General features: G+C 72.7%; 75 protein-coding genes, 1 other RNA gene and 1 pseudogene (1 of these 77 only partly in view). 44 read left to right on the top strand and 33 right to left on the bottom strand.

Annotation, left to right across the window (positions count from 1 at the left end; genetic code table 11):
- Together ACWCXH_RS06635 and ACWCXH_RS06640 are read right to left on the bottom strand one after the other, a co-directional pair.
- Positions 1-32: the start of a DUF397 domain-containing protein gene (locus ACWCXH_RS06635; protein WP_449800224.1), read on the bottom strand. Its footprint begins 169 nt before the window's first position; 32 of the gene's 201 nt are visible here — the first part of the coding sequence; the start codon lies at positions 30-32; its stop codon lies beyond the left edge, outside the window.
- On the bottom strand, positions 25-849 hold the full coding sequence (locus tag ACWCXH_RS06640; RefSeq protein ID WP_449800225.1) for a helix-turn-helix domain-containing protein: 825 nt from the start codon (positions 847-849) through the stop codon (positions 25-27). The genes ACWCXH_RS06635 and ACWCXH_RS06640 overlap by 8 nt, the downstream gene beginning before the upstream one ends.
- Before the next feature lie 109 nt (positions 850-958).
- On the opposite strand from ACWCXH_RS06640, the gene ACWCXH_RS06645 reads away from it, so the two are divergent.
- Complete coding sequence (locus tag ACWCXH_RS06645) at positions 959-1216, top strand: hypothetical protein (RefSeq protein ID WP_449800226.1); 258 nt, start codon at positions 959-961, stop codon at positions 1214-1216.
- A gap of 198 nt (positions 1217-1414) precedes the next feature.
- Entirely contained in the window at positions 1415-1918 is a 504-nt protein-coding gene (locus tag ACWCXH_RS06650; RefSeq protein WP_449800227.1) for an NUDIX domain-containing protein, read from the top strand.
- A 146-nt stretch (positions 1919-2064) separates the two neighbouring features.
- On the opposite strand, the gene ACWCXH_RS06655 is transcribed toward ACWCXH_RS06650, so the two are convergent.
- On the bottom strand, positions 2065-2721 hold the full coding sequence (locus tag ACWCXH_RS06655; protein ID WP_449800228.1) for a TetR/AcrR family transcriptional regulator: 657 nt from the start codon (positions 2719-2721) through the stop codon (positions 2065-2067).
- A gap of 67 nt (positions 2722-2788) precedes the next feature.
- On the opposite strand from ACWCXH_RS06655, the gene ACWCXH_RS06660 reads away from it, so the two are divergent.
- The 10 genes from ACWCXH_RS06660 to ACWCXH_RS06705 all read left to right on the top strand — a co-directional run bounded on the left by ACWCXH_RS06660 (position 2789) and on the right by ACWCXH_RS06705 (position 11773).
- Complete coding sequence (locus ACWCXH_RS06660; protein ID WP_449800229.1) at positions 2789-3235, top strand: hypothetical protein; 447 nt, start codon at positions 2789-2791, stop codon at positions 3233-3235.
- A gap of 23 nt (positions 3236-3258) precedes the next feature.
- Positions 3259-4224, top strand: coding sequence for a threonine/serine dehydratase (locus ACWCXH_RS06665; RefSeq protein ID WP_449800230.1), 966 nt, complete (start codon positions 3259-3261; stop codon positions 4222-4224).
- A gap of 174 nt (positions 4225-4398) precedes the next feature.
- Positions 4399-4635 (top strand): DUF397 domain-containing protein, encoded by a 237-nt coding sequence (locus ACWCXH_RS06670; protein ID WP_449800231.1) that lies wholly within the window; start codon positions 4399-4401, stop codon positions 4633-4635.
- Positions 4636-4645: 10 nt separating this feature from the next.
- Entirely contained in the window at positions 4646-5095 is a 450-nt protein-coding gene (locus ACWCXH_RS06675; RefSeq protein ID WP_449800232.1) for a JmjC domain-containing protein, read from the top strand.
- A gap of 222 nt (positions 5096-5317) precedes the next feature.
- The gene (locus ACWCXH_RS06680; RefSeq protein WP_449800233.1) at positions 5318-6667 is read left to right on the top strand and encodes an MFS transporter; all 1350 of its coding nucleotides are present in this window, start codon (positions 5318-5320) and stop codon (positions 6665-6667) included.
- Positions 6668-6722: 55 nt separating this feature from the next.
- Entirely contained in the window at positions 6723-8621 is a 1899-nt protein-coding gene (locus ACWCXH_RS06685; protein ID WP_449800234.1) for a helix-turn-helix domain-containing protein, read from the top strand.
- A gap of 68 nt (positions 8622-8689) precedes the next feature.
- A complete protein-coding gene (gene lipB, locus ACWCXH_RS06690; protein ID WP_449800235.1) occupies positions 8690-9487 on the top strand; it encodes a lipoyl(octanoyl) transferase LipB in 798 nt (265 codons plus the stop codon).
- 168 nt (positions 9488-9655) lie between these two features.
- Positions 9656-10609: a lipoyl synthase gene (locus ACWCXH_RS06695; RefSeq protein WP_449800236.1), complete on the top strand. Its 954-nt coding sequence runs from the start codon at positions 9656-9658 to the stop codon at positions 10607-10609.
- Positions 10610-10785: 176 nt separating this feature from the next.
- Entirely contained in the window at positions 10786-10974 is a 189-nt protein-coding gene (locus ACWCXH_RS06700) for a hypothetical protein (protein WP_449800237.1), read from the top strand.
- Positions 10975-11074: 100 nt separating this feature from the next.
- Positions 11075-11773, top strand: a complete 699-nt coding sequence (locus ACWCXH_RS06705) for a DUF4191 domain-containing protein (RefSeq protein ID WP_449800312.1) — start codon at positions 11075-11077, stop codon at positions 11771-11773.
- An 83-nt stretch (positions 11774-11856) separates the two neighbouring features.
- On the opposite strand, the gene ACWCXH_RS06710 is transcribed toward ACWCXH_RS06705, so the two are convergent.
- On the bottom strand, positions 11857-12324 hold the full coding sequence (locus ACWCXH_RS06710; RefSeq protein WP_449800238.1) for an RDD family protein: 468 nt from the start codon (positions 12322-12324) through the stop codon (positions 11857-11859).
- A 273-nt stretch (positions 12325-12597) separates the two neighbouring features.
- On the opposite strand from ACWCXH_RS06710, the gene glnA reads away from it, so the two are divergent.
- Both glnA and ACWCXH_RS06720 read left to right on the top strand, forming a co-directional pair.
- The gene (gene glnA / locus ACWCXH_RS06715; RefSeq protein WP_449800239.1) at positions 12598-14010 is read left to right on the top strand and encodes a type I glutamate--ammonia ligase; all 1413 of its coding nucleotides are present in this window, start codon (positions 12598-12600) and stop codon (positions 14008-14010) included.
- A gap of 191 nt (positions 14011-14201) precedes the next feature.
- A complete protein-coding gene (locus ACWCXH_RS06720) occupies positions 14202-14558 on the top strand; it encodes an arsenate reductase family protein (RefSeq protein WP_449800240.1) in 357 nt (118 codons plus the stop codon).
- A gap of 15 nt (positions 14559-14573) precedes the next feature.
- On the opposite strand, the gene ACWCXH_RS06725 is transcribed toward ACWCXH_RS06720, so the two are convergent.
- Positions 14574-15044, bottom strand: a complete 471-nt coding sequence (locus tag ACWCXH_RS06725; RefSeq protein ID WP_449800241.1) for a pyridoxamine 5'-phosphate oxidase family protein — start codon at positions 15042-15044, stop codon at positions 14574-14576.
- A gap of 76 nt (positions 15045-15120) precedes the next feature.
- On the opposite strand from ACWCXH_RS06725, the gene ACWCXH_RS06730 reads away from it, so the two are divergent.
- From ACWCXH_RS06730 to ACWCXH_RS06740, 3 genes are all read left to right on the top strand, one after another.
- Positions 15121-15669 carry a DUF1697 domain-containing protein gene (locus ACWCXH_RS06730; protein ID WP_449800242.1) on the top strand — a complete coding sequence of 183 codons (549 nt, stop codon included), beginning with the start codon at positions 15121-15123 and terminating at the stop codon, positions 15667-15669.
- Positions 15670-15832: 163 nt separating this feature from the next.
- On the top strand, positions 15833-16375 hold the full coding sequence (locus ACWCXH_RS06735; RefSeq protein WP_449800243.1) for an FHA domain-containing protein: 543 nt from the start codon (positions 15833-15835) through the stop codon (positions 16373-16375).
- A 159-nt stretch (positions 16376-16534) separates the two neighbouring features.
- Positions 16535-17155, top strand: a complete 621-nt coding sequence (locus ACWCXH_RS06740) for a DUF6891 domain-containing protein (protein WP_449800244.1) — start codon at positions 16535-16537, stop codon at positions 17153-17155.
- Between the two features lie 91 nt (positions 17156-17246).
- Here the strand turns inward: ACWCXH_RS06740 and ACWCXH_RS06745 are convergent, their stop codons facing one another.
- Entirely contained in the window at positions 17247-17981 is a 735-nt protein-coding gene (locus tag ACWCXH_RS06745) for a hemerythrin domain-containing protein (protein WP_449800245.1), read from the bottom strand.
- 219 nt (positions 17982-18200) lie between these two features.
- Here ACWCXH_RS06745 and ACWCXH_RS06750 point away from each other — a divergent pair, with 219 nt between their 5' ends.
- Entirely contained in the window at positions 18201-18719 is a 519-nt protein-coding gene (locus ACWCXH_RS06750) for a SigE family RNA polymerase sigma factor (RefSeq protein ID WP_449800246.1), read from the top strand.
- A 48-nt stretch (positions 18720-18767) separates the two neighbouring features.
- Complete coding sequence (locus ACWCXH_RS06755) at positions 18768-19637, top strand: hypothetical protein (RefSeq protein WP_449800247.1); 870 nt, start codon at positions 18768-18770, stop codon at positions 19635-19637.
- Between the two features lie 62 nt (positions 19638-19699).
- Here the strand turns inward: ACWCXH_RS06755 and ACWCXH_RS06760 are convergent, their stop codons facing one another.
- Positions 19700-20752 (bottom strand): alpha/beta hydrolase, encoded by a 1053-nt coding sequence (locus ACWCXH_RS06760; protein WP_449800248.1) that lies wholly within the window; start codon positions 20750-20752, stop codon positions 19700-19702.
- A 363-nt stretch (positions 20753-21115) separates the two neighbouring features.
- On the opposite strand from ACWCXH_RS06760, the gene ACWCXH_RS06765 reads away from it, so the two are divergent.
- Positions 21116-21874 (top strand): SDR family oxidoreductase, encoded by a 759-nt coding sequence (locus ACWCXH_RS06765; protein WP_449800249.1) that lies wholly within the window; start codon positions 21116-21118, stop codon positions 21872-21874.
- 131 nt (positions 21875-22005) lie between these two features.
- On the opposite strand, the gene ACWCXH_RS06770 is transcribed toward ACWCXH_RS06765, so the two are convergent.
- The 3 genes from ACWCXH_RS06770 to pulA all read right to left on the bottom strand — a co-directional run bounded on the left by ACWCXH_RS06770 (position 22006) and on the right by pulA (position 32424).
- Positions 22006-23742, bottom strand: a complete 1737-nt coding sequence (locus ACWCXH_RS06770) for a carbohydrate-binding module family 20 domain-containing protein (RefSeq protein ID WP_449800250.1) — start codon at positions 23740-23742, stop codon at positions 22006-22008.
- A gap of 233 nt (positions 23743-23975) precedes the next feature.
- Positions 23976-26312, bottom strand: coding sequence for a M4 family metallopeptidase (locus ACWCXH_RS06775; protein WP_449800251.1), 2337 nt, complete (start codon positions 26310-26312; stop codon positions 23976-23978).
- 565 nt (positions 26313-26877) lie between these two features.
- Entirely contained in the window at positions 26878-32424 is a 5547-nt protein-coding gene (gene pulA / locus ACWCXH_RS06780) for a pullulanase-type alpha-1,6-glucosidase (RefSeq protein WP_449800252.1), read from the bottom strand.
- Positions 32425-32752: 328 nt separating this feature from the next.
- Here pulA and ACWCXH_RS06785 point away from each other — a divergent pair, with 328 nt between their 5' ends.
- Positions 32753-33718 carry a phosphatase PAP2 family protein gene (locus ACWCXH_RS06785; protein WP_449800253.1) on the top strand — a complete coding sequence of 322 codons (966 nt, stop codon included), beginning with the start codon at positions 32753-32755 and terminating at the stop codon, positions 33716-33718.
- Positions 33719-33805: 87 nt separating this feature from the next.
- Here the strand turns inward: ACWCXH_RS06785 and ACWCXH_RS06790 are convergent, their stop codons facing one another.
- Both ACWCXH_RS06790 and ACWCXH_RS06795 read right to left on the bottom strand, forming a co-directional pair.
- Positions 33806-36847, bottom strand: a complete 3042-nt coding sequence (locus tag ACWCXH_RS06790; RefSeq protein ID WP_449800254.1) for a bifunctional [glutamine synthetase] adenylyltransferase/[glutamine synthetase]-adenylyl-L-tyrosine phosphorylase — start codon at positions 36845-36847, stop codon at positions 33806-33808.
- Between the two features lie 364 nt (positions 36848-37211).
- Positions 37212-38573, bottom strand: coding sequence for a glutamine synthetase family protein (locus ACWCXH_RS06795; RefSeq protein ID WP_449800255.1), 1362 nt, complete (start codon positions 38571-38573; stop codon positions 37212-37214).
- Between the two features lie 174 nt (positions 38574-38747).
- Here ACWCXH_RS06795 and ACWCXH_RS06800 point away from each other — a divergent pair, with 174 nt between their 5' ends.
- Entirely contained in the window at positions 38748-40502 is a 1755-nt protein-coding gene (locus ACWCXH_RS06800; protein ID WP_449800256.1) for an NAD+ synthase, read from the top strand.
- Between the two features lie 4 nt (positions 40503-40506).
- Here the strand turns inward: ACWCXH_RS06800 and ACWCXH_RS06805 are convergent, their stop codons facing one another.
- The 3 genes from ACWCXH_RS06805 to ACWCXH_RS06815 form a co-directional block, all read right to left on the bottom strand.
- A complete protein-coding gene (locus tag ACWCXH_RS06805) occupies positions 40507-41550 on the bottom strand; it encodes an endonuclease/exonuclease/phosphatase family protein (protein ID WP_449800257.1) in 1044 nt (347 codons plus the stop codon).
- A gap of 231 nt (positions 41551-41781) precedes the next feature.
- Positions 41782-42414 carry a TetR/AcrR family transcriptional regulator gene (locus ACWCXH_RS06810; RefSeq protein ID WP_449800258.1) on the bottom strand — a complete coding sequence of 211 codons (633 nt, stop codon included), beginning with the start codon at positions 42412-42414 and terminating at the stop codon, positions 41782-41784.
- 166 nt (positions 42415-42580) lie between these two features.
- Positions 42581-44191 carry an MFS transporter gene (locus tag ACWCXH_RS06815; protein ID WP_449800259.1) on the bottom strand — a complete coding sequence of 537 codons (1611 nt, stop codon included), beginning with the start codon at positions 44189-44191 and terminating at the stop codon, positions 42581-42583.
- A gap of 278 nt (positions 44192-44469) precedes the next feature.
- Here ACWCXH_RS06815 and panB point away from each other — a divergent pair, with 278 nt between their 5' ends.
- From panB to ACWCXH_RS06830, 3 genes are all read left to right on the top strand, one after another.
- Complete coding sequence (gene panB / locus ACWCXH_RS06820; protein ID WP_449800260.1) at positions 44470-45339, top strand: 3-methyl-2-oxobutanoate hydroxymethyltransferase; 870 nt, start codon at positions 44470-44472, stop codon at positions 45337-45339.
- Positions 45340-45515: 176 nt separating this feature from the next.
- A complete protein-coding gene (locus tag ACWCXH_RS06825; RefSeq protein WP_449800261.1) occupies positions 45516-46541 on the top strand; it encodes an ATP-binding cassette domain-containing protein in 1026 nt (341 codons plus the stop codon).
- Complete coding sequence (locus tag ACWCXH_RS06830) at positions 46538-47350, top strand: ABC transporter permease (protein ID WP_449800262.1); 813 nt, start codon at positions 46538-46540, stop codon at positions 47348-47350. Before ACWCXH_RS06825 ends, ACWCXH_RS06830 begins: the two co-directional genes overlap by 4 nt.
- 89 nt (positions 47351-47439) lie before the next feature.
- Here ACWCXH_RS06830 and ACWCXH_RS06835 read toward each other — a convergent pair whose 3' ends face one another.
- Entirely contained in the window at positions 47440-50751 is a 3312-nt protein-coding gene (locus ACWCXH_RS06835) for a BTAD domain-containing putative transcriptional regulator (RefSeq protein WP_449800263.1), read from the bottom strand.
- A 198-nt stretch (positions 50752-50949) separates the two neighbouring features.
- On the opposite strand from ACWCXH_RS06835, the gene ACWCXH_RS06840 reads away from it, so the two are divergent.
- A complete protein-coding gene (locus tag ACWCXH_RS06840) occupies positions 50950-51765 on the top strand; it encodes a site-2 protease family protein (RefSeq protein WP_449800264.1) in 816 nt (271 codons plus the stop codon).
- Here the strand turns inward: ACWCXH_RS06840 and ACWCXH_RS06845 are convergent.
- Both ACWCXH_RS06845 and npdG read right to left on the bottom strand, forming a co-directional pair.
- Positions 51762-51950 (bottom strand): hypothetical protein, encoded by a 189-nt coding sequence (locus tag ACWCXH_RS06845; protein WP_449800265.1) that lies wholly within the window; start codon positions 51948-51950, stop codon positions 51762-51764. The genes ACWCXH_RS06840 and ACWCXH_RS06845 overlap by 4 nt on opposite strands.
- Before the next feature lie 125 nt (positions 51951-52075).
- Entirely contained in the window at positions 52076-52768 is a 693-nt protein-coding gene (gene npdG / locus ACWCXH_RS06850) for an NADPH-dependent F420 reductase (RefSeq protein ID WP_449800266.1), read from the bottom strand.
- Between the two features lie 46 nt (positions 52769-52814).
- On the opposite strand from npdG, the gene ACWCXH_RS06855 reads away from it, so the two are divergent.
- Complete coding sequence (locus ACWCXH_RS06855) at positions 52815-53429, top strand: hypothetical protein (protein ID WP_449800267.1); 615 nt, start codon at positions 52815-52817, stop codon at positions 53427-53429.
- A 157-nt stretch (positions 53430-53586) separates the two neighbouring features.
- Here the strand turns inward: ACWCXH_RS06855 and ACWCXH_RS06860 are convergent.
- Positions 53587-53733: pseudogene (locus ACWCXH_RS06860) on the bottom strand (type II toxin-antitoxin system RelE family toxin); the annotation flags it as partial.
- A gap of 3 nt (positions 53734-53736) precedes the next feature.
- Positions 53737-53964 carry a hypothetical protein gene (locus ACWCXH_RS06865; RefSeq protein ID WP_449800268.1) on the bottom strand — a complete coding sequence of 76 codons (228 nt, stop codon included), beginning with the start codon at positions 53962-53964 and terminating at the stop codon, positions 53737-53739.
- 130 nt (positions 53965-54094) lie between these two features.
- On the opposite strand from ACWCXH_RS06865, the gene map reads away from it, so the two are divergent.
- Complete coding sequence (gene map / locus ACWCXH_RS06870) at positions 54095-54940, top strand: type I methionyl aminopeptidase (protein WP_449800269.1); 846 nt, start codon at positions 54095-54097, stop codon at positions 54938-54940.
- A 22-nt stretch (positions 54941-54962) separates the two neighbouring features.
- Here map and ACWCXH_RS06875 read toward each other — a convergent pair whose 3' ends face one another.
- A complete protein-coding gene (locus tag ACWCXH_RS06875; protein WP_449800270.1) occupies positions 54963-55664 on the bottom strand; it encodes a bifunctional DNA primase/polymerase in 702 nt (233 codons plus the stop codon).
- A 421-nt stretch (positions 55665-56085) separates the two neighbouring features.
- Between ACWCXH_RS06875 and ACWCXH_RS06880 the strand changes: the two genes are divergently transcribed.
- Together ACWCXH_RS06880 and ACWCXH_RS06885 are read left to right on the top strand one after the other, a co-directional pair.
- Positions 56086-56313, top strand: a complete 228-nt coding sequence (locus tag ACWCXH_RS06880; protein ID WP_449800271.1) for a hypothetical protein — start codon at positions 56086-56088, stop codon at positions 56311-56313.
- Positions 56314-56355: 42 nt separating this feature from the next.
- Positions 56356-56553, top strand: coding sequence for a hypothetical protein (locus tag ACWCXH_RS06885; protein WP_449800272.1), 198 nt, complete (start codon positions 56356-56358; stop codon positions 56551-56553).
- A 58-nt stretch (positions 56554-56611) separates the two neighbouring features.
- Here ACWCXH_RS06885 and ACWCXH_RS06890 read toward each other — a convergent pair whose 3' ends face one another.
- Positions 56612-57283 (bottom strand): PadR family transcriptional regulator, encoded by a 672-nt coding sequence (locus ACWCXH_RS06890; RefSeq protein WP_449800273.1) that lies wholly within the window; start codon positions 57281-57283, stop codon positions 56612-56614.
- Positions 57284-57447: 164 nt separating this feature from the next.
- On the opposite strand from ACWCXH_RS06890, the gene ACWCXH_RS06895 reads away from it, so the two are divergent.
- Positions 57448-57846 carry an ACT domain-containing protein gene (locus ACWCXH_RS06895; RefSeq protein WP_449800274.1) on the top strand — a complete coding sequence of 133 codons (399 nt, stop codon included), beginning with the start codon at positions 57448-57450 and terminating at the stop codon, positions 57844-57846.
- Between the two features lie 92 nt (positions 57847-57938).
- Entirely contained in the window at positions 57939-58196 is a 258-nt protein-coding gene (locus ACWCXH_RS06900) for a Prokaryotic metallothionein (RefSeq protein WP_449800275.1), read from the top strand.
- 219 nt (positions 58197-58415) lie between these two features.
- Here the strand turns inward: ACWCXH_RS06900 and ACWCXH_RS06905 are convergent, their stop codons facing one another.
- The 4 genes from ACWCXH_RS06905 to ACWCXH_RS06920 form a co-directional block, all read right to left on the bottom strand.
- The gene (locus tag ACWCXH_RS06905; RefSeq protein WP_449800276.1) at positions 58416-59261 is read right to left on the bottom strand and encodes a GNAT family N-acetyltransferase; all 846 of its coding nucleotides are present in this window, start codon (positions 59259-59261) and stop codon (positions 58416-58418) included.
- A gap of 86 nt (positions 59262-59347) precedes the next feature.
- Positions 59348-59548, bottom strand: coding sequence for a hypothetical protein (locus tag ACWCXH_RS06910; RefSeq protein ID WP_449800277.1), 201 nt, complete (start codon positions 59546-59548; stop codon positions 59348-59350).
- A gap of 4 nt (positions 59549-59552) precedes the next feature.
- Positions 59553-60659, bottom strand: a complete 1107-nt coding sequence (locus tag ACWCXH_RS06915; protein WP_449800278.1) for a radical SAM protein — start codon at positions 60657-60659, stop codon at positions 59553-59555.
- A 54-nt stretch (positions 60660-60713) separates the two neighbouring features.
- Positions 60714-61151 carry an ATP-binding protein gene (locus ACWCXH_RS06920; RefSeq protein ID WP_449800279.1) on the bottom strand — a complete coding sequence of 146 codons (438 nt, stop codon included), beginning with the start codon at positions 61149-61151 and terminating at the stop codon, positions 60714-60716.
- Between the two features lie 186 nt (positions 61152-61337).
- Between ACWCXH_RS06920 and ACWCXH_RS06925 the strand changes: the two genes are divergently transcribed.
- Both ACWCXH_RS06925 and ACWCXH_RS06930 read left to right on the top strand, forming a co-directional pair.
- Positions 61338-62579, top strand: a complete 1242-nt coding sequence (locus ACWCXH_RS06925; protein WP_449800280.1) for a helix-turn-helix domain-containing protein — start codon at positions 61338-61340, stop codon at positions 62577-62579.
- Positions 62580-62594: 15 nt separating this feature from the next.
- Entirely contained in the window at positions 62595-62951 is a 357-nt protein-coding gene (locus ACWCXH_RS06930) for a hypothetical protein (RefSeq protein WP_449800281.1), read from the top strand.
- Between the two features lie 260 nt (positions 62952-63211).
- Here the strand turns inward: ACWCXH_RS06930 and rnpB are convergent.
- The 3 genes from rnpB to ACWCXH_RS06945 all read right to left on the bottom strand — a co-directional run bounded on the left by rnpB (position 63212) and on the right by ACWCXH_RS06945 (position 66590).
- Positions 63212-63607, bottom strand: an RNA gene (rnpB, locus tag ACWCXH_RS06935) — RNase P RNA component class A.
- A 13-nt stretch (positions 63608-63620) separates the two neighbouring features.
- Entirely contained in the window at positions 63621-65108 is a 1488-nt protein-coding gene (locus tag ACWCXH_RS06940; RefSeq protein WP_449800282.1) for an MFS transporter, read from the bottom strand.
- Between the two features lie 27 nt (positions 65109-65135).
- Positions 65136-66590: an RNB domain-containing ribonuclease gene (locus ACWCXH_RS06945; protein ID WP_449800283.1), complete on the bottom strand. Its 1455-nt coding sequence runs from the start codon at positions 66588-66590 to the stop codon at positions 65136-65138.
- Positions 66591-66809: 219 nt separating this feature from the next.
- Here ACWCXH_RS06945 and yaaA point away from each other — a divergent pair, with 219 nt between their 5' ends.
- Positions 66810-67595 carry a peroxide stress protein YaaA gene (gene yaaA / locus ACWCXH_RS06950; RefSeq protein WP_449800284.1) on the top strand — a complete coding sequence of 262 codons (786 nt, stop codon included), beginning with the start codon at positions 66810-66812 and terminating at the stop codon, positions 67593-67595.
- 39 nt (positions 67596-67634) lie between these two features.
- Here the strand turns inward: yaaA and ACWCXH_RS06955 are convergent, their stop codons facing one another.
- Genes ACWCXH_RS06955 through ACWCXH_RS06965 form a run of 3 tightly spaced genes read right to left on the bottom strand, consistent with a single transcriptional unit; the run spans position 67635 to position 70388 of the window.
- Entirely contained in the window at positions 67635-68780 is a 1146-nt protein-coding gene (locus ACWCXH_RS06955) for a bifunctional RNase H/acid phosphatase (protein WP_449800285.1), read from the bottom strand.
- 4 nt (positions 68781-68784) lie between these two features.
- Positions 68785-69528: a zinc ribbon domain-containing protein gene (locus tag ACWCXH_RS06960; RefSeq protein WP_449800286.1), complete on the bottom strand. Its 744-nt coding sequence runs from the start codon at positions 69526-69528 to the stop codon at positions 68785-68787.
- A gap of 23 nt (positions 69529-69551) precedes the next feature.
- Positions 69552-70388 (bottom strand): Nif3-like dinuclear metal center hexameric protein, encoded by an 837-nt coding sequence (locus ACWCXH_RS06965; RefSeq protein ID WP_449800287.1) that lies wholly within the window; start codon positions 70386-70388, stop codon positions 69552-69554.
- Positions 70389-70875: 487 nt separating this feature from the next.
- Between ACWCXH_RS06965 and lanL the strand changes: the two genes are divergently transcribed.
- The 5 genes from lanL (at position 70876) to ACWCXH_RS06990 (ending at position 77585) form a co-directional block, all read left to right on the top strand.
- Complete coding sequence (gene lanL / locus ACWCXH_RS06970; protein WP_449800288.1) at positions 70876-73968, top strand: class IV lanthionine synthetase LanL; 3093 nt, start codon at positions 70876-70878, stop codon at positions 73966-73968.
- Positions 73965-75965 carry an alpha/beta fold hydrolase gene (locus ACWCXH_RS06975; protein ID WP_449800289.1) on the top strand — a complete coding sequence of 667 codons (2001 nt, stop codon included), beginning with the start codon at positions 73965-73967 and terminating at the stop codon, positions 75963-75965. The genes lanL and ACWCXH_RS06975 overlap by 4 nt, the downstream gene beginning before the upstream one ends.
- Before the next feature lie 144 nt (positions 75966-76109).
- Entirely contained in the window at positions 76110-76253 is a 144-nt protein-coding gene (locus ACWCXH_RS06980) for a VenA family class IV lanthipeptide (protein WP_363659199.1), read from the top strand.
- A gap of 413 nt (positions 76254-76666) precedes the next feature.
- Positions 76667-77131: a hypothetical protein gene (locus ACWCXH_RS06985; RefSeq protein WP_449800290.1), complete on the top strand. Its 465-nt coding sequence runs from the start codon at positions 76667-76669 to the stop codon at positions 77129-77131.
- A gap of 280 nt (positions 77132-77411) precedes the next feature.
- The gene (locus tag ACWCXH_RS06990; RefSeq protein WP_449800291.1) at positions 77412-77585 is read left to right on the top strand and encodes a hypothetical protein; all 174 of its coding nucleotides are present in this window, start codon (positions 77412-77414) and stop codon (positions 77583-77585) included.
- A 58-nt stretch (positions 77586-77643) separates the two neighbouring features.
- Here the strand turns inward: ACWCXH_RS06990 and ACWCXH_RS06995 are convergent, their stop codons facing one another.
- Complete coding sequence (locus ACWCXH_RS06995) at positions 77644-78732, bottom strand: Zn-dependent alcohol dehydrogenase (RefSeq protein ID WP_449800292.1); 1089 nt, start codon at positions 78730-78732, stop codon at positions 77644-77646.
- A gap of 190 nt (positions 78733-78922) precedes the next feature.
- On the opposite strand from ACWCXH_RS06995, the gene ACWCXH_RS07000 reads away from it, so the two are divergent.
- The 4 genes from ACWCXH_RS07000 to ACWCXH_RS07015 all read left to right on the top strand — a co-directional run bounded on the left by ACWCXH_RS07000 (position 78923) and on the right by ACWCXH_RS07015 (position 82993).
- Entirely contained in the window at positions 78923-79582 is a 660-nt protein-coding gene (locus tag ACWCXH_RS07000; protein WP_449800293.1) for a class I SAM-dependent methyltransferase, read from the top strand.
- Between the two features lie 106 nt (positions 79583-79688).
- Entirely contained in the window at positions 79689-80897 is a 1209-nt protein-coding gene (locus ACWCXH_RS07005; protein ID WP_449800294.1) for a hypothetical protein, read from the top strand.
- Between the two features lie 7 nt (positions 80898-80904).
- Positions 80905-81897, top strand: a complete 993-nt coding sequence (locus ACWCXH_RS07010) for an N-acetylmuramoyl-L-alanine amidase (RefSeq protein WP_449800295.1) — start codon at positions 80905-80907, stop codon at positions 81895-81897.
- A 181-nt stretch (positions 81898-82078) separates the two neighbouring features.
- Positions 82079-82993, top strand: coding sequence for a hypothetical protein (locus ACWCXH_RS07015; protein ID WP_449800296.1), 915 nt, complete (start codon positions 82079-82081; stop codon positions 82991-82993).
- The last annotated feature ends 65 nt before the right edge of the window (positions 82994-83058 follow it).

The following is an 83058-nucleotide window of genomic DNA, read 5'->3' on the forward strand; positions in this document are numbered from 1 at the left end:
TTGCACCAAGTGACCTTGCGTAGATCATCCATGCTCAAAGCCCTTCCGCACGTCTCTGATGAACTCGATGCTCGCCGCTCGGGACAACGCCTCGACCTGCAGGTGATCGTACTCACTGGCCCACTCGGCCAACGTCTCCGGATCACGTTCGAGGTAGCCGCGGCGCTGGGTCTCGCCGTATCCCACGATGACCCTGTTCGGCGTGGTCAGCAACGTAATTGGATGCCCGAACGGCCGGTTCTCACCTGCCGAGGTGGGGCAGACCTGCACTAGGTAGCGGGGGCGCGAAGCAAGTGCTTCCAGGTGCCGAAGTTGTTCCACCATGACGCCCCGACCGCCGATCGGTCGCCGGAGTGCGGCCTCATCTATCACCGCCTGGACGTACGGCGCCGGGTCTCGGGCGAGGGCTTGCTGTCGGAGTAGTACCTTCTCGGTCCGCTCGTCGGCCTGCTGCTGAGTAGCGATCCCCCGTAGGACGGGCGCCTCTTGAAACGCTCGGCTGTACTCGGGGGTTTGGAGCAGGCTCGGCACGATGTTGATCTCAAACAGCCGTAGTGCGACAGCTTTCGCCTCATGGCGTAGGTACTCGTCGAAGCCTTCGAACAAGATGCGCTGGCCCGACTTGTTCCACTCCTTCAGGAAGGCCGCTTCAGGACCAAACACGGCGTCGAGCTTGGTTGCGATTCGTTGATTTGGTTTTCTTCGGCCAATCTCAAGTGCCGAGATGTACGACGATGTGCAGCCAACAAGGTTCGCAAGCTGCTCCTGAGTCCAGCCTCGCTGCTCTCGCGAGCTGCGGAGGAGGACTCCGAACTCAGCGCCCTGAGGGTCAAGTTCACGCTTGTTCATGGCGCTCTGCCCCATCAATCAAACATCTCAGACGAGTTGAACAGCTCACGAGCTTAGAGGACATTGAGCACTCCCGGTAGTCATCGCACTACGAATCGGAGTCCCCGGAATGACCAAGAGCACCCCCATGCCCGACGTCCCCCTCATCCACGAGGTGGTGATCGATCGCGGGCACCTCGACGACGGCCGGCCGCGCGAGGGGGTCTTCATGGAGCAGTGCGGCGGCATCATGTACCTTCGCCCGGTCGGCGGCGGCGTCGAATGGACCACCCGGGCCGACCAGGTCAGCGTCCTCAGCCCCCGGCAGATCGCCCCCGGATCCGGTGCCCGCTCCCACCGTCGGCTGCTCCAGGAGGAACCGCCGTGAACCCGAGCAGCCTCATGCTGCTCGCCGGGCTCCACGTAAGTTCCCTGGCCGCTGCCGGATTTGCTGCCGCAGAAAGTGCAGCGCGAAGCCGGCTCCGGGGGCACGTTGGCGTACAGCCCCTGTCGAGCCGAACTGCTCCCCGCCGGGGGCCTCCTCCGGTGGGGAGCACCACCTCAACTCCTCCCCCAAGGAGCAACGTTGAACGACGACATCATGCGGAAGCCGCCCGTCCGACGCCTGGGCCAGCAGGCCTTCGTCCTCCGCTACAGCCCCGACGGGCAGGACGAACTCCACATCCTCCTCGTAGACCCCGTCTACCGCGACGGCTACACCCTCCCCGGCGGCAGCGCCGAGGCCGACGAGCTGCCCCACCTCGCTGCCCGCCGCCACCTGGAGACCGAAACCGGGCTCGTCCTACCCCTGCGAACGATCCTCACGGTCGACTACGTGTCCCGCCACCGCTACCCGGAGGGGCTCAACCTCGTCTACGCGGGCGGCGTCGCGACCCCCAGGCAGGCCAAGGCCGTGAACCTCCACCGCCCGCCGGAGACCATTCGGGCCCTGCACTGGATCCCCCGCCACCTGCTCGACACCGTGATGCCGCCCGACCAGAGCCTCCGCGTCCAGGACGCGTGGGACGCCTGGGAACACGGCGCCGGCCGCCCCCTCCTCCTACACGGCACCCCCGTCCCAGTCTGCTGATCACCACCGGCAGGGATTTCAATGGAAGGTGGCATCCCGGGCGAGCCGGTACTCGGTCGACCCGATAGGTCCCGCTTCATGAGGCCGAGCGTCCGCCAGATGACCCGGAGACCGCGCCGAGAGTGCCGCGGCCTCCCGGCCGCACCTCACCGCAGCGGGGCGAGGTCGAGGGCGACCATATCGATCAACTGCCGCAACCCACTGCGGAAGACGTCATGGTCGGTGACCACGTCAAGGACAGTGTCCACGTGGCCGGCCAGGAACGGGAACTGGTCGGGTGGCAGCACCGCGAGCCCTTGGCGGGTCGTTTCCCGCGCGACTGCGGTGTCGGCGTGGCTCACGAAGGCCGCGCATCCGAGGGTGAACAGGTAGAGCCTGCGGTAGGCCGTGACCGAGTTGGCGGGTGTCATCCCGGCGCGCTCGCCAGCGGCTAGGACAGGTTCGGTGAGGCGGGCCAGCAATTGCCTGCCAAGCCACGGCCGGGAGCCGCGTAGCGCGACGAGGCCGGGGTGGGCGGCCAACAGCTCGTACAGCGCCGTAAAGGACCGCTCGGCCAGTTCGGGCCAGGTGGCACCGGGCTGCGGCTCGGGGAGTTGTCCGGCGAGGTGGTCCATGCACATGTCGAGGAGCCCGGCTACGGACTCCCCGCACCGGCGGTGGACCGTGGTGTGGGAGACGCCGAGCTTATCCCCGAGGGCGCGGAAGTTGAGAGCCTCAGGGCCGCCGGCGTCGATCATCTCGATGGCGGCGCGGGCAATGGTGGTTGCGTTGAGTTGATCAGCAGTAACAGATTGCTTCGCCATGCGTGACAGCGTAACTTACGATGTAACGGACTGATAGACCGTCATGACGGTCTTATGGAGGACGAGTATGCCCAGTCAGCTACTGGATCCGCTCTTCGCCGCCATCGAGGCGCCAGCGTTCACCGAACGCCACCTGGCCGACCTGGTCGCCGGGACGACCGCAGCGGTCCGCGTCCCCGGGTTCCTCTCGACTGACACCTGTCGGGTCATCGGTCAGGCGCTCACCCGCCTGCCCGCCTTCAACACCTGGTTCATAGCTCCCGAGGCCGGGGGCGAGACCCGGCTTTGGCGCCGCCGCTGGCAGCCGGAGGACGAGCAGCACCGCATCTCCTACGGCTACCGTCCGCCCGTCACCGAGGGCGCCCAACTCCTCGAACTCGCCCCCGCCACCGGCGACGGCCTGCTGTTCGCCCCGGCGAACTACCACGCCGTCGCACCGTCTGCCGGGCGCCGCGTCGCCCTCGCGTTCTTCCTCGGCCTGACCACCCGAGGCAACCTCATCGCCTGGTCCTGACACCCTCCGGAGAAACCACCACCATGACCACCACCACCGACACGTTCCCGACCTACGAGGACGTGAAGGCCGCCAAGGACCGCGTCCACGGCGTCATCCGGCCCGTCCCGGTCTTCGAGATCGACCGCAACAGCTTCGGCACCGCCCGCGTCTTCCTAGCCCTGGACTTCATGCAGTTCTCAGGCTCCTTCAAGGACCGGGGCGCCGCGAACTTCATCGGCGCCCACCTGGCCGCCGGGACCATGCCCGACGCCGGAGTGGTCATCGCCTCCGGCGGCAACGCCGGGCTGGCCTGCGCCTGGGCCGCCCAGCGCCACGGCATCAAGGCCACCGTCTTCCTGCCGATCACCGCCCCGGCCGTCAAGGTCGCCAAGCTCCACAAGTTCGGCGCCGACGTCCGCCAGGTCGGCAAGGAGTACGCCGAGGCCGCCGCCGCTGCCGCCGAGTTCGCCGCCACCAGCGGCGCCCTGGCCTCCCACGCCTACGACAACCCCTACATCGCCGCCGGCGCCGGGACCCTGCTCTCCGAGATCCACGGCCAGGTTCCCGGCCTCGACACTGTCATCGTCGCCGTGGGCGGCGGCGGCCTGTTCGCCGGCACCGCCATGACCGCCCATGCCCTCGGCGTGCGGGTCGTCGCGGTCGAACCGGAGAACTGCCGCGCCCTCAACGCCGCGATCGAGGCCGGCAAGGCCGTGGACGTCGAGGTGGACTCCATCGCCGCCGACTCACTCGGCGCCCGCCGCACCAGCGAGACGGCGCTGCACTGGGCCCAGCGCGCCCAGGCCCGCTCCGTCCTCGTCACCGACGACGCGATCCGCGCGGCCCGCGCCCTGCTGTGGGACCACCGGCACCTGGCCGTCGAACACGGCGCCGCCACCGCCCTCGCCGCGCTGACCTCCGGCGCCTACAAGCCCGGCGACGGCGAGCGCGTCGCCGTGGTGCTGTGCGGGGCGAACACCGACCCGTCCGACCTCGTCACCACCTGATGCCCCGGTGGCCGCCGCCCGTGACGGACGACCCCGGGCGGCGGCCACCGGCCCAAGACTTCCGGGCAGCCTCAGCGCCCCGGCAGCGGGTGGCCCCGCGCTCCCTGCGCGACTGCCCGGCATCGCCCCGAGGGCCGTCCGGCCCCGAGGGAACCTCAACGACATGGAGGAACCATGACCAAGAACCTCTACGAGCTGGAACTGGGCGGCGAGTTGACCGCCCAGTGCGGCGGCAACCTCGACAGCGAGTCCGAGACCTGCGTCAGCATCGCGCCACTGACGGGCGTCGCCGACGCGTTCGCCCTCGGCGACACCAAGCCCGAGGGCGCCGGCCTCCAGCTGCGCTACACCGGCGCCGAGCTCGACACCTTCGCCGTCCAGTGGACGAAGAGCCGAGGCCTCACCGCCTGACCACGCCCAGATGTCCGGCCGAAAGCGCTGGCCTCTGTGGGCCCCGACCGTGCCGCACCCGATGGACGACTACCTCGGCTCCCCGACCCAGTGGACCAAGGAGATGCAGCAAATCTGGGACACCACCGACCCGTTCGCCACCTACTCCCTGGAGCCAGGCGACACCCTCGTGGTTCCCCGGGGATGGGTCCACGCCCCCACCTTCACCGGCGATGAACCGAGCTTTCACCTGACGTTCGCCCTACGCGAGCGGACCCCACTCGACCTCGCCCACCAGCTGATCGCCTCCGCACTCGACCGCGACGCCTTCCGCCGGGGCCTCGCCCCGGCGCAGCTGCGCACCGACAACCTCGGCACCACCCTGGGCCGCGTTCGCGAGATGGTCACCGACTACCTGGCCGGCCTCGACCTCGACCAACTCGCCGACCGCATCGCCCCGGAGCTGACCGGCGTGTCCTGACCATCTCACCGAAACACTCTGCTCCTCCTGCGTAGGAAGTCGGCCTGGCCGACTTCCTACGCACAGCGCGCCCCATCGGCCCACGCCCTGCGGGGTGGGCTGGTTATGGGGTGGAGGACCGCAAGTCTGGGGTGGACTATGTGGGTTGGGCACATAGGCCCCGCGGGCCGGGCTTCCTACCTTGTGGCGACATCCTCGACACCGGACCGGAAGTGGTGACCCATGGCAGCATCGGTTGAGAACCGCTCACTCCCTCGGGTGGTGGCGGCCAGTCTGATCGGGACCACCATCGAGTGGTACGACTACTTCCTTTACGGAACAGCGGCCGCGCTCGTGTTCGGGAAGGTGTTCTTCCCGACCAGCGATCCGCTGACGGGGACGCTCCTCGCCTTCCTGACGTACGCGATCGGGTTCGCGGCGCGGCCGCTCGGGGCCCTGGTGTTCGGGCACTTCGGGGACCGGGTCGGGCGGAAGAGGCTGCTCGTCGTGAGTCTGCTGCTGATGGGCGGGTCGACCACGCTCATCGGGGTGCTGCCCACATACGGGGCGGTCGGGGTCGCGGCGCCGGTGCTGCTGACGGTGTTGCGGCTGGTGCAGGGGTTCGCGCTCGGTGGGGAGTGGGGCGGGGCCGTGCTGCTGGTGTCGGAGCACGGGGACCAGCGGCGGCGGGGGTTCTGGGCCTCGTGGCCGCAGGGCGGGGCACCGGCGGGGAACCTGTTGGCGGCGGGGGTGCTGTCGTTGATGACGGCGGTGCAGTCGGACGACGCGTTCCTCGCGTGGGGGTGGCGGGTGCCGTTCCTGCTCTCGGCGGTCCTGGTGGGGGTCGGGATGTGGATCCGGCTCGCGGTCGACGAATCGCCCTTGTTCCAGGCGGCTTTGGCCGCGCAGAAGAAGCGCAAGACCGTCGAACAGCCGCCGCTCGTCGCCGTCCTGCGGCACCACTGGCGGGAGGTCCTTGTCGCCATGGGGGCCCGCATGGCGGAGAACATCTCGTATTACGTGATGACGACGTTCGTCCTCGCGTACGCGGTCTCGCACGCGCACTTCTCCAAGCAGACCGCCCTGAACGCGGTGTTGATCGGCTCCGCGATCCAGTTCGCGCTGATCCCGGCGTTCGGGGCGCTGTCGGACCGGGTCGGGCGCAAGCCGGTGTACCTGGCGGGCGCGGCCGGGGTCGGGGTCTGGGCGTTCGTCTTCTTCGGGTTGGTGGACACGAAGTCGTTCCCCGCGCTCGTCGGCGCCGTGACCGTCGGGCTGGTCTTCCACAGCGCGATGTACGCGCCCCAAGCCGCCTTCTTCTCCGAGATGTTCGCCACCCGGATGCGCTACTCGGGCGCCTCGATCGGGGCACAGTTCTCGTCCGTCGCGGCGGGGGCGCCCGCTCCGCTCATCGCCACCGCGCTGCTCAAGGACTACGGCAGCACCACGCCGATCTCCGTGTACGTGGCGATCGCGGCGGCGATCACCCTGCTCGCGGTGCTGTGCGGGCGCGAGACCAGGGGGCAGGACCTCGCCGACGTGGAGGCCCGGGCGGCGGATACCACGCCGGTCACGAAGCCCGCCACCGCGTGACGACCCAGCCGCTACGATCGCGCTCCCGCCCCAACGCCGATTGGCGGCACGCACCATGAACGACCCCCAGACCGGCGCCGCGCCCGCCCTGCGGCGGCTGCTCGACCTGCTCGCCTCCGGCGCCGCCACCGAGGACTTCGCCGAGGTGCTGGCCGACGCCCGCCGCCGGGGGGCGCCGGCGGCGGTGCTGTCGGAGATCGACGACGCCACCTGGCAGGCCCTGCGGGTGCACCGTACGCTTCGCCAGCACCGGCGCCGTGAGGCCGAGTTGACGGCGCTGTTCGACACCGCCGGCGACCTCGCGGCGTCCCGCGACCTGGACACCGTGCTGCAGGCGATCGTCCGCCGCGCCCGCCTGCTGCTCGGCACCGACACCGCCTACCTGACCCTCCCTGACGAGGCCGCCGGCGACACCTACATGCGGGTCACCGACGGCTCGGTCTCCGTCCTCTTCCAGACCCTGCGGCTCAGCCTCGGCGACGGCCTCGGCGGCCTGGTCGCGCAGACCGCCCGCCCGTACGCGACCCCCGACTACCGCACCGACGACCGCTTCCACCACACCGGCACCATCGACGCGGGCGTGCTCGACGAAGGCCTGGTCGCGATCATCGGCGTGCCGCTGCTGCTCGGCGGGCGGGTCATCGGCGTCCTCTTCGCCGCCGACCGCTCGCCGCGCGCCTTCTCCCCGGACGAGGTCGCGCTGCTCTGCTCGCTGGCCGCGCACGCCGCGATCGCCCTGGACACGGCCAAGTCGCTGGCCGGCACCCGGGCCGCGCTCGCCGAGCTGGGCGCCGCCAACGAGCTGGTCCGCGCCCACTCCGCCGCCGTCCAGCGCGCCGAGCAGGCCCACGACCGGCTCACCGACCTCGTGCTGCGCGGCGCCGAGGTGCCGGACGTCGCCGCCGCCGTCGCGGCCCTGCTCGGCGGCGAGATAGCGGTCCTGGACGCCGAGGGCGAGCCGCTGTCCGGCCGCGTGCCGTCCGCCGCCGGACTGGCCGGGGCGATCGCGGCGTCGCGCGCCGAGGGCCGGTCCGTCCGGCACGGCGGGCTCTGGGTGTGCGCCGTCCTGGCCGGACAGGACGCGCTCGGCGCGATGGTGCTGCGCGGCCGGCCCGACCTCGACGACGCCGACCGGCGGCTGTTCGAGCGGGCCGGCGTGGTGACCGCGCTCCTCCTGCTGCTGCGCCGCTCGGTGGCCGAGACCGAGAACCGCGTCCGCGGCGAGCTGCTCACCGACCTGCTGACCGCACCCGACCGCGACCCGGCCGGACTCACCGCACGCGGCCGGCGGCTCGGCGTCGACCTCGGCCGCCCGCACCTCGTCCTGGTCGCCGAACCGGCCGGGGCCGCCGCCACCGACCGCAGCCGGCTCGCGGGCGCGGCCGGGCGGTACCTGTTCGGCTCCCGGGGCATCAGCGCCGAGCACGGCGAGGCGGTGGTCCTGCTGGTGCCGGACGGCGGCGACCCCGGGGAGAGCGCCCGGCAGGCGGCCGAGCGGCTGGCCCGGCTGGCCGGGTTCCCGGTCACCGTCGGCGCCGGCCGCCCGGCCGCGGGCCCGCCGGCGATCGCCGCGTCGTACGCCGAGGGCTTGCGCTGCCTGCGGGCGCTGCGGGTGCTCGGCCGCGCCGGGGAGGGCGCGTCGGCGCGGGCGCTCGGCTTCCTCGGGGTGCTGCTCGGCGACGGGCACGACGTGGACGGCTTCGTCGGCGCGACGCTCGGACCGCTGCTGGACTACGACGCGCGGCGCGGCACCGAGCTGGTGCGCACCCTCCGCGCGTACTTCGACTGCGGCGCCAGCCTGACCCGGGCCAAGGACGAACTGCACGTCCACGTGAACACGGTGGTCCAGCGGCTGGACCGGGTCGAGGCGCTGCTCGGGCGGGACTGGAACCTGCCGGAGCGGTCGCTGGAGCTGCAGTTGGCACTGCGGTTGCAGCTGCTGGCGGACAGCTGAACGGTCCGAACGGGCTTGGGCGTACAGTGGCGAGGTTGGTCTCGAACGCCCGGCAAGGAGCAGCATCGGTGAGCGAGAACGTACGTTTCGTTCGTTTGGGCATAGGCGAGCGCACGGTGCCCTACCAGGAGGCGTGGGAGGAGCAGCAGCGGCTGCACGCGCTGCGGGTCGCGGACGAGATCCCCGACACCGTGCTGCTGCTGGAGCACCAGTCCGTCTACACGATGGGCAAGCGCACCAACCCGGCCGACCTCCCGCTGGACGGCACCCCGGTGGTCGAGGTCAACCGGGGCGGGGAGATCACCTGGCACGGGCCCGGCCAGCTGGTCGGCTACCCGATCGTCAAGCTGCCCGACCCGATCGACGTGATCGCGTACGTCCGCCGGCTGGAGGAGGCGCTGATCCGCGCCAGCGCCGAGTTCGGCGTGGAGACCACCCGGGTCGAGGGCCGCAGCGGCGTCTGGGTGCTCGGCGAGACCATCCCGGACGCGGTCGTGGACCCGTCCCAGGTGGTCGACATCGGCAAGCTCACCCTGCGGCTGGGCCTGCCGATGGGGATCGACCCGCGGCTGGCCGGCCCCGAGTACGCGCCGTCCAACGCCGGGCAGCGCGGCGACGACCGCAAGCTCGCCGCGATCGGCGTGCGGGTCGCCCGCGGGGTCACGATGCACGGCTTCTCGCTGAACTGCGCCCAGGACATGACCTTCTTCGACAAGATCGTGCCGTGCGGCATCCGGGACGCGGGTGTGACCTCGCTCTCCAACGAGCTCGGCCGCGACCTCTCCGTCGGCGCGGCGCTGCCGGTGGTCGAGCGGCACCTGGCGGACGTGCTCGCCGAGCTGCCGGAGCCGGCGCTCGGCCGCTGAGGCCCCGGGCACCGCATCCCCGCCTGCGGGCGCCGCCACCGGCCGAAGCCGGGGAATCTACTGGCCGGTAGCTCTGTTGCCCTGCGAATGCGGGGCGGCACGCCCGGCGAAGGCCGTACAACCACAGGCGTACCCTGGGGGTACCCCGTCTAGTTCTAGGAGTCGCACGTGTCCGCTGTCGCACCCGACGGCAGGAAGCTGCTCCGCCTGGAGGTCCGCAACAGCGAGACCCCCATCGAGCGGAAGCCCGAGTGGATCAAGACCCGCGCGAAGATGGGCCCGGAGTACAACGCCCTCCAGTCGCTGGTGAAGAAGGAGGGGCTGCACACGGTCTGCCAGGAGGCCGGCTGCCCCAACATCTTCGAGTGCTGGGAGGACCGCGAGGCGACCTTCCTCATCGGCGGTGACCAGTGCACCCGCCGCTGCGACTTCTGCCAGATCGACACCGGCAAGCCCGCCGAGTTCGACCGGGACGAGCCGCGCCGCGTCGCCGAGTCCATCGTCACCATGGACCTCAACTACGCCACCATCACCGGCGTCGCCCGCGACGACCTGGCGGACGGCGGCGCCTGGCTGTACGCGGAGACGGTGCGCCAGGTGCACGCGATGACCGCCGGCCGCCAGGGCGGCCGCACCGGCGTCGAGCTGCTGATCCCCGACTTCAACGCGGTGCCCGAGCAGCTGGCCGAGGTCTTCTCCTCCCGCCCCGAGGTGCTGGCGCACAACGTCGAGACGGTGCCGCGGATCTTCAAGCGGATCCGCCCGGCGTTCCGCTACGAGCGCTCGCTGGACGTCATCACCCAGGCCCGCGCGGCCGGGCTGGTGACCAAGTCCAACCTGATCCTCGGCATGGGCGAGACCCGCGAGGAGGTCAGCCAGGCGCTGGCCGACCTGGTCGGCGCCGGCTGCGAGCTGATCACCATCACCCAGTACCTGCGGCCCTCGCTGCGCCACCACCCGGTCGAGCGCTGGGTGAAGCCGCACGAGTTCGTCGAGCTCCAGCAGGAGGCCGAGGAGCTGGGCTTCGCCGGGGTCATGTCGGGCCCGCTGGTGCGCTCGTCGTACCGGGCCGGGCGACTGTACCGGCAGGCGCTGGAGCGGCGCGAGCAGGCCTCGGCCTGACGCTCGGCGACGGTCTTGAGCCATTGGAAGGGCGGAGCCACGGCTCCGCCTTTCGGTTTTCATCAGACTTTGACGACCAGGTCACGGACTGGTAACACGGAGTGGTGACGATGGACTCGTTGCGATCGTTCGATCCTTCCCAGCCACGTCCTTGAGCCACGAAGGAGCTGTTCGGGATGCACATGCGGATCCGGTCGGTGGGAGTTGCGGTGCGCTTCGCCGAGAGCGTCCTGATGGCCGGCGGGCAGCGGCAGGCCCGCCGCAACGCCTGGGCGGCGGTCTGCGAGAACCGCCGGTACGCGGCGGACCGGCGCCACGACGCCCTGGCGGCCGGGGGCACGGGAGTGAAGTCCACGCGCCGCTGACGCCGGTCGTCGCTGTCCGCGACGGTGGCCCGGCACACGGGTTACGGTTCGGTGCGAACGGGTACCCGGGCTTGGAGTTCACGTGCCCCTGCCACGTACCATGAGCGTTATGGCGAGGGAAACATCCGAGAACCCCGGGCGACTGAAGCAGATCCGCCTGGCGTACACCATGACCAAGAAGGTCGACACCAAGATCGGCCTGATCATCGCCGGCGTCGGCCTGCTGACCTTCGGCGTGTTCCTCGCCATCGGCTTCGCGATCGACCACCCCGTCTATCTGGGCATCCTGGGCTTCATCGTGGCCTTCCTGGCCATGGCGATCGTCTTCGGGCGCCGGGCCGAGCGCGCCGCGTTCGGGCAGATGGAGGGGCAGCCGGGCGCCGTCGCGGCGGTGCTGAACAACATCAAGCGCGGCTGGAGCTCCAACTCCACCCCGGTCGCCGTCACCCGCAACCAGGACGCGGTCTACCGCGCCGTCGGCCGGGCCGGCATCGCGCTGATCGGCGAGGGCAACCCGAACCGGGTCCGCCAGCTGCTGGCCTCCGAGAAGAAGAAGATGGCGCGCGTCGTCGGCGACGTGCCGGTGCACGACATCGTCGTGGGCAACGGCGAGGGTGAGATCCCGCTGAAGAAGCTGCAGATCCACCTGATGCGCCTGCCCCGCGCCATCACCCCGGCCCAGGTCACCGAGACCAACGACCGCCTGCGCGCCCTGGGCGACCTGCTCTCCAAGGCGCCGATCCCCAAGGGCCCGATGCCCAAGGGCGCCCGGATGCCCAAGGGCGGCCAGGCCCGCTGATCCCTCCCCCGTCGACACGGAACGGCCCCGCCACTCCACTGGAGCGGCGGGGCCGTTCGACGTTTCCCGGCCCGGTTCGGACCTCAGATCCGCACCTCGACGGTGCCGACCGCCTTGTCGTGCAGGCCGCGGGTGTCGCGGTCCCACACCAGCGGCGGCACCAGCAGGCAGAGCAGCAGCGTGCGCAGCAGCACCTGCGGGATGGTCGCGCGGCGGCCGTCCAGCCGGACCACCCGGAGGCCGAACAGCCGCTTGCCGACCGTCGTCCCGGTCGTGGCGAGCAGCAGCGCGGTGACGGCGAAGAACAGCGGCGTCGTCCACAGGTTGGCCGAGGACGCGGCGCCCTTGGTCAGCAGCCCGTAGGCGACCAGGGAGACCAGCCAGCCGTCCACGAACACGGCGCCGATCCGGCGGGCGGGGCCGGCGATCGAGCCGGGGCCCTCCTTGGGCAGTCCGAGGCGCTCACCGCGGTAGCCGAAGTCGGCGCCCATCTTCTCGGCGGCCGCCTTCGGGCCGTCGATCCACGATCCCAACGCTTCTCTGGTGTCCACGAATCCACACTAACCGGGCGGCCCCCGCGCGCAGCCACCGACTCCCCCGTCGTCCGCGGGCCGTCCCCGACCGAGTGAATCCGGGTGTCCGGGCTTACCAAGTGGTCCAGACCATTTCTCGAAGGACGGGCAGGTGGGTGGGCGTTTTGCCCCGGACCGTACGTCTTTGCCGCCCGTTCGGCGGAGGTGGTTAACATCTAAGAAACGAGCGGGTCACCGGTCGGAAACGGACCGTTCCTAGGGTGAGCCGCATTCGCACGCCGAGGAGGATGGATGTTCAACAACGCCGCCGAAGTGAAGCAGTTCATCCAGGACAACGACGTCAAGTTCGTCGACGTCCGCTTCTGCGACCTGCCGGGCGTCATGCAGCATTTCACCGTACCTGCGGCGACCTTCGACCCGTCCGAGACCCTGATGTTCGACGGCTCGTCGATCCGCGGCTTCCAGGCCATCCACGAGTCCGACATGGCCCTCGTCGCGGACCTCGCCACGGCCCGGCTCGACCCCTTCCGGGCCGAGAAGCACCTCAACATCAACTTCTTCATCCAGGACCCGGTCACCGGCGAGGCCTACAGCCGCGACCCGCGCAACGTCGCCAAGAAGGCGGAGGCCTACCTCGCCTCCTCCGGCATCGCCGACACCGCGTTCTTCGGGCCCGAGGCCGAGTTCTACGTCTTCGACTCGGTGCGGTTCGAGACCAGCGCCAACGCGTCCTTCTACCACATCGACTCCGAGGCCGGCGCCTGGAACACCGGCGCCGCCGAGGGCGACGTGCGCGGCTACAAGGTCAAGTACAAGGGCGGCTACTTCCCCACCCCGCCGGTGGACCACTTCGCCGACCTGCGCGCCGAGATGTCGCTGGAGCTGGCCAAGGCCGGCCTGGAGGTCGAGCGCCAGCACCACGAGGTCGGCACGGCCGGCCAGGCGGAGATCAACTACAAGTTCAACACCCTGCTGCACGCGGCCGACGACCTGATGCTGTTCAAGTACATCATCAAGAACGTCGCCTGGCGCAACGGCAAGACGGCCACCTTCATGCCGAAGCCGATCTTCGGCGACAACGGCTCGGGCATGCACGTCCACCAGTCGCTGTGGAGCGACGGCTCGCCGCTCTTCTACGACGAGCAGGGCTACGCCGGGCTCTCCGACACCGCGCGCTACTACATCGGCGGCCTGCTGCGGCACGCGCCCTCGCTGCTGGCGTTCACCAACCCGTCGGTGAACTCCTACCACCGCCTGGTGCCGGGCTTCGAGGCGCCGGTCAACCTGGTCTACTCGCAGCGCAACCGCTCGGCCGCGATCCGCATCCCGATCACCGGCTCCAACGCCAAGGCCAAGCGCATCGAGTTCCGCGCGCCGGACCCGTCGTCCAACCCGTACCTGGCGTTCTCGGCGATGCTGATGGCCGGACTCGACGGCATCCGCAACAAGATCGAGCCGCTGGAGCCGGTCGACAAGGACCTCTACGAGCTCGCCCCCGAGGAGCACGCGAACGTCCCGCAGGTGCCGTCGTCCCTCCCGGCGGTCCTGGAGGCGCTGGAGGCCGACCACGAGTACCTCCTCGCGGGCAACGTCTTCACGCCCGACCTGATCGAGACGTGGATCGACTTCAAGCGCACCAACGAGATCGCCCCGATCGCCCTGCGGCCGCACCCGCACGAGTTCGAGCTGTACTACGACCTCTAGGCCGCCAGGCGTCCCGAAGCCCCCGTCCCGGCAACTCGCTTGCCGCGGCGGGGGCTTCCCGGTGTCGGACCACCGCCATGGGGAGCAAAGGCGGAGTGACACCGACCATCCGCGTGTCGGCGGACGTGGAGGCGGACGGGCGCGCGGGAGTTCCCGGGCCCCGCGCAGCGGCGCTCGGTAGGCTGGACGGCATGGAGATCTGGATCAACCCGCGCTGCGGCAAGTGCCGGACGGCCCTCGGCGAGCTGACCGCGGCCGGGGCCGAGTACACCGTGCGGCGCTACCTGGAGGACCCGCCGACCGCGGCCGAGCTGGAGGCGGTGCTGGGGCGGCTCGGCCTGGAGCCGTGGGACATCACGCGCCTCGACGAGCAGGCCGCGAAGGACCTCGGGATGAAGCAGTGGACCCGGGAGCCGGGCGACCGGGCGCGCTGGATCGCCGCGATGGCCGAGCACCCGATCCTCATCCAGCGCCCGATCATCACCGCGGACGACGGCCACGCCGTCGTGGCCCGGACCCCCGAGGCCCTCAAGTCCGTCCTGCCGTGACGCCGAAGCGGCCGGTCAGTGGAGCCTGGTGCGCTCCACCGGCCGGCCCGGGTGCCAGTTGAAGACCCACAGGTGGCCGTCCTCCAGGCCGGTGTGCACCACCTGCTCCAGGTCGAGCCGGAACGCGTGGAACGGGCCCGGCGGCGGCTCGGGCAGATCGGCGACGAAGGCGGCGAGTTCGACCTCGTCGGTGATCTCCACCGCCCGGCCGGACAGCTTGGAGTCGCCGCCCGCCATGGTCTCGTCCCCGGGGCGCGAGTGCAGGGCGAAACGGCCGTCACGCTGGAGGTCGCGCGCCTTCACCGAGCCGTACATCGACCCGAGCATCGCGTCGGCGCCGATGAAGTCGACCTCGGTGCCGCTCACCCTGGGCGATCCGTCCTTGCGCAGCGTCGCCAGGACGTGGTGCTTGCCGGCCTCGAACCGGGCCCGTACGAGGGGCGCGAGATCGGGTGCCTCCTGCTCGAAATCCTGCCAGGTAACCATGCCGCCAGTCTGGCACCGGGCACCGACAATCCGCCGCCCCCGCCGTGTTGTCGGTGCCCGGTGCCAGACTGGCGGGGTGACCACCACGACCACGTACATCGCGTTCCTGCGGGCCATCAACGTCGGCGGCCGGACGGTGAAGATGGAGCGGCTGCGGGCGCTCTTCGCCGAGCTGGGGCTGGCCGACGTCCGTTCGTACATCCAGTCCGGCAACGTGTTCTTCAGCACGGACGAGCCCGATCGCGCCGCCCTCACCCTGCGCATCGAGCGGCACCTGGAGGAGTCGCTGGGCTACCCCGTCCCGGTGCTGCTGCGGACGGTCGACGAGGTGGCCGCCATGCTGGCCGCCGAGCCGTTCAGGGGCGTCGAGGTGACGCCCGACGTCCGGCTGGTCATCGCGTTCCTCTCCGAGCCGCTCCCCGCCGACCTCACCGTCCCGCGCACGTCGCCGAAGGGCGACTACGAGGTGCTCGGTGCGGACGCGGGCGCCGCGTACGTCGTGGTGCACCTGAAGAACGGCAAGTGGGTCACCAAGGAGATGTTCGACAAGCGGTACACGGGGTCGGTGACGTCCCGGTTCCTGCACACGACGGAGAAGATCCTGGCGGCGGCCAGGAAGTCCTGACCCCGGATCCGTGGAACCGCGGCGCCGTCTGACCCCGGATCCGTGGAACCGCGGCGCCGTCTCCGGTGTCCTGATCCGGGGGGACATCGTGAACCGTCGTGGACGCTGCGCGGCGGCGGCCGGAATCTGGACAGCCGGGCACGGCGCCGCCGACAATCGGGACATGACGCATCCTGAGATCCGGACGTACGCTGTCCGGCCGTCCGAGGCCGAGCGGGACCAGGCGCTCGGGGTGCTGCGCGACGGCGCGAGCAGTGGCCGGCTGTCGCACGAGACCTTCCTCGGGCGGATGGAGGTCGTCCTGCACGCCACCAGCCGCGCCGAGTTGGACGCGGCGATGGCCGACCTGCCCACCGGGAACCCGGTGGAACGCTTCCTGATGCGGGCAGTGGGCCGGATCTCCGGGTTCGGCGAGCGGATCAACCGGGCCTGGCGCACCGAACGGCTGCCGGGCCTGAACCTCCCGCAGAGCACCGGGCAGTTGACGATCGGCCGGATCCCCGGCTCCGGGCTGCGGCTGCACGACGCCTCGGTCTCCCGCCACCACGCCGAACTGCGGCACGAGGACGGCGGCTGGGTGCTGTACGACCTCGGCTCGACCAACGGCACCCACGTGAACGGCCACCGCATCGCGGGCGGCGCCCGGGTGCGCCCGGGCGACCAGGTCCGCTTCGGCAACCTGGAGTTCCGCCTCGCGAGCGGATAGCCGTGGAGCGGACGGCCGCCCGCGCCCGCGCCGAGGATGCGTTCGGCGGCCAGCAGACGGGTGATCAGCGGCGGTCGCAGGAGAGAGGTCACCGGCGGGTTGGTAGCAGGAGGACCCTCCGCCCGGGGCGTTGTCGGTGGTGGGTGGGAGGATGCCGGCATGACGCAGGAGACGCCGACGCCCGAGCTCGACCCCGAGGTGCTGCGCGAAGCCCGTGACCGGGCCCGCGAGTTGATCCGGTGCGGCTTCCAGGAGCCGGACGAGATAGCCGAGTCCCTGGTCGAACTCCTCGACGACCAGGGGCTGACGGAGGAGGAGGCGGAGCGGATCGTCGCTCCGCTCTGGCGGGAGCGGCTGGCCGAGCAGGCCGGCTGGCCCGAGGTCACCCACGTGGACCGGCTGGTCGCGGCCTTCGACGCGCTGGAGGAGGAGGGCATCGTCGCGGCGATGGACTTCACCTGCTGCGCGAGCTGCGGCTACGCCGAGATCGGAGACGAGGCCGACGAGGACTCGCGCGGTTTCGTCTTCTTCCACCAGCAGGACACCGAACGCGCCGCTGCCGGGCATGGCCTGATGCTGCGTTACGGCGGCTTCCGGACGGCCGGTGAGCAGGGCGGGCCCGTGGAGTCGGCGGACGCGGCGGCGCTCCGGACGGTGGAGATCGGCCGGGAGGTGGTGGCCGCGCTGGCGGCGGAGGGCCTGCCGGTGGAGTGGGACGGTTCGCCGGGCAAGGCCATCCTGGTCACACCGCTGGAGTGGCTGAACCGCCTGCCGGAGTAGCCACGGCCGTACGCGTCGTGCGCCCCCTCGCCGCATGTGCCCGCGGCCCTTGCCACGCGCGTAGATCGACGGCCCGCGAAAAACCCCGGGCTCAGTCGGGGAGGATGCCCCAGTCGCCCGCCGGCCCCCACAGCGGCGAGGTGCAGCGCTCGTACGTCGCCCGCCAGTGCGGCCAGGAGCGGGCCACGTCGTCGTCGCACTCGGCGAGCAGCCGCTCGACGACGGCCGGCTCCACGCCCTCCAGCAGCCAGGCCAGCGCGTCGGCCGTGCCCGGGCCGTTGGCGGAGCGCAGCAGGTCCAGCAGCTCGGCCAGGCTGCCGACCCGCGAGCTGTCGGCGAACACGCCCTCCATCCGCGGCAGCAGCTGGCGCTCCTCGATCCGCAGGTGCGTCTCCAGCCGGGCCGCGAGGTCCTCGATCGCGTACGCCACCGGCCAGACGCTGCCGGTGTCCCGGCTGGCGATCCGGACCAGCGTGGTGACCCGGGTGAACGAGTGGTCGAGGTTGTGGTGGTCCGCCTCCAGCCAGTTGAGCAGCAGCCGCAGCTCGGGCGCGAAGCGGCGCACGATCGGCCAGATCCGGGTGTCCTGCTGCTCGTGGTGGCAGGTCAGCATCGCGGTCACGAAGTCCCAGTGCCGCAGCAGCGCCTCGCCCTTGGTGTCCTCGCCGGGCTGCAGCAGCCGCAGCGCGTTGGGCAGCCGGGCGAGGTCCCGGCGCAACGCGGCGTGCACCAGCCGCAGCCCGGCGAAACGGATCGCCAGGGGCTCCTCGTCCTCGGCTCGCTCGGGTGCGGAGGCGGACGGCGGCGGCAGCAGGTGGATCGGCATGGCACTCTCTTCACGAATCGGCGGGGCGTGCGGTTCACGGCCCCCGGAAGGCGGCCCCGTTCACTGTGCGCACAGTCGATCAGAGGTGAATCAATGTCCGATTGACGCGCAGGTCACAGCCGTTCCGACGCCCGGACGCAACACTTCGCGCCGCCCGTCCCGTGTATCAGTGCGAGGGTGCGCGCCGCGCACCGGGAACCCCAGGAACAGCGAGGCCGCATGTCACCGGAGTTGGAGCAGTCCTTCGACGAGTTCGTCGCGGGCCGGTACACCGCCCTGCGCCGCACCGGCTACCTGCTCTGCGGCGACTGGCACCTCGCCGAGGACCTCGTGCAGATCACCCTGGTGAAGCTGTACGCGCGCTGGTCCCGGCTGCGCGACCCGGAGTCGGCGGCCGGCTACGCCCGCACCACCCTGGTCCGCAACTACATCGACACCCGGCGGCTGCGCCGCTCGCAGGAGGTCGCGGCACCGGAGCTGCCCGACGCCCCGGCGCCCGGCCCGGCCGGCGCCCCGGCCGACCCGGAGCGGCGGCTGGCGCTGCTGGCCGCACTGGCGCAGGTCACCCCGGCCTACCGGGCGGCACTGGTGCTGCGGTTCTGGGAGGACCAGACGATCGAGGCGACGGCGGCGGTCCTGCGCCAGAGCACCGGCACGGTGAAGTCCAACACCAGCCGGGGACTGGCCCAACTGCGGGCGATCCTCGGCGACTCGCTGCACGAGATCGCAGCCGGCTGAGCACGTGACGAGCACGGAAGACGAGCAGGACGAGGAGAGGAAGACGGGATGACCCGGGATGATCCGGCGCACGGCGCCGACGAGATGGGCGCGCTGTTCCGTTCAGTGCTGGACCAGTCCGAGCCCGCCACTCCCCCGGGGCTGCTCCCCGAGGTCCGCCGCTCCGGCGGGCGGCTGCGGCGCCGGCGCCGGCTGACGGCGGCGGGCGCCGCGGTGGCGGCGGTGGCACTGCTGGCCACGGCGGGGTGGGCGGTCGACGGACGGACGGCGGCGCAGCGCACGACCGTTCCGGCGGGGCCGACCGCGTCGGCGACGTCGGCGGTGCCGAGCACCGCGGCGCCCAGCAGCTTCCCTCCGCCGCCGCCCAACACTGACCAGGCCGCGCACGCGGCGTGGGAGCGGCAGGTCAACGCCGCTGGGCACCAGGCCCTGCTGAAGGTGTTCCGGGCCCACCTGCCGGCCGACTTCAACGCCGTGTCCGACGGCGACGGGACCTGGAGGTCGACGGTGTTCGAGTTCACCAGGAAGGACGGCGGCGCCGTGGGAGCGTGGCGGGAGGAGGAGATGTACGACGAGCTGGACGGCGGCCAAGACTCGCCCTGCGAGCCGATCCCGAGCCGGACGGGCCCGCTTCCCCCTTTCGGCAAGGACTGCGAGCGCCGGGCCCTGCCCGACGGCTCGGTCGCCTGGGCCTTCCACCCGGTGGCGCCCGGCCGGGGCCAGTGGAGCGTGCTCACGGTGGTGACCCCCCAGCACAGGCAGTACAGCCTGGACTTCGGCCGGAACGGCAAGCCCCCGTACCAGCCGACCGACGAGACCGTCGCCCTGCCCCGACTGCTGGACCTGGCCGCCGCCCCGGGCTTCCTGGAGGCGATCCGCGACGGCTGGTACTACAAGGTCAAGGAGAACGCCGGATAGACCGCCGCCGGTGCCGGGGAACAGCTCCCCGGCACCGGCGGTCGGCGTACGCGCGGACGGGCTCAGTCGGCCGCCGGGCCCGCCAGGTTCCTGGTGAGCCACTGCAGCGTGTCCGGGATCATCTTCTTGAAGTCCGAGGTCAGGTGCTTGCCACCGGGCTGCTCGTAGTACTCGATGGCGACCGGCGCAACGGCCTTGGCCACCCAGCTCTTGACCACGTTCTTCTCGTACCCGTTGGCGCCGCCGGCCGTGACCAGCATCTTCACGTCGGCCTTGCCCTGGGTGACCAGCACGTCGGGGTTGTTGGCCGCCCGCTCGGCGTCGTGGCCCTTCCACAGGTGCGAGTCCGGGATGAAGTAGCCGTCGATCGGGACGGCGGCCTTGTAGAGGTCGGGGTACTGGAGCGAGAGCTTGGCGCTGCAGAACCCGCCGGTGGAGGCGCCCATGATGCCCCAGCTGTCGCGGCCCTTCAGGGTGCGGAAGTTGGCGCGGACCCAGTCCGGGATGTCCTGGGCCATCCAGGTGGCCATCTTGGGCTGGCCGGGGATGTCGGAGCAGTCCAGCGCGTTGTTCTCGTCGCTGTTGAAGTTCTGCACCGGCATGATCATGATGAACGGGTGGGCCTTGCCCGCCTTGACCAGCTGCTCGTCCTCCTCCTGGATCGGCAGCTGGTTGGTGTCGGTCCAGGTGTTGTAGCCGTTGCTCTGGCCGCCCGCGTAGAGGGTCAGCACCGGGAAGCCGGTCTTGGCGTACTTGGGGTCGTTGTACTCGGGCGGCAGCCAGACCCACACCTGGCCGGTCACGCCGGACTTCGGGCCGGCCAGCTTGGTCATCATGATCGGGCCGACGGTGGTGTCCCGGACCTTGCTCAGCTGGGGCTGGCCGGTCGGCATCTGCACCTTGCCGCCCGAGGCGGCCGCGCTGCCGGGCGCGGCGGAGGCGGCGGCCGGGTCGCCCGGGACCGCGCTCGTGCCGGCCGCGCTCGGGGTGTCGGCCGCCTTGGCGCTGTCCCCCTTCCCGCCGCCGGAACTCCCGCAGGCCGCGAGCGAGGCAGCCAGGGTGAGCACGGCGGCGCCGGTCAGGACGGCGCGGGAACGGGACGACTGCCTTAGCACGGTGAGGACTCTCCGACCGATGTCACGCCCGGTCCGGCTGGCCGGGCGGCGGCCCCCGGGTGGGGCCGGACAGACCCGGGGCACGGCTCGGCGCTGCCCCCGGAAGTGCGGCCCGCCGCAGCGTGCCGTCCTGCGATCTTATGACGTGGGCCGGGGCGGGCCGGTTGCGCGCCGGCCACCGGAAATCCAATGTTTGTCCGCGATCAGGTAAAACCCGTCACACGGTCCCCCCGGGGCCCCGCCGAACGGCGGGGAGCACAGCGGCGGGCCCGCCGGGCGGCCGGATCTTCGGGGTCCTCCACCAGTGACGACGGCCCGCACGTCCGAGAGGATCGGCTCAACCCCGAGCGCGAGGAGCCCGCCATGCACCAGCAGACCGCCGTCGTCACCGGAGCCGGGAGCGGGGTCGGCCGGGCCGTCGCGGTCGAGCTGGCCGCCGCCGGCTGGCGGCTCGTCCTGGCCGGGCGCCGGGCCGAACCGCTGCACGGGACCGCCCGGCTGTGCGGCACTCACCCGAACGGCGCCCCGGCGGCCGTGGTGCCCACCGACGTCACCGACCCGACGGCGGTGGACGCGCTGTTCGCCGCGGCCGCCGAACGCTCCGGCCGGGTGGACCTGCTGTTCAACAACGCCGGCGGCTTCGGCCCGGCCGTCCCGGTGGACGAGTTGGAGGTGGACGCCTGGCGCGCGGTGGTCGACCTCAACCTGACCGGCGCCTTCCTCTGCGCCCGGGCCGCCTTCCGGCTCATGAAGGCGCAGGACCCGCAGGGCGGCCGGATCATCAACAACGGCTCGATCTCCGCGCACGTCCCGCGCCCGCACTCGATCGCGTACACCGCGACCAAGCACGCCGTCACCGGGCTGACCAAGTCGCTCTCGCTCGACGGCCGCCCGTACCGGATCGCCTGCGGGCAGATCGACATCGGCAACGCGGCCACCGACATGACGGCCGCGATGAGCGCCGGGGTGCGGCAGGCGGACGGGCGGATCGCGCCGGAGCCGACCATGGACGTGGCCGACGTGGCCCGTACGGTGCGGCACATGGCCTCGCTGCCGCTGGAGGCGAACGTGCAGTTCGCGACGGTGATGGCGACCACCATGCCGTACATCGGCCGCGGCTGACGCGTCACTCGTCGCGCGAGTGACGGTGGCGCAGCGAACCGCCGTCCCCGGAACGGCGGTTCGAACCGGCCGGGCCACCCACAGGAGGGACCCCCGTCAACGCGTGCTGACGGAGGTCCCTCGGCGCACCGCTACGGCTGCCAGGTGTCGTTCAGCGCGACCGTCCCCGAGGAGGGCACCGTCGCCGTGCGGTTGGCGCCGGACTCCCAGGTGACCGCCCCACTCGCGTCCTTGCGGACGTACTTGTACTGGAAGGACGTGCCGGCCGGCAGCGAGAGCGCCAGCGACCAGACCGGGTAGCCGGAGGACGAGAGCGGCAGCGCCTTGGCCGGGTCCCAGCCGCCCAGCGCCGGGTTGTCGCCGACGACGTAGATGTTCTGCCCGAACGACGTGGTGGCGTTGACGCCGAACGACGCGCCCGTCACGTTGCTGCCGCCCGCGACGTACAGTGCGACCGCTTCACCCGCGCCGACCGTCGCGGTGAACTGCCCGTTCGCGCCCACCTGGTAGGTCGGGCCGGTGCAGCCGCCGCCGGGCTGCGGGTCGCCGTGCTGGACGTCGCAGTAGGTCCCGGCCGGCAGGCCGGTCTGGAAGGTCTGGGTGATCGCACCGCTCTCGTGGTTGATCGCGACGTAGCCCTGGTTGCCGCGGCCGAAGGCGATCGCGTTGTTGCCGTTGGACCACCAGTCGGTCACGCCGGTGCCCGCGACCGCGTTGCGGAAGCCGACCATGTTGGCGATCTGCCGCCAGGCGTGGGTGCAGTTCCAGCCGTCCTGGTAGCAGGCGTTCACGGTGCCGCCGTTGGGCGGGCCGTCGTCCTTGTTGGTGAAGCCGTAGCCGGAGTAGATGTTCGGCGAGCCGTAGGTCGAGGCCAGCAGGAAGACGTTGGCCAGCGTGTAGGTGTTGCCGTAGGTGTAGTTGAGGGTCGAACCGTTGCGCTCGGTGTCCCAGTTGTCGATGAAGCTGCGCGCCTGGCTGCTCGGCAGGTAGCCCCAGGAGGCGCCCCAGCCGCTGAGGCCGGCGAGCTTGTCGCTGGTGAAGATGCGCTTGAGGTCGGTGCCGACGCGGAACTCGTCGACATCGCCGTTGCCGGTGTACTCGGACGGCTGGATCGGCTCGCCGGCGCCGTAGATGACCTCCTGCACCCAGAAGGCGTTGGGGTTGGCCATCTTGGCCTTGATGGCGGCCAGGTCGGTGGCGGCGATGTGCTTGGCGGCGTCGATCCGGTAGCCGTCGACGCCGAGCGAGGCCAGGTCGTCCATGTAGTGCGCGATGGTCTGCTGGACGTACGCGCTGCCGGTGTCCAGGTCCGCGAGGTTGACCAGCTCGCAGTCCTGCACGTTGGTGCGGTCCTGGTAGTTGCTGACCGGCTGGCGGCAGGTGTGGAAGTCCTGGTCCTGGTAGACGCCGGGGTAGTTGTACTTGGTGTAGGCGGTGCCGCCGGTGCCGGTGCCCGAGCCGGCCGTCATGTGGTTGACGACCGTGTCGGCGATGACCTTGACCCCGGCCGCGTGGCAGGTGTCGACCATGTTCTTGAAGGCCGTCCGGTCGCCGAGCCGCCCGGCGATCTGGTAGCTGACCGGCTGGTAGGAGGTCCACCACTGCGGGCCCTGGATGTGCTCCTGCGGCGGCGAGACCTCGACGAAGCCGTAGCCCTTCGGGCCGAGCGTGGTGGTGCAGGCCTGGGCGACGGAGTCGAAGCGCCACTCGAAGAGAGTCGCGGTGACGTCCTTGCCGTTGTTGGCGGGCGGGGAGGCATGGGCGGTGGGGGCGCCGAGACCGGCGGTGAACGAGAGCGCGAGCGCCGCCGATGCGGCGAGCGCTCCGGCCGCGCGGGCAGGCCGGCGGGTGGGGGCGGTGGTGACCACGTCGTCTCCAAGGGGGGCGGCTGGGGTGGGGGCAGCCGATGTGCAGGAAGTTTCTGTAACTTGCCGGAAACTTGCAGAGAACTTAGAGCCGCGGGGAGACACCGTCAAGACAAAGGGACGAAACGTTTCCGCATCAGTAGGAGTCAACCAGGAGGAGCCGACAGCCGGGCACGAGCGGACACGACGAGGGCCCGGCAGCCACCGGCTGCCGGGCCCTGCCTACCGACCGGAGGTCAGCCGGTCTGGATGGAAGTGTCGTCGATCACGAAGCTCGTCTGCAGCGAGGTGTCCTCGGTGCCGGTGAACTTCAGCGTGACGCTCTTGCCCGCGTAGGACGAGAGGTCGAAGGTCCGCTGCTGGTAGCCGGCCGCCGCGTCCACGTTGGAGTACGTCTTCAGCGTGGTCCCGTTGACCGACACCGTCAGCTTGTCGTACGCCGTCGTGCCCGTCTCCGCGGTGTCGATGTGCAGCCAGAAGCTCAGCGTCGCCTTGCAGCCCGCCGGGATCGTCACCGTCTGCGACAGCGTGTCCGTGTGCGACGAGCCGTAACCGTCCAGCCACGCCTTCCAGTTGCCGCCGTGCGCCGCCTGCGACGCGCTGTTGTCGATCACACCGCTGGACGCCGTCCACGGCGCCGCCGAACCCGTCTCGAAGCCCGCGTTGCCCAGCAGCTGGGTCGGCGTGCAGCCGCCGCCACCGCCCGAGACGCTCCAGGCGAAGCTGGTCGTCGCGGTCTTGCCGCCGGCGTCGGTGACCGTGACGGTCACGTTGTAGTTGCCCGCCGTGGAGGCCGTGCCGGAGATCACGCCGGTCGAGGAGTTGATCGACAGGCCGGTGGGCAGGCCGGTGGCGGAGTAGGACAGCGGTGCGGTGCCGCCCGAGGCCTGGACCTGAAGGTTCACCGAGCCGTTCAGCGCGGTGGACTGGCTGCCCGGGTTGGTGACGCTGACGCCGCCCGGGTTCGGCGGCACCTGGCCGACGTTGACGCCCGCCCACGCGAGGCCCACCTGGTAGACCTCGTTGCTGTTCGCGCCGTAGAGGTCGGTGGCCGCGCTGATCGTCGCCGTGCGGGCGGCGGCGTAGTCGGTGGTCGAGGTCATGTAGGCGGTGAGCGCCTTGTACCAGATCTGCTTGGCCTTGTCCCGGCCGATGCCCGCGACGGTGACGTTGTTGGCCGTCGGGCTGTTGTAGTTGAAGCCGTTGATGCTCTTCGCGCCGCTGCCCTCCGACAGCAGGTAGAAGAAGTGGTTGGCGACACCGGACGAGTAGTGGACGTCCAGGTTGCCCACGCCCGAGTACCACGAGTCCGCCGAGGAGCCGTCCTTGGAGGGCTGGTCCATGTAGCGCAGCGGGGTGCCGTTGCCGTTGATGTTGAGCTGGATGCCGATGAAGTAGTTCGGCGGCGTGGAGGGCAGGTTGGCGTTCCACTCCACCATCTTGCCCATGATGTCGGAGGTGGCCTCGTTGAGGCCGCCGGACTCACCGGAGTAGTTGAGCGCGGCGGTCGCGGCGGTGACGCCGTGCGTCATCTCGTGGCCGGCGACGTCGAGCGCGGTGAGCGGGTGGGTGTTGCCGGAGCCGTCGCCGTAGGTCATGCAGAAGCAGGAGTCGTCCCAGAACGCGTTCACGTAGTTGTTGTCGTAGTGGACGCGGCTGTAGGCGCCGACACCGTCGTTGCGGATGCCGTTGCGGTTGAAGGCGCTCTTGTAGAAGTCCCAGGTCGCGGCGACGCCGTACTGGGCGTCCACGGCCGCGGACTCGCCGTTGGCGGCGGTGCCGTCGCCCCAGGTGTCGGAGGACTTGGCGTACAGCGTGCCGTTGCCGGAGGTGCCGTTGCTCATGTTGGTCGTGTACTGGCCGCCGCGGGTGCCGTCCTTGAGCTGGTACTGGCCGCCGCTCTGCGTCGTGGTGAGCGGCACGTTGCCGACGTAGACGCCGGTGCCGCTGCCGGTCTCGATGGTCTCGTTCTTGCTGAGCACCTCGCCGGTCGCCGCGTCGGTGACGACGTGCAGGCGGCTCGGGGTGCCGTCGTCGCCCTTGCCGCTGACGACGGTCTCGTAGGCGAGCTTCGGGGTGCCCTTGGCGGCGAAGACCACCAGGCGCGGCGCGGCCTCCAGCGCCGCGCCCGACTCGGCGGCCAGCGCGCTCTCCTGGGCCTTCGGCGCGGCGAGCGCGGGGGTGGTGTCCAGGCCCGCCAGGACGGCGTCGCTGGCCTTGGTCACGCCCTTCGTGGCGCCGGCGCCGGTCTGGTGGACGACCAGGTCGCCGCCGAGGACCGGCAGTCCGGCGTAGGTGCGCTCGTACCGCAGGTGGCGGTCGCCGTTCGCGTCCTGGACGACGTCCTTGGTGACCAGCTTCTCCTGGTCGCTCAGCCCGATGCTCCGGGCGAGGCTCGCGGCCTGCTGGTTGGCGGAGGAGATGAGCTGCGCACGGGCGGACAGTTGCTGGGCGACGACGGACGGCGCGTCGGGGGCGGCCGCCTGGGCGATGACCGGGATGCCGGTCACCAGCAGCGCGGTGGTGGCGGCCATGACGACCGCCGCCTTCCGGGCGTGGGCGTAGCGGGACATGCGGACTCCTTAACCGACCGGCGCGGGTGTGCGCGCGGTGGAGGGCGACCTGGGCCGCAGGGTTGCGGCGCAGTGGGGGCCCCCGGCGGTGTGCGCCAGGGGTGCGGCGGTGCTCACAGAGTCAGGTGCAGAGGGGTGCAAGGGCGTACAGGGGTGCAATGGTGCGCACGGGGAACTTCGCTGCCGCGAGGGGGAGTTGGGGGGCCCTCGTCCGCAGCAGGGGGAATCGTGACAGCAAACAAGCCGTTAATGACAGATGCATGCCATGGATTGGCCGATTCGTGTTCGCGACCGGTCATCGCCGAGTGCTTCAACCCTGTTACAGGTAAAGGCACTTACAACAACGGTTTTCATGAGCGCCAAATGGTTCGGCCCCCGTGCAGCGGCACTGACCAGCGCTCAGGCCACCGCCGGGCCACGCGGCCGGGGCACAGCGTCCGCGGGGCGCGACACATCACCTTTCCGGCCGAGCCACCGACCGGTTCCGGCCAGTTCGGGACCCCGGGAACGGCATGGGCCCCGCACCGCCTGGACAGCGGTGCGGGGCCCGTCGGCCGGCCGGTGCTCAGCTCTGGACGAACACCGCCACGGTGCGGCCGGGCACGGTGAACGTGCCGGTCGCGGCGTCGAAGCCGGACTGCTTGACCACCGGGTCCGCGCCGCCCGCCTGAACGGGGTGCAGCGCCTGGGCCGTCCCCTTCAGGGCGGCCACGGTCTGGCCCTGCGCGGTGGGCGTGGCGTTGAAGACCACGGTGACGCCCTTCTCGGCGCCGGCCAGCCCGGTGCCGTCCAGGTGCAGGGTGATCACCCCGGGCGTCTCGCCGGCGGTGCCGGAGAGCGGGTAGGACAGCCGCTGCTGGACGTCGGCGAGGGTCGGCAGCGAGAACAGCGGCGAGGACTGCTTGATCCGCAGGAAGTCCTGGAACTGCGCCGCGGTCGCCCGGATGTCGTCCGCGCCGACGGTCAACTTCGGGTTGGCCAGCAGCGATTGGGCGGTCGGCCAGAGCTCCTTGTTGTCGGCCGCCATCGGCAGCCCGCGGCCCCAGCCGTTGCCGTCCGCGGCCCCTGTCGATGGATTGGGCCAGTGGATGGCGTTGAACCAGTCGCCCGAGTTGTAGGAGTTGGAGTCGAGCGACTTCGAGCGCAGCAGGTCGCTGCCCGCCTGGGCGAAGCCCGCGCCCTGGGTGAGCGCGGTGAGCGAGAGCCCGAGCGCCTGCATCCGGGCCCGGTCGGCGGGGGCGGTGCCGGTCGGCAGCTTGTAGGCGAGGGCGTCGAACAGGTCGGTGTTGTCGTGGGCGTCCACGTACTCCACCGCCTCACCCGGCCTGCTCGCGTACCCGGTCGGGGCGCCGTTGTAGTCGACCTGCGCGCCGGTGACGGCCTTCCCGGAGCTGTCGGTGAACGAGTAGCCGGCCAGGTTGCCGGTCAGCCCGACCTTCAACTGGTCCATCTCGTGCAGGAGCCGGACCCTCTGCTGATCCGGGGTGCCGTTCGCGGGCGAGCCGTTCGGGTCGGTGTACAGGCCCGAGGCGAAGCCCTGCTGCGGTGCGGAGCCCAGCATGAAGTTGCCGCCGCGGGCGGCGTCGCGCATCCGGTCGTCGAAGGTCGCGATGCCGGTGCCGGCCATGTTGGCCTGGGTGGCCTGGACGAACCGGGCATCATTGGCGACCACGCCGAAGTTCCAGCCCTCGCCGTAGAGGAAGACGTTCTTGCCGTCGACGCCGTCCGAGTCCGGCGTCATCTTCCGCAGTGCGGCCTGCACGTCGAGCATGGTGGACTTCGGGTCGAGGCCCATCAGGTCGAAGCGGAAGCCGTCGACCTTGTACTCGCGCGCCCACATCGTCACCGAGTCGACGACGAGCCGGTTCATCATCGCGTGCTCGGGCGCGGTGTCGGCGCAGCAACTGTCCGTCGTCACCTTGCCGTTGGCGTCGAGCCGCTGGTAGTAGCCGGGCACGACCCGGTCCAGCACCGAGTGCTCGTCCTGGCCGCTGGCGGCGGTGTGGTTGAAGACGACGTCCAGCACCACCCGCAGCCCGGCCTCGTGCATCGCCTGCACCATCTGCCGGAACTGCACGGTGCGCGCGGTCCCTCCCCCACCCTCCGGGCGGGAGGCGCCCCCATCGTCCGTCGCGTACGTGCCCTCGGGCACGTTGTAGTGCAGCGGGTCGTAGCCCCAGTTGTACGCGTCGTCCGCGGCGACGGCCGCCACGCACTCCTGCTGCTTCGGGCCGTCCGGCGGAAGGGACTTGAGGTCGCAGGGCGGCAGCTTCTGGTCCGCCTTGTTCTTCGGGACGGACGCGATGTCGAAGGTCGGCAGCAGGTGGATGGTGGTCACCCCGGCCTTCGCGAGGTCCCGCAGGTGCTGCATCCCGGCGGAGCCGGACTCGGTGAAGGCGAGGTAGGTGCCGCGCTCGGCAGCCGGAACGGTGCCGTCCTCGACCGAGAAGTCGCGGACGTGCAGCTCCTGGATCTGCTGCCGCGCGGGCGGGACGGCCGCCGGGACGTTCTGGTCCTCCCAGCCCTTCGGCTTGAGCTCCTTGGCGTCGAGGTCGGCCACCAGGCTGCGCTTGGAGTCGGCGGACAGGGCGACCGAGTACGGGTCGGTGACGGTGTTGACGACCATCTGCTGCACCGAGGGCGCCCAGACCTTCACCTGGTACAGGTAGTACTTGCCGTCCAGCTCACCCTTGTCGCGGACGACCTCCCACACACCGGTCTCGTCGTCGAGCTTCATCGGCAGCGTCCTGGGGGTGCCCCCGGTCGCACTGTCGAAGACCTGGACGGACACGTCCTGCGCGGTCGGCGCCCACACCGACAGCGCCACCTTGCCGTCGTAGTGCGCGGGCCCGAAGTCGACCCGCCCGGTGTGGCCGGCGTACAAGTCGTCGAGCACGCCCGGGATCTGGACCCCGGTGGCGGCCAACACGGCACCACTGGGCAGGTGTTCGGTGAACAGCAGCTGGCTGCGCAGCGCGGCCGGCACTCGCGCGGTGTCCCGGGCGTCCACGGTGAAGGCCCGGTAGCCCGCCAGGTGGGGGTACTTGGCCTTCTGCGCATCGGTCAGCCCGCCCTGGACGGGGTTGAGCCGGATCCACTGGCCGGGCTTGGTCAGCACGCCCTTGTCGGCGCGGATGCCGCCCGCGGGGTCGTAGACCAGCTGGGCGCTGGTGCCGCCGGCCAGCGCCGCGTCGGCCGCGCCGTAGTTCTGCGGGACGACGACGGTCTTCGCGTCGATCCACTGTGCCTTGGCGGTGCCGGGGTCCAGCTGCGAGGAGGAAGCGGTGCTCTGCGGCAGCAGGTAGCCCTCGCGGCCGCCGAGGATCCAGACCTCCCGGCCGTTGGACGCGAAGTCCAGCGACTGGTCGTTCGGCAGGTCCTTGTCGTTGCCGTTGTGGAGGATGTAGCTGAGGCTGGTCGCGCCGGGGGCGAGCGGCACCTCGAAGACGGCACCGAAGGCGTCGCGGCGCACCGGCATCAGCGGCTTGCCCCAGTCGGTGGGGCTGGCGGCGCCGGTCCAGTCGTGCAGGCCCCAGCCGTCGTAGGTGCCGTCGGCCCGGTTGTAGTGGATGACGGCGGTGTTGGCCGGCGGCGTGCTCGTCGGCCCGGGGTCGGTGGTGCGGACGGTCGGGTCGCCCTGCTTGACCCAGACCTCACCGGTGCTGCCGACGTCGATGTGCCGGTCGGCGTCCACGTCCTTGACGCCGTCCTTCTCGACGATGAACCCGACGTCCGAGGCGCCCGGCTTGAGCCGCACGTACGCGAACGCGCCGTACGCGTCCCGGCCGACGAAGCCGTGCCCGGCCGGCCACTGGGTGGACTCGCCGTCCGCGAGGTCGCCCCAGGCGTAGAGGTTCCAGCCGTCGTAGTTGCCGTCCGGCCGGTTGTAGTGCACGACGGCGTACGGGCGGGCGGTGGCCGTGGGCACCGGCGCGGGCGCGGGGGTGCCGGTGGTGAAGCTGCCGGTGGCGGAGCGCAGATGGCCGCTGGAGTCCTGCACGACGGCCTTGTACCGCACCACCGTGCCGGGCGCCACCGTGCTCAGGTCCTGGGTGACGGCGTACTTCCCGGTGTCGGCGGTGCCGAGCGTCTGCCAGGGTCCGTTGCCGATCTGCGCGGCGAACGTCACGCGGTTGAAGCCGCCGTCCGCCTTCGCCCCGATCGTGACGAGCCCGGTCGAGCCGTCCGCCGGCGGCTGCACCGATATCTGCGGCGCGGCGGCGACCGGGGCGAGCCTGGCGCCCGCCTTGAACACGACGGACGACAGCGGCGGCACGGTCACGGTCACCTTGCGGTCGGCGCCGCTGGTGAGCCGCTCACCCGGACCCGCCGCCGGGTAGATCCGGTCGAAGCCCATCCCGGCCGAGAACGTGTCCAGGGTGACGGTCTTCGCCTCGGCGGCGTTGTTGACCGCCACCAGGTACTCGACCTGCTGCCCGGCGTCGATCCGGGAGAACGCGTACACGCCCGCGCCGTTGGCGGCGTACCGCTCGATCTGGGCGCCGTCGGCGAGCGCCGGGTTGTCGCGGCGCAGCTTCGCCAGCCCCGCGATGCCCTGGTAGAGCTCGCCGCCCTGCCCGTACCGGTCGGCCGGTCCGGAGGGGCCGCCGAGCACGCGGTCGGCGTTGTACGACGGCGTCTTCGAGGCGAACACGTCCTGCCGGGCGTCCTTGTCGCCGCCCGCGCCGGTGAAGCCCTGCTCGTCGCCGTAGTAGACGACGGGCTGCCCGCGGGTGAGGAACTGCAGCTCGTTGCCGAGCCGGTCCTTCTTCAGCAGGGTGGTGTCGTCGGCGCCCGGGTTGTCGGCGAGCAGGAAGGAGCCGAAGCGGCCCATGTCGTGGTTGCCGAGGAAGGTCGGCAGCTCGTACGCGTCGGTGTCGGCGCTGGTGTAGCGGTAGTCCTGGGCGTAGACGTCGGCGAGGCTCGATGCCGGGCCGCCCTGCGAGACGTACGAACGGGCCGCGCCCTGGAACGGGAAGTCGAGCGTCGCCTGGAGCTTGCCCTTGGTGACGTACGGCGAGGTGACCGCCGGATCGCCGGAGTAGACCTCGCCGAACATGAAGAACTTCCTGTTCCCCTGCTTGGCGGCGAAGTCCTTGAGCGCGGGCGCCCATTGCTGCCAGAACGCCATGTCGACGTGCTTGACGGTGTCGATCCGGAAGCCGTCCACCCCGGCGTCCTTGACCCACTGCTCGTAGACCTTCTCGAAGCCCTTCACCACACGCGGGTTCTGGGTGTCGAGGTCGTCGAGCCCGTTGAAGTCGCCCTCGGTCGCGGACTCGCCGACGAAGGTCGAGTCGCCGCGGTTGTGGTAGAGCGCCGGGTCGTTGAGCCAGGACGGGCTCTTGGCGGTGGCATCGGCCGGGGTGCGGAAGACCGGGGTGTAGGGGAAGGAGTCCTTGGTGATCTTCGGCCAGGGCGCGCCACTGTCCGCGATCGCCGTCTCGTCGACCGGGTTGCCGTCCGCGTCGAGCGTCGGGTAGGCGCCGGTCGAGCGGTAGGCGTGCTGGTGCTCCGCGTCGTCGATGACGTCGGCGGTGTGGTTGGTGATGACGTCGAAGAAGACCTTGATGCCGCGGGCGTGCGCCTTGGCTATCAGCTCCTTCAGCTGGTCGTTGGTGCCGAAGTGCGGGTCGACCTGGGTGAAGTCGGTGATCCAGTAGCCGTGGTACCCGGCCGAGGCGTCGGCGCCGGTGCCCTGCACGGGCTTGTTCTTGAAGATCGGCGCCATCCAGATCGCGGTGGTGCCGAGGTTCTGGATGTAGTCGAGCTTCTGGATCAGGCCGGCCAGGTCGCCGCCGTGGTAGAAGCCCTTGTCGGCGGGGTCGAAGCCGTTGTCCAGCCGCCCGCCGGTGATGCCACCGGTGTCGTTGGCCGGGTCGCCGTTGGCGAAGCGGTCGGGCAGGACGAAGTAGAACTGCTCGCGGGTGAGGTCGTGCCGCCCGGCGGTGGCCGCGAGCGCGGCGTCCGACGGCAGGGCGGGCGGGGCGGCGGCGAGGGCCGCGGGGGCGCCGCCGAGGGTGGCGGCGGTCAGTGCGGAGGCCAGCAGGACGGCCGTGCGGCCGGGTCTGCGTCGGGTGCTCCGCCGGGGGCTGAGCGGCGTATCGGCCACTGAGGGCTCCCTTAGGGGGAAGGGGCGGTCGAGTTCCCTGGAAGCTAGCGGCCTGCAATATGTTTCAGCAAGATGCAGAAATGGTTTCGTGCCGGGAAAGTCCAGCGCACGGAGGGCCCACACGCGCTCCGGGCACCCCGATGGCGCGCCCCGCACGCGTCGGCATGACAATGGGACGTATGCCTGTCCCGCCGGTAAGCACCAGACCCGACCGCACCCCCTACCCCGGTGGGAGCCGCCCCCTCACCCTCAAGGGGGACAGCCGGTGAAGAATCCACTTCCAGAGGATGAGCAGGCGGCTACGGGACGTCTGGCAGACTTCTCGTCCATGGGGGAACCGACCGAGATCCAGGAAGCCGGCGCACGACGCGCCGACCAGGCGCGCGGTGGCGGTTCCGGAGCGCACCCGGCCACGCCCGGCGGTCCGTCCGACGGAGCCACCCGTACCGCCCCGTCCCGCACCGAGGCGCTGCGCGAGCGCGTCCGCGAACAGCGCCGCTCCCCGGCCCGGCCGCGGATCTGGTTCGAGCTGGCCATGATCGGGATCAGCTACTGGATCTACTCGATCATCCGGAACGCCGTCCCGGAGCAGGAAGCGATAGCCCAGAAGCACGCAAGCTGGATCTGGAGCCTGGAGCACCACCTCGGCATCGCCGTCGAGCGCTCGATCAACCACGCCATGGACAGCGTCGGGTGGCTCATCACGGGGATGAACTACTACTACGCGACGCTGCACTTCGTCATCACGATCGGCGTGCTGATCTGGCTCTACCGCAGCCACCCCGGGCGCTACGTCGCCGCCCGCACGGTGCTGTTCGTCACCACCGCGATCGCCCTGGTCGGCTTCTACTTCTTCCCGCTGGCCCCGCCCCGGCTGATGACCGACGGCGGCTTCATCGACACCGTCAAGACCCACGGCACCTGGGGCTCGATGGCCTCCGGGCCCGCCGCGCACGTCTCCAACCAGTACGCCGCGATGCCCTCGATGCACATCGGCTGGTCGATGTGGTGCGGCCTGGCGATCTTCTACCTGGCCCGCCGGACGTGGGTCCGGGTGCTCGGCCTGCTCTACCCGGCGGCCACCCTGGTGGTCATCATCTCGACCGCCAACCACTTCTGGATGGACGCCGTCGGCGGCGAGATCTGCCTGGCCGTGGGCTTCCTCACCGCCCGCTGGATCTACCACGAGTGGGTCTACCGGCTGCCGCAGGTGCCCACCCGGGAGAAGGCGGAGGAGCCGATCACCGTCCCCGAGCAGTGGAGCGAGCCGGCGGTCGGCAGCGCCCGCCGCTAGACCTCCGACAGGCCGCCGGCGGACCGCCGACAGACCCGAGAAGGGGCCCCGCCCGGGGCCCCTTCCGCGTTTCCGGGCCCGGCCGCGTCAGCCGTAGAACAGCCGCTCCACGACCGCCCGGGCCCGCCGGGTCGTCCGCCGGTAGTCGTCCACCAGCTCCCCGCTGTGCCCCGCGCCGTACCCGAGGTACCGGGCCACCCCGGACAGCTCCCTGGCCTCCCCGGGGAAGCTGTCCCCCGGCCGGCCGCGCACCAGCATCACCGCCGCGCGCACCCGGGAGGCCAGCACCCAGGCCGTGTCCAGCACCGCCGCGTCGTCCCTGCCGATCAGCCCGGCCTGCGCCGCGGCGGCCAGCGCCGCCCTCGTCCGGGTCGTCCGCAGCGCCGGCAGCTTGTGCCCGTGCTGGAGCTGGAGCAGCTGGACGGTCCACTCGACGTCCGCCAGCCCGCCCCGGCCGATCTTGGTGTGCGTGGTCGGGTCGGCGCCGCGCGGCAGCCGCTCGGCCTCGATCCGGGCCTTGATCCGGCGGATCTCCAGCAGGTCCCGCTCCGGCACCCCGGTGCCCGGGTAGCGCAGCGGGTCGATCAGCTGCCGGAACCGCGCGCCCAGTTCCTCGTCCCCGGCCACCGGCTCGGCCCGCAGCAGCGCCTGGCTCTCCCAGGCGTGCGACCACCGGCGGTAGTACGCCGCGTACGAGGCGAGGGTGCGCACCAGCGGGCCGCTGCGCCCCTCGGGCCGCAGGTCCGCGTCGACCAGCAGCGGGGGCTCGGTGGACGGCGCGCCGAGCAGCGTGCGCAGCTCGTTGCAGACCGCGTGGGCGGCCCTGGCGGCGTCCTGCTCCAGCGAGCCGAGCAGCGGCTCGTGGACGAAGAGCACGTCCGCGTCCGAGCCGTACCCCAGCTCGTGGCCGCCGAAGCGGCCCATCGCGATCACCGCGATCCGGGTCGGCAGGTCCCCGTGCTCGGCCTCCCAGCCGGCGACGCAGGCCCGCAGCGCGCCCTGCAGGGTGGCGGCGTTGAGCGCGGTCAGCGCCTCCCCCGCGGTGTCCAGGGCCTCGGCGGGGTCGTCGCCGAGCCGGCCGAGGACGTCCGCGGCGGCCGTGCGGAACAGCTCCCGGCGGCGCACCGAGCGGGCGGCGGCGACGGCCGCGGCGGTGGACCCGGCCCGGCCGACGGCGGCCAGTATCTCCTGCTCCAGGGCGGCCCGGCGGCGCGGCTCCAGGCCCTGCGGATCGCCCAGCATCGCCACCGCCTCGGGCGCGCGCAGCAGCAGGTCGGGGGCGAGCCGCCCGGCCGACAGCACCCGGGCCAGGTGCTCGGCCGCGGCGCTCTCGTCCCGCAGCAGACGCAGGTACCAGGGCGTGCGGCCGAGCGCGTCGGAGACCTGGCGGAAGTTGAGCAGCCCGGCGTCCGGGTCGGCCGAGTCGGCGAACCAGCCGAGCATCACCGGCAGCAACGTTCGCTGGATCGCCGCCTTGCGGCTGACCCCGGAGGCGAGCGCGGTGAGGTGGCGCAGCGCGGCGGCCGGGTCGGCGTAGCCGAGCGCCTCCAGCCGGGCCCGGGCCGCGTCCGGGGTCAACCCGGCCGCGCCGGGCGGCAGTTCGGCGACGGCGTCGAGCAGCGGCCGGTAGAACAGCTTCTCGTGCAGCCGCCGGACCTCGACGGCGTGCCGCTTCCACTCGCGCTGCAGGGCGGCGACCGGGTCGGCCCGGGTGTCGTCGTTGATCAGCCCGGCGAGCGAGCGGGCCAGCCGGCGCAGGTCCTCCTCGCCGGTCGGCATGAGGTGGGTGCGGCGCAGCCGGTGCAGCTGGATGCGGTGCTCCAGCGAGCGCAGGAAGCGGTAGGCGGCGTCCAGCGAGGCGGCGTCGGCCCGGCCGACGTACCCGCCGCGGGAGAGCGCGGCCAGCGCCTCCAGCGTGTTGCCGCTGCGCAGCGCCGGGTCGGTGCGGCCGTGCACCAGCTGGAGCAGCTGGACGGAGAACTCGATGTCGCGCAGCCCGCCCGGACCGAGCTTGAGCTGGCGGTCCACCTCGGTCGCGGGAATGGAGTCGATCACCCGCCGGCGCATCTGCTGCACGTCGGCGACGAAGTTCTCCCGGGCGGCGGCCTGCCAGACCATCGGCGCCAGCGCGTCCACGTACGCGGCGCCGAGCTCGGCGTCGCCGGCCACCGGGCGGGCCTTGAGCAGCGCCTGGAACTCCCAGGTCTTGGCCCAGCGCTGGTAGTACGCGACGTGGCTGGCCAGCGTGCGCACCAGCGGGCCGTTGCGGCCCTCGGGGCGCAGGTTGGCGTCCACCGGCCAGATGGTGCCCTCGCCGGTGGTGTCCGAGCAGAGCCGGGTGAGCGCGGCGGCGAGCCGGGTGGCGGCCTTGACGGCCTCGTGCTCGTCGACGGCCCCTTGCCCGTCGACGCGGTCGGGCGGCTCGGTGACGAAGATGACGTCCACGTCGGACACGTAGTTGAGCTCGCGCCCGCCGCACTTGCCCATGCCGATCACGGCGAGCCGGCAGGCCGCGGCGGCGTCCGGGTCCTGTTCGGCGGCGAGGTCCAGGGCGGTCTGCAGGGTGGCGCCGGCCAGGTCGGCGAGCTCGGCGGCGGTCTGGGCGAGGTCGGTGGTGCCGGAGAGGTCGCGGGCGGCGATCGCGAGCAGGCAGCGCCGGTACGCGGCGCGCAGCGCGTCGGCGGGGCTGCGGCTCCCGCCCGTCCGCACGCCCTCGGCGAGGGCCCGCCGGAAGTCCTCCGGGCCGGGGTGCATGTCGCGCAGCTCGAAGGTGACGAGGGCGTGCCAGTCGTGCGGGTGCCGGGCGAGGTGGTCGCCGAGCGCGGTGGAGGCGCCGAGGACGCCGAGCAGGCGGTCGCGCAGCGGCTTGGAGGTGGTCAGGGTGTCGCGCAGGGCGTGCCGGTCGGCCTCGTCGGCGGCCTCCAGCAGCCGGGCGAGGCCCAGCAGGGCGAGGTCCGGGTCGGCGGTGGCCCCGAGCGCGTCCAGCAGGACGGGGTCGTCGGCCAGGCCCTCCAGGCCGGGCCCCGCCAGCAGCCGGACGGCCCGCGCGGGATCGGTGAACCCGCGCCGCACCAGCCGGATCTCCGGCCGGCTGACCCGGCTCCCGGCTCGCTGTCCCTCCTCCGCCATTGCCATCGTCCTCACCCTCCCGGCCCGCCCGGTCGCCCGCGCGAGTGCACGGGCCCTGGACCTACCTTCCCAGGCGCCGGTCCCCCCGCGCCACGGGGGCCGTGGCGCGGGTGCCGTCAGCGTGTCGGGCCCGCTCCTGCGTCCGGTCCGCCGGGTGCCGGAGCAGCGCCGCCGGCAAGGCCGAGCCGCTCGCGGCCGTGCCCGTCAGGACCGGGGAGTCCCGGTCGAGCAGACGGCCGGGAACCGTCACCGAGGAGGCCCGCACCGACACCCGCGAGAGTGAGCGTTCGCAGCAGTCCGCCGCACCGGAACGTGGCAAGGCCCGCCCGGCGGTGGGTCGCCGGGCGGGCCTTGCGGCCGGTGCTCAGAGCACCTGGAGGTTCTTGCGCAGCTCGAACGGGGTGACCTCGGAGCGGTACTCCTCCCACTCCTGGCGCTTGTTGCGCAGGAAGAAGTCGAAGACGTGCTCCCCGAGCGTCTCGGCGACCAGTTCGCTGCGCTGCATCAGGTCGATGGCCTCGCCGAGGTTCTGCGGCATCGGCTGGATGCCCAGGGCGCGGCGCTCGGAGTCCGAGAGCGCCCACACGTCGTCGTCGGCGCCGGGCGGGAGCTCGTAGCCCTCCTCGATGCCCTTGAGGCCCGCCGCGAGCGTCACCGCGTAGGCGAGGTACGGGTTGCAGCCGGTGTCCAGCGAACGGACCTCGACCCGGGTGGAACCCTGCTTGCCGGGCTTGTACATCGGCACCCGGATCAGCGCCGAGCGGTTGTTGTGGCCCCAGCAGATGTAGGACGGGGCCTCGCCGCCGGCGCCGGCGGTGCGCTGGGAGCCGCCCCAGATGCGCTTGTAGGAGTTCACCCACTGGTTGGTGACGGCGGCGGTCTCGGCGGCGTGCCTGAGCAGGCCGGCGATGAAGGAGCGGCCGACCTTGGAGAGCTGGTACTCGGCGCCGGACTCGTGGAACGCGTTGCGGTCACCCTCGAAGAGCGAGAGGTGGGTGTGCATGCCCGAGCCGGGGTGGTCGGAGAACGGCTTCGGCATGAAGCTCGCGTGCACGCCCTGCTCCAGCGCGACCTCCTTCATGACCAGCCGGAAGGTCATGATGTTGTCGGCCGTCGACAGCGCGTCGGCGTAGCGCAGGTCGATCTCCTGCTGGCCGGGCGCGCCCTCGTGGTGGGAGAACTCCACCGAGATGCCCATCGACTCCAGCATCGTGATCGCCTGGCGGCGGAAGTCGTGGCCGACCCCGCGCGGCGTGTGGTCGAAGTAGCCGGACTGGTCGGCGGGGATCGGCGGGGTGCCGTCGCCGGGCAGGTTCTTCAGCAGGAAGAACTCGATCTCCGGATGCGTGTAGAACGTGAAGCCCTGGTCGGAGGCCTTCTCCAGGGTGCGCTTGAGCACGAAGCGCGGGTCGGCGAAGGAGGGCGAACCGTCCGGCATCAGGATGTCGCAGAACATCCGCGCGGTGCCCGGGGTCTCCGAGCGCCACGGGAGGATCTGGAAGGTGGTCGGGTCCGGCTTGGCGATCATGTCGGACTCGTAGACCCGGGCGAAGCCCTCGATCGCGGACCCGTCGAAGCCGATGCCCTCCTCGAAGGCCTGCTCCAACTCGGCCGGCGCCACCGCGACCGACTTCAGGAACCCGAGCACGTCGGTGAACCACAGCCGGACGAACCGGATGTCACGCTCTTCGAGCGTCCGAAGCACGAACTGCTGCTGCTTGCCCATGAGGACAGTCTCACCTCTGCTCTTTACGCTCGTGTTACGCGCGGAAGACCCCCGAAAGACCCGGGGGAAGCGACTTCTCCCATCATGGCCGATCACCGGCCCGGAGGGCAGTGCCGCCCCCCTCGCCGACCCCCTGCCAGGACATTGCGTCAGATCGACGATTACACTCGGGGCATGCCCAATCTCCGTCTCGCCCTGAGCCAGATCGACCCGTGGGTCGGTGACATCGCCCGCAACAGCGATGAGGTGGTGCGCTGGACCAAGCAGGCCGTGGAGGCCGGCGCCCAGCTGGTCGCGTTCCCCGAGATGGTCCTGACCGGCTACCCGGTCGAGGACCTCGCGCTGCGGCGCTCGTTCGTCGAGGCGTCCCGGGGCGCGCTGGTGGAGCTGGCCGGGCGGCTGGCCGCCGACGGGCTGGGCGGGGTGCCGGTGGTGGTCGGCTACCTCGGGCGCTCCGAGCACGCCTCGCCGCGCCTCGGCCGCCCGGCCGGCTCGCCGCAGAACTGCGCGGCCGTGCTGCACCGGGGCGAGGTGGTGACCCGCTTCGCCAAGCACCACCTGCCCAACTACGGCGTGTTCGACGAGTTCCGCTGGTTCGTCCCGGGCGACCAGCTGCCGGTGCTGCGGCTGAACGGCGTGGACGTCGCGCTGGCGATCTGCGAGGACATCTGGCAGGACGGCGGCCGGGTCACCGCCGCCCGCGAGGCCGAGGCCGGCCTGCTGCTGGTGATCAACGGCTCGCCGTACGAGCGGAACAAGGACGACCAGCGGCTCGACCTGGTGCGCCGCCGCGCCGCCGAGGCGGGCTGCACCCTGGCCTACGTCAACATGGTCGGCGGCCAGGACGAGCTGGTCTTCGACGGCGACTCGATCGTGGTCGACGCGGACGGCGAAGTGCTGGGCCGCTCCCCGCAGTTCGAGGAGCACCTGATGGTGCTGGACCTCGACCTCCCGGCCGCCAGCAGCGACCACACCGACGGCCTGCTGCTGAGCGACGGCCTGCGCCTGGTCCGCACCGAGCTGGGCGGCGAGCCGCAGCCCGCCCCCGCCGAGAAGCTGACCGCCGAGGTGGCGCCGCGGGTGTCCGACGAGGCCGAGATCTGGGCCGCGCTGGTCTCCGGCACCCGGGCGTACGTCGAGAAGAACGGCTTCAGGTCGGTGCTGATCGGCCTGTCCGGCGGCATCGACTCGGCGCTCGTCGCCTCGATCGCGGTCGACGCGATCGGCGCCGGGAACGTGTACTGCGTCTCGATGCCGAGCCGCTACTCCTCCGAGCACTCCAAGTCGGACGCGGCCGACCTGGCCCGCCGCACCGGACTGCACTTGCGGACCGTCTCCATCGCCCCGATGTTCGACGCCTACCTGGGCGCCACCGAGCTGACCGGTCTGGCCGAGGAGAACCTGCAGTCCCGGCTGCGCGGCACCCTGCTGATGGCGATCTCCAACCAGGAGGGGCACATCGTGCTCGCGCCCGGCAACAAGAGCGAACTGGCGGTCGGCTACTCGACCCTGTACGGCGACTCGGTGGGCGCCTTCGGCCCGATCAAGGACGTCTACAAGTCGCTGATCTTCCGCCTCGCCCGCTGGCGCAACGAGGAGGCCGAGCGGCGCGGCGAGGTGCCGCCGATCCCGGAGAACACGATCACCAAGCCGCCGTCCGCCGAGCTGCGGCCGGACCAGGTGGACACCGACTCGCTGCCCGACTACGACCTGCTGGACAGCGTGCTGGCCCGCTACATCGAGGGCGACGAGGGCCGGGACGCGATCGTCGCGGCCGGCTTCGACCCGGCCGTCGTGGACCGGGTGGTCCGCCTGGTGGACACCGCCGAGTACAAGCGGCGCCAGTACCCGCCGGGCCCGAAGATCTCGGTCAAGAACTTCGGCCGGGACCGCCGCCTGCCGATCACCAACCGCTGGCGGCGCGGCTAGCCGGCTAGCTGTACCGGAAGGCGGCGGCCACCGCGAGGTGGTCGCTGCCGTCCTGGGGCAGGGTGCGGGAGTCGACCGGCCGCAGGCCGCCCTTGCTCATGATCTGGTCGATCCGGGCCATCGGGAAGGACGACGGCCAGCTGAAGCCGAAGCCGTCCCCGGCCGCTCCCTGGGCCGAGCGCATCTGCGAGGTGACGGGCGCCAGGCTGCGGTCGTTCATCGTGCCGTTGAGGTCGCCGAGCAGCAGCACCTTCTTGAGCCGCTCGGCCTGGATCGCGTCCCCGAGGGCCTGCGCGCTGACGTCCCGCTGGGCGACGGTGAAGCCGCTCTCGGCCTTCAGGCGGACGGACGGCAGGTGCGCGACGTACACCGCGACCGGGCCCTGCGGGGTGGTGACCTCGGCCCGGAAGGCCCGGGTCCAGCCCATCTTGAGGTCCACCGGCCGGACGTCGGCGATCGGGTACGTGGACCAGAGGCCGACGGTGCCCTCGACCGCGTGGTACGGGTACGCCGGGGCGAGGCCGGTCTCGTAGCCGTGCAGCGCCTTGCCGGCCAGCTCCTGGAGGGCGACGATTTGCGCGCCCGAGTCCACCAGCCCCCGGACGGTGCCCGGCACGTCGGTGTTGTCGGCGGCCACGTTGTGGCTGACCACGGTCCAGTCGCCCTTGCCGCCGCTCTTGTCGGTGAGCAGCCCGCCGAACAGGTTGACCCACAGCACCGCGGGCACCAGCAGGGCGATCAGCGCGGTGGCCGAGCGCCGCAGCAGCGCGGGCACGAGCAGCACCGGTACGGCCAGGCCGAGCCAGGGCAGGAACGTCTCCAGGAGGCTGCCCAAGTTGCCGACACTGTTGGTGACTTCGGCGTGGAAGGCCAGCAGCAGGCCGGTGAGCAGGGCCAGCGCGGCGACGACCAGGCCGCGCCGCCACGTGGTGCTGCCGCGAGCGTCCCGGCCCCAGTGCCACAGGCTCAGGAAGCGGCCGGGACGGCCCGCGGGATCCGGGACACTCTCCTCGCCCTTCACCCGGTCGGCCCTGTCCGCCTGCGTCATCCGTGGCTCCCGTTCGCTCGTGCCGTCGCCGGTCCGCCGCCCGGCCCGTGGGGGTACGGGCGGTGTGCCGGAGTGGTGCCGGTTTGATCGGATCCCGGCTCAGCCTATGCCGGGACAGACGCCGGGCCTTCGGATCGGGTTCCGGCGTGGCCCGGTTTGGTGAGCCAGGCCACGCCCGGAAGCACGGGGCCGGACGGGAACGAACGGAAGCCGACGGAACGGGACGGGGGCTCAGGAGCTCGGCGCGAGCCCTTCGAGCAGGGCGTCGATCATCCTGCGGGCCAGCTCCGGGTCCTCCAGGTCGGAGTTTTCCGAGAGGACGCTCCGGTAGAGGATCGGGCCCATCAGGAGGTCGGCGAGGAAGTCGACGTCGAGGTCGGCGCGCAGCACGCCCTCGTCCACGGCCCGGCGGATCAGCACGACGCCCGCCTCGCGCCGCGGCCTGACCACCCGCTCGTGGTAGGCGGTCTGCAGCTCGGGCAGGCTGTGCATCTGGCCGAGCGCGGCCTTGAGCACCCAGCGGCTGCGCTTGGCGAGGCCGCGCCGCCGGATGTAGTCGATCATCGAGACCAGGTCGTCACGGGCGCTGGCACCGGTCGACTCCGGCATCGAGAGCTCCAGCCGGCCGACCACGTCGACCAGCAGGGCCTCCTTGTTGGGCCAGCGCCGGTAGATGGTGGCCTTGCCGACGCCGGCGGCGGTGGCGATGCCCTCGATGGTCAACTCGGACAGGCTCGCACCGCCCGCCATCAGGTCCTCGACCGCGGTGAAGATGGCCTGCTCGGCGGCCTCGCTGCGCGGCCGACCGCGGCGGACGGCCGCGCAGGGCGGTGCGGCCTCGGCGGTCGGGGTGTCCGTCTTCATCCCGCTGGTCTCCCTGGATCTGCGCGGGCGCGGGGGCGCCGTTCCATTGTCCGATGGTGGTCCGTACGGGCCCGGCCGGGTGGTGCCGGGGCCCTGGACCACGGCCCTGCCGCTCTCCGGGCTCACCCGGGGCGGCAGGGCCATTGTCGCTCAGTCCGGCTGCCGGTCAGGCGTCGGCCGCCGCGGTCTGCCGCTGGTCAGCGGGGCGGTCGGCCGCCCCGCCGGGCCCGCCGGCGGATCCGGCGGCCTTGCGCGGGAGCAGGAACCAGGCGATCAGCGCGCCGACCACGGTGATGCCCGCGGAGAGCGAGGCGACCACGTGCATGGCGCTGATGAACGAGTCGTAGGCCGGGCCGAGCAGCGCCGCGCCCTTGGGGCCCATCCGGCCGGCGATGGCCGCGGTGGCCTCCAGGGACTCGCCCGCCTCGTCCCGCCACTGCGCCGGCAGCTGGTCGAGGGTGTCGCTCATGTGGTCGCGGTAGACGGTGGAGAGCACCGCGCCGAGCACGGCGACGCCGAGCGAGCCGCCGACCTGGCGGAAGGTGTTGTTGACGGCCGAACCGGCGCCCGCCTTCTCGCGGGGCAGCGAGCCCATGATCGCGACGGTGACCGGCGGCATGACGTGGGCCATGCCTGCGCCCATCAGCACGCCGAGCACGATCAGCACCCAGATCGGCGTGGTGGCGGTCAGCACGGTGTAGCCGACGAAGCCGACCGCGATCAGCAGCATGCCGACGGCGGCGGTGGCCGCGACGCCGAAGCGGTCCACGACGAGCCGGGCCCGGGGCGCGAACAGCAGCTGGGCGACGGCCAGCGGGAGCATCAGCAGACCGGCCTGGAGCGCGCTGTAGCCGCGCACGCTCTGGATGTAGAAGACGCCGAAGAACGAGACGCCCATCAGCGCGAAGAACACGACGCCGACGACGACCACGGAGGCGCTGAACACCTTGTTGCGGAACCACGTGACGTCCAGCGCGGGGTGCGCGGTGCGGCGCTCGAACCAGACGAACGCGGCCAGGGCCACCAGGCCGACCAGCACCGGCCCCCAGGCCTGGACGTCGGTGAAGTCGGCCAGCTCGCCGCCCTTGATGATGCCGTAGATCAGCGCGACCAGACCGATGATCGACAGCAGCACGCCGACCGGGTCCAGCCGGCCCGGGTTCGGGTCCTTGGACTCCGGCACCAGGATCACCATCGCGATCACCGCGACGATGACGATCGGCACGTTGATCAGGAAGACCGAGCCCCACCAGAAGTGCTCGATCAGGACGCCGCCGGTGATCGGGCCGATGGCGATCGCGAGGCCGACCGCGCCCGCCCAGATGCCGATCGCCTTGGGCTGCTCGGAGCGCTCGAAGACGTTCATGATGATGGCCAGCGTCGCGGGCATCGCGAGCGCCGCGCCGACGCCCATCAGGGCGCGGAAGCCGACGAGTTGGCCGGGCGTCCCGGCCATCGCGGAGAGCAGCGAGGCGATGCCGAAGACGACCATGCCGGCCAGCAGCGCGCGCTTGCGGCCGAAGCGGTCGCCGAGCAGCCCCGAGGTGAAGAGCAGCCCGGCGAACACGAGGGTGTAGGAGTTGATCGACCATTCCAGGTCGCTCTGGGTGGCACCGAGTCCGACCGGCGCCGGGGTCGCGATGGTCTTCATCGCGACGTTGAGGATCGAGTTGTCGAGCACGACGACGAGCAGGGCGAGCACCAGGGTGCACAGGATCGCCCAGCGGCGGCGGTGGATGGCTTCCGGCACGCGGGGTGGCGCGGCTGCGGTGGTCATTGGTCTTCCCGTCCGTGATGGTGTGACACTGGCGGGCAATTCCGAGCCGCGGACGTCTCGTAACCCCCCGCCACAGCGTAACCGGATTTTCGATACGAGACGACGCCGTATCGCAAAAAGGAGGCAAAGACCGTCCGGTGTGCCGCAGATCGCTCCGGGCTCCGTACACCCGTCTTTGCGCACCCGTCTTTGCGCAGCCGCCCGGGCGTGCAAGCATGGAGGTGATCCGGGGACGCCGCACGGCGCCACGAGACGACAACCCTTCAGGAGCCTGTTCGATGAACGCTTCTCCGCCTTCGCCTGCCCAGAACCAGGCGTCGCCCGCCACCCTCTACGGCGGGGTCACCAACCGACGCGTCACCGTCCGCGACCTCGCCACCGCCAAGCGGCGCGGCGAGAAGTGGTCCATGCTCACGGCCTACGACGCCCTCACCGCGGGCGTGTTCGACGAGGCCGGCATCCCCGTCCTCCTGGTCGGCGACTCGGCCGGCAACTGCCACCTCGGCTACGAGACCACCGTCCCGGTGACCATGGATCAGATGGTGATGCTCTCCGCCGCCGTCGTCCGCGGCACCAAGCGCGCGATGATCGTCGCCGACCTGCCGTTCGGCTCCTACCAGGAGTCCCCCGCCCAGGCCATGCACAACGCCGCCCGGCTGATGAAGGAGGCCGGCGTCGGCGCGGTCAAGCTGGAGGGCGGCGAGCGCAGTGCCCGCTCGATCGAGCTCCTGACCGAGGCCGGCGTCCCGGTGATGGCGCACATCGGCCTCACCCCGCAGTCCGTGCACGCCCTCGGCGGCTACCCGGTCCAGGGCCGCGGCGACGAGGCGGCGCACCAGCTCCTGCGCGACGCCAAGGCCGTCCAGCAGGCCGGCGCCTTCTCGGTCGTGCTGGAGGCGGTGCCCGCCGAGCTGGCCGAGCAGGTCACCGAGCAGCTGGCGATCCCGACCGTCGGCATCGGCGGCGGGCCCGGCACCGACGCCCAGGTGCTGGTCTGGACCGACATGGCGGGCATGACGGCGGGCCGGGTGCCCAAGTTCGTCAAGCAGTACGCCAACCTGCGGGCCGTCCTCGGCGACGCCGCCCGCGCGTACGCCGAGGACGTCCGCACCGGCGCCTTCCCGGCGGCCGAGCACAGCTTCCACTGACCCGCCGTCGGCCGGCCCCGCTCCCCCGCCGGGAGCGGGGCCGCAGCCGTTTCCGGGACCCGTCACCAGCGCCGCTGTCACGCCCGGCCGCCGGTGACAGCGGGGTGACAGCGCCACGCCCGGCCCTCCCCCTCGATGACAGCCCGCTGACAGCCGGGCCGGACAACCTTGGGGGCATGACACGAATCGCCACCGCCCCGAACGACCGGGGAACCGCCGCGGGCAACGCCGTCGAGGTCCACGGCATCGTCAAGCACTTCGGCGCCACCAAGGCGCTCGACGGGGTCGACCTCACCGTGCGGGAGGGCACCGTCCTCGGCGTGCTCGGCCCCAACGGCGCCGGGAAGACCACCCTGGTCCGGATCCTCTCCACACTGATCAAGCCGGACGCCGGCACCGCGTACGTCGGCGGCTACGACGTCCTGCGCCAGCCGAAGCAGCTGCGCCGCACGATCGGCCTCACCGGCCAGTACGCCTCCGTCGACGAACTCCTGTCCGGGTACGAGAACCTGTACCTGATCGGCCGTCTGCTCGACCTCTCCAGTCGCGACGCCAAGGCCCGCGCCACCGAACTCCTGGAGCGCTTCTCGCTCACCGAGGCCGCCAAGCGGCCCGCCAAGACCTACTCCGGCGGCATGCGCCGGCGCCTCGACCTCGCCGCCAGCATGATCGGCCGCCCCCGGGTGCTCTACCTGGACGAGCCCACCACCGGCCTGGACCCGCGCACCCGCAACGAGGTCTGGGACGAGGTGCAGCGGATGGTCGCCGAGGGCAGCACGGTGCTCCTCACCACCCAGTACATGGAGGAGGCGGAACAGCTCGCGAACGAGCTGACCGTCATCGACCGCGGCCGGGTGATCGCCAGCGGCGGTGTCGACGAGCTCAAGGCCAGGGTCGGCGGCCGGACCCTCCAGGTCCGCCCGGTGCACCCGGCCGAACTGCCCGAGATGGCCCGCTGCCTGCACGACGGCGGCATCACCGGCGCCACCGCCTCCCCCGACACCGGCCTGCTCGCCGTGCCGATCACCGACGAGGAGCAGCTGACCGCCGTGATCGCGGTGCTCGGCACCCGCGGCTTCGCGATCGCCGGCATCGACACCGCCGTGCCCAGCCTCGACGAGGTCTTCCTCACCATCACCGGCAAGCCCGCCGACATCGCGGAGCCCGCCCCCGCCACCCTCGCCAAGGAGCCCGTCGCATGAGCACGATGACCGCCGCCCCCGCCCGGGTCGAGGACACCCGGATCGGCCTGTCCGGCCACCTGCGCCACGTCGGCGCGCTGACCCGGCGCAACCTGATGCGGATCAAGGCCGACCCGGAGTCGATGTTCGACGCGGTGCTGATGCCGATCGTCTTCACCGTGCTGTTCGTCTACGTCTTCGGCGGCGCGATCGCGGGCGGCCAGGACGAGTACAAGCAGTGGATGATCCCCGGGCTGCTCGGGCAGACCGGCATGACCCTGGCGCTGGCCGTCGGCACCGGTCTGAACAGCGACTTCCAGACCGGGGTGATGGACCGCTTCCGCACCCTGCCGATCGGGCGCGCCGCGGTCCTGCTGTCCAAGATCGCGGCCGAGACGCTCCGGGCCCTGCTCTCCTCGGCGATCCTGCTCGGCTTCGCCTTCTGCCTCGGCTTCGAGCTGAAGACCGGCCCGCTGGAGCTGCTGGCCGCGGTCGGCCTGTCACTGGCGTTCGGCATGTCGATCGTCTGGGTCTCGATGCTGCTGGGCATGTCGCTGCGCAGCGCCCAGGCCGTGCAGGGCGTCTCCATGCTGGTGCTGATGCCGCTGCAGTTCGGCAGCTCGATCTTCACGCCGACCGACAAGATGCCGGGCTGGCTCCAGGCCTTCACCAAGGTCAACCCGCTGTCGGCGCTGGCCGACGCGGCCCGCGCGCTGCTCAACGGCCAGGGGCCGGTGGCCCACCCGGTGATGATCGTGCTGATCTGGTCGGCCGGACTCACCGCGGTCTTCGCCCCGCTCGCGGTGGCGCGGTTCCGCAAGCGGGTGTGACCCCCGGCGGCCGGCCCTCCGCGGGGGTGCGGGCCGACCCCGCCCTGTCCCCGAACTCGCGCCCTGCGGGCCGGAGTTCGGGGACGGGCCTAGCCGATCAGCTCGTCCAGCAGCCGCCTGGTCTGCGGCGGGGTCAGACCGTCGCCCTCGGCGTGGGCACTCTCGTACGCCTCGTCACCCAGGATCGCCCGCAGGGAGTCCGCCGACCGCGCGCGTTCCGCGCGGTCCAGGTAGCCGCCCTTCGGGCCGTTCAGCCCGTTGTGCGCGCCGAGCAGCACGGCCGCCTGGCGGGCCTTCACGAGGTCGCCGTCGCGCTCGGCGAAGGCCCGCAGCACCCCGGCCACGGCCGGCACCACCATGACCGTCATCTGCTCGGCGAAGCCGCTCGCGGCCCCCGTCGAACGCAGCATCCGCCGGCCGTCGCGGATCAGGACGAGCCCCTGCTCCGGGCCGCCGGCCCGGGCCGTGACCCAGCCACGGGCGGTGGTCAGCAGCCCGTCCACCACGCCAGGGGCGAAGCCGCCGACCCGGACCCCGTCCAGCCGGTCCAGCTCGGCCAGCGACCGCTCGTACTCGCCGCGGTGGGCGTGGATGCCGCAGAGCGCCAGGTGCCCGAACACGAGCGCGCCGGTGGTGGCCTGGTTCACGCTCGGGGAGTCGATCGCGGCCAGCGTCTCCCGGATGATCCGCTCGCCACGCTCCAGGTCCAGCTCCAGCACGGCGCTGCCCTGGCTCACCCGCAGGATCGGCACCTCCTGCGGCGCGCCCAGCTCCTCGGCCAGCTCGATCGCCCGCTGGTACGCGGCGGCGGCCTCCTCGGCGTCGCCCTGGTTGGCGAGCGACTCGCCGCGGGCCGCCAGCGCCTGGGACATCCCCCAGAGGTCGCCGGCCTCGCGGAACAGCTCCAGCGAGCGCTCGCCGTCGCGGATGCCCTGCTCCGCCCCGCCCGGCCAGTCGTTCAGCATCTTGGCGCGGACCTGGAGGATGAACGCCAGGTCGCCCGGCCCGCCGTACCGCTCGCAGCCGCGCACGGCGTCGTCCAGCAGGTCCTTCATCAGCTCCAGCCGGCCGGACAGGAAGGCCCCGAACACCCGCATCAGGCCCGGGACACGGTAGGACTGCGGCAGGTCCGGGGTGTACGCGTCGAGCAGGTGCTGCGAGACCGCGATCGCCTCCGGATCGCCGAGCACCTCCAGGTTCCCCTCGAACAGCCCGATCAGCCGGCACATCGCGACCAGCCGGCGGGCCTCCTCGACCACGCCCTCGGGCATCGGCACCCCGTACGTGAGCACGTTCCGCGCCAGCGGCACCGGCGCCGGGCCGGCCGGGTCGAACGGGTCCGGGCCGAGCGCGGCCACCGCGTCGTACCAGCCGCGGGCCTCCTTGCTGTAGCCGCGCAGCGACCAGTACCAGCTCATGCCGAGCACGAGGACCAGCGCCTGCTCCTCGTCCCGCCGGTCGACCGCGCGGCGCAGCGCGGCCCGGACGTTGTCCTGCTCGCCCTCCAGCACCGCCAGCCAGTGCAGTTGCCGCGGACCGTGGATGTCCAGGTCGGCGGCGGCGACCACCTCGCGGAAGTGCGCGAGGTGGCGGCCCTCGGTCCCGGCGCCCTCGGCGGCCTCGGCGAGGCGCTCCTGCGCGTACTCGTGGATGGTCTCCAGCATCCGGTAGCGCGGCAGGCCCTCGCCGCCGAGATCGGCCACCAGCAGGGACTTGTCCACCAGGGAGAGCAGCAGGTCGGCGACCTCCTCGCGGGCCACCTCGACGCCGTCGGCGCAGATCACCTCGGCGTCCTCCAGGCGCCAGCCGCCGGCGAACACCGACAGCCGCCGCAGGACGGCCCGTTCGCGCTTGCCGAGGAGGTCCCAGCTCCAGTCGACCACCGCGCGCAGGGTCTGCTGGCGCGGCAGGAGGGTGCGGCTGCCCGCGGTGAGCAGGCCGAAGCGGCTGTCCAGGCGGTCGGCGATCTGGCGGGCCGTCATCACCCGCAGCCGGGCGGCGGCGAGTTCGATGGCGAGCGGCAGGCCGTCCAGGCGGCGGCAGATCTCCGCGCAGGCCTCCGGCTCACTGCCGGGGTCGTAGCCGGGGCGGGCGGCGGCGGCGCGCTCGGCGAGCAGCCGCAGCGCCACGGGCGCGGGCAGCGGCTCGACCGGCAGGACGGTCTCGCCGGGCACGCCGAGCGGTTCGCGGCTGGTGGCGAGCACGGTGAGGCCGGGGCACTCGACGAGCAGGGTGGCGGCGAGGTCGGCGGCGGCCTGGATCAGGTGCTCGCAGTTGTCGAGGACGAGCAGCATCCGGCGGTGGGCGCAGTGCTCGACCAGCCGGCGCAGCGGGTCCTCGACGCGCTTGTCGATCACCTCGGCGACCATGCCGCCGGCGTGCAGGACGATCTCGCGCAGGCCGAGCGCGGAGACCACGGCGGCGGGCACGGCCTCCGGGCTCTCCAGCGGGGCGAGTTCGGCCACCCAGACGCCCTCCGGCCAGCGCCCGACGGCGAGTTCGGCACGGCCGGCCTCGACCGAGAGGCTGGTCTTGCCGGAGCCGCCCGGGCCGGTCAGGGTGACCAGCCGACTGGCCGTCAGTGACTCGCGCAGGGCGGCGAGATCGCTCTCGCGGCCGACGAAGCTGGTGAGCCGGCCGCGCAGGTTGCCGGCGGCCCGCGCGGGCGGGCGCGGCGGTGTGAGGGCCTCCTCGGGGGCCAGCAACTCCGCGTAGAAGTCCTGGAGTCGGCGGCCGGGGTCGACGCCGAGCTCGTCGGCGAGGACGCGCCTGGTCCGCTCGTAGTGGCGCAGCGCCTCGGCCGTCCGTCCGCTCTCGTGCAGCGCGCGGAGCAGCAGGTACTGCCAGGGCTCGTCCAGCGGGCGCCGGTCGCAGTGCTCGGTGAGCTCGGCGACCAGGTCGGCGGCCCGGCCGAGCCCGAGCTCGGCGGTGATGCGGTGGCGGCGGGCCTCGTCGCGCTGGGCCTCCAGCCGGGCGGCCGGGCCGCGGTCCGGCAGGTCGGCCAGCGCGGGGCCGCGCCACAGCGCGAGGGCGGCCCGCAGCCGCTCGGCGGCGAGCGCGTGGTCGCCGCTGTCGAGCGCCCGGCGGCCCTCGGCGGACAGCCGGCGGAACTCGGCGAGGTCGGTGGCCGGGCCGGTCAGCCAGTACCCGGCCGGGCCGGAGCCGATCTCGTCCCGGCCGACGGTGCGGCGCAGCCGGCCGACCAGGGTCTGCAGGGCGGCCGAGGCGTCCTGCGGCGGTCCGGCGTCCCACACCTCGTCCGCCAGGACGTCGGCCGGCACCGGGCGGCCCTCGCGGAGGACCAGCGCGGTGAGCAGCGCCCGCAGCCGGGCGCCGCCGAGCGGGACCGGCGTGCCGTCGTCGTGGTGGGCGGTGGTGGTTCCGAGGATGCCGTAATGCACCGGACCATTCTGGTCGATGCCCGGTCGCGAGGACGCACAATTGTTCCGGCACCGACCGGCCGCGGCCGCGGCCGCGGAACCCCCACGGGGGCGCCGGACGTTCACTCCGGACGGCTTGTCCGCCCACCGGCACGCCCGGCATGATCGGTGCACCGTCCGTCTTCCCCACTCCCGTCTAACTCCCGGAGCAACCACACCATGACCTTCGCCGCAACGCAGCGCTCGCGCAGCGACGACCGCCGGATCAGCCCGGTGTTCTGGGTGCTCCTGGCCATACTGGGCACCTCAGGCTGGGCGGTGTACGAGGGGTACGGCAACGCCTCGTTCGGGGTGTTCCTGTTCGTCGTCGCGGGCTGGATGGTCTCGCTCTGCCTGCACGAGTACGCGCACGCGCGCACCGCGCTGCACGGCGGCGACATCAGCGTCGGCGCGAAGGGCTACCTGACGCTCAACCCGTTCAAGTACGCCAACGTGCTGCTCAGCTTCGTGCTGCCGATCGTGTTCGTGATCCTGGGCGGCATCGGCCTGCCCGGCGGCTCGGTCTGGATCGAGCGCCACCGGATCCAGGGGCGGCTCAAGCACAGCCTGGTCTCGGCGGCCGGGCCGCTGGTGAACCTGGCCTGCGCGGCGGTGCTGCTGATCCCGATCGGCGCCGGCTGGCTGGACGACCCGAAGGTGCACGCGCTCTGGAACGGCTACGAGCTGAACGTCTCGCCGTTCGCCGGCGCGCTCGGCTTCCTCGGCCTGCTCCAGCTCAGCGCGGCGCTGCTGAACCTGCTGCCGGTGCCGGGCCTGGACGGCTACGGGATCATCGAGCCCTGGCTGTCGTACAACGCGCGGCGCGCCGTCGAGCCGTTCGCCCCGTACGGGATGCTGGCGGTGTTCGCGCTGCTGTGGCAGCCGCAGGTCAACTCGTTCTTCTTCGGGGCCGTCCACGGCCTGATGAGCCTGTTCGGCGTGGACGCCGACTACGCGTCCCTCGGCCGCTACCTGTTCAGCTTCTGGAACAACTAGGCCTGCTCGGCGGCCTGGGCGGAGGCCAGCTTCGCCCGGCGCCGGTTCATCCACAGCACGTTGCTCGCCACACCGGCCAGCGGGATCCAGATCAGGCCCAGCCAGAAGCCCTGGGTCAGCGAGACCACGGCGGCGGCCAGCGCGAGGACGACGACGATCAGGGCGAAGACGGACGTGCGGGGCATGGCGGGCGGCTCCTCGGGCGCGGACGGCGGGCCGGCTGCGGGAATCGGTGCGGCGGCCGGGACCCATTGTCGCCGACCTCACCTCCGGACCGGGTCCAGGGGTGAGGCCGACACGACGGGGATGCTCAGACGTCCGTGATCCGCAGGCCCGCATGCGCCTTGTAACGGCGGTTGACCGAGATCAGGTTGGCCACCAGCGACTCCACCTGGTGGGCGTTGCGCAGCCGGCCCGCGAAGATGCCCCGCATGCCGGGGATCCGCTCGGCGAGCGCCTGCACGATGTCGGTGGCGGCCCGCTCGTCGCCGAGGACCATGACGTCAGTGTCGATGCGCTCCACCGACTCGTCCTGGAGCAGCACCGCCGAGAGGTGGTGGAACGCGGCGGTGACCCGCGAGTCCGGCAGCAGCGCGGCGGCCTGCTGCGCTGCGCTGCCCTCCTCCGGCACCAGCGCGTAGGCGCCCTGCTTGTCGAAGCCGAGCGGGTTGACGCAGTCGACGACGATCTTGCCGGCCAGCTCCTCGCGCAGGGCGGCGAGGGTCGCGGCGTGCCCGTCCCACGGAACCGCGATGATCACGATGTCGCTCTCCCGGGCGACGGTGGCGTTGTCGGCGCCGCGCACGCCGAGGCCCAGCCCGGCGGCCGACGCCTCGGCCCGGGCGGCGTCGCGCGAGCCGATGAGCACCTGCTGGCCGGCCTTGGCCAGCCGCAGGGCCAGTCCGCGCCCCTGGTCGCCGGTGCCACCGAGGACACCGACCACCAGCTGCGAGACGTCCGGCAGTTCGCGGGCCGGGTTTGTCGCTGAATCGAGGGAAGTCATGGGCCGATCCTGCCAAATCCCTCGCCGGGCCGACATTCTGGCCCGCATGGACGCGGTGAGAGTTTCGGCACTCCGGGAACGGTTGGCGGGCACCGGCTGGCTGGAGGCGGTCGGCGGCTTCGCCGGAGCGCTCCGCCGGTCGGTGTCCCGGCGTGGGGCGGGCGAGCTGCTGCTGGTCGGCACCGAGGCGTACGAGCCCTGGCACCTGGCCGCCCACCTGGACGACGAGGCCGCCTGGTCGAACGTCCCCCGGCTGGCGCCCACCTTGCTGCGGCACCGTCCGCCGGCCGGTGCCCCGGCGCACCTGGCGCACGGCCTGCGGCGGCTGACCGAGGCCCGGCGCGGCGCCACCGTCCTGGTGGTCGCCCCCGGGGCGGTCGGCGCGCCCCTGCTGGAGCACGTCCAGGACGCCCGCCGGGGCGGCGCGACGGTGCTCGCGATGGACGGCGGCGACGCGGCCGCGGTCGGCAGCCTCGGCGACCTCGGCGGGCTCGCCCACGAGCGGCTGACCGTCGGCACCGCCGAGGAGGAGCCGTTCGACCTCGCCCAGCACCTGGTCAGCGCCGCCGCCGGGCAGCCCCGGGCCCGTTGCTCGGCGCTGGGGCGGCTCGCCGAGCTGGCCGGCCGGCTCACCGCGGCGCCGACGATCAGCCGCTGGTGACCTCGCGTCGCCGAAGGACCCGGTGCGGTGCCCGAAGTGGCCGTCCCGGGACGGTCGTTCGTGAACGGCGACGAACCACCTCATGCCAGCCGGCCGCGCGGTCGGCCGCGCTCGCCCCGCCCGGACCCGGCGCGGGCCGGGCGGCCTTGATGTTCTTTCAGGCGCTGTGGATCGTGGAGCGGTGGCCGATGCGGACGACCCGCACCACCAGCTGTCCGTCGTCGATCGTGGAGACGATTCGGTGGTCGACCACCCGTAGGCGCCGACGGTCGGGCTGCGACACGAGCGCGGTGGTGTCGCGGCCCCGCTACTCGTCCTTGTCCTTCGGCTCGTCGCTCCAGCGCGGGTCGTTGCGCCACTCGCGGTTGCGCTCGTCGGCGAGCTGGAGGGCGTGGGCGGCCTCGTCGGGGGTGGCGTACGGGCCGAGCCGGTCCTTGGCCGGGCACTCGGGGCCCTCCTCGACCTTGCTGTGCTTGATGCAGTAGAACCACTCGCCGGGCTTGCCGGTCGGCTTGCGGTGGAATCCCAGGGGCATGGCGGTCTCCTGAACGACGGCGGGCGGTCCGCTACAGATCATTCCCCGCGCGGACCCGCTCCGCACACCGCCCGACCGCGCACCGCCGGGCAGCCGGGCCGCGCGGGGCCCGGCCGATAGACTCGCCGGCATGGCTCTCGTACCCGGCATCCAGTCCCCCACCCGCAAGGTCCCGGCGCACATCGCACGCCCCGAGTACGTCGGCAAGCCCGCGCCGACGCCGTACACCGGGCCCGAGGTGCAGACCGCCGAGACGATCGAGAAGATGCGGATCGCGAGCCGGATCGCCGCCCAGGCGATGGCGGAGGCGGCCAAGCTGGTCGCCCCCGGCGTCACCACCGACGCGCTCGACGCCGTCGCCCACGAGTACATGTGCGACCACGGCGCCTACCCGTCCGACCTCGGCTACCGCGGCTTCCCCAAGTCCGTCTGCACCTCGATCAACGAGGTGATCTGCCACGGTATCCCGGACTCGACCGTGCTCCAGGACGGCGACATCGTCAACATCGACGCCACCGCCTACATCCACGGGGTGCACGGCGACCTCAACGCCACCTACCTGGTCGGCGACGTGGACGAGGAGTCCCGGCTGCTGGTGGAGCGGACCCGGGAGTCCCTCAACCGGGCGATCAAGGCGGTCAAGCCTGGCCGTCAGATCAACGTGATCGGGCGGGTCATCGAGTCCTACGCCAAGCGCTTCGGCTACGGCGTCGTGCGGGACTTCACCGGCCACGGCATCAACACGTCGTTCCACTCCGGCCTGGTCATCCCGCACTACGACAGCGAGCGGGCCACCGAGGTGATCAGGCCCGGGATGACCTTCACCATCGAGCCGATGCTCACCCTGGGCACCTACGACTACGAGATCTGGCCGGACGGCTGGACGGTCGTCACCAAGGACCGCAAGCGCACCGCCCAGTTCGAGCACACCCTGGTGGTCACGGCGGACGGCGCGGAGATCCTCACCCTGCCGTGACCCGGGCTCCCGCCAGGCGCCGTCAGCCGATGAGCCACTGCTCCTCGGCCACGGCGCCCACCTCGGTGCACGCGTCCGTCAGCACGTCCAGGACGCGCAGCGGGTCCGGCAGGGGCAGCTCGGGCCCGCGCAGCCACCGCACCTGGGAGCCGTCCGGCAGCGCGGCCGGCGGGAGCAGGGTGTACGAGCCGCGGCAGTGCCAGCGCAGGCCGGGGTGCTCGGACATGGTGTCCGGCGTGGAGTCGAGGGCGCTCGGCCACCACTCGTCCTCGTCCTGCGGGGTGCCGCGGGTGGCGGTGAAGAACAGGTAGCGCTCCTCGCCGACGGCGGCCACCGGGCCCTCGACACCCAGCGCGGTCAGCCGCTCCAGGGCGAGCCGGCCGGCCTCGGCCGGGACGTCCAGGACGTCGTGCACGCGGCCGGTGGCGGTCACGAAGTTCGCGTGCGGGTCGCGGGAGAGCCAGCGGGCCAGCTGCTCCGGGTCCGTGGTGGCCTGGGTCTGCCAGGCGAAGGACACCGGGTGCTGGGCGGGAGCCGGACAGGCGACCCGGTCGCAGGAACACCGGTAGCCGGCCGGATGGGCGGCGGGTGCGAGCGGGAAGCCGGCGCGAACGGCGCCGAGCAGCTGATCCAGTCGGGCGGCCGGCGTGTCCGCGTCGCCCGGGCGGGCCCGCTCACGGTCACGCTTCTGCCACCAGGTCGTCCACCTGCTGCCGGCTTCCATCGGGCCCCTTCCGCGCACTGCCGTGCCTGGTGCGACACGGCGTTCGACGTACCTGTCGACGCAACGCACGGCGCCCCCCGCTGCTTCCCGGGTCGGTGCTCGGCCTTGCCGTCCACGCCCTGCCGGCCGGAGCCGGGGTCACCGGACGGCCGACGCCCGGGTCACGGTACGGAGTCGCGGCAGCGCTCGGACTGCGGCTCGAAGGCCCGGAGAGCACGCCGATTCGCGCCTCGCCCGGCCCGTACGGGGCCCGCTGACCCGGGTGGACCCCGAGGGCGTACAGGAAGGATAAGGGTGCGCGGGGCCTCCGGATGACCGGGGGCGGTGCCTCGCCGGTCACACTCCCGGCACGCGGCGGCCACAAGGCCCCCTCGGCTGGTCCGCCGCCACGTCACCCGCGCGGAGGTGAGACCCTGGTGAGGTGAAAGCGGACACCGAATTCGTCGGCGGCCCCCTGGACGGCCGCGTCCTCCCCATCGAGGTGGGGATGATGCTCGGCGTGCCCAAGACCTACAAGGTGCCGGTCCCCGCGCACGGCGACACCCCCGCGCGCACACTGGTGTACGTCCGGTCCAAGCAGGTGCGCGGCACCAGTTGGTTCTGGCGCTACGAGTACGACGAGGCGGCCACCGAGCGCGCGTCCGGCTGACCGGCGCGGCGCCCGATCCGCCACCTCCCCGGGAGGACGGCCATGGCGAGAACCGCGCGGCACCCCAGGAGCAGGTCCCAGGCGATCGCGCACCACAACCGGCAGGTGGCCGGCGTCACGGCGGCGCTGCTGGTGGCGGTCAGCCTCTACTCCGTCGTCATCGGGCCCGACGGCTGGCTCTGGTTCGGGTGGGCGGTGCTGCTGCTCTCCTGCGCGGCCCTGTTCACGACCCGCCCGTGAGCAGTCGTCCCTGAACGGTCCACACCCGAGCAGCAGCACCGCTTCCCCCCGGTGACGGTCAGTCATCCTCGGCGAGGATCAGGTACAGCTTCTTGCGGGCCTCGGTCAGCACCGCCAGGCCCTTGGTGCGCTGCGCCTCGGAGCCGGTGGCCATGACCTGACGGATCGCCTGGTCAACCGCGGCCAGCGCCTGGCCGACCTCCTGGACGGCCTCCCAGTCGACCTCCCGGCCGGCCTCCGCCCACGGCTCCGCGGGCCCGGCCTCGGCCTCGGCCCGGCCCGCCTCGGTGAGCGAGACCAGCCGCTTGCCGCCCACCTCCTCCGCGACGATCAGGCCCTCCTCCTCCAGCAGCTGGAGGTTGGGGTAGATCGACCCCGGGCTCGGCCGCCAGGCCCCGCCGGTCCGCTCGGCGATCTCGGCGATCATCTCGTAGCCGTGCATCGGCCGCTCCTTGAGCAGCGCGAGCAGCGAGGCGCGGACGTCCCCGCGCCGCGCCCGGCCGCCGCGCCGCCCGTGCGGGCCGCCGCGCCGACCGCCGCGCCCGCCGTAGCCGTGCCCGAACGGGCCGCCCATCGGGTGGCCAGGGCCGCCGCCGAACGGCGGGCCGAAGCCGCCGAACGCCCCGCGGCGCTCGTAGCCCTCCCCCGGCATCCCCGCGAACTCCGGGCCCGGCCCGCGGCGCCTGTCGCCACGGGGGCCCTCCCCACGAAATCGCATTCCTGAGCGCATGGCGCCCGCCTCCTCCGATTCGGCGAGACAGTCGAGTAATTGTCTCGATAGTTCGACGATATATCGGCGACTGTCGCTCGTCAACGGCGAACGACACCCGACACGTCCGCCCCACCCGGCGGCGGCGAGCACCTGGCCCCCGCCCAGCCGCTACGGTGACGGGCATGGCCGGAGAACGTGATCTTTCGACGCTGCTGCACGGCATGCGTCCGCTGCTCAACCCGGGGCGGTACGTCTACTGCACGCTGCCCGCGAAGGTGCCCGCCGGGATGCGGCCGGTGGTGACCGTCGCCGAGCCCGAAGGGGTGACGGTGGTGCTCCCGCAGGAGGAGGCGGACGCGCTCGGGCTGCGGTACGAGTACGTGGCGGCCTGGATCACCCTGCAGATCCACTCGGCGCTGGAGGCCGTCGGACTGACGGCGGCGGTGGCCGGCCGGCTCGCCGACGAGGGGATCAGCTGCAACGTCGTGGCCGGTTTCCACCACGACCACCTGTTCGTCGGCGCCGACGACGCCGAGCGCGCCGTCCGGGCCCTGGAGGAGCTGTCGGCCCGCTCCGCCTGACGGGGCCGCCGAGTGGCCGCGGCCGTCCACCCCTTCGACACTGGAGGCATCCGCCCCGCCAGGGCCGGCCCCACCGGAAGGAGACAGCCGCCATGGCCATCTGCGTCACCTGCGGCAACGATTACTGGCTCGCCTTCGAGATCAAGACGGTCACCGGCGACTCCTACACGTTCGACAGCTTCGAGTGCGCGATGGAGAAGCTCGCGCCGCGCTGCGAGCAGTGCGACGTCCGCATCGTCGGGCACGGCGTCGAAGTGGCCGGCATGTTCTTCTGCTGCGCCAACTGCGCCCGCATCAACGGCGGCCTCGGCGAGCAGATCCGCGACGCCGTCGGCGCACACCCCGCGTAGGAGCAGCCCAACGCACGAAGGCCCCCCGGCCCGCGCTTCTCGCGCGGCCCGGAGGGCCTTCGGCTGCCTCGGCGACGGAAGAGTCGGCCTTGTACACCGGGCATAGTCTCCGCGGGGGCACTGAGCTGGGCAAATGCCCCGAGGAGACCCTCGATCGCCACTCAATCGCCACACCCCGGGCAGGCCAGTGACTCCTCCGCGCCCATCGTCACGCTCTCGTCAGACGGTAGTAGTGCAGACGAACCCGAGGTCGGCGAGACCTTCGCTCTGGCACAGCCGGTCGGATGCACCCCCAGCAGCCGTCTGCAAGAGCTGGTAGTCAGCGCCGTGCGACTTGCCCCAGTGCATCGCCGCACGCCACAGAAGCCGCCCGAGGCCGTGGCCGCGATATTCCGGCAGAACCCCGAAGTACTGCGGGAGGAGTCGTTGCTTGCCGATGGGGTCAGCCATGGTCGCCATGGGCCCGATGGCACCCGCCACGCGCTCATCCTGGACAGCCACCAGCACAGGGCCGACGCTGTCGATCCGGGAGTGCAGGAAAACGAAACCCTCGCCGGCCAGCTTCTCGGCGAACTCGGCGAAGGTGGCCCGGATAGCTTCCGGCTGCTCACCGAGGGCTTCGATTCCCTCAACGGCCGATGCGTCCTGGTCGAAGGTACGGAGCTGCACGCGGGTGGAGGCCGCCACCGGGTCAGCGACGTCCTGGAACCACACCACACGGGCTTTGACCGCGTCGTGCGCGTCGGTGAGCTTGGCGGCCAATTCCTCCGCCTCCGGACGATGCTCAGGCCTGCCGTACAGGTGCACTCGGAAGATCCCACGAGCGGTGAGGGTGGGGATCAGCGTGCGGTTCCGATCCTGGTGGACGTCGCCGATGAGGATGCGTTCGTCCTTGCGGTCGGACCAGCGTCGGTCCTTGTCGTGGGGCAGGAATTCGCCCGTGCCGGCCACAGCGAGGACGTCGGTGAGCAGGCCCGGCGAGACGGCGTCGGGGTGCAGCGGCCCGAGTGTCGGGAGATACGGGACACGCATCACGGGGTGCAGCAGGTCCCATCGCAGATCCATACCCGCACCCTACCCACGGTGGCCCTGCATGCCGCAGGCCCCGACGCGGATTGCGCCGGGGCCTGACCGACTCTGATCAGGTTCGATCAGTGAGGGTTGTCGTCGCCCGCGTTGCACGAGCACTTGGCGCTGTCCATGACCTCATCCAGGTCGGCGACGAGCGTGATCGCGGTGACCGGCGGGGCGGCGGCCAGGATCGGCCTCGTGAGGTACGGCAGGCTCCGGTTGCCCGGCAGGTCGTCGGGGAACGGGCGCCCCGGGGAGAGTTCGACGGCTACAGCGGTCATTGCTTCACCCTGCTTTCTTGATCCCGTGCTGGCAGTAACTTGCGAGTGGTGCCTTCGCCTCCTGGTAGTGCTTGGCCAGCGGCCGGCACACGGTGCACGAGCCGGAGAGCTGACAGCCGGAGCAACCACCGGTGCGAAGCATGAGCCGGTCGGCGATGTCGCCGAGCCGGGTGAGGCCGTTGATCCCCTCGACGGGGAGACTGATCTGGTCGTCACGGCCGATCTTGCAGATGGACACGAGTCCATGCGGGTCGGTGTGGAAGAACGTGTGTCCGGCGTTGCAGCCCCCGAAGGGCTTGCGCATCCGCAGGTGCTCCTTGGACTGCGCCGTCAGGGACTCCGCGCCGCCGTAGATCGTCGGCGTCATGTTGGTGAAGACGTTGTACTCAACACCCCACCGCTCGCACAGCTCGATCATCGCCTGCTCTTCGTGGGCGTTGTCCTCCGTGACGATGATGCTCATCCGCAGTGGGAGCTTGGCCCGCCGGGCGGCGTTCATCCCCTGGACGAACAGATCCCAGGCACCCTGCCGCTGGGTGAGTTCGTCGTAGCTCTGCTTGGTGGCGCCGTAGATGGACACCGTGATCCGGTACGGAGGGCACTCCCGGAACATGGCCAGGAGGTTCTCCCGCCACAGGAGGGAGGCATTTGTGGAGACCGTGATCATCATGCCCAGCTCGAACGCAGCCCGATAGGAGGGCATGAAGTCCTTGTCCACGGTGGGTTCGCCCCCGGTGATCTGGAGCCACAGCACCCCGACCCCGGCCATGATCCGCAGGCAGGTGAGCTTGTCCTCCAGCGGCATCCCGGAGTTGACCTTGAGCCCGAGGTAGCAGTGCTTGCACTTGAAGTTGCAGCCCAGGTTGATCTCCCACGACGCCCGGCCGTAGCCCCAGGTGGAGGGCTGCCGGACCATCAGGAACTCGCCGGTTGGCGTCCCGAACACGTCCGTACCCCACTGGTCCCGTACGGCGTCCGCGAGCCACGAAGGGGCGGACTTCTCCGGGTCTTGGGCGAGTAGCTCCTCGTACCGGTCTTCCGGCAGCAACAGGCCGGCCTGGCTACCGGTCTTGAGCAACAGGTGCTGCCCGAGGAACGGGCTGGCGATCATCTGGTACACGGTTCGCCCCTCTCGATGTACTGCGGACGGTGCAGGTGCGTACCGCTACACCCGGTGCAGCGGGGTCTTCGGCGGGGTCGGGACCTCGGCCCAGACCCACTTGCCTCTGGGCGCCCACTCGACGCCCCAACGGGGCGACAGTGCGTCCACAAGGGCCATGCCGCGGCCGGAGGTGGCCTTGTCGCTGGTGGTGATGACGATGGGTAACGTGTGCGAGGAGTCCCGTACAGCGACACTGATGGTTGGGCCTTCGAGGCGCAGTGAAACGGTGATGCGGGTGCAGCCCGTGTGCCGTGCACTGTTGCCGACCAGCTCACTGATGATCAGTTGGGCGGTGTCGATCAGTTCGAGCCGGCCCCACTTGGTGAACTTCTCCTCCACCAGGACGCGGGCGGCCTTGGCGGATTCGGGTGCGCAGGGCATCTGTCGGATGCAGCGGGACCGCGCGAAGATCGTGGCCTCGGTCTCCAACGCGGTCGCCATCATCAGCTCCTCGGGGTAGGGGACGCCGCCGACGCGCTTCCACGGCTGCCGAGGGGGATCGGTAGTCCTCCCGCCGGGCGACGAACTCCAGTGAACGGCTCACCAGTTACCGCCAACCAGAGCATCAGGAGCGCAGAAACCAGGCATAATCAGCGCACTGCTGGTTCTGACCTCGGGGTACGTTCGATGAAGCGGTTAGACCTGAAGAAACGCCGCAAGTCCCTGGGCTACAGTCAGGAGAAGTTCGCCGAACTGAACGGGGTGGCGACCTCTACGGTCGTGAGGTGGGAGAGCGGCAAAACCGATCCCCAGCCCTATCAGCGGCCGAAAATCGCCAAGCTGTTGAAGATCACCCCTGAACAGCTTGAAGATCTCCTCTCGCCGCAGCTGATGCTTCACGCCAGCGCGGTGATCCCCGAGAATCCCCCGACCGCTGGTGATGCTGACGACATGAAACGCCGCGATTTCCTGGGCCTGCTGACCATAACGGGGGCATTGGTCGCGATGCCGCCGCCCGATGCGGGAGCGGCTACCCGCCGAGCCTCGGTGGGGGGCACCGGCGCGCTGAACTCGCACTTGTGGCAGATCTTCGGCTGGTCCGAGTCGAAGCAGGCCGTGTACCCGCTCGTACGGCATCAGCTCGGGGCGTTGGCGCAGGAACTTAAGGGTGCCCGGACGGAGACTGAGCACAAGTACCTCTGCACTCTGGCGGGTGATCTCTACCAGCTCGCCGGGGAGATCTTCTTCGACGCCAACCGGTACGCCGACGCCGCGCACTGCTACACCTTGGCGGCAAGCGCCAGCAGGGAAGCCGAAGCCTACGACCTGTGGGCGTGCGCGATGACCCGGCACGCCTTCATCGAGCTGTATGAGCGCCGGTTCTCCGTGGCGACCCCCATGCTCTCTGCGGCCTCGCGGGTAGCCCAGCGGGGAAACGAACAACTTTCGACCCGGTACTGGGTTGCCGCCGTCCAGGCAGAGGCGTACGCGGGCCTGGGCGACCTGGACGCCTGTCAAGAGGCACTCGACACAGCGGACCAGGTGCACGCCCTCGACGGGCAGATCCATAACGGCGGTTGGCTCCGGTTCGACGGTTCGCGGCTCACCGAGGAGCGTGGCACCTGCTATCTCGAACTCGGTCGCCCCGACCTTGCCGAGAAGTCGTTGACGGCCGCGCTCAAGCAGGATTTGTCGCTACGTAGGCGCGGGGCGGTACTTGCCGAACTTGCAGCTCTCGGTGCCGAGCGTGGAGATCTTGACCAGGTCATGCACTACAGCGAGGCCGCAATCGAGTTGGCCAGCCAGACCGGCTCCGGTTTCATCGGGAAGAAGCTGGAAGGGCTACAGGGGCGTCTTGCGCCGCTGATGTCAGATGGCCGAGTCTCAGACCTGAACCAGCGGATCAAGGCGCTTTCGCGCGCCGCTTGACGACGAGGAGAAGACGTGACGGACGACGGCCGGATCTTCCGCGAGGCGTGGATTGACGGCGTGAAAAAGCACTTCCCCGGCGAGCCCAAGCCTGGCTACATCGCTCCCTGGGAGGACACCCCCGACTGGGAACGGCAGTCAGCCGTCGCCGTGTTCGGACAGGTCCGCGAATTCGTCAAGGTCAGCAACGGCACCACGGCCCACCTGACTCGCGAGCAGAAGGGCCGATTCGTCGCGATCTGTTGGATCGCCCAGATCCACAAGCACATCGAGAACCCGAAGCCTTCGTACGTCGCCGACTGGGACGACTTGCCCACCTGGCAGCAGGAGACGGACGCGGACATCTTCGAGCGGATCGAGCAGTCCATCTGAGCCCCGAATCCCTGGGCATGAGCAGTACGGCCGGGCCTTGCCTAGGCGGACAGTGCGGCGTGGCTGTGCGAGTCCTGCGGCCGGAGGCAGGCCACGCTAGCCGAAGACCGGGTTTTCACCGCCACTCAATCGCCACACAGCACCCAGAAGCAGGCCGCAACAGACACGAAGAGTCGCCAGGCGATCACAGGGATTCGAGGCATGAAAAGGCCCTCTGACCTGCTAAGTTGCAGATCAGAGGGCCTTCCCCAGGTCGGTGACGGAAGAGTCGACCTATACGCCGGGTTCTGTCTCCCGGGTTGCTTGCGCGGCCCGGGGAGGCGGCCATCCATCTAGGGCTGCCGTTGCCGACAGCCTCGTGCGGTCTACCCGCGAGCTCGGGCGAGCAGCCCTCGAACACTCGCGCACGGCACCCGAGGGCACCGATCTTGACCTTGCTCCAGGTGGGGTTTACCGAGCCGGCCGGGTCACCCCGGTCGCTGGTGGTCTCTTACACCACCGTTTCACCCTTACCCGCCGCAGAACGGCGGGCGGTCTGTTTTCTGTGGCACTGTCCCGCGGGTCACCCCGGGTGGGCGTTACCCACCACCCTGCTCTGTGGAGCCCGGACGTTCCTCGGCGGGTCTGGGACCCGTCGCGACCGCCCGGCCGGCTCTTCCGCCGTAGTGGTCATCGTAGCCGCTCGGGCGGGGCCTGCCGTACTCCGGTCCGGACCACGGGCGCATCCCCGCCGAGCCGCGCGGCGACCCGGGCCGCGGCCGCCGTGGCCCGTCCCGAGGTGACGGCCAGGCCGAGGGCGAGGATCGCGCCGCCGAGGCCCACCAGGATCCACCAGCCCGCGTGGCTGGCCGGCGCGAAACCGGTGGCGACCGGGCCGACCACGGCCGAGGTGACGACCGTCCCGATCACCGCCACCCCGAGCGACTGGCCGACCTGTCGGCTGGTCGACGCGACCGCCGCCGCCACGCCCGCCTGGGCCCGCGGCATGCCGGAGACGGCCGCGTTGGTGATCGGCGCGTTGACCATGCCGAAGCCGAAGCCGAACAGCGCGTACGCGACGAGCAGCAGCACCGCCGGGGAGCCGGCGGTCAGGTGGGTGAGCAGCAGGCCGCTCACGGCGAGGCCGAGCCCGGCCGCCACCAGCGGCAGGCGCGGGCCGTGGCCGGCGACGATCCGTCCGGACAGCGGCGCGCAGACCAGCATCATGCCCGCCATCGGCAGCGTCCACAGGCCCGCCTCGACCGGGCCGTAGTGCCGGACGTCCTGCAGGTAGAGGGTGTTGAGGAAGAGGAAGCCGCCGAGCGCGGCGAACGCGCACACCGCCGTGGCGGTGGCGCCGGTGAACGGCGGGCTGGCGAAGAACCGCGGGTCGACCAGTGGCTCGGCCACCCGTCGCTCCCACAGCGGGAAGGCGACCAGCGCTGCCACGGCGGTCGCGGCGAGGGCGAGGATCAGCGGGGACGTCCAGCCGTTGCCGGGGCCCTCGATGATGGCGGCGGTGCCGCAGCCGAGCAGGACGATCATCAGCAGCTGCCCGACCGGGTCCAGCCGGCGCGGCTTCGGGGCGCGCGACTCGGGTACGAAACGGACGGTCAGGGCGATCGCGACCAGGGCGACCGGAACGTTGATCAGGAAGATCGACGGCCACCCGGCGCCGTCCACCAGGAAGCCGCCGAGCAGCGGCCCCATCGCCATCGAGATGCCGACCACCCCGCCCCACACGCCGATCGCCCGGGCCCGCTCGGCCGGGTCGGTGAAGGTGTTGGTGATGATCGACATCGCGACCGGGTTCAGCATCGACCCGCCGACCGCCTGGAGCGCCCGGAACGCCACCAGCCACTCCAGGTCCGGCGCCAGGCTGCACAGCAGCGAGCCGAGCGCGAAGCACAACAGCCCGATCCGGAACACCCGGCGGCGGCCGAACCGGTCGGCCACCGAGCCGAACAGCATCAACAGCGAGGCCAGGACCAGGGTGTACGCGTCGATGATCCACTGCAGGCCGGAGGCCGGGGCGTCGAGGTCGCGCTGGATCGCCGGCAGGGCGATGTTCACCACGGTGTTGTCGAGGCCGACGATGAACAGGCTCAGGCAGCAGATCGCCAGGACGAGCAGGCGGCGGCGCCGCCCGGGGAGGGTGGGGGTGAGGGGTTCGGGCACGGCACGATCCTGCCACCCCCACACCGTTCACAGGGCGGCGAAGCGGACCGTCCGGGTGGCCGGATCAGCCGTTTCCAGCCGCACCCGGACGATTCCGCCCAGGGGCAGGGCGGCGGGCCCGTAGGCACTGTCGCAGCGGGCCCGGACGGCCGGCTCGCGCAACTGGACGGTGCCCGAGGGCCGCTTCTCGTCCACGTCGATGACCACCGCCGTGAAGTCCTCGCCCTGCCGGCCCGTCAGCAGCTCCGCCTCCACCAGGTCCACGCAGGCCCGTTCGACCTCGGCCGAGCGGCGGTCCCCGCTCGCCATCAGCGCCGGCACGGCGGGCAGCGCGTCGCGCGTCCAGTCCGGCACGTCCTCCCCGGCGGCCACCGCGGCGCACACCTCCTGGGCGAACCGGTCGCCGAGGCGGCGCAGCGGCGCGGTGCAGTGCGCGTACGGCGCCGCCAGTGCGGCGTGGCCCGGATCGGCGGGGGCGGGCAGGCCGCGGGACTCGTCGAACGCGTGGTAGCCGGCGCCGCGCAGCAGCCCGGTGCACTCGTTGAGGAACGCGGCGTTGAGCGGCGCGTCCGGGTCGAGCGAGCGGATCAGCTCCTGGTACGGGAGGCCGTCCGGCCAGGCCACGTCCAGCGCGGCGGCGATCCGGTGCAGCCGGTCGTACGCGGCGGCGGGCGCGGCCGGCAGGGTGCGCAGCAGGCCGACGCCCGCGTCCAGCATCAGCTCGGCCGCGGCCATGCCGGTGAGCAGCGAGATCTGCGCGTTCCAGCCGTCCGCCGGGCCGGGTGCGCGGTAGCCGAGGACGTACCCGTGCAGGGTCTCCTCGACCTCCTGCTCGGGCACCGGCAGGCTGATCCCGCCGCGGGCCCGCTCCTGGTCCTCCCGCAGCCGGCCGACGGTGGCGAGCAGGGCCAGCTGCTCGTCGGCCCCGCCGAGGTCGACGGCGCGCTGGACGGCCGCGTAGTCGAGGCGGCGGTGCGAACGGACGACGGCGCGGCGCGCGTCCGCGAGGACGACGCCGCCGTCCGCGTCCAGGTCGAGCTGCCACAGCAGCGCCGGGCGGGGCTCGCCGGGCAGCAGGCTGGCGGCGTCCTCGGAGATCCGGGCGGGGTGCAGCGGGATGCGGTGGTCGGGGAAGTACAGCGTCTCGACCCGGCGCCGGGCCTCGGCGTCGATCGCCCCGCCCGGACGGACGAAGGCGGCGACGTCGGCGATCGCGTAGTACACCCGGTAGCCGCCGCCCGGGCGGTGGGTGAGGTGCATGGCCTGGTCGAGGTCGCGGGAGTCGGGCGGGTCGACCGTGAAGAGGGGCAGGTCGGTGGCGTCGTACTCGGGCATCCGGGGCTGCTCGGCCACCTCCTCCGCCTCGGCCAGCACCGCCTCCGGCCACTCGGCGTGGATCTCCAGTCGGGTCCTGAGCTCGGCCAGTTCGGCGTGGATCCGAGCGGAGTCGGCGGCCTTGACGCGCAGTTTTCGGCGTGGCATGGACGCCAGAGTAGGGCGAATCGGGTGATTCCGGACGGAGGCTCGGCGTCCTCGGTGCCCCAGGAGCGACCTGCGGTCCTTGGCGGCGGGGGCGACGGGGTCGTCGTACCCGCCGGTGGCCCCGGCTGTCGGCCCGGTCCGGGGACCGATCGGCGGTCGGGGGGTTGTTTTGCGTAGGGTGGCGGGGTTCGGTTGCCACGAAGTGTCGAGGAGTCCGCTGTGCTGGTGCTGTTGCCGCCCTCGGAGGGGAAGGCCGCGTCCGGGGACGGGGGGCCGGTGGCGCTCGACCGACTGTCGTTGCCGGGGCTGACGGCGGCGCGGGGTGAGGTGCTGGAGGCGCTGGTCACGCTCTGCCGGGGTGACGAGGACACCGCCGCCGACGTGCTGGGGCTCAGCCCGGGGCTGCGCGGGGAGATCGCGCGGAACGCCGGGCTGCCGTCGGCCGGGGTGCGGCCGGCGGGTGAGGTGTACACCGGGGTGCTGTTCGACAACCTGGGCCTGGCGACCCTGGACGAGGTCGCGTACGGACGCGCCGAGCGTTCCTTGCTCGTCTTCTCCGGGCTGTGGGGCGCCGTGCGGATCGCCGACCGGATCCCGCCGTACCGCTGCTCGATGGGTGTGAAACTGCCCGGACCGGGGGCGCTCGGGGCGTACTGGCGGAGCGCGATGGCCACCGTGCTGCCGGAGGTCGCGGACGGGCTGGTGCTGGACCTCCGCAGTTCCGCGTACGCGGCCGCGTGGAAGCCGGCCGGCGAGGTGGCCGCGCGCACGGCGACCGTCCGGGTGCTCCAGGAGCGGAACGGCAAGCGCAGCGTCGTCAGCCACTTCAACAAGGCGACGAAGGGCCGGCTCGTCCGGGACCTGCTGGTGGCCGGCGCCGAGCCGAAGACCCCCGGCGAGCTGATGGACGCGCTGCTGCAGCTGGGCCACCGGGTCGAGCTCGCCGCGGAGGGCACCGCCCGCAAGCCGTGGCAGCTGGACGTGGTGGTCACCGACGTCCACTGACGGCCTGAGGCGGGGCCCATGCCCCGCCCCACGGCCCGGTCAGCGCAGGTGCGACGTGTCGTTGAGCAGCCGCACCGACGCATTGCCGTCCGCGTAGTACTGGACGGCGCACAGCGAGGCGGCCGACAGCTCCATCCGGTACAGCGAGTCCGGCGGGGCGCCGAGGGCCAGTCGGACCAGGGTCTTGATCGGGCTGACGTGCGACACGACGAGCACCGTCCGGCCGGGGTGGCGGGCGAGGATCTTGTCGCGGGCGACGCCGGCCCGGTGGGTGAGGGTCGTGAAGCTCTCGGTGCTGCCGGTCGGCTTGGCCTTGGCGGAGCCGAGCCACGCCGTGAGGTCGTCCGGGTAGCGCTCCCGGACCTCGGCGAAGGTCAGGCCCTCCCACGCGCCGAAGTCGACCTCGCGCAGCCCGTCCTCGTACCGCACCTCCAGGCCGAGCCTGGCCGCGACGGTCTCGGCGGTCTGCCGGGTGCGCAGCATCGGGGAGGCGACGACCGCCTGGATGCTGCCGCGCGCGGCGAGCGCCTCGGCCGCCCGCTCGGCCTGCCAGCGGCCCTTCTCGGAGAGCTCCGGGTCGCTGCCGCCGCTGCCGGAGAAGCGCTTCTCCGGGGTGAGCGCGGTCTCGCCGTGGCGGAGCAGCACGAAGGTGGTGGGGGTGCCGAGGTCGGCGGGGGCGGCCCAGCCGGCCTTGGGGACGGCGGTCTCCAGGGGCGGCTCGTCGGCCGCGAGGGTCTTCGCGGGAGCGGGCTTCCTCGGCTCCCACTGCCGCCCCGCCCTGCCTGCGTCCATGGCCTCGTTGGCGAGCCGGTCGGCGTCCTTGTTCCGCTCGCGCGGGATCCAGGTGTACGTGACGCGGCCGCGCGGGAGGACGGTCCGCGCCTCAGCGGCGAGCGGCTGCATGTCGGGGTGCTTGATCTTCCAGCGCCCGGACATCTGCTCGACGACCAGCTTGGAGTCCATCCGGACGTCCACCGAGGCGTCCGGGTCGAGCTCGCGCGCCGCCCTGAGCCCGGCGATCAGGCCCTTGTACTCGGCCACGTTGTTGGTGGCGTGCCCGATGAACTCGGCGGCTTCGGCGACGATCTGCCCGGTGTCGCCGTCGCGGACGACCGCGCCGTAGCCGGCCGGCCCCGGGTTGCCCCGGGACCCGCCGTCCGCCTCGACGATGAAGCGCGCCGCCACCGGATCAGACGCCCGAGTCGGCGGTGCGGACCAGGATCCGCGAGCAGTTCTCGCAGCGGACCACCTTGTCGGCCGGCTCGGCCTTGATGGCGTTGAGCTCGGTGATGGAGAACTCGGTGCGGCAGCCCTCGCAGCGGCGCTGGTAGAGACGGGCCGCGCCGACGCCGCCCTGCGTCTCGCGCAGCTTGGTGTAGAGCTTCATCAGGTCGGCCGGGATGACGGCGGCGACGGTCTCGCGGTCGCGCCTGACCTTCTCGGCCTCGCCGTCGATCTCGGCGAAGGCGGCGTCCCGGCGGCCCTCGGCCTCGGTGAGGACGACGGTGGAGTGCTCCAGACGGGCGGTCAGCTCGGTGACCCGGGCCTGGGCGCTCTCCAGGCGCTCCATGACCTCCAGCACGACCTCCTCCAGGTCGCCCTGGCGCTTGGCGAGCGAGCCGATCTCGTGCTGGAGGTTCTCCAGGTCCTTCGGCGAGGTGATCGCGCCGGAGTCCAGGCGCTGCTGGTTGCGAGCGGAGCGGGCGCGGACCTGCTCGACGTCCTGCTCGGCCTTGGTCAGCTCGCGGGCGGTGTCGCCCTGCTGGGCCTGGGCGGCGACGACGAGGTCCTTGAGCGCGGTGTGGTCGGCGGTGGCCTTCTCGATCTCGGCGTGCTCGGGCAGGCTGCGACGCCGGTGGGCCAGCTGGTCGAGCTTCGAGTCGATGGCCTGGAGGTCGAGCAGGCGGATCTGGTCGGCGGGCGCGGCGTTCAAGCGGAGAGCTCCTGTGAATCGGGTCAGGCGGGGAAGGACATGGGGGCGTGTGCGGTCCACGGGTCGGTGACCCGGTGGGAGACCTTGGTCTCCACGGCCCAGCCGCGCTCGTCGGCGGCGGCCCGCAGGGCCCGCTCGGCCAGGGTGAGCCAGGGCCACTCGGTGGCCCAGTGCGCGGCGTCGACCAGCGCGACCGGGGCCGCCTCGGCGGCCTCGGACGCCGGGTGGTGACGCAGGTCGGCGGTGAGGTAGGCGTCCACGCCGGCCGCCCGGACCTCGGCGAAGAAGCCGTCCCCGGAGCCGCCGCACACCGCGACCCGGCTGATCAGCCGGTCCGGGTCGCCGGAGACCCGGACGCCGGCGGCGGTGGCGGGCAGGCCCTTGGCGACCTGCTCGGCGAAGGCGGCGAGGGTCAGTGGGGGCTCCAGCAGGCCGATCCGCCCGGCGCCGCGGCGGCCGAGCGGGTCGGTCCGGTCCGGCACCAGCGGGCCGGTGACCGTGAGGCCGACGGCCTCGGCGAGGGCGTCCGAGACGCCCGGATCGGCGTGGTCGGCGTTGGTGTGCGCGACGTGCAGGGCGATGCCGTTGCCGATCAGCGTGTGCACCACCCGGCCCTTGAAGGTGGTGGCGGCGACGCTGGTGGTGCCGCGCAGGTAGAGGGGGTGGTGGGTGACGACGAGATCGGCGCCCCACTCCACGGCCTCGTCGACGACGGCCTGCACGGGGTCGACGGCGAACAGGACGCGACCGACCTCGGCCTCGGGGTCGCCGCAGACCAGGCCGACGGCGTCCCAGGACTCCGCCCACTGCGGCGGGTAGACCTCTTCGAGTGCGGTGATGACGTCGGACAGTTTCGGCACCTGTCGAGACTACCGTGCGCGCGGGGGCGGTCGGGCCCCGGCCGCTCACGGGGCCGCCGACGGGAGCGTTCGGACGTGGGTGCCGCCGGCGTACGGATGCGCGTCAACCTGCAGTGCGCGGCTCGGGCGCCAGGCGCGCGGGCCGTGTGCGCCGGTGAGGCAGGCCCCCACTGCTCACACCGGGCCGCTCGCACGAATTCGAAACCCGCTCTGGATCACCCTTATGAGTGAAGTGACCGGTTGTGCGTTGAGGCTCCCCCACCTCGAAAGTAACTTCAGTTCCGCGAACGGGAGTTGCCCTGGCAGTAGCCCCGACCTGGGGTCGGGACGGCACTGCGGGTCCCGGGCCTGCGAGGTCCCTTCGAGGTCCTTCGGGGTCCGAACTCCCGGTCCTCCCGAGGAAACCGATCAGGCCGTGCCGCGCGCCCGGGTGCCCGAGCAGTGGGCACCCGCGGGCAGCGGCCGAGACGAAGGGATGTGGATGCGGATGGAGGCGGGCACATCGCTGCGTACGGCCGGGGGTGCGGGATCGGTCGGCGGCGGACCGGATGCGGCCGGTCCGTGGCCGGAGATGACGCGGGCGGCGCTGGCCGGCGCCGGAGGCCGGGGAGGCGACGGGGACTGGGAGGTCGCCGTCGAGGGCTTCTGGTGCACGGCCAGGCCGTCCGGGTCGTCGCCGTTACCCGGGCAGGGCTGGAAGTTGCACGTCAGCGCGGCCTCGGCGGCGGGCGAGGCGGTGCTCGCGGCCGTCGTGGGGGTGCTCGCCGAGGACCCGTGCACGTTCAAGTTCGCAGCCGGGCAGGAGCGCCTGCGCGAGCTCAACTCCCGTAACAGCGACCGCGGTTCGGCGGGCAAGTTCATCACCGTCTACCCGGCGCACGACGAACAGTTCCGGCGGCTCGCCACCGCGCTCGACCGCGCGACAAACGGGCTGCCCGGCCCCGTCGTGCTCTCGGACCGGCCGTTGCGGCCGGGCAGCCGGGTGCACTACCGGTACGGCGCGTTCACGGCGCGCGCCGAACTCGGCAACGACGGGGAGTACCGGTCGGTGCTGCGCGGGCCGGACGGGGAGCGCGCGGTGGACGTCCGCGGGGCCTCCTACCGGGCGCCGGGGTGGGCGCGGGATCCGTTCGCGGCTCCTTCGCGGCCCCGGAACCGCCCGAGCGGGGTGCTGCTCGCCGGGCGGTACGCGATCACGTCCGCCGTACGGCACAGCACCAAGGGCGGGGTCTTCGTCGGCCGGGAGGCGGCGAGCGGCGCCGAGGTCGTGGTCAAGCAGGCGCGCGCCCACATCGAGGTCGACCGCGCCGGTACGGACGCCCGCGACGCACTGCGGCACGAGGCCGCTCTGCTGAACCGGCTGGCCGGGCGCGACCTGGCGCCGGCCGCCATAGAACTGATCGAGCAGGACGACTCCGTCTTCCTGGTGCAGGAACGAATCGCCGGACAGCCGCTCGGCAGCTGGGTCACCGCCCGCCTGCGGCGCGACGGGGGCCCCGACGTCGACTGGGCCGAGGCCGGGCCGATCGCGCGGGCCCTGCTCGACCTCGTCCAGCGGGTGCACGCGGAGGGGCTGGTCCTGCGCGACCTCTCCCCCGGGAACGTGATGGTCCGCCCCGACGGCGGGCTGCGGCTCGTCGACCTCGAACTCGCCGCCGAGACCGGCCACCACGCCGGCTCGGCCGGCACCCCCGGCTACCGCGCCCCCGAACAGGGCCCGGGCCGGCTCAGCCTGGTCACGGACGGCACGTGCCTCGCCGACCCCGCCGTCGACCTGTACGCCCTCGGCGGCCTCCTCTTCCTCCTCGCCACCGGCCACGACCCCCTGCTCCCCGAGGACCTCCCCCACGCCCGCCCCGTCACCGAACGCCTGACCCGCTGGCTCACCCTCGCCGCCCGCACCGGCACGACGGCCCGCCGCCTCGCCCCGGCCGTCCTGGCCCTCCGGGCGGACGCCCCGACGGAGCGGTGGGACGTGGAGCGGGTCCGGGCGGCAATATTCGGCGGGGGTGGCGCGGTGGACGCGAGCGCGGCGGCGCACGCGACGGCGCACGCGGCGGCCACGGGCAGGGACGGCGCGCCGCCGGCGACGGGCGCCGACCGGCGGGCGTCGAGCGCCGTCCTGCTGCTGCCGCCGATCGCCACCGAGCGGCAGGACGGCACGCAACGGCCTGCGGCCGAGAACCGCACGGCCGGTGACGACGGCCGCCCCGGTCCCGCCACCGTCCGCATCGGGCGGAAGCCCGGCGACGCTGAACCGACCGAAGGCATCAGCCCGCAGCACCGCGACGCGCTCTTCCTCGCCGGCGGTGCCAGCCTCCCCGCGCACGCCGTCGATCTCGACCGGGTGCTGAGCGACGGGCTCCGGCACCTCGCCGTCACCGCCACGCCCGAACGGCGGGACCGGTTGTGGCCCGTCGTGCCGGCCGGGGAGCGGACGGATCCGTGCAATGTGCAGCACGGGGCCGCCGGGGTGCTCGCTCTCCTCGCCCGGGCGGCGCTGGTGGACGGGCTTCCGGCCGATGCGGGGATGCTTCGTGCGGCGGCCGACTGGATCGAGCGCCGCTGTGCCGCCGAGCCGGTCGTCCTGCCCGGGCTGCACTTCGGGCGGTCGGGCACGGCCTGGGCGCTGCTCGACGCCGCCCGTGCGCTCGACGATCGCGATCTCGCCGAGCGCGCCACGGCGATGGCGCTGCGGGTCGCCGTCGAGTGGCCGAACCCCGACGTCTGCCACGGCGCCGCGGGGGCGGGCTTCGCCCAGCTCCGGTTCGCCGCCGACGCCTCGGGCACCACGGCGTCCGCCTTCCTCGCCCGCGCCGCCCGCTGCGGACGCGCCCTGCTCGCGGCCGCCCGCCGGGAGCCGTACGGGCTGGTCTGGCCGGTGCCGGAGGACTTCGACTCGGCGCTCGCCGGGATCACCCACCTGGGGTTCGCGCACGGGGTCGCCGGTGTCGGTGCCTTCCTCCTCGCCGTCGCCGAGGCGACCGGCGATCCCGCGCTCCTGGCCGGCGCCGTCGAGGCGCGCCGTACGCTCGCCGCGACCGTCCGCCGTGAGGCCGGTGCCGGCGCCGGCACCGACGCCGCCTGGTGGCCGCAGAGCGCGGACGACGCGCCACACGTCCGCCTCGCGCACTGGTGCAACGGCTCGTCCGGCGCGGGCACGTTCCTCCTCCGCCTCTGGCAGGCCACCGGGGACGCCACCGCCCGCGAGCTGGCACTCGCCGCCGGGCGGGCCGTACTGGCCGGCCGCTGGCACAGCGGGGTGAGCGCGTGCCACGGCCTGGCCGGCAACGGCGAGTACCTGCTGGACCTCGCCGGAGCCACCGGTGAGCGCGAATTCCAGGCCGGTGCCGATGAGTTGGCGCACCTGATCGCCGCCCGCTGCGCCCTGCGGGACGGCCTCCTGGTACTCCCGGACGAGACCGGCACCGGCTGTGCGCCCGGTTACGGCACCGGCACGGCGGGCGCGCTCGCCTTCCTGCTGCGCCTGCGGCACGGCGGCCCCCGCCTCTGGGTGGACCCGGTGCCGCCCGCCGCGCGCCAACCGGCCCGCTCCACCAGCGAGGTGAGCCAGGCGTGAACGTCGTCACCCAGACCCGGACCAACGCGCTGCGCCGCTTGAGCTTCACCTTCGCGCCGGACGGCAGCCACGCCGCGTGCCTCGCCTCGGCCGCCGACGGCGGTTGGCACGCGGAGAGTTGGTGCCTCCCGGTGGACGGCGGACCGGCCGCACCGACCCCGATGCCACTGTCCGGCAACCGCTCGGAGAGCCTGCGCTCGCAGCTGGTCTCACTGCCGGACGGGTCGGTGCTGATCTGCCGGCACGACGGCGAACGGCACGACCTCGTCCACCTTTCGCCCAGCGAAGGCGCCTGCACGGAACGGCAGTTGGCGACACTCAGGATGCCCGGCCTGCGCCTGCTCCCGCTCCCGCCCGGCACCGGCCCCGCCGGCAGCGGCCCGTCCGCCCCCGTGGCGCTCGCGCTCGGCACCGACACCCGCCCGGCGACCACCGTCTGGCTGGTCCGGACGGACGGCCGCGAGCCCGAACCGGTCGCCGAGGTACCGGGGTTGCACGGCGGTGGCGTCTGGCTGGACCACACCGGGGCGCTGCTCGCGCTGGACCGGGTGAGCGCGGGGATCGTCCGCACCGTCGTGCTGGACGTGCGCAGCGGCGCGGTCACCCCGCTGCTGGAGATCGGCGAGCACAGCAACGACCGCCTGGTGCTGTTCGACCCGGACAGCCGCTTCGCGATGGTGCGCAGCGACGCGCCGGGCACCGACCGGCTGGGCTGGGGCGTGCTGGGCGGCGGCGAGCCCCTGCGGTTCCCGGAGCGCCTGCACGTCGCGGGGATGTTCCTGCGGCCGGTGGCGCTGCGGCAGGCGGCGGACGGGCCGCGGGTGGCCGTGCAGATCGACCACGGCGCGGGTTCGGCGCTGGCGCTGTGGCGGCCCGCGGCGGGCAGGCTGGACCCGCTGCCGGTGCCGCCGGGCCGGCTCGGCGCGGTCGGGCACTGGGGGGAGGCGGGGTTGCGGATGCCGTACTCGGCGCCCGACCACCCGGCGGCACTGGCGGCACTGGACGTGGACGCGCTGCTGGCGCACGGCCCGGCGGCCCCGGTGTCCGGCCCGATGCCGCTGCCGCTCCAACTGGCGCCGCTGGGTTCGGGGTTGCCCGGCCCGTGGCGGGACACGGTGTTGCCGTGGCAGCCCGGCGGCATGAGCATCTCCCGTACGCCGCCCGCCGGCTGGCGGCTGGACGGCAGCACGTCGCCCGGGGACGGCGGCCGCTGGCAGCCCGCGCAGAGCATCGAGCTCGCGGGCCCTGCCGGACCGCTGGAGGCCGTCGTGTACGGCGGGGACGCCTGGCTGAGCAGCCCGCACCTCGTGCTGGCCCTGCACGGCGGGCCTGCGGACGCCTGGCGGCTGGAGTTCGACCCGGCGCTGCAGCGGATGGCCGCGGAGGGCCTGGCCGTGGTCGCGCCGAACCAGCGCGGTTCCACCGGGTACGGCGTGCCGCACGCGATGGCGATCCGCGGCGCGTGGGGCGGGCCGGACCTGGACGACGTCCTGTACCTGCTGGACGGCCTCGCGGGCCAGCGCGCGGCGCTCGGCCTGGAGCCGCCGGCCCTCTTCGGCGTCAGCTACGGCGCGTTCCTCGCGCTGCTGGCGGCGGCGCACGCCCCGGCCGAGCACGTGGTGCGCTGCGCGGTGGTCGCGCCGTTCCTGTCCGGCGCCCGACTGCTGGCCGAAGCGGCGCCTCCCGTACGGGCGTTGACCACCCGGCTGGGCGGCGGCGAGCAGATCGCGGACGCCCGCGGGCCGCGCGACGTGCTCCAGCTCGCGCACCGGCTGAGCGCCCCGCTGCTCGTCGTGCACGGCAACCGGGACGAGGTCGTGCCGGTGAGCCAGTCCCGGTCGCTGCGGCACGAGTTGTTGCGGATCGGCCGGGTCGAGGGCGTGGACTTCCGGTACGTCGAGGCGGCCGGGTCCGGGCACGAGGTGCTGGCCGAGGAGGGCGCGGCCGTGCTGCACGAGCTGCTGGCCGCCTTCCTGCGCACCGGCCGACCGGGCTGACCGGCCCGGCAGGACACCCCACGGACTCCCGGGCCCGGCGGCCCGGGGCACCACCCCGGCGCGGCGGACCGAGCCGCCCGGGGGTACTACCCGACGCCCGCAGGCAGATCGCGGCGGGCGCGCACCCAAGGGGAGGAACCGATCATGGAGAACATGGTGGACTTCGAGACCGACCTCGCGGCGCTCCAGGAGCTGCCGGAGAGCGAGTCCGTCGAGCTGACCGGCCACGGCGCCGGCTGCCAGTACACCTGTCTCATCCTGACCTGCCTGATCTTCACCATCAACTGATCACGCTGGTGACCCAGGTCCTCCGATGACCCGAGGGCGCCGTCCCCGCCTGTCCGGACAGGCGGGGACGGCGCCGTCCTTCACTCTCCGACTCTCCCGCAGGAGCTCTTGCTTGCCCCGCCGACCCGACGGCCCGACCCTCGCCCTGGGCCTCGCGCTGCCCGTCGAGGCCGCCACCACGCTCGCCCTGCCCGCCGCCCTCGCCGGGGCCGTCGACGCCGCCCTCGGCGGCGCGGACCGGTCCGCGACCGGCGCGTTCGCACTGCTCGCCCTCCTCCTGGGCACGGGCGCCGCCGCCAACGCCACCGCCGCTGCCGCCGGACCGGCCGGCGCGGGCGGCGCGGGCGGCGCGAGCCGGGTTCCCGCACCTCGCGGCGGTCGTCGAGCCGTTCCGGGACGCGCTCGTCACACGGGTGGTCCAGGGCGCGCTCGCCAGGCCCGTCGCCGACCCCGCCGAGGTCGCGCGGCTCACCGAACAGGTCGAGTCCGCGCGGCAGTTGACCGCCACCCTGCTGCGCACCCTGCGCGGCGTCGGGATCACCCTGGCCGCCGCCCTGATCGGCCTGGCACTGCTCGCGCCCGCCGTCCTGCCACTCGTCCTGCTGCCGCTGCTCGCCGCCGGCCTGCTCTTCTCCCGTCTGCTGCGGCCGCTGGTGGAACGCCGCCGGGCGGTCGTACTGGCGGAGGAACGATTCGCCGCCGAGGCGGGCCTCGCCCTGCGCGCCGACCGCGTCCTGCTGCTGGACGGCGGCCGCGGCACACTCGCCCGGCACGGGGATCTGCAGGTGTTGTCCCCGCTCTACCGGGACCTGGTCGGCCACTGGCTGGGGTCCACCCCTCTCCCCAGCGGCGCGCCACACGCGCGGTGCGCATCATGACGGCACCCTCACGCGGCACGACGACCCGAACCAGCCGGCCCGCCGGGCGCCGCCCGCAGGCCGGTCGCCGGCTCGTGCCTCTCTCCCCGTACCGGCGGCCGGCGGGCGTCATGATCTCGATAGGATCTCCTGCGCTCCGGCCGTTATGGTGGCCGGGGCACGGGCCGCGATCACCGGCTGTGGCGCGTTTCCTGCGCCCGAACGGGGGCCCGACCGCGCATCCACAGTGCCGGGCGGGCGCCGATGCATCCGCAACCTCCGCACGGAAAAGACGATTCTGATGTCCGACACCCTCACCGACACCACCGGACCCGCGTCCAACGGGACCGACGCCGACGAGACCACGGCCGAGGACACCGCGTCGCACGGCCGCCACCGCGGCCTGTCCTCCACCGATGACAGCCCCGAGGCCGGCGCGCACGGCAGGCACCGCGCCGCCGGCGCCCTGGGCTGACCGGTCACACGCGAAGGGCCCGCCGGGAGACCTCCCGGCGGGCCCTCGTGCGTCGTGCTCAGTCCAGCGTGACGACCGTCCGCAGCGCCTCACCACTCCTCATCTGCGCGATCGCGTCGTTCACGTCCGCCAGCGCGACCCGGTGCGTGACCATGCCGTCCAGGTCGATCCGCCCCGCCCGCCACAGGTCGACGACCAGCGCGATCGTGGACGGCACGGACGCCCCGCCGTACAGCGAGGGCAGCAGGCGCTTCTCGTTGAAGAACAGCTCGCCCATGGTGAACTGCGCGAGGTCGTCCTGCGCCCCGGCGCCGATCACGACCACCGCCCCGCCGCGCCGCGCGGCGTCGTACGCGGCTCGGACGGTCGCCGAGCGGCCGACCGCCTCGAAGACGTAGTCGAAGCCGCCGCCGGGCAGGCCCTTGGCGGTCGCCTTCAGCTCCTTCGGCGCGATCGCGTCGGTCGCGCCGAAGGCCAGCGCCCGCTCGCGCCGCGACACCACGGGGTCGACGACGGTGATCCGGCCCGCCCCGCAGATCCGGGCGCCCTGGACGGTCGCCACGCCGACGCCACCCGCCCCGATCACCGCCACCGAGGCGCCGGGCGCCACGCGCGCGGTGTTGACGGCGGCGCCGACGCCGGTGGTCACCCCGCAGCCGATCAGCGCGGCGGCCTCGTACGGGAGGTCGGCGGGCACCTTGATCACGGCGTCCTCGGCGACGACGACCTCCTCGGCGAACGACCCGGTGCCGTAGAACCCGGACGCGTCCACCGCCACGCCGCCCTCCTCGAAGCGGAAGCCGGGCGCGCCGAGGCGCCGCAGGCTCGCGACGCAGAGGTGGCCCCGGCCGCGCTCGCAGTGGGCGCAGCGCCCGCAGGGCGCCATCCAGCACAGCACGACGCGGTCCCCGGGCGCGACGCCCCGCACGCCCTCGCCGACCTCGACGACGTCCCCCGCGCCCTCGTGGCCGGGCACGAACGGCGCCGGCTGCGGCAGCACGCCGTTCATCGCGGAGAGGTCGGAGTGGCACAGGCTCGCCGCCCGTATCCGCACCCTGACCATGCCGGGCCCGAACCCGACCGCCGTCACGTCCTCGCGGACGTCGAGCGTGTCCTGCCCGGTCTTGTGCAGAACGGCTGCGCGCATGGGCTGCTCCCGGTGTGCCTCGGATCCACGGTCGGGCCGATTCTGGCACGGCCGGGGAGCGGCGACTGGAACACGTTCCAGTGACGGTTCCAGGGCGGGGCACCGGGCAGGGGTGGCCGGGGGTGCGGACGTACTGTCGAGTAGGGTCCGACCGACCGTCGTCACACCACCCATCGCGAGGAGCCGCCCCATGTCCGACCTGCTGGAGAGCGTCCGCCCGGCGGACGAGGTGGTGGCGGCGTTCGAGGCGGCCACCGGGTTCATGCCGGTCGACGAAGGGCTCGCGCTGTACGCGGCCGCGGTCACGGCGGCGCGGCGCACCGGGCTGCCGGTGCTGGAGATCGGGACGTACTGCGGGCGCTCGGCGATCCTGCTGGCCGCGGCCGCCCGGGAGACCAGGACGGTCGCGCTGACGGTGGACCACCACCGCGGGTCGGAGGAGCAGCAGCCGGGCTGGGAGTACCACGACCCGACGCTCGTCGACCCCGAGGTCGGGCTGATGGACACCCTGCCGACGTTCCGCCGGACGCTGCACGCGGCCGGGCTGGAGGAGCACGTGGTGGCGCTGGTCGGCCGTTCGCCGCGGATCGCGGCGCTGTGGGGCCGTCCGGTCGGCCTGGTGTTCATCGACGGCGGGCACACCGACGAGCACGCGACCGGCGACTACGAGGGCTGGGTGCCGCACCTCGCCCCCGAGGGCCTGCTGGTGGTGCACGACGTCTTCCCGGACCCGGCGGACGGCGGCCAGGCACCCTACCGGGTGTACCTGCGGGCGCTGGCGGAGGGCTTCGAGGAGGTCTCCGTCACCGGTTCGCTGCGTGTGCTGCGCAGGCGCGCACCGATGCTCTAACGTCGTGCCGGAGCCGTCGGGCGGCGGTCCGAACGGTACGGTGGCCGCGCAGCACCAGGCAGCGACACCAGGCAGACCAACGGCGGACGGTGGGGGCTAGCGGCACATGACGGACCAGCACAACACCGCTCCGGCGGTCTGGGACCCCACCGCTCGCGGTGGCGCCGGCGGCTGGGTGCGCGGCCCCCAGCAGCCCGGCCCCCAGCAGCCCGGCCAGCCGCAGCGCAGCCCCCGGCAGCCCGGCCCCGCCGACGCCGCGTCCCGGCCCGCACCCCCCTCGCCCCCCGCGCCGCCCATGGCCCCGCCGCCCGCCCCGGGCGGGGTCGGCGACCAGGGCCCGCCGCTGGGCGCCCGCCCGTACCTGTCGACGGCCCCGGGCTACGACGCGCCGACCGCTCCCGCGTTCCCGTCCGCCGCACCGCCGCCCCCGCCCGTCCCGCCCGCATCGCCGTTCCCCGCCCACGCGACCGCGCAGGCGCCCGGCCCGCCCCCCGGCCCCGGCTACCAGTACCCGCCGCAGCCCGGCCACCCGGCCCGGCCGGACCACCCGGCCGGCTACCAGGACCTGAACGACGACGAGGAGCGCCCCGCCAACCGCAAGGCGCCGCTGCTGGTCGGCTTCGCGCTGCTCCTGGTGCTGGCGGTCGGCGGCGGGCTCCTGATGGCGGTCAAGGGCGACGGCAAGAAGGACCAGGCCGCACCCGCCGCGTCCGTCGCGGCGACCGACGCGGCGCCGTCCGGCGGCCCGCAGCCGGCCCCGGCGCCGACCGGTTCGGCCGGCGCCCCGAACACCGCCGCGACCGACCCGGCCTCGGCGAGCGCGACGCCCAGTCCGTCCGCGACCACCGCCGGGCCGAACGCCAAGGCCCAGGCGGGCGCCATGGACGACCTGCTCACCCAGGGCGAGAGCGCGAAGGCGCCGATCGGCAGCGCGGTCGCGAAGGTGAGCAGCTGCCCGGCCAAGGCCGACATCGACAGCGCGGCGCAGGTCTTCGACAACGGCGCCAAGCAGCGCGACGAGCTGCTGCGCAAGCTGGCGGGCCTGAGCGCCTCGGACGTCCCGGGCGGCGCGGACGCCGTCCAGTCGCTGAAGTCGGCCTGGCAGCTGTCGGCCGACATCGACCGGGCGTACGCGGCCTGGGCGCGCTCGGTGGCCGGCCAGGGCTGCTCCGGCACGGCCCCGACCACCGCCGACAAGAAGCACGCCGACGAGCTCAACCCCCAGGCCACGCAGGCGAAGAAGGACTTCGTCGGCAAGTGGAAGCCGATCGCCGACATGTTCGGCCTCACCGCGCGGACCCAGGACAGGATCTGAACCACTCGTGACCGGCCCGACGAACCGACCGCCCCGCCGCTCCGTCCTGCTGCGCGCCACCACGGTGGTCGGCGCGGCCGTACCGCTGTGCCTCGCGGGCTGGCTGAGCTGGCAGGCCGTCAGCCACGACGCGCCCGCCGGCGGGACGGCCGCGCCCAGCGCGGCCGCCGCGGGCGCCACGCCCGAGACGCCACCCCCCTCGACGACCGCCGCCCCGACGCCCGGGGGCACCCCGACCGCGTCCGGGGCCGCGCCCAGCGCCACGCCGTCGGCCACCGCCCCCTCGGCCACGCCCACCGCCGGCGCCCCCCTCACCACCTCGACCACCCTCGCCGGCCGCACGATCCTGCTCGACCCCGGCCACAACCCCGGCAACTTCTCGCACGCCACCGAGATCAACCGTCAGGTCGACATCGGCAACTCCCGCAAGGAGTGCGACACCACCGGCACCGAGACCGACTCCGGCTACACCGAGGCCGACTACACCCTGGACGTCTCCCGCCGCGCCCGTGCGATCCTCGCCGCCCGCGGCGCCACCGTGGTGTTCACCCAGGACGGCGACCGCCCGTGGGGCCCGTGCATCGACGAGCGCGCCAAGGCCGCCGCCGACGCCCACGCCGACGTGGCCCTCTCGGTGCACGGGGACGGCGGGCCGGCCGGCGGCAGCGGCTTCCACGTGATCCTGCCCGCCAAGGTGGTCGCCGGGAAGGCCGACAACTCGGCGATCGTCGAACCGTCACACCGGCTCGGCCTCCTCCTGCGCGAGCAGTTCCACACCGCGACCGGCGAGCAGTACGCGGACTACACGGCCAACGACGGCCTGGACACCCGCTCCGACCTGGGCGGCCTCAACCTCTCGACGGTCCCCAAGGTGTTCATCGAGTGCGGTAACATGCGCAACTCGGCGGACGCGAAGCGGATGACGGACCCTCAGTGGCGGCAGAAGGCGGCCCAGGGGATCGCCGACGCGCTGACGGCGTTTCTGACCGCGCGTGGCTGACCTCCGGGGCCCACCGAGGGTTGCGGGCTGCGCCGTTTACAACGACTTCGCCCCATTCTCGGGTCCCGCTGTGCACCGGCGGGTCGGTTGGCCCTAGGCTTCTGGTCCGTTCGGAGGTTCTCGGCCGGTCCGCCCGACCGCACCGACCGCCGACCACGAAACGTCAACGAGGGGAACGTAAGTGAATCTGCGCGCTCTCACCAGGGGAGACGCTGCCGTCGCGGGCGCGGCCGTCCTGCTCTTCATCGCCTCCTTCCTGCCCTACCTGAGCTACAGCTGCGCCGGGCCGTACTGCGGGAGCGTCTCGTCCTCGACGAACGCGTGGAGCACCGCGCTGTTCCCCATCCTGCCCTCGATCTACCTGCTGGGCATCGCCGCCGCCGCGCTGATCCTGGTGCAGCGGTTCCAGGGCCCGGCCGCGGCCAACCGTCAGGTGCTCGGCCTGCGGCTGGACCAGTGGGGCATCGCGTTCGCGGTCGCGGCGCTGTGGACCTCGATCTGGGCACTGGGCGGCGAGACCTACGGTCCGAACATCGGCCACGGCTTCGGCGCCTGGCTGGGCCTCATCTCGCTGATCGTGCTCGCCGGTGCCGCCGCGGCGGGCCCGCTGGTGCCCGCGCTGAAGGCGCCGCTGGTGACCGACCGTCCGGCCGTCCCGTACCAGGGCGGCTACCCGATGCCGGGTCAGCCCGGTCAGCCCCAGCCCGGCCAGTACGGCTACCCGGTGCCGGGCCAGGACCCGAACCAGGCCCCGGCGTACGGCGCCCAGCCCGACGGCTACGGCTACCCGGCCCCGGGCACGCCCGGCCAGCCCGGTCCGCAGGACATCACCCCGGCGCAGGCCCCGGCCCCGCAGCCGACGCCGGCCCCGGCCCCGCAGCCTGCCCCGGCGGCCGACTTCGCGCCGTTCTGGTTCGCCGTCCCGGCCCCGCGTCCGCTGGCGCCGAAGGACAACCCGGTCGGCGGGCCGATCGGCGAGCTGGTCCCCGGCACCTGGTACCTGGCGGTCGAGCAGCGCGGCACCGCGCTGGTCGCCCAGCTCCAGGACGGCACCCAGGGCGTGCTGGCCGACACCTCGGGCATCCAGCGCGGCTGACCCTCGCACGACGCGGAAGGGGCGGGACCTCGTGGTCCCGCCCCAGAACCCCCCCGACAGGAAAA

This window comes from Kitasatospora sp. NPDC001660 (assembly GCF_053596725.1).

Excerpts from the sequence above, each read along its gene's own strand:
- ACWCXH_RS06815 (WP_449800259.1), bottom strand. The coding sequence starts at position 44,191 with ATGACCACCGCAGCCGCGCCACCCCGCGTGCCGGAAGCCATCCACCGC.
- glnA (WP_449800239.1), top strand. The coding sequence starts at position 12,598 with ATGTTCAACAACGCCGCCGAAGTGAAGCAGTTCATCCAGGACAACGAC.
- ACWCXH_RS06785 (WP_449800253.1), top strand. The coding sequence starts at position 32,753 with ATGGGGGAACCGACCGAGATCCAGGAAGCCGGCGCACGACGCGCCGAC.
- panB (WP_449800260.1), top strand. The coding sequence starts at position 44,470 with ATGAACGCTTCTCCGCCTTCGCCTGCCCAGAACCAGGCGTCGCCCGCC.
- ACWCXH_RS06875 (WP_449800270.1), bottom strand. The coding sequence starts at position 55,664 with ATGGAAGCCGGCAGCAGGTGGACGACCTGGTGGCAGAAGCGTGACCGT.
- ACWCXH_RS06660 (WP_449800229.1), top strand. The coding sequence starts at position 2,789 with ATGCCCAGTCAGCTACTGGATCCGCTCTTCGCCGCCATCGAGGCGCCA.
- ACWCXH_RS07000 (WP_449800293.1), top strand. The coding sequence starts at position 78,923 with ATGTCCGACCTGCTGGAGAGCGTCCGCCCGGCGGACGAGGTGGTGGCG.
- ACWCXH_RS06685 (WP_449800234.1), top strand. The coding sequence starts at position 6,723 with ATGAACGACCCCCAGACCGGCGCCGCGCCCGCCCTGCGGCGGCTGCTC.
- ACWCXH_RS06865 (WP_449800268.1), bottom strand. The coding sequence starts at position 53,964 with ATGCCCCTGGGATTCCACCGCAAGCCGACCGGCAAGCCCGGCGAGTGG.
- ACWCXH_RS07005 (WP_449800294.1), top strand. The coding sequence starts at position 79,689 with ATGACGGACCAGCACAACACCGCTCCGGCGGTCTGGGACCCCACCGCT.
- ACWCXH_RS06640 (WP_449800225.1), bottom strand. The coding sequence starts at position 849 with ATGAACAAGCGTGAACTTGACCCTCAGGGCGCTGAGTTCGGAGTCCTC.
- ACWCXH_RS06655 (WP_449800228.1), bottom strand. The coding sequence starts at position 2,721 with ATGGCGAAGCAATCTGTTACTGCTGATCAACTCAACGCAACCACCATT.
- ACWCXH_RS06925 (WP_449800280.1), top strand. The coding sequence starts at position 61,338 with ATGAAGCGGTTAGACCTGAAGAAACGCCGCAAGTCCCTGGGCTACAGT.
- ACWCXH_RS06890 (WP_449800273.1), bottom strand. The coding sequence starts at position 57,283 with ATGCGCTCAGGAATGCGATTTCGTGGGGAGGGCCCCCGTGGCGACAGG.
- ACWCXH_RS06765 (WP_449800249.1), top strand. The coding sequence starts at position 21,116 with ATGCACCAGCAGACCGCCGTCGTCACCGGAGCCGGGAGCGGGGTCGGC.
- ACWCXH_RS06825 (WP_449800261.1), top strand. The coding sequence starts at position 45,516 with ATGACACGAATCGCCACCGCCCCGAACGACCGGGGAACCGCCGCGGGC.
- ACWCXH_RS06905 (WP_449800276.1), bottom strand. The coding sequence starts at position 59,261 with ATGGATCTGCGATGGGACCTGCTGCACCCCGTGATGCGTGTCCCGTAT.
- ACWCXH_RS06990 (WP_449800291.1), top strand. The coding sequence starts at position 77,412 with ATGTCCGACACCCTCACCGACACCACCGGACCCGCGTCCAACGGGACC.
- ACWCXH_RS06645 (WP_449800226.1), top strand. The coding sequence starts at position 959 with ATGACCAAGAGCACCCCCATGCCCGACGTCCCCCTCATCCACGAGGTG.
- ACWCXH_RS06900 (WP_449800275.1), top strand. The coding sequence starts at position 57,939 with ATGGCCATCTGCGTCACCTGCGGCAACGATTACTGGCTCGCCTTCGAG.
- ACWCXH_RS06885 (WP_449800272.1), top strand. The coding sequence starts at position 56,356 with ATGGCGAGAACCGCGCGGCACCCCAGGAGCAGGTCCCAGGCGATCGCG.
- lanL (WP_449800288.1), top strand. The coding sequence starts at position 70,876 with ATGGAGGCGGGCACATCGCTGCGTACGGCCGGGGGTGCGGGATCGGTC.
- ACWCXH_RS06945 (WP_449800283.1), bottom strand. The coding sequence starts at position 66,590 with ATGCCACGCCGAAAACTGCGCGTCAAGGCCGCCGACTCCGCTCGGATC.
- ACWCXH_RS06670 (WP_449800231.1), top strand. The coding sequence starts at position 4,399 with ATGACCAAGAACCTCTACGAGCTGGAACTGGGCGGCGAGTTGACCGCC.
- ACWCXH_RS06995 (WP_449800292.1), bottom strand. The coding sequence starts at position 78,732 with ATGCGCGCAGCCGTTCTGCACAAGACCGGGCAGGACACGCTCGACGTC.
- ACWCXH_RS06675 (WP_449800232.1), top strand. The coding sequence starts at position 4,646 with ATGTCCGGCCGAAAGCGCTGGCCTCTGTGGGCCCCGACCGTGCCGCAC.
- ACWCXH_RS06665 (WP_449800230.1), top strand. The coding sequence starts at position 3,259 with ATGACCACCACCACCGACACGTTCCCGACCTACGAGGACGTGAAGGCC.
- ACWCXH_RS06740 (WP_449800244.1), top strand. The coding sequence starts at position 16,535 with ATGACGCAGGAGACGCCGACGCCCGAGCTCGACCCCGAGGTGCTGCGC.
- ACWCXH_RS06720 (WP_449800240.1), top strand. The coding sequence starts at position 14,202 with ATGGAGATCTGGATCAACCCGCGCTGCGGCAAGTGCCGGACGGCCCTC.
- ACWCXH_RS06680 (WP_449800233.1), top strand. The coding sequence starts at position 5,318 with ATGGCAGCATCGGTTGAGAACCGCTCACTCCCTCGGGTGGTGGCGGCC.
- ACWCXH_RS06910 (WP_449800277.1), bottom strand. The coding sequence starts at position 59,548 with ATGACCGCTGTAGCCGTCGAACTCTCCCCGGGGCGCCCGTTCCCCGAC.
- ACWCXH_RS06800 (WP_449800256.1), top strand. The coding sequence starts at position 38,748 with ATGCCCAATCTCCGTCTCGCCCTGAGCCAGATCGACCCGTGGGTCGGT.
- ACWCXH_RS06745 (WP_449800245.1), bottom strand. The coding sequence starts at position 17,981 with ATGCCGATCCACCTGCTGCCGCCGCCGTCCGCCTCCGCACCCGAGCGA.
- ACWCXH_RS06755 (WP_449800247.1), top strand. The coding sequence starts at position 18,768 with ATGACCCGGGATGATCCGGCGCACGGCGCCGACGAGATGGGCGCGCTG.
- ACWCXH_RS06725 (WP_449800241.1), bottom strand. The coding sequence starts at position 15,044 with ATGGTTACCTGGCAGGATTTCGAGCAGGAGGCACCCGATCTCGCGCCC.
- ACWCXH_RS06915 (WP_449800278.1), bottom strand. The coding sequence starts at position 60,659 with ATGATCGCCAGCCCGTTCCTCGGGCAGCACCTGTTGCTCAAGACCGGT.
- ACWCXH_RS06735 (WP_449800243.1), top strand. The coding sequence starts at position 15,833 with ATGACGCATCCTGAGATCCGGACGTACGCTGTCCGGCCGTCCGAGGCC.
- map (WP_449800269.1), top strand. The coding sequence starts at position 54,095 with ATGGCTCTCGTACCCGGCATCCAGTCCCCCACCCGCAAGGTCCCGGCG.
- npdG (WP_449800266.1), bottom strand. The coding sequence starts at position 52,768 with ATGACTTCCCTCGATTCAGCGACAAACCCGGCCCGCGAACTGCCGGAC.
- ACWCXH_RS06795 (WP_449800255.1), bottom strand. The coding sequence starts at position 38,573 with ATGGGCAAGCAGCAGCAGTTCGTGCTTCGGACGCTCGAAGAGCGTGAC.
- ACWCXH_RS06980 (WP_363659199.1), top strand. The coding sequence starts at position 76,110 with ATGGAGAACATGGTGGACTTCGAGACCGACCTCGCGGCGCTCCAGGAG.
- ACWCXH_RS06830 (WP_449800262.1), top strand. The coding sequence starts at position 46,538 with ATGAGCACGATGACCGCCGCCCCCGCCCGGGTCGAGGACACCCGGATC.
- ACWCXH_RS06750 (WP_449800246.1), top strand. The coding sequence starts at position 18,201 with ATGTCACCGGAGTTGGAGCAGTCCTTCGACGAGTTCGTCGCGGGCCGG.
- ACWCXH_RS06845 (WP_449800265.1), bottom strand. The coding sequence starts at position 51,950 with ATGCCCCGCACGTCCGTCTTCGCCCTGATCGTCGTCGTCCTCGCGCTG.
- ACWCXH_RS06840 (WP_449800264.1), top strand. The coding sequence starts at position 50,950 with ATGACCTTCGCCGCAACGCAGCGCTCGCGCAGCGACGACCGCCGGATC.
- ACWCXH_RS06775 (WP_449800251.1), bottom strand. The coding sequence starts at position 26,312 with ATGTCCCGCTACGCCCACGCCCGGAAGGCGGCGGTCGTCATGGCCGCC.
- ACWCXH_RS06855 (WP_449800267.1), top strand. The coding sequence starts at position 52,815 with ATGGACGCGGTGAGAGTTTCGGCACTCCGGGAACGGTTGGCGGGCACC.
- ACWCXH_RS06805 (WP_449800257.1), bottom strand. The coding sequence starts at position 41,550 with ATGACGCAGGCGGACAGGGCCGACCGGGTGAAGGGCGAGGAGAGTGTC.
- ACWCXH_RS06920 (WP_449800279.1), bottom strand. The coding sequence starts at position 61,151 with ATGGCGACCGCGTTGGAGACCGAGGCCACGATCTTCGCGCGGTCCCGC.
- ACWCXH_RS06810 (WP_449800258.1), bottom strand. The coding sequence starts at position 42,414 with ATGAAGACGGACACCCCGACCGCCGAGGCCGCACCGCCCTGCGCGGCC.
- ACWCXH_RS06895 (WP_449800274.1), top strand. The coding sequence starts at position 57,448 with ATGGCCGGAGAACGTGATCTTTCGACGCTGCTGCACGGCATGCGTCCG.
- ACWCXH_RS06790 (WP_449800254.1), bottom strand. The coding sequence starts at position 36,847 with ATGGCGGAGGAGGGACAGCGAGCCGGGAGCCGGGTCAGCCGGCCGGAG.
- ACWCXH_RS06700 (WP_449800237.1), top strand. The coding sequence starts at position 10,786 with ATGCACATGCGGATCCGGTCGGTGGGAGTTGCGGTGCGCTTCGCCGAG.
- ACWCXH_RS06705 (WP_449800312.1), top strand. The coding sequence starts at position 11,075 with ATGAGCGTTATGGCGAGGGAAACATCCGAGAACCCCGGGCGACTGAAG.